The organism is Altererythrobacter sp. Z27 (genome assembly GCF_052683155.1).
Genome location: NZ_JBQYMC010000001.1, coordinates 502,300 through 613,803 on the forward strand (window position 1 = coordinate 502,300; position 111,504 = coordinate 613,803).

The following is a 111,504-nucleotide window of genomic DNA, read 5'->3' on the forward strand; positions in this document are numbered from 1 at the left end:
GAAGGGCGACAGCCGGATCGCTGCGACATGGGTTGGCGAAGGCTCGACTGCAGAGGGTGACTTCCACTCGGCCTGCACTTTCGCCACGGTCTACAACGCGCCGGTGATCCTGAATGTGATCAACAACCAGTGGGCGATTTCGAGCTTCTCGGGCTTTGCCGGGGCAGAGCGCACCACCTTTGCCGCGCGTGCGCTGGGCTATGGCCTTGCCGGCCTGAGAGTCGACGGCAACGATGCACTGGCATGCTATGCGGCAGAACAATGGGCTGCCAACCGCGCGCGCGCCAATGCCGGCCCGACGCTGATCGAATACTTCACCTATCGCGCCGAGGGGCATTCCACCTCGGACGATCCGAGCGGGTATCGCAGCGCGCAGGAACGCGAGGAATGGCCTCTCGGCGATCCGATCATGCGCCTGAAGAACCACCTCATCGAACTGGGCGAATGGGATGAGAAGCGCCAGGCGGCGATGGACCTCGAATGCGCCGAGCGCGTCAAGGCAGCGACCAAGGAAGCCGAGAAAAACGGCATCCTCGGACATGGCATGCATCACCCGTTCCACACCATGTTCGAAGACGTCTACGAGGAACTGCCCTGGCACCTGGAAGAACAGGCCGCGCAAGCGATCCGCGAGCGCAAGATCAAGTGGCCGGGGAGCATTGAGGAATGAGCGATTTGACCACAGACGAAACGCTGGTCGTTGCCGAGCGCCGCCTCAACATGATCGAGGCCATCAACGATGCGCTCGACATCATGCTCACGCGCGACCCTGACGTCATCATCATGGGCGAAGACGTCGGCTATTTCGGCGGTGTATTCCGCTGCACGGCCGGCTTGCAGGAAAAACACGGCAAGACCCGGGTCTTCGATACGCCGATCAGCGAATGCGGCATTATCGGCGTGGCGGTCGGCATGGGCGCCTATGGCCTGCGCCCGGTGCCCGAGATCCAGTTCGCCGACTATATCTATCCCGGGCTGGACCAGCTGATCAGCGAAGCGGCCCGCCTGCGCTATCGTTCGGCCTGCGAGTATATCGCTCCCTTGACGGTCCGCTCGCCTTTCGGCGGCGGCATTTTCGGTGGCCAGACGCACAGCCAAAGCCCCGAAGCGCTGTTCACGCATGTGGCAGGCCTCAAGACCGTGATCCCTTCGACTCCGCACGATGCCAAGGGCCTGCTGATCGCAGCGATCGAAGACAATGACCCCGTGATCTTCTTTGAGCCGAAGCGCATCTATAACGGGCCGTTCTCGGGCTATTACGACAAGCCGGTCGAGCCCTGGAAGCGCCACCGCGACAGCGTGGTGCCCGAGGGTTACTACCGCATCCCGCTGGGCAAGGCGCGCAAGGTCACCGAAGGCGATGCGCTGACCATACTGGCCTATGGCACGATGGTTCACGTTGCCGAAGCGGTGTGCCGCGAAAAGGGCGTCGATGCCGAAATCCTCGATCTGCGCACGCTGGTTCCGCTCGATATCGAAGCGATCGAAGCTTCGGTAGAGAAGACCGGGCGCTGCCTGATCGTGCATGAGGCGACCCGGACTTCGGGCTTTGGCGCGGAGCTATCCGCGCTCGTCACCGAACGTTGTTTCTACCACCTCGAAGCTCCGGTCGAACGCGTTACCGGCTTCGACACGCCTTATCCGCATAGCCTCGAATGGGCCTATTTCCCCGGGCCTGTGCGCATTGGCGATGCGATCGACAAGATTCTGAAGGACTGATCCCGATGGCGAAATTCACCTTCAACATGCCCGACGTGGGCGAGGGCGTGGCCGAGGCCGAAATCGTCGGTTGGCACGTGAAGCCGGGCGACGCGATTTCCGAAGACCAGCACCTGGTCGATGTGATGACCGACAAGGCGACGATCGACATCGAAAGCCCGGTGTCGGGCAAGGTGCTCGAAGTGGCCGGCGCGGAAGGCGACACGATTTCGGTCGGCGCGATGCTGCTCGTGATCGAAGTCGAGGGCGAAGCGGACGAGGGCGCGCATGAGGAGGCCCCCGCGCCCAAGTCCGAGATCGTCGAAGAGCGGATCGAAGTCGAAACTTCCGATGCCTCGGATGCGGACGACGCGCTGGCAGCAGATCCCGATCCGGAGCCGCTGCCTGCCCCCACTCCTGCGCCCGAACCGCGGCATGAAGCGAAGGTGCTCGCCAGCCCCGCCGTGCGCCAGCGTGCACGCGAATTGGGGATCGACCTGGGCGAAGTGAAGCCCGCCGAAGATGGCCGCATCCGCCATGGCGATCTCGACGCATTCCTTGCTTACAATGCTGGCGGCGGTTTTGCCCCCGCAGGCCGCGCGCGCGCTGACGAGACGATCAAGGTGATTGGTCTCAGGAAGCGGATCGCGCAAAATATGGCAGCATCGAAACGCCACATTCCGCATTTCTCCTATGTCGAGGAATGCGACGTGACCGCCCTTGAGGCATTGCGCGCCGATCTCAATGCCCATCGCGGCAGCAAGCCCAAGCTGACCATGCTGCCGCTGCTGGTAAGCGCGATCTGCAAAACCATCCCGCAATTCCCGATGATCAACGCTCGCTACGATGACGAGGCGAATGTGGTCACTCGGCATGGCTCAGTGCACCTTGGCATGGCAACGCAGACCGACAACGGCCTGATGGTGCCGGTTATCCGCGACGCGCAGGCAAAGAACCTTTGGCAGATTGCGAATGAAATCCAGCGGCTGGCCAATGCCGCGCGCGACGGTTCGGCCATGTCGGACGAACTCTCGGGTTCGACGCTGACCATCACTTCGCTCGGGCCGCTGGGCGGGGTCGCCACCACTCCGGTGATCAACCGCCCCGAAGTGGCCATCATCGGCCCCAACCGCATCATCGAGCGCCCGATGTTCGTGCCCGACGGCATGGGCGGCGAGCGTATCGAGAAGCGCAAGCTGATGAACATTTCGATCAGCTGCGATCACCGCGTGGTCGATGGCTATGATGCGGCGAGCTTCGTGCAGGAGCTCAAGAAACTGCTCGAAACGCCGGTGCTTTTGCTGGCAGATTGATCGTAGTAGGGTGGCGGCACAGGGAGGTGCCGCCATGCCTGCCGATCCGCGAATTGACGCATATATTGCCAAGGCCGCGCCATTTGCGCGGCCTATCCTTTCGCATATCCGAACCCTGGTCCATCGCGCTTTGCCGGACGTTGAGGAAGGCATCAAATGGAGCATGCCGACCTATATGATCGGCGGAAAGAACCTGGTCAGTACGCCCGCATTCAAGGCGCATGCCGGGGTAGTGATTCATGGCGAGGGGCGCGCAGGCGGCGCCATGGGGTCACTCGGAAAGTTGGTGAGTCTCGACGATCTGCCAAGTAATGAGGATCTGATGGCTCGCTTCAAGGCAGGGCGCGATGCGCTCGGCAAGCCACGGCCGAAGCGTGCCCCCAAGCCCGAATTGGCGGTCCCGCCCGAGTTCGCAAAAATGCTCGCGTCATCGCCCAAGGCACAGGAAACATTCGCCAATTTCGGCCCGTCGCACAGGCGGGAGTATATCGAATGGGTATCCGGGGCAAAGCGTGAGGAAACCCGCGCCAAGCGCATGGAACAGGCATTGCAGTGGCTTGCTGAGGGCAAGAAGCGGAACTGGAAATACGAAAACTGCTGACGGTGGCGGGCTGGACAAAATCTGGCCGATTTGACCGTTGACAGCCCAAGCGACAGGCCTTAGTGGCGCGGCTCCCAAGCGGTGCAACGCTTCAAGCGGGTGTAGCTCAGTTGGTTAGAGTGCCGGCCTGTCACGCCGGAGGTCGCGGGTTCGAGCCCCGTCACTCGCGCCACTTGGGAGTTCTCAGAAAAGCTGGTCGAAATCGATCTCCTGGCTATTTGCCGGGAGGCTGACCAGCATTCCGTCTTCAGACAATTTCAGCGTGCCTTCGAACAGGCTTGGCGCATCGCCCAGGAATGCGCGCTCGACCAAGCGAGCGGGCGGGGCGGGGACCATGTGATAGAGCACCAGTGCTTTTGCCCCTGCGGCTTCTGCCACCCGAGCCGCGTCCTCGGGCGTGGTGTGATAGTCGGGAATGTCGGCCATGATCTTGGCCGCATCGGAATTGCCCCGAGCTGCCAAGGTGCTTCCCAACTTGCCGACCATTTGCGGGTTGAGCGCTTCGTGGAAGATCACGTCCGCCCCTTCCGAAAAGCGCGCGAACTGAAGGGAAAATTTGGTGTCACCGCTGATCACGAGTGAGCGGCCTTTGTATTCGACCCGGAACGCCAGCGCATGGTCGACGGGGGCATGGTCGACCGGCAATGCACGGATCATCACGCCGTCCTTCTGATAGACCACTCTCTCGTCGTCTGCGGTGTCTGTGAAGGAGATTATACGCGCTTCACCGCCGAAGCCTCCCGGCCGTGCCACTTCGGGGCCGTGATGCGCGATTCGATAACCGCGGTCGATGTCATAGGCCTGCACGAAGCCGGCGACGACAGTGTCGGTGCCCTGCGGGCCGTAGACGGGCAGAGGCGTGGCTCGTCCGCCCGCTATCCAGGCCTGCAGCATTAGTTCGCCGAGCCCGTCGAGATGGTCCGAGTGGAGATGGGTCAGGAAGCCCGCTTCCAGCCGGTCCATCGGAAAGCCCATCCGCCCCAGCTTGCGGATCGAGCCCGATCCGGCATCGAATACAAAGCCCTGCTTCCCCGCCAGCACGGCGATGCAAGGACCGGCCCGCTCCGCATCGGGCATGGGCGACCCGCTGCCGCAGACATAGGCGTGCAACCCGTCGGGCAATTCTGCCGAACGATCGATCCCGACCTGGCGTTCGACCGCGGAACTGAAGACGCGTTCCCCGATCCAGCGCTGGCCAATAAGGAATGCAATTCCGGCGATTGCAATGATGCCAAGCAATGCCGCAGGCAATTTGCGCTTCATCGGGGGCTCCTCCTCAAGCGGTTTCCACTTGTGCCAATCGCCTCAGATTCTCTTCGTGGTCCGCCTTGTCGATCTTGTAGCGCGAAACGCAGTAAAGCGCGCCCAGCCAAAGCACCAGCAGCGAGGGTGCATAGAGCGCGCCGAGCCACCATAGCGTGTCGGCAGAGACCGTTCCCGGCGGGGCCCCATCAGGGAAGGCGACAATTGACAGGATCACGCCTGCTGCCAACACGCCAAGGCCTTGTGTCGTCTTTCTGGTGAAGGTGGTCGCAGCATAGTAGACGCCCTCGCTACGGCGTCCGGTCCTGAGCTGGTTCGATTCGACAAGATCGGCGATCATCGAAAAGCTCACCGCCTGCATTGCGATGATCAGGGCGAGATCCATCACATTGATGGCCAGAACCAGCGGGAAAAGGAGGGGATCGCCGTTTTCGGGCATCATTCCGACCAGGCGCAACAGTACCGGCAGCGGCTGGATCGAGAAGGCGAGCAACCCCAGAATGATCGTCGCCCGCTTCTTGCCCATGCGGCGCGTGGCCCAGGGCGCTATCGCTGCGCCGAGCAGGGCCGAGAAGAACACTGTGCAGGTCCAGATGAAGATCTGGAATTCGCTGAACTCCCAGAAGTAGTTGAGCATAAGGAACGCAAGGGCCGCTGCCAGCCCTGTCGCGATGGCCGAAAGGATTGTGGCGAAAAACAGTGCGATGAAGCTCTTCTCGCTCAGCGTTTCGACCATTTCGCGGAAGATGCGGCGTACGCCGAAGCGTTCGGCAGTCACCTTCGGGCGATGAAGGTGCGGAATGCGGCTGTGCGTGCCCAGGGCCGAAACCATGATCGCCACGAACATCATGACCGAGCCGATGATGCCATAGGTCTTGAATGCTTCGGGGTCGCGCATCCCGAGCGGGCCGGTCAGCAGCACGCCGAACATCAGCACGCTCATCAGATTGCCGCCCGCCCAGCCGAAGAACAGGCGATAGGATTGCAGGCTCGTTCGCTCTTCGTAATTGCTGGTGAGCTCGGGGATCAGGGCGGAACTCGGGGTTTCGTAAAAGGTGATGAAGGTGCGGATCAGGATCGAGAGGCCGGTGAGGTAGAAGAACAGGCCTGCCTGCCCGAGCTCGGGGGGATTCCACACCAGGAAATAAGTGAGTGCGACGGGCAAGGCCGCGCCATACATCAATGGATGCCGCCGGCCCCAGCGCGACTTGAGATTGTCCGACCAATAGCCGACAAGCGGGTCGCTCAAGGCGTCGAAAACCAGCGCGATCATCAGCGCCAGCCCCACCAGCCCCGGTTCCAGCCCGATCACCGTGCCATAGAAAAGCAGCAGGAAGTAATCGAAGCCATTATTCTTGATGCCGAAGGCGGTGGCGCCGAATCCATGGGCAAGCTTGAGAGCCGTTCCCGGCTTGTCCGAAAGGTTGGCGGCTTGCGCCGTCTGGCTTGATGTCATTGATTTTCTCTCCCGAATCGAAGGCTAGGAGAGGAGGTGCCGCAGTGCAATCGCCTTATTGGGGAGGATTCCAGTTGCCGGTTTCCATCCAGCTGAGGAAGCGCCTGAGCGGCAGCAGCCAGATCACGCCCAGCACGATATAGACCAGCGTCTGGGCCAATGTCGGCCACTCGCCGATCAGGCCGGGCGCATAACTCGCGACCGCGACGCCGTAGAACGTCAGCGCTGCCAGCAGGCCAAGGATGCCTGCGGGGATCCGCCAAGTCGGTTGTTCGCGCATCAAAAGGGTCCGTAAAGCCGTGTTGGAGTGACGATGGCATGGAGATGCCGGTCGTGGTGTTCGATCGGTAGTGTCTCGCACAATTGCACGTCCCATGCGAGGCCAACCGTCTGCGCTGCAGGATGTTCCGCCAGCCAGCGGTCGTAATGCCCGCCACCTTGCCCCAGTCGCTCACCGCGTGCGGTAAAGCCTAGCAGCGGCATGAACAGGACGTCGGGAACAAGCGTGTCCGCATCAGCCTCAGGCTGGAGCGCGCCGAAAGGGCCGGGCTCCAGATCGCACGCACCATAGGGATCGCTGTGGCGCGCGAATTCCATCGGCGCATCGCGCGATGCGAAGCGAGGCAGCGCGATGGTATGGCCGCGATCGAAGAAGAATCCGGCGTAATGCGCGGTCGGCGCTTCGTCGGCGGTGGCATGATAAAGGCCGATCACCGCATCCGGCGCGATCAAATCAAGCAGCGGAGCAGGCGGGTGGCGGAACACCAGCCCGCGCATCGTTTCGGGCAATTGCTCGACACATTCGCGGCGCTTTTTGCGCAGTAGCTTTCGTTGTGAGGCCTTGTCTTCCACCGTTCGCCCTGAGCTTGTCGAAGGGCCGTTCTTCCTTCGAGAGATTCGGTAGACAAGAAGTGCAGGGCTTCGACAGGCTCAGCCCGAACGGGTTTGTTGGGTTGCACTTCAGCAAGAAAAGTAGCGGAACCACCATGGGTCGGTTGCCCGAGAAATCCTCTGACGCCTCAACGTCAGGTGGGCGCCGTTTACCCCAACCCCCGGGACGAACCCGTGAATCAGGGCAGGGACAGCTCCCAAGGATTGCTTATAGCCTCAGGGATATTCAAATGGCTCGTGCCGGGCAGTCCCGCCGCCGCCTATCTAGGATGCCGCGAGCTTGCCCTCAAGCGCATCCGCGCATTTTTCAATGAGTCCGGCCAATTGTTCGAGCTGCGGTGCGACATCGGCTCCGGCGAACAAGGGTTCCTGCCCGCCTGCCGCCGATTTTATGTTGGCCAAATCGTTCGCCAGCGCGTCTCGCTCGGCGCGGACCGCATCGAGTTCGAGCGAGATTTCATGTTTCGCTCCCCTTGCGGCGGCGGCTTCGCTTTCCAGCTCCGCCAGCCGGTCGCCCAGCTGCCCGGGGTCGTCACCCACAGCTGCGCGCGTATCATGGAGTTCGTCCGCGAGCAGGATCGCCGCGAACAGCAGGTTCTGGGCGTCCTGCGGGGCGAGATTGCCTTCCATCTGGCGGAATTTTTCCTCCACCATCGCGCCCAATCGGGCGAGGTGCGCTTCCTGCCCATCGGAGCACGCAACGGCATAGCTCCTTCCACCGATGCGCAATGTGACCTGGCTCATTGTTCGAGCCCTTCGATCAACCTGTCGAGATCGCGCAGGGTTGCGGCAACCTCACCGCGCAACGCCTCATGGCGCGCCGCAAGTTCGCTATCGATGCCTGAAGCGGGGGCGAGCTTGTCACTCGCCGCCTCTATGCGGTTGAGAGCGGCCTCGATCCTGCGGATGGCCTGCTCTGTCCGGCTCCCCTCCATGGCGCGCAATTTACCGAATTTGCGCTGTCAGGGCAAAGCCTTGGCCGGGGCTGTTGATAACTCGTCTTGCATGGCCCCGGGCCAAGTATTTTCAGGTGAGCCGGTGAAAGCCCTGAATGCGCGGGTTGACCTCTCTTGAGCCCTCCGCAAAGGGTCCGTCAACGCGCCGAATCGGCGCACCGGGCCGCGCATTTCTGCGGGGCGCGCAGCCAGACCAGGAGCCAGAGCGCATGAGCCTCGATCCCGCCCGCCTGCAAGCCATGGCCAATGCCATTCGCGCGCTATCGATGGACGCTGTGCAGGCGGCGAATTCCGGACACCCGGGCATGCCGATGGGCATGGCGGATGTTGCCACCGTATTGTGGTCGCAATTCCTCAAATTCGACCCGTCGGCACCCGACTGGGCCGATCGCGACCGTTTCGTGCTTTCCGCCGGCCATGGCTCGATGCTGATCTACAGCCTGCTCTACCTTTCGGGATATGAGCAGCCGACCATCGGCGACATCCGCAGTTTCCGCCAGCTTGGCAGCCCCTGTGCCGGCCACCCCGAGAACTTCCTGCTGCCGGGAGTCGAGTGCACGACCGGCCCGCTGGGCCAGGGGCTGGCGATGGGCGTCGGCATGGCGATGGCAGAGCGCCACCTCAATGCAGTGTTCGGAGACGATCTGGTCGATCATCGCACCTGGGTGATCGCGGGTGACGGCTGCTTGATGGAAGGCATCAACCACGAAGCGATCGGTATCGCGGGCCACCTCAAGCTTGGTCGCATGATTGTGCTGTGGGATGACAACAACATCACCATCGACGGCAGCACCGACCTTTCGACCAGCGAAGACATCAAGGCGCGCTATGAAGCGACCGGCTGGCACGTAACCAGCTGCGACGGGCACGATTTCGCCGACATCGCCCGCGCGCTGGGTGAAGCGGTGGCAGACGAGCGCCCCTCGCTGATCGCTTGCAAGACCATTATCGGCAAGGGCGCGCCGCACAAGCAGGGCACATCGGCCACACATGGTTCGCCGTTGGGCGCCGACGAAGTCGCAGCGGCCCGCGCTGAGCTGGGCTGGGACTATCCGCCGTTCGAAGTGCCCGCAGACATTCTCGGCGATTGGCACTCGACCGGGCAGCACGGCAAGGAAGCGCACGGCGCGTGGGCGGGGCGGTTCGAAGCCTCAACCCACAAGGCCGAATTTGCGCGGCGCATGGCGGGCGAACTGCCTGCGGGCGACATCATGGGCGAGTATGTCGCCAAGCTGATTGCCGAGCCGCAGAAGGTCGCGACCCGCAAGGCCTCGGAAATGGCGCTGGCGCATATCAATCCGCAGCTGCCCGACACGATCGGCGGATCGGCCGATCTCACCGGCTCGAACAATACCAAGGCGGGAGGCATCGGCCCGTTCACCGCGGACGATTACAGCGGACGTTACGTATATTGGGGCATCCGCGAATTCGGCATGGCGGCGGCCATGAACGGAATGGCGCTCCATGGCGGGGTGATCCCATATGGCGGGACCTTCCTGGTCTTCACCGATTACGCGCGCGGCGCGATCCGCCTCTCGGCCTTGCAGCGCGTGCGCGCGATCTATGTGATGACGCATGATTCGATCGGCCTCGGCGAAGATGGGCCGACCCACCAGCCGATCGAGCATCTCGCTTCGCTGCGCGCGATGCCGAACTTGCTGGTGATGCGTCCGGCCGATGTGATCGAGACTGCCGAATGCTGGGATATTGCCCTCAGGCAGGCGAACCGTCCGACCGTGCTGGCGCTGAGCCGCCAGAACCTGCCGCAAGTACGGCTGGAAGCGGCCGGAGAAAACCTCTCGGCGCGCGGGGCCTATCGCCTCAAATCGGCCAATGCCGCTCGCAAGGTGGTGCTGGTCGCGACCGGCTCGGAAGTCGAGGTCGCTCTGGCATGCGCGGCGCAGCTTGAGGGGCAGGGCGTCGGCGCCGATGTGGTGTCGATGGTCAGCACCGAACTGTTCGACGAGCAGGGGACGGCTTACCGCAGCGATATCCTTCCGTCCGATTGCCTCAAGGTTTCGATCGAAGCGGGCACCACGTTCGGCTGGGAACGCTATACCGGCACCGACGGGCTCAATATCGGGATCGATCGTTTCGGGGCATCCGCACCGGCGGAGGCGTTGTTCGAGAAATTCGGCATCACCGCGGACGCCATTGTCCCGCGAATCTTCAGTAAATTGAACGGCTAAGCAGGAGTTTTTGTCATGGCGACCAAGGTTGCAATCAACGGTTTCGGGCGCATCGGGCGCAATGTGGCGCGCGCGATCCTGGAGCGCACCGATCACGATCTCGAGCTGGTTTCGATCAACGACCTCGCATCGGCGCAGGCCAATGCCATGCTGTTCCAGCGCGACAGCGTTCACGGCGCATTTTCGGGCACGGTTGAAGTCGACGGCAATGATTTGATCATCAACAGCAAGCGCATCCATGTGACCGCCGAGCGTGACCCGGCGAACCTGCCGCATGCCGCAAACGGCGTCGACATCGCGCTCGAATGCACCGGCTTCTTCACCGACCGCGCCTCGTGCGAAAAGCACCTGGCGGCCGGCGCCAAGAAGGTGCTGATCTCGGCACCGGGCAAGAATGTCGACCTCACGGTGGTATATGGCGTCAATCATGACAAGCTGACTGCCGAACACACCGTGGTTTCTAACGCATCGTGCACGACCAATTGCCTCGCGCCGTTCGCGAAGGTGCTGAACGACGCGATCGGGATTGAGCGCGGCCTGATGACCACGGTCCACGCCTATACCAACGACCAGAAGATCCTCGACCAGATCCACGAAGATCCGCGCCGCGCCCGCGCTGCGGCCATGTCGATGATCCCGACCACCACCGGCGCTGCCCGCGCGGTGGGTGAAGTTCTGCCCGAACTCAAGGGCAAGCTCGACGGTTCCGCGATCCGCGTACCAACCCCGAACGTCTCGGTGGTCGACCTGACCTTCCAGCCCAAGCGCGAAACGACCAAGGAGGAGGTCAATGCGCTGCTGAAGGCTGCTGCCGAAGGCCCGATGAATGGCGTGCTCGGCTATTCTGACGAACCGCTCGTGTCGATCGACTATAACCACTGCCCCAACAGCTCGACCATCGACAGCCTCGAAACCGGCGTGATCGACGGCAAGCTGGTGCGCGTGCTCAGCTGGTATGACAATGAATGGGGCTTCTCCAACCGCATGGTCGATACCGCAGGCGTGATGGGCGGCCTGCTCTAAGGGAGGCGAATGATGGCGGGCTTCAAGACCCTCGACGATCTGCCAGATGACCTGACCGGCAAGGTCGCGCTGGTGCGCGTCGACCTGAATTTGCCGATGAAGGACGGATCGGCGACCGACGTCACGCGCGTCGAGGCTTCGAAGCCCACTATCCTCGAGCTGACGGGCAAGGGCGCCAAGGTGTTGCTGCTCGCGCATTTCGGCCGCCCCAAGGGCCAGCGCAGCTCGGTGCTGTCCACCAGCATGGTGCAGGGCGATGTCGAGCGCGTGCTGGGCAAGGAAATCATGTTCATTCCCGAGGTCGCGGGGCCGGTGGCGCAGCAGGCGATCGGCATCCTTCGCCCGGGCGACATCGGGCTGATGGACAATGTCCGCTTCTGGCCCGGCGAGGAAGCCAATGATCCCGAGTTCGCCAAGGCGATCGCGGCCAATGGCGATTTCTACGTCAATGACGCCTTTTCCGCGGCGCATCGCGCCCATGCGACGACCGAAGGGCTGGCGCATCTGCTGCCATCCTATGCCGGACGCGCGATGGAAAGGGAGCTGAATGCGCTCGAGGCTGCGCTTGGTTCGCCGCAAACGCCCGTCGCAGCGGTCGTCGGCGGGGCCAAGGTTTCGACCAAGCTTGCGGTGCTCGAAAACCTCGTCGGCAAGGTCCAGCACCTGATCATTGGCGGCGGCATGGCCAACACCTTCCTCGCCGCGCGCGGTGTGGATGTCGGCAAGTCGCTTTGCGAGCATGACCTGACCGCCACCGCCAACAAGATCATGGACGAAGCGGATCATGCCGGATGCACGGTCCATCTTCCCTATGACGTCGTGGTGGCGAAGGAATTCGCGCCCAATCCTCCTTCGCTGCGGGTCTGCAATGTCCACGAAGTGGCACCGGACGAGATGATCCTCGATATCGGGCCGCAAGCGGTCGAGGCGCTGGGCGATGTGCTCAAGACCTGCCGAACGCTGGTATGGAACGGGCCGCTGGGCGCTTTTGAAACGCCTCCCTTCGACGAGGCGACTGTCGCGCTTGCGCGCATGGCCGCCGCGCTGACACAGGAAGGATCGCTCGTTTCGGTCGCTGGCGGCGGTGACACCGTCGCGGCGCTCGCCCATGCAGGCGTGACCGATGATGTGACTTACATTTCGACTGCGGGCGGCGCCTTCCTTGAATGGATGGAAGGCAAAGTGCTGCCCGGGGTTGCGGCGCTCAGCCAATGAGCGAAAACGAAGCCGTAGGGTCCAGTGGCGGGCTCAAGCCGATCACCGAAGGCGAATGGGTTGGCTGGTCGACCTGGCAAAGCGATGCGTTCGAGCAGCGTGCTGGCCCGTTTTACGAGCGCGTTGATGATAATGGCGAAATGGTCAGCGCGTTTCGCGCCGAGCCGCGCCACATGAACGGTGCCGGTTTCATGCACGGCGGCTGCCTGATGACCTTCGCCGATTCGGCGCTGTTCACCATCGCCAGCAGGGAATTGGGCGACGACCGCGGCGTCACGCTCAGCCTCACGGGCGACTTCCTCGATCCTGCGCGGGTCGGCCAGCTGGTCGAGGGGCGTGGCCGTGTGGTGAGGGCCGGTGGCAAGACGATTTTCGTCGAGGGTCTCGTCACCGCTGACGGCCAGCCGGTGCTGCGTTTCAACGGCATCATTCGCAAGGTGGGCAAGAAATCCTGATACCGGTTCCCGCCCCGTTGCTCCGGAGGTGAGTCGACGCTAAGTGCGCGCCGAACGCATACGTATGCACGATCAATCCCAGACCAGATCTCAAGACAGGACGCTGCCATGAACTTCGATGAAATGACCGCCAGGATTGCCAATGATGACGGGTTCATTGCTGCACTCGACCAGTCGGGCGGATCGACCCCGAAGGCGCTGCGCGGCTATGGCGTGAGCGACGACGAATGGTCGGGCGATGACGAAATGTTCGCGGCGATCCATGCGATGCGCAGCCGCGTGATCACCGCCCCCAGTTTCTCCAGCGGCAAGGTGATCGGCGCGATCCTGTTCGAAAAGACCATGGACGGCATGGTTGATGGCAAGCCCACTGCCGATGCGCTGAAGGCGCGCGGCGTCGTGCCCTTCATTAAGGTCGATGAAGGTTTGCAGGACGAAGCCGATGGCGTCCAGCTGATGAAGACCATGACCAAGCTCGACGCGCTGCTCGACAAGTCGGTCGCGGCTGGCATGTTCGGCACCAAGATGCGCTCGGTGATCAAGTCGGCGAACCCCAAGGGTATCGCGGCGATCGTTGCGCAACAGTTCGAATACGGCAACCGCATCGCGGACAAGGGCCTCGTCCCGATCCTTGAGCCGGAATATGACATCACCGCCGCCGATCGCGCGGAAGGCGAGAAGATCCTGCTGGCCGAACTGGCAAAGGGGCTCGATGCCTTGCCTGAAGGCCGCAAGGTGATGCTCAAGCTGTCGATCCCGGTCGAAGCCAATCTCTATGCGCCGCTGATCGCGCATCCCGCTGTGCTGCGCGTGGTCGCGCTTTCGGGTGGCTATTCGACCGAGGAAGCCTGCGAGCACCTCGCCAAGAACAAGGGAATGATCGCCAGCTTCAGCCGCGGCCTGCTGCAGGATCTGCGCAAGGACCAGACCGACGCAGAATTCGATGCGGCGCTGGGCAAGGCGATTGACGCAATCTACGCTGCATCTGTGGCCGGCTGATCCAACGGGCGGCGCAATCGCCGCCTAAATGTCGCGCTCGTAAATATAGGTCAGCCCGTATTCCGACAGCGGGATTGCGCCGTATTCGCGCGGCTTGGCCGTGGTCGAGAGCAGCGTAAGCCAGCCGCCTGGGACGCGCTGCGGGACGCCAAGCTCAAAATTGTACCCCTTGCGGCGGCTTCCGTCGACAATCACCGCTGCCACGACCAGGTGCTCGTCACGGAAGCACAGCTCGCGGTCAGGGCAGCGGGAGTCCTCGAAAACGCCTACAGTATAGAACGATAGCCCGCCTTCGAGCGCGACGCGTTCGAACATCGCGACCTCGCTGGTGATGGGGGCCGCACTGGCGGCGGCAAGCAGCGTGAGCGACGACCCAATGGCGAATAGCGGCATGGCGGCTTCTCCTTTGCCGGGCGATCATAGCGCAATTCCAGCCGCGCATGAGCACGATACTGGCACTGTCTCGCAAGCGGACAGATTCGATCGTGTTGGCGGGCGGCGATGTCGCGGCTATGGCACGCCGCATGAGTGACCAGACGCTTTCGACTCAGTTGTACCTGATTTCGCCGCTCGACGTTTCGGGCGATTTTCCGCAGCGGCTCGAGCGCGCGCTCGACGCGGGGCCGGGGCTGATCACCGCGTTCCAGTTTCGCATGAAGGATATCGACCAGCACGAGGCCGCGCGCCTGGCGGAGCCGCTGCAGGCGATCTGCGCCGCGCGCGATGTGGCCTTCATCGTCAATGACAGCATCGCGCTTGCCAAGCGGCTCAAGGCCGACGGAGTCCACCTTGGCCAGAAAGATGGCAGCCCGAAAGAGGCGCGGCAGGAACTGGGGCAGCACGCGCAGATCGGCGTGACCTGTCATGACAGTCGCCACTTGGCGATGGAGGCGGGCGAGGCTGGCGCGGACTATGTCGCTTTCGGGGCATTCTATCCGTCGACCACCAAGGAAACCGAGCACCGGCCCGAGCCCGAATTGCTCAGCTGGTGGACGCATTTGTTCGAGATTCCTTCTGTCGCTATCGGCGGCATCACGCCGCAGAATTGCGCTCCGCTGGTCGAAGCGGGGGCCGATTTCCTTGCGGTGTCAGGCGCCATCTGGAACGGCAACGAAGCGCAAGCGGTGAAGGATTTCGCGAAAGCGATCGCGAAGGCTTCCGCCGATCAGTAATTGCTGCCGACACGCACGCAGATCATTCGCCCGGTCGAGCCGTCCTCATTGATTGAGCGCAATTCATTGGTTCCGGTGCGGCGCAGCTGCTGGCCGTTCTTGGGGCCGCCGGTGAAGGTGAGCAAATCACCCCTGAGCAAATAGGTTCCGCGCCCTGCCTCGGTGCGGTAGCGCGAGGCACGGGTGATCGTGAAGCTTTCTTCCTCCACCGGGATCAGCGCGGGGCCCGCCGCATCGCCGGGCAGCGAGCACTGGTAGGGGCCATGCGGCATGGTCTTGAGGATTTCGCCCTGCGCGGGCGCTGCCAGCGCGAGTGCGGGCAGGAAGGTGAGCGGGATGAGCCGTTTCATGGCCGCCAGCGCTATCACGTTCACGCGCGGCTCGCCAGCCGCCTTGCCCCGCGTTCGCACCTCGGCTAAGGGCGCGCGCTACAGCAGCAGGCCCGCAGCCTGCAGGTTCCTTGAAAAGGTAAGTTCCCATGAAGATCAGCGGCGTCGATATTCGCCCCGGCAACATCCTGGAATATGAAGGCGGCATCTGGAAGGTCGCCAAGATACAGCACACCCAGCCCGGCAAGGGCGGCGCCTATATGCAGGTCGAGATGAAGAACCTGCAGGATGGCCGCAAGACCAACGTTCGCTTCCGCAGCGCCGACACGATCGAGCGAGTGCGCCTCGACACGAAGGAATTCCAGTTCCTTTATGAAGACGGCGAAATGCTGGTTTTCATGGACAATGACACTTACGAGCAGATCAACCTGCCGAGCGACCTCTTGGGCGATGCGCGCCCCTTCCTGCAGGACGGGATGCAGGTGACGCTCGAACTGTGGGAAGAAAAGCCGATCAGCGTCGAGCTTCCCGCGCAGATCGAGGCCACCATCGTTCAGGCCGATGCCGTGGTGAAGGGGCAGACCGCCTCTTCCAGCTACAAGCCCGCGATCCTAGATAATGGCGTGCGCATCATGGTGCCGCCGCACATCGAAAGCGGCACGCGCATCGTGGTCGACGTCTACGAACAGTCCTACGTCGGCAAGGCGAGCTAATCACGTGGCAGCGATCTCCGGCCTCATCCGCGTAATGGAAAAGGCTGCCCGCAAGGCGGGTGGCCGGTTGCGGCGCGACTTCGGCGAAGTCGAACACTTGCAAGTCAGCCGCAAGGGGCCGGCGGATTTCGTCTCCAAGGCCGATATGCGCGCCGAGCGCACGATCTATGACGAATTGCTGCAGGCGCGGCCGGATTGGGGCTTCAAGCTTGAGGAAGCCGGGGAGATCGAAGGCGATCCCAGTAAGCCGCGCTGGGTCATCGACCCGCTCGACGGCACGAGCAACTTCCTGCACGGCATCCCGCATTTCGCGATTTCGATTGCGGTGCAGGAGCCCAAGCTCGATGGATCGGGCTGGGGCGAAGTGACCGCCGGGGTGATCTACCAGCCGATTACCGACGAAACTTTCTGGGCGGAAAAAACGCGCGGTGCATGGCTGCAGGACGCTCGCCTAAGGGTTTCGGCGCGCTCGCAGATGCACGAAGCGCTCATCGCCACTGGCATTCCGTTCCAGGGTGCGGGCGATGCGGGAGAATGGATGAAGATCTACGGCGCAATCGGGCCCAATGTGGCGGGCATCCGCCGCTTTGGCGCAGCGTCGCTCGACCTTGCATGGGTCGCAGCTGGCCGGTTCGACGGCTTCTGGGAAACCGGCCTGAGCGATTGGGACACGGCGGCGGGCTGCCTCTTGGTGCGCGAAGCGGGCGGTTTCGTGAGCGATTTCCGCGGGCGTTCGGAACCGATCGCTGCGCGCCAGGTGCTTGCGGCCAACGACGCATTGCACTCCAAGCTGCACAAATTGCTGGCCAACGCCCTCAAGTAGCGAAGCGGTAGGGCGCAAACTTTCCGCGCACAAATAGCAGTGGTGCCCCTGGCCCGACTCGAACGGGCACTCCGTAAGGAACTCGATTTTGAGTCGAGCGCGTCTACCAATTCCACCACAGGGGCACTGCGTGCGGGAGCGCGGCTGTTAGCGGCGCTCGCGCGCCGCATCAAGTCACATCTATGCGGATCTTGATCACACCGTCTTCGCGACTGTCGAAAAGCGAATAGGCTTCCGCGCCTTCGCTCAACGTGAAGTGATAGCTGAACAGCCCTGACGCCTTGAGGCGGCCTTCCTGCACCAGCGGCACGAGGTGCGGCCACATGTTGGTCACGTCGCAGATTCCGCCGCGTACGGTAACATGCTTGAACATGATCAGTGGCAGCGGAAGCGTGTCTTCAGGTTCGGGTATTCCGATAAACGACACATTCCCGCGTGGGGCGACCAGCGGCAGTGCGCTGGCGATGGCGCCGCTTGCTCCGGATGCTTCGAACACGGACTGTGCGCCCCGGCCGCCGGTCAATTCCCGCACTTGCTCCACAAGTTTCGGCCCGGGCGCCAGAGCGGTGGCACCAAGTTTTTCTGCCATGGCGCGGCGCGAGGCGACCGGATCGATCGCAAAGACCTGCGACGCACCGAGGAGGTAGGCAAGCTCGACCCCGATCAGCCCGATCGGTCCCAGTCCGATCACCGCCACTGATCCGCCCGGCTTGGGCTCGGCCCGGGTCAGGCCGAAATAGGCGGTGGCCATGGCATCGGTCAGCAGCATGGCATGCTCGTCCGAAAGCCCTTCGCGGCTGTAGAGCGTGGCGTCGGCATTGGGTACGCAGACGAATTCGGCCTGGCCGCCTTCAAGTGTTGGGCCGATGCCGAAAGCGGTCGCATGTCGGCAGGCGCCAGCATTGCCCGTACGGCAGGCAGGGCATCTGCCGCAGCCGGTGCCGCCCGCCGCTAGCACTTTCTGCCCGACGCTGAAGCCGTGCACTTCCGGGCCCGTTTCGACCACTTCGCCGATGAATTCATGCCCGCAGCAGAATTTGGGAGCCTCGGCGGCATAGTCGGTCGAGCCGATATGCGCGCCGTGATACATGTGGAGGTCGCTGCCGCAGATCGAACAGCTTTCGACCTTCAATATGGCGCTGTTGGGGCTGCGCAATTCGGGGTCGACATAGCTGTCATAGCGGATGTCCCGCGGCCCGTTGAATACCAGTGCCTTCATCTCTTGTTCCTCTCATGCGGCAATCCCGCAAAGAGACCATTGCCGCTCGTGCCAGGCGCCGCAACCAGCGCTTTTGGGAAAAAGCCTTGTCTTTTCACCCAGCCTTTGGGATTCATGCGGTTAGCGATGCTGGCCTTACCTTCCTTCCATGCCATGGCAGCGATGGCGGTGACGCTGGCCATGTTCGTTGCCTTCGCGCGCGGGCGTATGCCGATCGAGATCATTTCGCTGCTTACGATCGCCGTGATCGCAGTGGGGCTCTATTTCTTCCCGCTTGAGGGCGCCAAGCCGACCGACGGGCTCGCGCTAGCCTTCTCAGGCTTCGGCCATTACGCACTGATCACGATCTGCGCGCTAATGATCATGGGTCGCGGCCTGGTCGTGACTGGGGCGCTCGAACCGGCGGCGCGCTTGCTGGAACGGGTTTTCAAAATCAACTTGCAGCTTGGGCTTCTAGTATCGTTGCTGCTGGCCTTGTTCTTGTCGATGGGCGTCAACGACACGCCCGTGCTGGTGCTGCTGATGCCGATTTTCGTCGCGCTTGCAGCGCGCGGGGCGATGCCTGCATCGAAAACGCTGATCCCGCTCAACGCCGCCGTTTTGATCGGGGGCATGGCGACAACGATCGGCACATCCACCAATATCCTTGTGGTCTCGATCGCTGTCGATTTGGGAATGCCGCAGATGAGCGTGTTCCACTACACGCCGATCGTGCTGATGGCGGCCCTGGTTGCTTTGCCTTATCTGTGGCTGGTGATGCCGCGGCTGCTCGGTGACAACAGCGTCGAGAGCAAGGCTGTCCAGCGGCGCTTCCATACCCGCCTCAGGATCGCGCCCGACAGTTCGCTGGCGGGTGTGGAGCTTTCCTCGATCCTGCCGCGCCTGCCGGGGGACATTCGCTTTCACGACCAGCCTAGCGGGCCGCTGCAGCCGCAACAGCGCCTCCACATCTCGGGCACGCACGAGGCGCTCGAGGATGCGATGCGCGTGCTCAAGGGGCATCTGGCGCCAAGCTGGGTGGTCGACCGCATCCGGCGCGAATCCTCGGCCAAGGGGCAGGACATCACCGTCGTCGAAATGACGGTGACGGCGGATTCGCGGCTGATCAGCCGGACGCTGCCGACCTCCGGCATTGCGGATCTCTATGGTGTTGCCGTTCTCGGCATCCACCGGCCCGAGCGGCTGATGGGCGAACGCGACCAGTACAGCCAGGGTGGCGACCTGCGGATTGCGGAAGGTGACGTGCTGCTTGTGATGGGGCTGCCCGGGAGCCTGCAGGATTTTGCCGACGCGGACAGCCTCTTGATGCTTGAGGGCGCACGCGAACTGCCCCGCAAGTCGAAGGCACTGCTCGCTGCGGCGATCATGGTCTTCTCGGTCTTTACCGCTTCGATCGGCATCTTCCCGATCGCGGTTTCGGCGCTCGCAGGCGCAATCCTGATGTTCGTGACCGGCTGCGTGAAGTTCGACCGGGTAGGGCGCGCCCTTTCGGCGAGAGTGATCGTGCTCGTTGCCGCGAGCATTGCGATCGGCCGCATCGTCCTCGAAAGCGGGGCCGCAGCATGGCTTGGCGAGGCATTGGCGATGGGGCTGCAGCACTTGCCACCCGCTGCAGTGTTGGCGGCAATCATGTTGTTCGTGACGCTGCTGACCAACTTCGCTTCGAACGCAACTGCGGCCACTGTCGGGACGCCGATTGCTTTCAAGATCGCGACCCAGCTGGGCCTGCCGGCAGAGCCCCTGATCCTGGCTGTGCTGTTTGGCTGTAATCTCTGCTACGCAACGCCAGTTGCCTACCAGACCAACATGCTGATCATGTCAGAAGGCAGCTACCAGTTCAAAGACTACATCCGCACCGGCGTGCCGCTGGTGTTCCTGATGGTAACCGTGCTTTCGGTGCTGTTGGTCACGACTTACGGGATGTAGTTCGGCCTCAGTCTGCGAAGCATGCGAGTGCCGCAGTATTGTCTTCCCCCGCTGTCGTAACGCAGGTCTTTATTTCGAGCAGTCTGGCCTGAGCTTCGATCTGTGCCTTTTGGGATTCGGCCAATCCTTTTTGCTGGTCGGAAAGATTTACCCTCAGCTGGAATATCTCGGCCGGGACTGAAACGATGGATTTGGCGATCCGAACGGGAAGTCTGACGACTTCAAGCACCTCGCTAGGACGGTTGGCAGTCCACGAAGTGATCATGCCATTCTCGAACAGGACATCGTTGGTCGTCTTGACGAATGCGGATGAGCGCATGGGAATGTGGGAGATCGGACCGGCCTGTGGCAGCATCACCAATGCGGCATCGATCGGATCGGAGTCCGATGACGACGCGCTGCATGCCACGCCCGAACGGCACTGGCGCAAGGTGATCGTCACCGGCAGAGCTGAGCGATAGAATAGGGCTCCTTGCTGACCCGCCTGAGAAAGGTCCGACGAATCAACTTGGGCTGCGCTACTGCCCGCAACTTCGACGCGGAAGGGATATTTGGACCGGGCGAGTTCAAGATTGAGCCAAGCAAGGCTTTCGCCTTTGCCGGGATCAAAACGCAAGCTGAACTTTGTCGGCCTCTGGCAATCTTCGGCTACTTCTTCCTCGGTTTGTCCGAAAGCTTCGATTCCGCCGGGTATTGCCGTCCCGAAACTTGCGATCGCAGAAGCGGCTTCGACGATGATGTCGCCAGTCCGGTCGGCTGCGACGACATTTGCTGAGGAAAGAAGACCATCCATGGTTATTACCAGCTTCGTTTCGTCGTCGCGAAATGGATTGTGGGCGGGATCGGCAATAAAAATCCAGTCTCTGTCGGGGCTCAATTCCATGAGCTCCAGCTTGGCTGAGTAGGAAAAGGCGCAACTGCCCTTCGGGGCAGTTCGAAGCGCGAGTAGGCTAGCTTCGAGGGAATCAACTTCTCCCGTGGCCTTAGCCTGGGCCTGCTTGGCGGCACCCAGGTCTGATGCAAGGACTGCAAGTCTTGCCGCGATTTCCCTCTTGGCCTGTTCATTGGCTTGCACGGCTGCATCGGCCAATCGCCGCGTCTCCAGTTTGACCTCGCCATCGATGCGTTTGACCTCGCCATTGGCCTTTTCCAGTTCGGCCTTTTTGGTCGCAAGCGCCTTGGTGAGTTCAGCTTCGTTCAAGAGCTTTCGCTCAGCGCTCAATTTGGCTTCGCGTTTCGGCAGAAAATAGGTCAGGCCTGGCTCGACTGCGGATAGCTGTCTTTCAGATGTTTGCACGGTAGCGCAGCCACCGATCATGCCGACACAGACGATCATCGCAATTGCACGGCGCATGGTTCCCCCCTTTTGGCCAGATACGGCGAACATGGGCACGGCTGGCCCAGGCGCAACTTCAGTTTTTCTGTATGCAAGTGCGACGCAAGCCATTGACCAGCTTGGCGGCCGCCTGAAATGTGACGGCCGCCGGTGCGGGGGGTGCACCGACGGCCGTGTCTCCTCCCCAGGAGAATGGTATCGGGGCGAAGGGGGCGCCCCGAATTAGGTTACTCAGCCATAATTGCCGAGTCGGTGATGAAGCGCATTGATCTTGGCCAATTCGTCGCGGTCCTCTGTGGTCCGGGCGTAGCTTTCGAGCGCGCGGCGAAGCAGCTTGAAGTCGGCCGTAGAGAGCAGTGCCCTTGCACGCCCCGGTTCGCTCGGCTTGGTTTCGCTATCGGTCATAGTGGTTCTCCCTCGAAGTTGCGGGTTACGCAGCCTCGAACTGGTTCATCGTGTTGTCCTTGCCAGCTGCCTTCAGGGCCGCTTCGCCAGCGAAATATTCCTTGTGGTCGTCGCCGATGTCGCTGCCGGACATGTTCTGGTGCTTCACGCAGGCGATGCCCTGGCGGATTTCCTGCCGCTGGACGTTCTTGACGTAGCCAAGCATGCCCTGGTCACCGAAATATTCCTTGGCGAGATTGTCGGTGCTGAGCGCAGCCGTGTGATAGGTCGGCAAAGTGATGAGGTGGTGGAAGATGCCAGCCTGCGCCGCCGCGTCCTTCTGGAAGGTGCGGATGCGTTCATCGGCTTCGGCGGCGAGTTCGCTGCCGTCATAATCCGCGCTCATCAGCTTCGCCCGGTCATAGGCCGAAACGTCCTTGCCCGCTTCGCTCCATGCGTCGAACACCTGCTGGCGGAAGTTTAGCGTCCAGTTGAAGCTGGGCGAGTTGTTGTAGACCAGCTTGGCGTTGGGAATGACTTCGCGGATGCGGTTCACCATCCCGCCGATCTGGCCGATATGCGGCTTTTCGGTTTCGATCCACAGCAGATCCGCGCCGTTCTGGAGCGACGTGATGCAGTCGAGCACGCAGCGATCCTCGCCAGTGCCTGAACGGAACTGGTAGAGGTTGCTGGGCAGGCGCTTGGGGCGCAGCAGCTTGCCGTTGCGGGTGATCAGCACGTCGCCATTGCCGATCTGGTCTGCGTCGACCTCGTCGCAATCGAGGAAAGAGTTGTACTGGTCGCCCAGGTCGCCTGCTTCCTTCGAGAAAGCGATCTGCTTGGTCAGGCCAGCGCCGAGCGAGTCGGTGCGGGCAACGATGATCCCGTCGTCGACTCCGAGTTCGAGGAAGGCGTAGCGAACCGCGCGGATCTTCTGCAGGAAGTCCTCATGCGGAACGGTGACCTTGCCGTCCTGGTGGCCGCATTGCTTTTCGTCCGACACCTGGTTTTCGAGCTGGATGGCGCAAGCGCCGGCTTCGATCATCTTCTTGGCGAGCAAATAGGTCGCTTCGGCATTGCCGAAACCGGCGTCGATGTCTGCGATGATCGGAACGACATGCGTTTCGTAATTGTCGATCGCATGTTCGATGCGCTTGGCTTCAACTTCGTCGCCACGCTCGCGCGCCGCATCCAGATCGCGGAACATCATGCCCAGTTCGCGTGCGTCGGCCTGGCGCAGGAAAGTGTAGAGTTCCTCGATCAGAGCGGGAACCGAGGTCTTCTCATGCATCGACTGGTCGGGAAGCGGCCCGAATTCGCTACGGAGCGCGGCAATCATCCAGCCCGACAGGTAGAGGTAACGCTGCTTGGTGCTGCCGAAATGCTTCTTGATGCTGATCATCTTCTGCTGGGCGATGAAGCCGTGCCAGCAGCCCAGCGACTGGGTGTAATTGGCAGGATCGGCATCATAGGCCGCCATGTCAGCGCGCATGATCTTCGCGGTGTATTTGGCGATTTCAAGACCCGAGCGGAAGCGGTTCTGCAATTGCATGCGCGCGGCGCTCTCGGCATCGATCGCATTCCACGGCGAGCCATTCGTGGTGATGGTCTTGCGCAGATCGGCGATGGTGGCCTGATAAGTCATTTGCTGTCTCCTGGCGGGGCGGGGAGGTGCCCCTCACGAACAGGAATGACGCGCGAATCGGCTGGATGACAGGAAAAATTACAAAATATCTTGTCTCAATGAGCAGGTTTGGGCTTTTCAGCGTGTAAAAATGTAAATATATTTACACCATGTCCGAGAACCTTCTTCTTGCCGGCCCCGCGCTTCGTCGCTTGCGAAAGCGCGAAGGGCTAACCCAGGCGACAATGGCTGCCACGCTCGGCATAAGCCCGAGCTACCTCAATTTGATCGAACGAAACCAGCGCCCGCTTTCCGCGCGGGTGCTGATGCAGGTGATCGAACGGTTCGATTTCGATCCGCGTTCGCTGCGGGAAGATGAGGCGATTGGCGGGGTTGACGGAATGGCGCGGCGCCTTGCCGACGAACGCTTCGCCGATCTGGGTATCGACCGCGATGAAGTAAGCGAGTTGCTGGCAGTGGCTCCGCAGGCCGCTGCGGCCCTGGCGCGGCTCTACGACCGCAGCGGCCCGGAAGCGGGCGGGGTCAATGACTCGCTGGTCGCATCACGCCGGGAGATCGAGCGGTGGCGCAATCATTTCGCCGATCTCGACCATGCAGCCGAGCAACTTGCCGATGAGCTACGGCTTTCACATGGCGACCTTGGCGCCGCACTGACCGAGCGGCTGCGCGAACGGCACCAGCTGACTGTACGGATACTGCCGCTCGACGTTATGCCAGATGCCCTTCGCCGGCTCGACCTCCACGCGCGCCAGCTGCAGCTCTCCGAGATGCTCGACCGTTCATCGCGCAATTTCCAGATCGCGTCGCAGCTCGTCTCGCTCGAGCAACGCGAAGCGATTTCGAAGCTTGTGGCCGGTGCCCAGCTCGACGACAATGCCGCTCGCCAGCTGGTCGAACGGCACCTCACCGCATATTTCGCCGCTGCGCTGCTGATGCCATATGGCCGTTTCCTCCGCGCCTGCGAGCAGACGGGATATGATTTCACCATCCTGCAGCGCCGTTTTGGGGTCAGTTTCGAGCAATTGGCGCATAGGCTCACGACACTCCAGCGGGTGGGCCAGCGTGGACTTCCCTTCTTCATGGCGCGGCTCGACCGGGCAGGCCAGTTTTCGAAGCGTTTCTCCGGCGCGAGCGGTGCAACGCTCCTCGAAAGCGAGGCTACTTGCCCACTTTGGGTGGCGCACAAGGCCTTCGAGCGGCGCGGCGAATTCTGCGTGCAGCCCGTCATGGTCGAAGGCGCGGATTCGGGGCCGGCCCACTGGCTCACTATCGCGAGGACGGTCGAAGCCATTGGCGCCGGTGAAGAAGCGACGTTTGTTATCGTGTTGGGAGTTGAGGCCCGGTTTGGAGGGCAGCTGACGCTAGCCAAGGGCATATCGCTCGACCAAGCGGCCGCGCAGCCAATCGGGCTGGGTTGCGCGCGATGCTATCGCGAGGGGTGCCGCCAGCGTTCGCTCCCGCCCAGAGGTGCGCCGCTGCGGGTTGACCGCGTGGCGCGCGGCGTAACACCGTTCGAATTCAGTCCCCAGCGCTAGGAGCGATCTCGCGGAAAACCTCACCGAATTAACCTGGGATCAACCCCGTAAGTCCGCAGGAAAGCTGGCATTCCGAACCTAGTGTAAAGTTTACCGACATTTCACATCTCGGCCTTAGGCTCCGTCCTTCGAATGACGAGGCGCCGAGACGTGTTGATGCAGAGCCTGAACAATCGCGATAGGTTGCGCGTATTGCTGCGCGGGTTTTCGCGCGCCCGGCTCGAATCGGAGCACGGCTGATGCCGGCAGTCGAAACAGGGCTGCTGGCGACGGTGGGGTTGGCCAGCAATGTGCTGGGCGCAATCGCCTGCATCGCCGCGGCGCTGTGGATCCTGCGCAAGGGCGACCGTTCGCGGCTCGACCGGCATGCGGCCATCATTGCAGTGGCGCTCACCGGGCTGTGGTCTGGGCTGGCGGCAGCGCTGACGCCTGTTTCGTTGGCAGCCGAGCTGTCCGAAACCGCACGAAACCTCGCACTCATCTACCTGCTGTTCCGACTGTTCGCGAATGACGGGCGTGACGAAAGCCTGCGGCCGATCCGCCCGCTGGTGATAACGCTGTTCCTCGTCGAGCTTTCCCAACTTCCGCTGATGATCCTGTCGATGCGGCTGGCTGTCCCGGCCGAATTTGCAGTCGTGGCATTCCAGATTGCCGCCGTGCTTCATGTCCTTGTGACGATCGGCGCGCTGGTGTTGCTCCACAACCTGTACGCCGGGGCGGCGGCGGCTTCGCAGCGCTTGCTGCGATGGAGTGCGATCGCCCTGGCCGGGATCTGGCTTTACGACCTCAACCTGCATACTGTCGCCTATCTCAGCGGTGAATCGCCCGAGCTTCTTCTGGCGCTTCGCGGAACGTTCATGGGCTTGCTTGCGATCGCACTGGCCATTGGCAGCCATCCTGCCGGGGCCGGTTTGCGCTTCAGCCCGTCGCGCGCGGTTGCCTTTCGAAGCCTCTCGCTCCTGCTGATCGGCGGCTATTTGCTGGTGATGGTGGTGGTGACGCGGTCGCTCGCCTTGCTCGGCGGCGATCTCGGCCGGGTCACGCAAGTCGGCTTCCTTGTCATGGCTAGCGTCGCCGCGATCATCTGGCTGCCATCGGCGCGGGCACGTGGCTGGCTGCGTGTCATGCTCGCCAAACACCTGTTTCATCACCGCTATGATTACCGCGCCGAATGGCTCCGCTTCACCGAGACGATGGGCCGCGGCGGCGCATCTGGCGAAAGCCTGCACGAACGCGCGGTCAAGGCGATGGCAGACATCACGGACAGCCCTGCAGGCATCCTGCTTGCCCCCAACGAGGAAGCGGAACTTGAGCTGGTTGCACGGTGGCAGTGGCCTGACCTGGAAGTGCCGTCCCCTGCCGCGGGTTATCGCTTTGCCGATCTGCTTGAGCGAAGCGAGTTCGTGTTCGACATAGATGCGTTGCGCGCTCGCAGCGGCGCTGCATCGGAAGCTGACGACGTGCCGCAATGGTTGCGCGCCGCGCCAGCTGCCTGGGCGGTGGTGCCGCTGATCCATTTCGAACGGCTTGCGGGCGTCGTGGTGCTGGCGCGCCCGCCGCTCGCCCGCGCGCTCGACTGGGAAGACTTCGACCTGCTTCGCGCCGCCGGGAGGCAGCTGGCCAGCTATCTGGCAGAACAGGCAGGGCAGCAGGCGTTGATGGAAGCGGCACGGTTCGACGAGTTCAACCGGCGCATCGCTTTCGTGATGCATGACATCAAGAACCTCGCCAGCCAACTTACGCTGCTGGCCCGCAATGCCGAAAAGCATGCGGAGAACCCCGATTTCCGAGCCGACATGCTGATCACCCTGCGCAACAGCGCCGACAAGCTTCAGACGTTGTTGGCGCGCCTGGGGCGCTACGGCACCGGCAAGGTCGGCGGCGGTCGTGAAGTCAATCTGGGTGCGGTCGCCAAGCGGCTTGTGCAACGCTTTGGCACTATCCATCCGGTCAAGCTCACGCGCAATGAGCTGTGCGTGGTGCAAGGTGACGCCGAAGCGCTGGAGCAGGCGCTGCAGCACCTCGTACAGAATGCGATCGACGCAAGTTCCCCCAATGCCCCGGTCTATCTCGATATTTCGAGCGACGGGCTCAACGGCCGTATCGAAATCGTCGACAGCGGTTCGGGAATGACGCCCGAATTCGTTCGCAGCGGCCTGTTCAAGCCCTTCGTTTCGTCCAAGGACGGCGGTTTCGGTATCGGCGCCTTCGAGGCGCGCGAACTGGTGCGTGCGATGGGTGGGCGCCTGAACGTCGAAAGCCGCGAGGGGCTCGGCACAAGATTTATCGTGAGCCTGCCGCTGGCAGCGGCGGCGGACCTGCTGGGTCAGGACAGTCAATTCAAGAGTGAGGTGGCGTGATGGCCGACAGGAAACCCGCATTGCTGGTCGTGGAAGATGACGAGGGACTGCAGGCGCAGCTCAAGTGGGCCTATGACGATTTCGAAGTCATCCAGGCGACGGATCGCGAAAGTGCAATAGCCGCGCTGCGCCAGGTCGAACCTGCGGTGGTGACGCTCGATCTCGGACTTCCGCCCGATCCGGACGGCACTAGCGAAGGCTTCGCAGTGCTCGACGCAATCATGGAGCTGAAGCCCGACACCAAGGTGATAGTCGCATCGGGCCATGGCGCGCGCGAAAGCGCGCTCAATGCGATCGAACGCGGCGCTTATGATTTCTACCAGAAGCCGGTCGATATCGAGGCGCTGGGCCTGATCGTGCGCCGCGCTTTCAACCTGCAACAGATCGAGCAGGAGAATCGCAGGCTGAAGGATCGTTCGGGCGATGACAATCGCGTGCTGGGCGGGTTGATCACTGCGGCACCGGAAATGGTCAAGGTGGCGCGGACGATTGAGCGTGTCGCGAAGACCAATGTTTCGGTGATGCTGCTTGGCGCCAGCGGCACCGGCAAGGAACTGCTGGCCAAAGGGCTGCATGAAGCGAGCGACCGCGCGCGCGGCCCTTTCATCGCGATCAATTGCGCGGCGATCCCGGAAAACCTGCTCGAAAGCGAGCTCTTCGGCCACGAGAAGGGCGCCTTCACAGGTGCGGTCAAGACCACCGAAGGCAAGATCGAGAATGCTGCGGGCGGCACGCTGTTCCTCGACGAAGTGGGTGACATCCCGCTGTCGCTACAGGTCAAGCTGCTGCGCTTCCTGCAGGAACGCACCATCGAACGGCTCGGCGGTCGCAAGGTGATCGAGGTGGACACCCGCATCGTATGCGCCACGCACCAGGATCTCGAAGCCATGTGCGCACAGGGCACTTTCCGTGAGGACCTGTTCTATCGCCTGGCTGAAATCGTGGTGAAAGTCCCGACGCTTGCCGAAAGGCATGGCGATGCGACGCTGCTGGCCAAGGCCTTCCTCAAGCGCTTCGCCAATGAGATGAACCCGCAGGTCACCGGTTTCGCGCCCGACGCTCTGGCCGCAATCGACGAGTGGCATTGGCCGGGCAATGTGCGCGAGCTCGAAAACCGCGTGAAGCGTGCCGTGATCATGGCCGATGGCAAACTGGTCGGCGCGGGCGATCTCGACCTGCAGGAAAGCGGGGAGGATCGCGACGATGTGCTCAATCTCAAGAGTGCGCGCGAGGATGCCGACCGGCGTGTGATCCGTCACGCGCTGGCGCGCAGCGAAGGCAATATCTCGAGCACCGCCAAAATGCTGGGGATCAGCCGCCCGACGCTTTACGACCTGCTCAAGCAATACGGGCTGCAGGCCTGACGGGGGAAGGCGAAACCGTCTCCACTCGACAAGCCCGCACCATGCGGGCAGTTGTCCGGGATGCGTTGGCGCCTCTCGCTTTTTGCTGATCCGATGATCGCCATCCTGCTGGTGGCGACCTTGCTGGCGCTCGCGCTGCCGGCCGAAGGTGAGTTGCGCGAAACAGCCCGGCTGGTCTCGAGCATCGGCATCTTCCTGCTTTTCCTCGTCAACGGGATGCGTGTCCCTCGCGGCGAGATAGCCCTGGGGCTGCGGAACTGGCGCTATTTCGGCCCGCTGATGCTGTGGGTGTTCGGCGTGATGGCACTGGGCGGGATGGGCTTCGCGGCACTGGCGGCGCCGCTCCTGCCGCCGCTGGTGGCGCTGGGCTTCCTGTTTCTCGGCACTCTGCCATCGACCATCCAGTCGGCGACTTCCTACACAACACTGGCGGGAGGCAATATCGCGCTTGCCGTGGTGGGTGCGGCGCTGATCAACATTGCCGGTGTGTTCGTCACTGCGCCGCTGTTCGCGCTTATGGCCGGCAGCGCGACAGTGGATGTGGGCTATGAAGCGATCATCCGGATCGGGATGATCCTCGTCCTGCCATTCATGATTGGCCAGGCGCTGCAGGATTGGACCGGAGAATGGGTGCGCGAACGCAAGGCGCGGATAGTGTGGCTCGACCGGACCGTAATCGGGATCGCGGTCTATGTCGCGATGTCTGGTGCAGTGGAGCAGGGCTTGCTCCATATGTTCGGCGGGGCAATCTGGGCATGGCTGCTCGCGCTTACAGTCGCGTTCCTGCTGCTCGCGCATCTGGCGGCATGGTGGGCCGGAGGACTGCTCGGATTTCCTCGCGCCAACCGAAAAGCCTTCATGTACGCCGGTGCGCAGAAAAGCGTGGCCATCGGGGCGCCGCTTGCTGCGATCCTCTTCAAGCCCGAGGTCGCCGGCTTCGTGATCGCGCCGCTATTGCTCTATCACCTGCTGCAGCTGTTGATGGCGGCCCCGCTGGCTAGCCGTCTTGCGCGGCATTAAGGTCGATCATCTCGCTACCTTCGCGGCGGTTATGCCGCACCGACCACCAGAACGACAGGCCGATCAGAGTCGCCCCGATCAGGCCGGTGATCGTCTCTGGAATGTGGAACTTGGCCGATAGCAGCATGATCGCGCCAAGCACGATGATCGCCCAGAATGCGCCGTGTTCGAGATAGCGGTACTGCGCCAGCGTGCCGGTCTGCACCAAATGGATTGTGATCGAACGCACGAAGATCGCGCCCACAGACAAGCCCAGCGCAATGATGATCATGTTGTTCGAGAGTGCGAAGGCGCCGATCACGCCGTCGAAGCTGAAGCTTGCGTCGAGCACTTCGAGGTAGAGGAACCCGCCAAGGCCTGACTTCACGATAACCCCGGCGGCACGCTTTTTCGCCTCGTGCTGCTCCAGCAGGGCAGCGATGGCGTTCACACCGATATAGGTCAGCAGTCCCAGGATACCCGCCGTCAGGAAGGTATTCGCATCTTCAGGGTCGAGCATGGTCGACACGCCATAGATCAACGCCAGTACGAGGCCGATTTCGACAGCTGGAACGGTCGAGAAGCGATTGATATTGCGCTCCAGCACCGCGATCCAGTGAATCTCTTTGTCTTCCTCGAAGAAGAAGGCGAGCCCTACCATCGCAAGGAACGCGCCACCGAACCCGGCAATCCCGATATGCGCTGCGGATACGATCCGTTGGTATTCCTCGGGATTGTTGAGCGACAGGTTGATCGCATCGATCGGTCCGAGCTTTGCTGCAATGGCAACGATGGCGATCGGAAACACGATACGCATGCCGAACACTGCAATAAGGATACCCCAGGTGAGGAAGCGGCGCTGCCACACCGGGTCCATGTTCCGCAGAACCGTGGCATTGACCACCGCATTGTCGAAGCTGAGCGAGACCTCGAGGATCGACAGGACGAAAACGATCCAAAGGATGCCCAGCGTGGCAGTGATGTTCTCAGTGCTGGCCCAGCCGTACCACACCGCAAGTGCAAGGCAGACGGAGGAGAAGGCTAAAGAGAAGCCGTAGTATCGGATCAATGTTTGCATGGTCGCGTCAGGCCTTGGGCTGGTAGGTCTGGTCTTCGGTCGGGAAACTGCGATTGCGCACTTCCTCCGCATATTGCGCGACCGTCTTCTCGATGATGCCGGCAATGTCCTCGTAGCGTTTTACGAAGCGCGGCACGCGGTCGAACATGCCCAGCATGTCTTCGGTTACCAGCACTTGCCCGTCGCACTGGGCCGATGCTCCAATACCGATGGTGGGGCAGGAAACTGCCTTGGTGGCCTCGATCGCAATTGGTTCAACCACCCCTTCGATCACGATCGCAAAGGCACCAGCCTCGTTGAGCGCCTTGGCGTCATTGACGATCTTTTCTGCTTCCGCATCGCTGCGTCCGCGCGCGCCATATCCGCCCAGAACATTGACCGCCTGCGGGGTCAGCCCGACATGGCCCATCACCGGGATGCCGCGCTGGTTCAGGAACGCGACCGTTTCTGCCATTGCCGCGCCGCCTTCCAGCTTCACTGCCGCCGCGCCGCTCGCCTTGAGCAGGTAGGCCGCGCTTTCGAAAGCCTTTTCCTTCGACGCTTCGTAGGAGCCAAAGGGCATGTCGACCACCACCACCGAGTGATAGGAGCCCCGAACGACTGCCGCCGCGTGATTTGCCATCATCTCGAGCGTGACGGGCACGGTTGAATCGAGCCCGTAGATTACTTGCCCGAGCGAGTCCCCCACCAGCAGGATATCGCAATGCGTATCGAGTAACTGCGCCTGGCGCGCGGTGTAAGCGGTGAGCATCACGATGGGCTGCTCGATCACGCCACCCTTCTTACGCTGCCTGATTGCGGGAACGGTTAGCCGCCGCATTGGTTGCGGTGTGGGGTGGGAACGGCTGGTTGCCGTGTCGAGCTGGAAAGTCGTGGACATGGCGCGCTTTTAGCCCAGCCGGGGATTTGCGCAAATGCCCGCTCGACTGGACTGGCAAATCGGGGCAGTAACCGCCCTCCGCAGGTCGCCCACGGCAATGATATAAGGGAATACAGATGGTTGCAGTACCCGATAAAGATTCCGGAACCACCGCAACGAAGCGAGAAGGCTGGTCATCGCGGACCGCCTTTGCTTTGGCTGCGATCGGGGCCGCGGTCGGGCTGGGCAATCTCTGGCGCTTTCCGGCGGAAGCGGGCGAGAATGGCGGCGGCGCTTTCGTGCTCTTTTATATCCTCTGTGTGCTGCTGATCGGCTTGCCCGTGTTGCTGTCTGAAACTCTGATCGGGCGGCATGGCCAAGCCTCTGCGCCTGAGAGCGTGCGCCGCGTGGCAATCGAGAGCGGTGCATCGAAGCATTGGGACATCTTCGCCTCGATCGGCGTGTTCGCTGCGTTCCTGATCCTGAGTTTCTACTGCGTGGTCGGCGGCTGGGTGCTCTATTACATTGGCGTTTTCATCAACGACCTGTTCCATACCGGCGTTGTGGGCGGTGCGTTCCAGGGTCGTCCGGCCGAGGACATCGAAAGCCTATTGCCCGGCCTGTTCGGTGACGGCCAGTTGATGGTCGGGCTCCAACTGCTGTTCCTATGCATCACTGCGTATTTCGTGGCGCGCGGCGTATCGAAGGGTATCGAATGGGTGGCGACCTGGATGATGCCCGCATTCTTCGTCCTGCTCATCCTGATTACCGTCTATGGTTTCGCGACCGGCGCTGCGAGCGAGACCATCGCCTATCTCTTCACCTTCGATTTTTCGAAGCTGACCCCGCAAGTGATGCTTGCAGCTGTCGGACAGGCGTTCTTTTCGCTGTCGCTGGGCGTCGCGGGGATGATCACTTACGGCGCCTACGCCGGGCGCGACGTCAATCTGGGCAAGACGACGGGTATCATCGCGAGCGCCGATACCGCCGTCGCGCTGATTGCCGGGCTGTGCATCTTCCCGATCGTGTTTGCCGCCGGCCTTTCCGTCTCTGCAGGGCCTGGCCTGATGTTCCAGTCCTTGCCGGTGGCTTTCCAGAACATGCCGGTCGGATCGCTAGTGGGTGTCGCTTTCTTTGTGATGGTTGCCTTCGCGGCGCTGACGAGTTCAGTGTCGCTGCTTGAGGTTCCGACGTCATGGATGATGGAACGGTTCAGCATTTCGCGCGTCGCAAGCGTCCTGATCGTCGGGACAGGGGCAGCGGTGCTGGGGGCGTTGGCGGCACTGTCCTTCAACGACATGGCCGATTTCCGTCCGCTTGCGCTCATTCCGCTGTTCGCCGAGGCAAATTTCTTCGACGCGCTCGATGGTGTGACGTCAAAGCTGTTCATGCCGATCGGTGCACTGCTTACCTGCATCTTCGTGGGCTGGGTGGCCGATCCGGAGTTGATCGACAAGGAAAACGGTCTTGAAGGCTCGCTACACAAGCTCTGGCGCTTCCTTGTGCGCTATCTCTGCCCGGCGGCGCTGATCGGGATCATGGTGAGCGGCCTTTCGGCCTAGGAATTCGTTTTCCTTGCCGGAGAATGAAGGGTAACTGTGTACCCATCGGGGAGGGTAGGGATCTCCTCCCGTGATTGGGGAGTACTCTATGCTATTGGACCGGGTTAAGCCGCTCGACGCAATTCTTGCGACGGCGAAGAAGAAGTCGTTGCACCGTACGCTGGGCTGGTTGCAGCTCACCTTGCTGGGGATCGGTTGCGTTATCGGCACGGGGATTTTCGTGCTGACCGCCGTCGGCGCGCAAAAGGCCGGGCCGGGACTGATGGTCGCTTTTGCCATTGCCGGCCTTGTCTGCATCGTCGCCGCGCTCTGCTATGCTGAGATCGCAGCGATGATCCCGGTGGCCGGTAGCGCCTACACTTACAGCTACGCGACCATTGGCGAATTCTTCGCCTGGACCGTCGGTTGGGCGCTGATCATGGAATATGCGATTGCCGCCAGCGCCGTTTCGGTCGGCTGGTCCGGCTATTTTACCGGTACGATCCTCAACGAGTTCCTGGGCATACATTTGCCGACCTGGCTCAGCGCCGGTCCGTTGGCACTGGGCGGAGCGGAAGGCGGGCTGATCAACCTGCCTGCTCTGATGATCGCACTGCTCGTCACCGGTCTGCTGGTGATCGGCACCAGCGAAAGCGCCAAGGTCAATGCCATCCTCGTGGCGATCAAGGTGACTGCGCTGACGGCCTTCATCGCGCTCACGCTCAGCAGCACCGAATTCAGCGCGGAGAAGTTCAATCCCTTCCTGCCGGCAGGCCTTTTCGGCGGTTGGGGCACGGGCGTCGGCGCGGTCGGCGCAGCTGCGACCATGTTCTTCGCCTATGTCGGGTTCGACGCGGTTTCGACCGCGGCAGAAGAAACCAAGGACCCGCAGCGCAACGTACCAATCGGTCTGGTCGGTTCGCTGCTGTTCTGCACCGTGTTCTATATCCTCGTGGCTGCTGGTGCCATTGGCACGCTAGGCGGACAGCCGATCATGGATGCCGCCGGATTCCCGCTGGAGGCTGGATCGGCAGAACTGGCGCGGCAATGCGCCATGCCCGAACACGCCGAGGCGCTGGTCTGCTCGAATGAGGCGCTGGCGCATGTGCTGCGCGCGATCGGTTTCTCCGGCATCGGCAACATGCTGGGCATCGCGGCTTTCCTTGCACTGCCTTCGGTCATTCTCGTGCTGATCTTCGGCCAGACGCGCATCTTCTTCGTGATGAGCCGTGACGGGCTGCTGCCCGAGAAGCTGAGCACCGTGCATCCCAGATTCAAAACCCCGCATGTCGTGACGATCATGACCGGCCTCGCAGTGGCGGTTGCCGCAGCCTTTTTCCCGGTCGGCCAGCTGGCAGACATTTCCAATGCCGGTACGCTCTACGCCTTCCTGATGGTGGCGGTGGCCGTGATGGTGTTGCGGGTGAAGGACCCGACACGCCAGCGGCATTTCAAGGTGCCGGCAATCTGGCTGGTTGCGCCGCTCACGATCATCGGCTGCGTCCTGCTGTTCTTCAACCTTCCAAGCGCTGCGATGTTGTTCCTCCCGGCGTGGGGTGCGCTCGGACTGCTGGTCTATTTCTTCTATTCCCGCAGCCGCAGCCACCTTGGGCGCGGGATCGTCGAAGTGGTCGATGACGTGGCGGGTGAGGAACTGATGGTTCCGATCCACCCGCCGCATGAGTGATCTGCGTCTGGGATGATTTGCGAAGGGGTCGCCTGCGGGCGGCCCCTTTTCTTTTGTGCGCGATTGCGAATCGGGACTGGATGGAACATAATAAGAACAAATGAGTCGTTCCTATATGTTCCATCCTGCCGTCCATTCCCCGAAAACGCCGCCGCTCGCTGTCACTGGCGAGGGTGCCGCTGCGCTGCTGCGTACCCGCCTGCCGCACTGGCGGCCGGGCTTGGCCGCGCCCGCGCACAGCGAGGTTTTTGCAAGCGGCGATCAAGCGAGCGGGGCGGGGCTGGCGCTCGCTCTGGCGCGCGATGCGCTGAAAGCGGCCGGGCGATCCGGCCCGGCGCAAGAGGACCGGCGCCAGCTGCTGTGGGTGCAGGATCGTGCAGCGGTGAGATTGACCGGGCGCCCTTATCGCCATGGCCTGCCGCCAGAATTGCGCCACCGGTTGATCCACGTCGAAGCCCGGACTCCGGAGGACGCGTTGTTCGCATTGGAAGAGGGGCTGCGCTGCCGCGACCTGGCGTTCGTGCTGGGTGAAATCGCTGGCAATCCGCGCGCGCTGGATTTCACCGCTTCGCGCCGGCTCAGCCTCGCAGCGGAGAAGCATGGTGTGCCGTTGTGGCTGGTGCGGCTAGAAGCGCAGCCCGAGCTTTCCTCTGCCCGGATGCGCTGGAAAGTGGCGGCTGCACCTTCGGCTCCTACACGCTGGAACACGACTGCGCCGGGCCACCCTGCCTGGCATGCTGAACTGTTCCGCGCACGGTCGTATCCACCCGGGGAATGGAGCTTGAGCGATGACGGCAACAGCCTCGCCGCCGCTCGACCGCACAGCAGCCCTGAAAGGGCCGCCGCGCCGGATCATGTCGATCTGGTTCGCGCAGTTTGCGGTCGATCGCTGGCGGCTCTCTAACGGCTTCAGGCGCGGTGAAGGCGCGGATGCCGCGCCGACTGTGCTGATTGCCGAAACGGCGCATGGCCCGCGCATCGCCGCAGCCAATGACGCAGGGCGAGCTGCCGGCGCGCGGGCGGGCATGATGCTGGCCGATGCACGTACCCTGTGCCCCGCGATCACTGTCGCGCCATCGGATCCGGCAGGCGACCTCGCCTTGCTGGAGAAGCTGGCGCTGTGGGCGCAACGCTGGGGTCCATGGAGCGCGCTCGACCCTCCCGACGGGCTGGTCGTCGATGTCACGGCTGTGGCGCATTTGTTCGGGGGTGAGCGGCGCCTGATCGCCGATGCACGCGCTGCAATTGCCGCACGCGACCTCAGTGCCCGCCTGGCGATCGCGCCCACTGCCGGTGCGGCCTGGGCGCTCGCGCATTACGGGCCGGATGGCGCGATCCTGGGCCCGGGCAACGATGCCGCGATGCGCCTTGCCGAATTGCCAGTGGCGGCGTTGCGGCTCGATCCCGATGTACTCACCGTGCTACGCAGGCTGGGGCTCAAGCGGCTTGGCGAACTTGGCGGAGTGGGGCGGGACGCGCTGCAGCGCCGCTTCCGCAACCGCAAGTCACCCTCGGCCAATCCGCTGGTGCGGATGGACCAGCTGCTTGGCCGCGTGCCCGAACCGCTGCTGCCGGTGGTGCCGCAGGACATTCCGCTGGTCGAGCGGCGCCTGCTCGAACCGATCCGCCACCGCGAGCTGCTGGACCAGGTGCTGCGCGACCTTGCCGCCGATATGGCGCGCGAGCTTGAAGGGCGGGGCGAGGGCGCGCGGCGGCTCGAGCTGGGGCTGTGGCGGGTCGATGGCGAAGTCATAACCCGTGCGCTTGAGCTTTCCGCATCCACTCGCGATCCAGCGCACATCTGCCGCCTGTTCGGCGCCAAGCTCGATGGTGTGGATGCCGGTTTCGGGATCGAACTGCTGCGCTTGCGGGCCAGCTGGGCCGAGCCGCTTGCACTCGGCCAGCGCGATATCGAAAGTGCGGCGGAATCGCATGGCACATCGCTCAATGCCTGTATCGACCGGCTTACCGTCCGCCTTGGGCCGCAGGCGGTGCGCCGTCCTGTCCCGCATGCCAGCCACTTGCCTGAGCGGGCGCAACGCTGGCAGCCCCCGTTGGAGCCCGAACCTGCGAGCCAGGGCGAGCTGGCGTTTCACCAGCGCCCGCTCAAGCTGCTCGATCGGCCCGAGGCGATCGCGGTGCTCTATGCCACGCCCGATGGCTATCCGCGTTCGTTTCGCTGGCGCGGCGCGGTGCGCGAAGTGGTGAAGGTGGAAGGGCCCGAGCGGATCGCGCCCGAATGGTGGCGCGAACGCTCCAGCGCGCGGCTGCGCGATTACTATCGTATCGAGGACGAGAAGGGGCGGCGATACTGGATCTATCGCCACGGCCTGGCTGGTGACGGGCGCGGCGATTTGCCGCTCTGGTATCTGCACGGGCTTTACGGTTAACGCTCAAGTTACGATAAAATAACGGAAATTGGTGATAGACATTTCTTTACGGTTTTTCGGCATATAGAACCGATGGAAGAAACTGGTTCGACACGCTCTTCAGATCGCAAGCGGCTCGACCTGCTGGTGCAGGGCCGGATGCGTTCGCGCACGCTCTACGTCGAAGTGATCGACGTGTCTGAGGGCGGCTGCAAGATCAAGGGGCGCCATGGCTTCGCCGAAGAAGGCGAGAAGGTCAGCCTGCGGATCGACGGCGTTCGTACGCCGCTGGGCAAGATCGTGTGGGTCGATGGCGAGTGTGCGGGGATCGCCTTCGAGGGCAAGATGCACCCGGCGATCGTCGATCATCTCTATCACGAGCGGCTCAAGCGCAAGCCGGCATCGGGCAAGAGCAAGGCAGCCTGATCCTTCACTGTGGTGCTTCAACCGGGCATGTTCCGGTTGAAAGTCTATATAAGAACATATAGTGAACAATACTCGGCTGAATTCAGCCGCTGACCTTGTGAACCATGCCCAATGCACCGCTGACACCTGCCAAACGCCGGATTGAGCTCGACCCCGATGCGGTCGAGCCGCCACCGCGTGCCTGCTTTGTCGAGTTGGGGCTGGTGAGCTGTTTCAGCTTCCTGCGCGGGGCATCCGATGCGGTCGACCTGGTGAGCAGGGCTCGCGCGCTCGGCTACGATGCGATCGGGATTGCCGATGCCAATTCGATGGCTGGCGTGGTGCGCATCCATACCGAAGCGAAGGCGCTCAAGCTGCGGCCGGTGATCGGCACTAGGATCGAGACGATCGAAGGGCTCATCTTCCTTGCCTATCCCGTCGATCGTGCGGCCTATGGGCGGCTATGCCGGCTGATCAGCGCCGGGCGAATGGCGACGATCGACGGCGAATGGCAGGAGAAGGGCGCTTGCGACATCTCGCTACCGATGCTCGCTGAACATGCAGAGGGCGTGCAACTGGTCCTGTTGCCGCCCGATGATTTGCAGGAGCGTTTCACCATTCCCGCCTGGGCCGGCAATGTCGTGATGCTTGACGGTCGTGAGCTGTCGGAAACGGTCTCTGGCAGCTTTGCCGAATTGCTTCCGCACCTGACGGCGGGTTTGCCGACATTGCGCTTCCTTGCGGCCAGCTATCTCTATCGCGGGGATGATGTGGCGCGGATCACCCGGCTCGACGCCTTGGCGCGGGTCAATGGCCTTTGCCTGCTGGCAACCAATGACGTGCATTATCATGCGCCCGAACGCCGCCCGTTGCAGGATGTGATGACCGCGATCAGGCACAAGACCACGGTCGCCAGAGCCGGGCACCTGCTCGCCGCCAATGCCGAGCGGCATCTGAAGTCGCCGGAAGAAATGCAACGCCTGTTCGCGCGCTGGCCGCATGCGATTGCGGCCGCGCGCGAAGTGGCCGATGCCTGCCAGTTCAGCCTCGACGAACTGCGTTACGAATATCCCGAGGAAATCCATCCCGATGGGATGACGCCGCAGCAATATCTCGAAGCCGAGACATGGAAGGGTGCAGACCGGCGCTATCCGGAAGGCGTGCCTGACAGCGTGCGCGGCACGCTGAAGCGCGAACTGGCGCTGATCGGCAAGCTCGATCTCGCGCGCTATTTCCTCACCATCAAGGATATCGTCGATTACGCGCGTGGGGTCGATCCGCCGATCCTGTGCCAGGGGCGCGGTTCGGCCGCCAATTCGGCAGTGTGCTATTGCCTCGAGATCACCAGCGTCGACCCGGCACGGCACCAGCTGCTGTTCGATCGCTTCATCTCCGAGGAACGCAAGGAGCCGCCCGATATCGATGTCGATTTCGAGCATGAGCGGCGCGAGGAGGTGATCCAGTACATCTATCGCAAATATGGCCGCCATCGTGCGGGCCTCACCGCCACGGTGATCCATTACCGCCCGCGCATGGCGATCCGCGAAGTGGGCAAGGCGATGGGGCTCAGCGAAGACGTCACCAGTGCGCTCGCACGCACCGTATGGGGCAGTTATGGGCGCGAGATTGGCGAGAAGCACGTTGCCGAAACGGGCATGGACATCACCGACCCGCACCTGAGGCGCGTGATCAGATTGGCCGAACAGATGATCGGCATGCCGCGTCATTTGAGCCAGCATGTCGGCGGCTTCATCCTCACCGAGAGCGCGCTCACCGAAACGGTGCCGATCGGCAATGGCGCCATGCCCGATCGCAGCTTCATCGAATGGGACAAGGATGACATCGAAGCGCTCGGCATCCTCAAGGTCGATGTGCTGGCGCTGGGCATGCTCACCTGCATCAAGAAATGCTTCGACCTGCTGGATGCGCATCATGGCCGCGCACTGACGCTGGCAAGCGTGCCGCGAGAGGATCCGGAGACCTACACCATGCTGCGCCGGGGGGATTCGCTCGGCGTGTTCCAGGTCGAGAGCCGGGCGCAGATGAACATGCTGCCACGCTTGCGCCCGCGCGAGTTCTACGATCTCGTCATCCAGGTGGCGATCGTGCGGCCCGGCCCGATCCAGGGCGACATGGTGCATCCCTATCTCAAGCGGAGGCGGGGGGCGGAGCCGGTGCAAATCCCCGCGCCTGCACCCGAATATGGCCCGCCTGACGAGCTTTCCAGCATCCTCGCGCGCACGCTGGGCGTGCCGATCTTCCAGGAGCAGGCGATGAAGATCGCGCTCGACGCGGCCAAGTTCTCTTCTGCCGAGGCCAACCGGCTGAGGAAAGCGATGGCGACCTTCCGCAGCCGCGGCATGGTGCACGAACTGGAAGACATGATGGTGGGGCGCATGGTCGCGCGCGGATACGATCCCGATTTCGCGGTGCGCTGCTTCAACCAGATCAAGGGTTTCGGCGAATACGGCTTTCCTGAAAGCCATGCGGCAAGCTTCGCGCACCTCGTTTATGTTTCTAGCTGGCTCAAATGCCATTTCCCGGCGGCCTTCGCCTGCGCGCTGCTCAATTCGCAGCCGATGGGGTTTTACGCTCCGGCGCAGATCGTGCGCGATGCGCGCGAGCATGGGGTCGAGATACTGCCGGCGGATGTGAACCATTCCATGTGGGACAATACGCTGGAGGAAGTCGGCGCGGCGGGCGAGGCGCGGGAAGGGCGGTTCGACCGGCACATTGCCATGCGGCTCGGCCTGCGCCAGGTAGATGGCCTGCCCGAACATGTTGCGGCGCGGATCGAGGCGGCGCGCGCGGAAGCTGGCGCGTTCGGCGACGTGACCGAGCTGCGCGAGCGGGCAGGGCTCTCGCCCGCGCATATCGAACGGCTTGCCAGCGCGGATTGCTTCGCGTCGCTGGGGCTGTCGCGGCGGCAGGCGCTGTGGGATGCGCGCAGCCTGATCGCTGCGCCCGACCTGCCGTTGTTCCGGGCTGCCGCCGAGCGCGACGAAGGCGCGGAGCATGCGCGAACGCTGCTGCCGCCGATGCCGCTTAGCGAGGAAGTGGTGAATGACTACCAGACGACGCGGTTGAGCCTGAAGGCGCATCCGATGGCTTTCCTGCGGGCTTCGCTGGCCGAGCGCGGCTTTGTGCGTGCCTGCGACCTGAGGGAACGCAATTTTCGCAGCATGGTGCAGGTCGCCGGGCTGGTGCTGATCCGCCAGCGGCCCGGCAGCGCCAAGGGCGTGTGCTTCATCACGCTGGAAGATGAGACCGGGGTGACGAACCTCGTGATCTGGCCTGACCTGATGGAGAAACAGCGTCGCGTGATCATGGGCGCGCGGCTGATGGAGGTGCGCGGCCGGGTCGAATATGACGACGAGGTCATCCATGTGATCGCACAGCACCTGACCGATGCGACTGATGCGCTTTACGGCCTGGCGGATGATCTACTCACTTCGCCGGTTGCGCGTGCCGACCATGTCAGCAGCCCGCTGACGGGACGCAATCCGCCAGTCATCCGTCCCCGGGATTTGCATTGCGAGCGAGCGCCGCCCAACCGCGGGCACCCGCGCAATTTGCGCATCCTCCCCAAATCGCGCGATTTTCACTGACTGGAAAAGTTAGACCGCTTCGAGCGCGTATCCGGCCGAGCGGACGGTGCGGATCGGATCCTTCGCGCCGCCAAGCTCGATCGCCTTGCGCAGGCGCCGGATATGCACGTCGACCGTGCGTAGTTCGATATCGCTGCTGGTGCCCCACACGCCATCGAGCAACTGCCCGCGGCTGAACACGCGACCGGGGCTTTCCATGAAGAATTTGAGCAGCCGGTATTCGGTCGGGCCAAGCTTCAAATCCTTGCCGCGGCGCTGCACCTTGTGCGCTACCGGGTCGAGCTTGAGATCGCCCACAGATACCGTTTCGCCGGCCAGGGCAGGGCGGATGCGCCGCATTACGGCAGCGACGCGGGCGAGCAATTCGCGCGGGCTAAACGGCTTGGTCAGGTAGTCGTCGGCGCCGGTTTCGAGCCCGCGAACCCGGTCATCCTCGGCTTCGCGAGCGGTGAGCATGATGATCGGGACATGCGCTGTCTGCTTGTCGCGGCGCAAACGGCGACAGACTTCGATCCCGCTGGTGCCTTCGATCATCCAATCGAGGATGATCAGGTCCGGTGTGTCCTCGGCGGCGAGGATTAAAGCCTCATCGCCATCGGGAGTGCAGCGAACCGCATAACCTTCGTTGCGGAAACGGTATTCGAGCAGTTCGGACAGGGCCGGATCATCTTCGACCAAGAGCAGTTTTGCGGCAGACATGCGGCGCTTCACTCCTTAGATGCGCTTTCCGGCTCCTGCCCTTATGTCACTTTCAAGACAGAATGATGTCAGTCGTCATGATCGGGCGGATAAGTCCCGGTTGCGGCAAAATGCACCATCTCGGCCACATTTGTCGCATGGTCGCCGATGCGCTCGATATTGCGCGCGACGAAAAGAAGCTGTGCGGCGCTCGAAATAGTGGCAGGGTTTTCGACCATGTAGCTGACAAGGTTACGGAAAATGCTGTCGTAAAAAGCGTCAACCTTGGCGTCCGCGGCGATCACTTCGCGCGCCAGTTCAGGGTCGCGCGCGGCATAGGCGGTAAGCACGTCATGCACCATCTCGCCAGCCAGTTCGCCCATAGCGGGGAGCAAGGTCAGCGGTTCGAACCGCTTGCGATCCTGGATTTCACCCACACGGCGGGCAATGTTCTTCGAATAGTCGCCAATGCGTTCAACCACGCCGGCGATCTTCAGCGCCGCGATCACTTCGCGCAAGTCGTCCGCCATGGGAGCGCGCAAGGCGATTACGCGCACGGCGAGCTTGTCTACTTCCATTTCGAGCGCGTCGATCTTTTTGTCGCGCGCCACGATCTGGTCGGCCAGCACTTCGTCGCCGCGAACTAGCGCATCGAGCGCCTCGTTGATCGAAACCTCGGCCAGGCCGCCCATCTCGGCGATCAAGCCGCGCAGGCGGGTGATGTCCTCGTCGAATGCCTTGACTGTATGCTCGGCCATTACCCGTACCGTCCTGTGATGTAGTCCTTGGTCCGTTCTTCGATCGGATTGGTGAAGATGTCGGAAGTGTGGCCGTATTCAACCATCTTGCCAAGGTGGAAGAACGCAGTGCGCTGCGAGACGCGCGCGGCCTGTTGCATTGAGTGGGTGACGATCACGATGGCATAGCGATCGGTCAATTCGGCGATCAGTTCCTCGATCTTTGCGGTAGCGATCGGGTCCAGCGCCGAGCAGGGCTCGTCCATCAGGATCACTTCGGGATCGACCGCGATTGCGCGCGCGATGCAAAGGCGCTGCTGCTGGCCGCCCGAAAGCGCGGTGCCTGAATCGCTCAACCGGTCCTTCACTTCGTCCCAAAGGCCGGCGCGGGTCAGCGAACGCTGGACCACTTCGTCGAGCTCTTCCTTGGTCTCCGCCAGGCCATGGATGCGCGGGCCGTAGGCGATGTTCTCATAGATCGTCTTCGGGAAGGGGTTGGGCTTCTGGAACACCATGCCCACCCGCGCACGCAGCTGCACAACGTCCATTCCAGAGCGGTAGATATCCTCGCCATCGAGCTCGATCGTGCCTTCCACGCGCGCGGAAGGAATCGTGTCGTTCATCCGGTTGAGAGCACGCAGGAAAGTCGACTTGCCGCAGCCCGACGGGCCGATGAAGGCCGTGACATAGCTCGCGGGAATGTCGATCGAGACATTGTCGATCGCTTGCTTGTCGCCATAGTAGACCGAAACGTCCACTGCGCGCATCTTGGGGTCGACGACCTCCAGATTGGGATGGATTACAGTCACCACTTTTTCTCGAATTTGTTGCGGAGGTAGATTGCGAGGCCGTTCATCACCAAGAGGAACAGTAACAGGATAATGATCGCAGCGCTGGTGCGCTCGACGAAGCCGCGGTCGATCTCGTCGGACCACAGGAAGATCTGCACCGGCAGCACCGTTGCAGGCGAAGTGAAGCCGTCAGGCGGGGTCGCCACAAATGCGCGCATGCCGATCATCAGCAGTGGTGCGGTTTCACCCAATGCGCGGGCCATGCCGATGATGGTCCCGGTCAGGATACCCGGCAGCGCGAGTGGCAAGACGTGGTGGAACACCACCTGCACTGGCGAAGCGCCGATCGCCAGCGCGCCGTCGCGGATCGAAGGCGGTACGGCCTTGATTGCGTTGCGGCCGGAAATCACGATCACGGGCATCGTCATCAGCGCCAGCGTCATGCCGCCGATTAGAGGCGCCGAGCGGAAATTGGGGAATATCCAGAGGAACACCGCAAGGCCCAGCAGGCCGAAGATGATCGATGGCACTGCCGCCAGATTGTTGATCGAAACCTCGATCACGTCGGTCCAGCGGTTCTTGGGAGCGTATTCTTCTAGGTAGAGCGCGGCCAACACGCCAATCGGGAAGGCGAGCAACAAGGTCACGATCATGGTCAGGATCGAGCCCTTGAGCGCTCCCCAGATACCCACCTTCTGAGGGCTTGTGGCGTCGGCGCGTGAAAGGAAACCGGGGTCGAAATTGTTAGACAGCTTGCCTTCCGCCTCAAGCCGCTCCGCCAGCGCCCGGTCTTCAGGTGTGCCTTCGCCTTTGAGCGCAGCGGCAAGGTTGTCCGTTGCCGGAAGGCTGAACTGATGCGAGCCTTGCAGCAGTGAGGGGTCCTTGATCACTGCGGCTGCCACATCGCGCCATGCCTCGGTGCTCATCCCTGCAGCTGCCTCGCTGCCAAGCGATTGCTCCGCGTAGAACGCAACGACATCGGGCAGGCCCTGGATCTGCAGCGTCTGGAGGGCCCCAGGTCCGCTCAGGCTGTTGGCGTCGCCGGAAATCCCTGAGGCAGGAAAGTCGATGGCAACGTCAAGCTCGGCGCGCTGGAAGCCTGCGACGCCATTGAAAGTCATATTGCCCAGCAGGAAGATCAGCACAGCGACCGAAACGAGCACCGCGCTGAGCCCAGCCAGCTTGAACCGGCGTTCGGCAGCATAGCGCTTGGCGAGGCGCTTGCGAAACGCCTCGGTCCGCGTCGGCGCGATATGCGTGGATGTCACAGCGTCACTCATATGCTTCGCGGAACCGCTTGACGACGCGCAGGGCAACGAAATTGAGCCCCAGCGTCACGATGAACAGGACCAGGCCGAGTGCGAAGGCGCTGAGCGTGGCGGGATGGTCGAAGCTGCCTTCGCCCGTGAGCATGGCAACGATCTGGAAGGTGACAGTCGTCATTGCCTCAAGCGGGTTGGCAGTAAGATTGGCTGCGGCGCCTGCTGCCATGACGACGATCATCGTTTCGCCGATGGCGCGGCTGATCGCCAGCATCACGCCGCCGACGATTCCTGGCAGAGCGGCGGGCACCAGCACGCGGCGGATAGTTTCCGACGTGGTTGCGCCAAGTGCCAGGCTGCCATCGCGCATTGCGCTGGGCACGGCGGCGATTGAATCGTCTGCCATGGAGGACACGAACGGGATGATCATCACACCCATCACGACACCGGCGGCAAGGGCGCTTTCGCTCGACGCATTGGCGATGCCCATGGCCACAGCCGCATCGCGGATTGCCGGTGCAACCGTGAGCGCGGCGAAATAACCGTAAACTACGGTCGGAACGCCGGCGAGGATCTCCAGCGCGGGCTTGAGCCATGCGCGCAGGCGCGGGTTGGCATATTGCGTGAGGTAGATCGCGCTCATCAGCCCCAGCGGGATGGCCACGATCATGGCGATGATCGCACCGATGTAGATCGTGCCCCAGAACAGCGGAATCGCGCCGTATCGGCTCGGGTCCGGATTGTCGGGGTTGCTCATCGGGTCCGGGCCCCAATGCGTCCCGAACAGGAAATCAATCGGCGAGACCATTCCGAAGAAGCGGATCGTCTCGAACACGAGGCTGACGAAAATGCCGAAAGTCGTGAGGATCGCGACCAGCGAAGCCAGCAGCAGGATAGCCATGACGGCGCGTTCAACGCGCGTGCGGGCCGCAAAGTCCGGCTTGACCTTGAGGAAGGCGAAAATGCCGGTGAGCAGGGCAATCGCCGCAGCGATAGCTATGCCGATCAGGCGGAACCGCTGGATCGCATCGGCAAAGGGAGCGACCAGCGCTTCCGAATCCGGATTGAACACCGCTCCGCCACTGGCGGCGACCGAACGTGCCTCAGCCAGGATCGAATCGCGTTCGAAACCGAATTGCGGCAGGTTTTGAGCAGCAGGCGAGGCCAGCACGGCGTTCGTCACCAGTTGCGGCTCGATCATCGCCCACAGGACGGTAAAGGCCAGCAGGGGCACCACTACCCACAGCGCCACATACCATGCGTGATAATTGGGGCGTGCGGCAAGTCGGCGCGGCTCACCGTCTTTCTGGAAGCTCCACGCTTTCGCGCGCGCGGCGAGCCAGGCCGCAAGGCCAAGCCCGAGGGCGATCAAGAGCAAGGTAATCGAAGTCATCGGATTACTGTTAAAACCTGCACTTCTGTCCGGCGCTGGCAGCCAATGGGTTGGCTAGGCGGCGTGTGTTTCAAACTGGCGTAAGACCCGGACTGTCCTCGATCGGGCGTGGATTCGCACATGGCTCACGGCCCCAATGTTAAAGAAATGTGACAGTTTCATTACATTCCGTCCGGCTCATTCGTAGCGGCCGGAATCCGCACCACCACCGAAGTTCCTTTGCCCAGTTCGCTCTGGATGTCGAGACGCCCGCGGTGACGTTCAACAATGTGCTTTACGATCGCAAGGCCAAGGCCGGTTCCGCCCGAGGCGCGGCTACGACCCGGATCGGTGCGATAGAACCGACGGGTAAGGTGAGGCAGGTGATCGGCGGCGATGCCTTCGCCCTGATCGGACACTGTCAGGCGGGCCTGGCCGTCCTTTGCTTCTGCAAGTTCGACGGTGACCGACGATCCGGCCTCGCCATACTTGAGCGCATTGTCGACAAGGTTTCGCACCAATTGTTCGATTTGCTGCGTATCACCCTGAATTTGCATGGGTTGCTTGATCTCGAATTGTAGTCGTGCGGCGCGCTCATGCCCGGCAGCGTCGCGCGCGGCGCGTTCGACCACTGGCGCGAGATCGATCACTTCGGTCGGCTGGTCGTGCTTTTCGGCCTCAACGCGCGAGAGCGACATCAGGTCGCTCACCAGCGATTGCAGCCGGTGCGCTTCGCGCAGGATCGTATCGAGAAATTTCTGCGTAGTCGGCGCATCGAGGTCGCCATCGCGCAACGTCTCTACATAGCCGATGATCGAGGCTAGCGGAGTGCGCAGTTCGTGGCTCGCATTGGCGACGAAATCGGTATGCGCCCGGCTGATGTCGGCCTCGGCGGTTAGGTTGATCAGCTCGATCACCGACAGCTCGCCATCCACCTTCTGGCGGTTGATCCGCCAGATATCGCGCCGACGCACCAGCCCGCGGACGATGGCAGCGCCATTGCCTTTCTTTCCCAGCAATTTGATCGCTTCGGGCTGGCGGAAGGCCATGCGCGCATCCTGGCCGATCACGTGCTTGCCCAGAACCTTTTGTGCTGCCCGGTTGGCGATTGCGATCCGTCCGCGGTCAAGCACAAGCAGGGGAGTTGCCGAATGCTCGATCAGTTCGCCCATGTTCTCGCGCGAGATGATACCCGTCTTCGCGGGAGCGCTGGTCTGGGGCGGTTTGCTGCTGACGAGGTAGAGCGATCCTATCCAGATCACCAGCATGCCAAGGGCTATAAAGGCGTCGAAACCCAGCAAAACCAGCGCAAGCCCGGTGGCGAGCGCGATCAGGATTCCCGCAATCGGATGCTGCTGGCGATCGTCCATGGCGGGCGGGGCATACCAGAACCTCGCGGCAAGGAAAGCGCCAACAGGTCGCTGTCCCCCGCGAGGGGAAATTATGACAACAATGTGAAGGAGGTGGTGACCCCTACGGGAATCGAACCCGTGTTTCAGCCGTGAAAGGGCCGCGTCCTGACCGCTAGACGAAGGGGCCACGCTCGTTGCGAGAGCGCGCCAATAGGGGCGCGGGTGATTCCGGTCAACCCCAGTTTTTCGTCAATCCGCGAAGGCCGCGTCTTCCAGGTGAAGCTCCGCCTGAGGGCGTGCACCCCAATCGTCGATCTTGACCCGGCCTGCGAGGTGGAAACGCCTGCCCTGCGCGCGATGCAGGATCGTTTGCGCCATTTCGGTCTCGGCCGCGCGGAAGGCGATTGCCTTGAGCGAGCGCCCATCGTCTCCTGCGGCGATCACTCGCAAATGGTCTTGCCCGACGATATCGGCCTTCACGATTCGTACCGGCCCAACGGCCACTCGCGGGCCGGGCCAGCCGACTCCGAACGGCCCGGCCCGGTCGAGCGTTTCGACCAGGTCCGGAGTCAGGCCACCGGGCGCCACCGCAAGATCGAGCTGGATCGCCTGGCTTTCCAGCGCCCTGCCGACATCGCGTGCGAGCCGATTGTCGAGGAACTCGCCGAGCGGATCGATCTGGCTGCGCTCCACCGTGAGCCCCGCGGCCATGGCGTGGCCTCCGCCGGCGAGGAGCAGGCCCGATTCGCGTGCAGCGATGATCGCGGCCCCAAGATCCACGCCGGAAATCGAGCGACCCGAGCCCTTGCCGGTGCCACTGTCTTCATCGAGAGCGATGACAATGCTTGGCTTGCCGGTCTTTTCCTTGATCCGGCCGGCCACGATCCCGATCACGCCGGGGTGCCATCCTGCGCCTGAAAGCACGACGACCGATCGGTTGTGCTGCGAGGCCATTTGCGCCTCGGCGGCCTGCTGAACTTCGGCCTCGATCGCGCGGCGCTCCTCGTTCAATTGCGATAGCTGCTCGGCGATCTCGCGCGCTTCATCGGGATCGGAAGTGGTCAGCAGCCGCACGCCAAGCGTCGATTCGCCCACGCGCCCGCCTGCATTGATGCGCGGGCCCAATGCAAAGCCAAGATCGCTGCACTGCGGGGCGCGCTTCAGCCTGCTGGCATCGATCAAGGCGGCCATGCCGATGCGCTCGCGCCGCGACATGACCTTGAGCCCTTGTGCCACGAAAGCACGATTGAGGCCGTGAAGCGCCGCGACATCGGCGACCGTGCCGAGCGCGACAAGGTCGAGCAGCGCCATGAGATTGGGCTCTTGCCGATCCTCGAAGAATCCGCGCTCACGCAGCGTTCTCACCAATGCGATGGCGAGCAGGAAGGCCACTCCCACTGCGGCCAGATGGCCATGAGCGGCGGCGAGGTCGGATTCGTCCAGTCGGTTCGGGTTCACCAGGGCTGCCGCCAGCGGCAATTCCGGCGAGCATTTGTGGTGATCGACCACGATCACATCGACACCTGCGTCATGCGCTTGTTTGAGCGCCTCATGCGCCATCGCGCCGCAATCGACCGTGACAATCAGGCTCGAACCCGCTTCTGCCAGCCTGAGCAGCGCCTCACCGCTGGGGCCATATCCTTCGAGCAAGCGGTCGGGGATGTAATAGTTCGCATCGGCCCCCAGCTCTCGCAGCAAGTTGACGAAAAGGGCCGCGCTGGTTGCGCCATCGACGTCGTAGTCGCCATAGATCGTGATCGCCTCGCCGCTCAGCACTGCTTGGGCTATCCGCTCTGCGGCGGATTCCATGTCGCGGAACTCGCTCGGGTCGGGCAGGAATTCGCGCAAGGTGGGCGCCAGATTACGCGCGAGGTCTTCGCGTGTGACGCCGCGGGTCAGCAACAGTTGCGTGAGGATATCGTCTTCCAGGCCCGCCACGCCCGGTTCGATCTCCATATTGCCTCCGCGCCAATGCCAAGCACGACCGGACAGGGACGACGCGACGCCAAGCACATGGGAAATCGATCGGGAAGCCATAGCCAATACCTACCCGATCGGCGCGAGCGCGAGAAGGCTGCAAGATTGACTTTCGACATCTTGGCCAGTCTGGTGCGGCAGATGGCAGAGGGAAGACTCCTGATCGCATGGCATAGCCGCACCGGCGCGAGCGAGGCGCTTGCAGAGGCGGCAGCTCAAGGGGCGGGCGATGCAGCGCGCCTGATGCGAGCCGACGAAGTGCAGCCGGAGGATATCATTGGCGCACGAGCATACCTCTTCTTATGCCCTGAAAACCTCGCATCGATTAGCGGATCGATGAAGGAAATGTTCGATCGCTGCTACTATCCGGTTCTCGGCCGGATCGAAGGACGAGCTTACGCCACGATCATTGCCGCAGGGTCCGACGGGGAAGGCGCGCAACGCCAGATCGACCGGATTGCCACTGGCTGGCGATTGCGGCGCGTGGCCGATCCGATCATCGTCAACCTCCATGCGCAAACGCCGGAAGAAATCATGGCGCCAAAGCACATCGAAAGCGCTCAGCTAGCTTTGGCGAGCGAGCTTGGTGCCGCTCTGGCGCAAGGTATCGAGCTCGGAATTTATTGAAGTTTCAAAGTCAAATGCCTCCAATCTGGAGCAAACAAGACTCGACGCCGCCTGAAAATAGAGTCACTATCCAATTTAGGCATGCAGGCAGGAGCGGGCGGCTGGTCGTAAGTATGACGGATGGCCGGGACAACCATGCACGGCATGTCGTGCGAGGGGTATTCTTACTCTTTTCGCGCAATGAGCGCCCCGATCGAGCCGCAATACGCGATTTCGTCAAAGCGCATCCGGCAATTTCGCTCACGCACGATCCGTCATCGCAAGCGCAACTGCACCTTGTCGGTGAAGCGGAGGTGACTCACGCCACTCCATCGAACGACGATAGGGGAGGCCATGGTGAACTCGTCTGGCTGGAACTGCTGCGCGAAGGGCTTACATTCGACATCGCAGGCCTTTTGCCGGGGACAGGCTTCGAAATCCCCCCGTGTGACCATCAATTCGACTACCGCGAGGAAATCTGTCGAAGCCGCCTCGAAGCGGTTCGGCTCACGCCCGGTTCACACCTCGCCGGGGGCGAGGCCAGCCTGCCTGTATTGCGAAGCATGTTTTCGCTCACGCGCGAGCTGGTGCGGCATTTCGAGGCGATTGAAGCAATCGCCTGGCCTCCATCGTCGAGCCTGATCGGCAGACGCTTCTTCGAATCCACAATTGCTGCCTGGCTTGAAGGTGGAGCCTTTCCCGCGCTTGGCCTGACTGCGTTCCGCGAAACGCTCGATGGCGGGCTGGTGAGTGTCGGGCTCGAATTCCTGATTGGCCAGGAACTGCGCATCGAACCCTCTCTTGCGGGAGACAAGGTTGCGGCCACCCGCCTGGGCGTGCGGCTGGTGAACCAGTTGGTGCTGTCTGGCGCGGTTGAACGAATGGAACAAATTATCGGTCCCGATGGCCAAAGGCTGCAACTTGAACCCTCAAGCAATGGCAGGTTTGTCCGCGTCTGGACTGGCTGAACCGGATGGGGGATTTCTCAGGGACTGCCCGCGCCAATCGTCCCTTCATCCCCTTTCGAGCGGTAAATCGCAAGCAATGCCCCGATTACGACCCTGCACTCCAGCGGCACCATCTCTTGCCGCGTCAATTGCTGTCACAGCGATGCTTTGGCGCGATGTTCGAGAGCATCGGCACACGGCGGGTTGGCTTCGATGATTTCCGCGCGAACGGCTTGCTGTTACCAGCGACCGAGAAACGCGCCGCCAGCATTGGCATGCCCCTGCATCGTGGCCCTCACCGCGAGTACAATGCCATCGTGATCGAGCGGGTAGGGTGCATCGAGCATCGCTGGTCCTACTCAAGGGCGCGCGCGCCGGAGGAGGTGCTTGAGGAAGCGATCTTTCGCTTGGCACTGCTGCAAAGCGCGCTTCGCACCCGCTTGCTGTCTGAGCGCCGCAAGATGGTGCTCAATCGGAAAGACCCGCTGGGAACAGGTTTCGACTTCAGCGAGCTCGACGCAATGGCCGAGACCCTATGGCAGGCGACCTAACAGGCCCAGGGCTTGTAGGCTGACTTTGCCGCGAGCTCGGCCTTGCCCGCATGGTATTCCCGTTCAAGCCGGGCCACGAGGTCTTCGACCGAACCGACATGTTTGATCGCGCCAACGCCCTGGCCAGAGCCCCAGATATCCTTCCACGCCTTGGCCTTGGTGTTGCCGCCGCTGCCGAAGTTCATTTTTGAAGGGTCGCTTACCGGCAGGTCGTCCGGATCGAGCCCGGCAGAGACGATCGAACTGCGCAAATAGTTGCCGTGAACGCCAGTGAAGAGATTGGTGTAGACAATCCCTTCGGCGCTGCCTTCGACGATTGCGTCCTTGTACCGCTGGTCGGCATTGGCTTCCTTCGTGGCGATGAAGGCGCTGCCCATATAGCCGAAGTCGGCGCGCATCGCCTGCGCGGCCAGGATCGAATAGCCATTGGCGATCGAGCCGGACAGCGCGACCAGCCCGTCGAACCATTCTCGAATTTCCTGCATCAGCGCAAAGGGCGACAGTGACCCGGCGTGCCCGCCAGCGCCGGCGGCTACCGGGATCAGGCCGTCGGCTCCCTTTTCGATCGCCTTTTGCGCGAAGCGGTTGTTGATCACGTCATGCATGGTGATGCCGCCCCAATTGCGCACCGCCTGGAAAACTTCTTCGCGCGCGCCAAGTGAAGTGATCACCATCGGCACCTGCCACTTCTCGCAAGTGGCCATATCGGCGTCGACGCGGTCGTTTGACTTATGGATGATCTGGTTGACGGCGAAGGGAGCCGCAGGGCGGTCGGGGTTCTCGCGATTGTGCTTGGCCAGTTCCTCTGTGATCTGATGCAGCCATTCGTCGAGCAGCGATTGCGGGCGAGCATTCAGCGCCGGGAAACTGCCGATAATCCCTGCCTTGCATTGCGCGATCACCAGTTCGGGGCCTGAAACGATGAACAGCGGTGAGCCGATCAGCGGAAGTCGCAGGCGGTCGAAGGGTGCAGGAAGGGCCATCGGGTACTCCGTTCAAAACACTGTTTGACGGATCGATTAGGCAGCGCCGCTGCCGCTGTCGAGGCCCTGATTTTGCTAGGCCCCCGAGCGTTCCGATGCCGTAGCGTCAGGCTGCTGGCAGGATATGTTCGATGCCGTAGAAGCGTGCCGCATTGCCCGCGTAAAGCGCGCGCTTCTCATCGGCGCTCGCGCCCAGGGTGATACGCTTGAAGGCATTCCACAACACGGGATAATCCGCGCCCCAGTAATCGACGGGATAGTTGCTTTCGAACATCGCCCGGGAAGGACCGAAAGCTTCGATGCAGGTTTCGATATAGGGGCGCCACATCGCGCCAAGATCTTCGGAGCTGAAGCCTGCCGCCGGGCCCTTCTCGGGTAGCCCGCAGAATGCCATCGCGAGCCCGCCGAGCTTGACGACCACATTCTCGCATTTCGCAAGCTCGTGGATGTTGTGCCGCCAGGTGTCGAAGCGCTCGTGCAGCTTGCCGTGATAGCTCGCGATATTGAGCGGTGTCCCGCAATGGTCGAGGCAAATGGGCTGGTCGGGGAATGCGCGGGCAAGGTCGAGAATGTCGGGCAATTGCGGTTCGAGCAGCCAGGCATCGAAGGTCAGGCCCATGCGCCCAAGATGGGTGAAGCCTTCCCGGAAAGTCGCATCTCGATAGAGGCCTTCCGGGGCGTGGAACGGGGCACCGAGCACTTCGGGGTCGGCGTCCCACGCGGCCTGATGGCGGATGCCGCGGAAGCGGTCGGGCGCGGCGGCCTGCAGCCTTTCGAGCACGGGTGCTGCCTTGTCTCCCAATTGGAGATTGGCGTGTCCGATGATCGCTGCACAGGCACGCAGCGGGCCGTAAAGCCCGCAGGCTGATTGTGCGGCGACGCCGTTCACGAACTCGACTTCGCCGACGACCTTCATATCATCGCTCGCATCGGCCCGGTAGAATGCGCCGCACTCCATGAAGACGGTGCCAATTACATTGTGGCCGCTGGTCAGGTGGGCGTGAAGCTCGTCGAACGTGTAATAGGCGTTGTCGCCCAGTGCCTCGATGAAGGGATGCTGAGGTTCGGGAAAGGCTCCCATCAGCGGTCGCAAGTCCCACAAATGGTGATGCGGGTCGATGATCGGCAGGTCGGGTTCGAGAATTTCTTCGGTCATATCAGGCACCTCTCCACTCCACCCATCTCACCCGCAAAGCTGCACAGATCAAACTGTCTAAAGAGACGAAACGGTTCTATTCCGGTTCGTACTGTGGCCAGTTCGGCTCGGCCCAGCTGTTCAGTTCCACTTCCACACCTTGGTCGATCCGTCCTGCGACTATGCGCGTTGCCTCCAGCAAGCCATCGCGGCTCGTGATAAGGCAATCGCTTCCGTCCAGCTCGATACCTTCGATTGCACCAAGCTCCTCATCGCATGGCGGGTCGTAAAAATCGACGCGGCGCTCACTGACATGCGCGACTGCAAAGAGCAGGAATGACCCTTCACCCGCGAATTGCACCGCATACCATTCGTTCATCGCTTCATGGACGAACAGCGACATCACTTCATCGTCGCTGTGGTAGACGTAGCCGCCGCCCGGGATCATCTGGAGTTCGACATCGACCGGGTCCTCTCCTTGCGGATGAAACCGATAGGGCCCTGCCTCGATCGGCTGCACAGAACCGGCTTGGAATATTACAGGCCCCTTGGAATACCAGCAGGCACTTAGAGTTGGCGCGAGCGCCACGATCATCAGCGCGCCGAGAAAACGTGGTGCCATGATCCCCTCCGCTTCGTCCAGCCGACCCTCGTTTATCGCATATCGCGTTTGGGAAGGAAAATCATCAAGGCCTTTGATTTGGCGACTTGCGCCAGAACTTCGGCATTGCCTCCGTCGCGCGAATCCTTATCCCTTGGCGGTTCTGTATTCGGGAGATTTTCATGCGTTACGCAGCACTCGCTCTGGCACTTCTGGTAACAACTGCACCTACACTTGCCGAGGCGCGCAAGGCCGAAGTGGCGGATCTCTTGAAGGTCGCGCGGGTCGGCAATCCCGACATCGCGCCTGACGGGAGCGCGGTCGTCTACACTGTGGCCACGGCCGATATCGAGAAGGACGCAAATGTCAGCCATATCTGGCTCGCGGCGTGGGATGGGTCTGGCAAGCGCCAATTGACCAACCGCCCCGGCGAGAGTGAGAGCGCGCCGCGCTTCAGCCCTGACGGATCGGTGATCGCCTTCATCTCCTCGCGTGCGGCAAAGGACGACGAAGATAGCGATGCGCGGCTTTGGTTCCTGCCGCGCGCAGGTGGCGAAGCCTATCCCTTGCCCGGAATCAACGGTTCCGTTTCGGATTATGCTTTCTCACCTGACGGTAAGAAGCTGGTGCTGGTGGTGGAAGATCCCAAGCCGAAGAAGGAAGGCAAGGACAAGGATCGCCCTGAGCCGATCGTGATCGATCGTTACCGATTCAAGCGCGACGGAACCGGCTATCTCGACAATCGGCGCGAGCGGCTATGGCTGTATGATATCGCCAGCGGCAAGGCAGAGCGGCTGACCGATGGCGACTATGACGAGGCGCTGCCCTCCTTCTCTCCCGATGGGACGCGCATCGCCTTCGTTTCGCGCCGCTTCCCCGATGCTGAGCGTTCGCCCGACTTCAACCTGTTCATTGCTGATGCGGCGAATGTCGGTGCCACTCCGCGCCAGCTGACAAGCTATCCGGGCGCAGATAATGATCCATCTACCGGATCCTATCCTGCATGGAGCCCCGATGGTTCGCAGATAGCCTATATTCGCACGGGTGATCCCAAGCTGATCTGGTATGCTGTGAATGCACTGGCTCTCGTGCCCTCGGCCGGCGGAGAGGAGCGGATTGTCACTGCTTCGCTCGATCGCAATGTCACCGAGCCGTTCTGGTCCGCTGACGGTCGCACGATCAATTTCATCGTCGAGGATGACGGGGTGCAGCGGCTCGACAGTGTCTCCGCAAAGGGCGGTGCGATCACGCAGGTTGCAAGCGGCGAGCGTGTGATCACCTCGCCAACGGTTTCAGCCAATGGGCGGCTGGCATTTCTCTCTTCCGACCCGGCGAGCCCCACGGAGGTTTTCGCCTTCGACAAGGGCAAGATGCGCGCGCTTACCGATCACAACTCTGCGCTGGCGGCTGAACTCGATCTTGGAAAGGTCGTGAGGACCAGCTTCAAGAGCAAGGACGGAACCGAAGTGCGCGGGTTCCTGATGACACCGCCTGACTACAAGGAGGGTACAAAGGTTCCGACCATCCTGCACATCCATGGCGGGCCGACCGCTCAGTTCGAAGCCGATTTCGACATGATGCGGCAAGTGATGGCGGCGCGCGGATATGCGGTGATCTTCGTGAACCCGCGCGGCAGCACCGGGCGTGGCGAAGCATTTGCTGCTGCGATCAACGCGGCCTGGGGTTCGGTCGATGTCGAAGACGTGCTGGCGGCCGTGGACGACGCCGTGGCGCGCGGCGTGGCCGATCCGGACAGGCTCGGCATTGGCGGCTGGTCCTATGGCGGCATGCTGACCAATTACACTATCGCCAGCGACAAGCGCTTTAAGGGCGCGGTGAGCGGCGCGTCGATCAGCAATGTGCTTTCCGGCTATGGCACCGACCACTACGTCTATGAGTACGACGTCGAACTCGGTTATCCTTGGGAGAACCGCGAGGCCTGGGATCGGATCAGCTATCCCTTCTTCCACAACGACCGGATCGTCACGCCAACCTTGTTCATGGTGGGTGGCTCAGACGTAAACGTGCCTACTCTTGCCAGCGAACAGATGTACCAGGCGCTGCGCTCGCGCGGAATCGAAACGAAACTGGTGATCTATCCGGGCGAGTCGCACGGAATCCGGCGCCCGAGTTTCGTAACGGACCGGATGGAACGCTGGCTCGGCTGGTTCGACGCCAAGGTCAAATAGCTAGGCGGCGGTTTCCCGAACGGCGCTGTTGGCAGCGCTGAGCACGGCACGAACGCTGGCCGTGGCTATGTCCTGGTCGATCCCGCAGCCCCAAATGGTGCGTCCATCGGGCATACGACATTCGAGATAGGCGGCTGCGCGCGCATCGGTGCCGGTGCCAAGCGCATGCTCGGTGTAGTCGGTCACTTCCAGCTCGACGCAGAAGGTCTCCCGGATCGTGCTCATTACGGAAGAAATCAGCCCGTTGCCGCGCCCGCTGACGCTCTGCTCCTGCCCGTCGACAGCAATCTTGCCGGAGAAGATGCGTGTTCCGTCAGCCGCGCGGCTTTCCTCATAGTCGACAAGGCGGAAGTGCCGCGGCTCGATCTTGACGTAATAGGCCTTGCGGAAGGCGTTCCAGATATCGGCGGCGTTGAGTTCGCGGCCCAGTTCGTCCGCAAGGTGCTGGACGTGCTTGGAAAAGTCAGCCTGCATCTTCTTGGGCAGCTTGAGGCCCTGGTCCTGTTCCAGCACCCAGGCAAATCCGCCCTTGCCGGATTGCGAATTAACGCGGATCACCGCCTCGTAATTGCGGCCGAGGTCCGCCGGGTCGATCGGCAAATAGGGCACGCGCCACAGCTCGTCATTCTGCTTGGCGTGGGCTTCGAAGCCCTTTTTGATTGCATCCTGGTGCGAACCCGAAAAAGCGGTGAAGACCAGTTCGCCGCCATAGGGATGGCGCTGGTGTACCGGCAGCTCGTTGCAATATTCGACCGTCTCGATGATCCGGTCGATGTCGGAGAAATCGAGGCCGGGGTCGACACCCTGCGTGTACATGTTGAGCGCAACGGTCACGAGGCAGCAGTTGCCGGTGCGTTCGCCATTGCCGAACAGGCAGCCTTCGACGCGGTCGGCGCCCGCCATCAGCCCGAGTTCCGCCGCCGCGACGCCAGTGCCGCGATCGTTATGGGTGTGCAGGCTGATCACCGCGCTGTCGCGATTGGGCAAATTGCGGCAGAAATATTCGATCTGGTCGGCGTAGATATTGGGAGTTGTCGCTTCGACCGTGGCCGGCAGGTTCAGGATGATGGGATGCTCCGGCGTTGGCTGGAGAACTTCCATCACGGCCTCGCACACGGCGATGCTGAAATCGAGCTCGGCAGTTGAGAAGGTTTCGGGCGAATATTGGAAATGCCAGTCGGTTTCAGGCCGCTTGGCAGCTTCGTCACGCATCACTTTGGCGCCCGCGATTGCGATCTCGCGCACTTCGTCCTTCGACATCCGGAACACGATATCGCGCCATGCGGGGCTGACGGCATTGTAGAGGTGGACGATGGCGGATCGGGCGCCTTCGAGGCTTTCGAAGCTGGTGCGGATCAGGTCTTCACGGCTTTGCGTCAGCACCTGAACGGTTACATCTTCAGGTATGCGGCCAGACTTCACCAGGCCGGAAATGAAGTCGAACTCTGTGGCGCCAGCGCTCGGGAACCCGACTTCGATCTCCTTGATGCCGATGCGCACGAGTTCGTCGAAGAAGCGGTTCTTCTTCACCGCGTCCATCGGGTCGATGATCGACTGGTTGCCGTCGCGCAGATCGGTGGAAAGCCAGCGCGGCGGCGAAGTGACGGTGCGGCTTGGCCACTGCCGATCGGGCAGGTTGACCTGAGGGAAGGGCCGGTACTTGCGGCTTGGGTCGGACAGCATGGTCATTGGTATCGAACTCGTAACGAAATTGGATTGAGGCGGTGCGGCGATGCTCCCTTGGGCGCCCCGCGCGCCATCAAGGCACGCGACTGGTCACGCCCAAGGGCGTGTAAGTCGTAGCAGCGGCAGCGATCCGTTACGTGTCATGCGGGCTCAATTGCCGAAAATTGCGCGGAGCGCAAGGCGCTTGGAAAGAAAAAGCGAGCCGACTATCACCGATGCATGACAGACACTCACACAGCAGAGCCTTCGCTGTACCAGATCATGGGGCTGGTACGTATCGTCAACCTCGACCCTGAAGGGCGCGCAACGCTCGAATACGAGGCGAGGCCCGAGATGTGCCATTCGGGCGGCGTGGTGCAAGGCGGCTTCGTGACAGGGTGGATCGATGCGGCAATGGCGCATGCGGTAATCGCTCGCCACGGCAAGGGCTTCGTGCCGATGTCGCTCGAGCTCAAGGTCAGTTTCTTCGCCCCGGCACGGCCTGGGCTGGTCATTGCCGAAGGCTGGGTCGAACGTGCTGGCAAGCGCACCAATTTCTATGAGGGCCACCTCAAGGCCCCGGACGGGACTGTATTGGCCAAGGCGACCAGTACGATCCTGCTGGTTGACACGGAACGGGTGGTCGCAGCATCGAAGGCAGCTACGCAATGACTGAAATTCGTCCATTCCGCCTGCACATCGAGGATGTAGCCCTCGCTGACCTGCACCTCAGGCTCGATATTGCCCGTTGGCCTGAGAAGGAAGCGGTGGGCGACTGGGCGCAGGGAGCTCCATTGGCAGAACTGCAGGAATTGTGTCGATATTGGCGGAACGGATACGACTGGCGCGCGTGTGAGGCGCGGCTCAATGCAATGGGCCAGTTCGTGACCGAGATCGACGGGTTGGACATCCATTTCCTGCATGTCCGCTCACCGCATGAAGACGCATTGCCGTTGATCCTGACGCATGGATGGCCGGGATCGGTGATCGAATTCCTCGATGTGATTCCGCGTTTGACCCGGCCCGAGGAATTTGGCGGGAGCGCCAGCCAGGCATTCCATGTGGTCGCGCCGTCGCTGCCCGGCTTCGGTTTCTCGGGCAAGCCGAATGCCACAGGCTGGGGTGTCGAGAAGATTGCGACTGCCTGGGCAGAGCTGATGCGGCGACTCGGCTATTCTCGCTGGGTGGCGCAGGGCGGCGACTGGGGAAGTGCTGTGACGACCGCGATCGGGGCGCAGGCGCCGGAAGGCTGCGCGGGAATTCACATCAACATGCCGCTCGGGCAACCGACGCCCGAAGACCTTGCGAGCCCTACGCCAGCAGAGCTGAAGGCGCTGGCCGCGCTTCAGCATTACCAGGATTGGGACTCGGGCTATTCCAAGCAGCAGAGCACGAGGCCCCAGACCGTGGGCTATGGTCTTGTCGATTCGCCGGTTGGGCTAGCCGGGTGGATCTTCGAGAAGATGTGGGCATGGACCGACAATGATGGTTCGCCGTTCGACGCGCTGTCGCGCGACAGGATCCTCGACAACATCATGCTCTACTGGCTTCCGGCCACTGGAGCGTCCTCGGCTCGGCTCTATTGGGAGAGCTTCGCCAAGTTCGGGCAGGGGGAGGTGAAGCTTCCGACCGGAGCCAGTGCGTTCCCGAAGGAAATCATCCCGGCGCCGCGGAAGTGGGCCGAAAGGCGCTACACCAATCTCGTCTATTGGAACGATTTGCCCAAGGGAGGGCATTTCGCGGCATGGGAACAGCCCGAGCTGTTTGTCGATGAATTGCGGGCCTGCTTCGCGCTTATGCGCTAGGGCCGTTCAGTCAACGCCAGCGCAGCCTTTCGGGGGTCAGCTGATCGATGCTGGTCACGCCCATCAGCCGCATGCCCCGTTCGATTTCATCCTTGAGGATGCCGACAGCGCGTTCGACACCGGGTTGGCCAGCGGCGGCAAGCGCATAGAGGTAAAGCCTGCCGCCCGATGCGGCGGTTGCACCCGCGCACAGGCTCTTGAGCGCATGCGTTCCGCGTCGAACGCCGCCGTCAACGATGATTTCGATCTCGCCGCCGACGGTATCGACGATCTCGCGCAGCTGGTCGAATGGTGCACGGCTGCCATCAAGCTGGCGCCCGCCATGGTTGGAGATCATGATTGCGTCCGCCCCGATCTGCACTGCTCGCTGCGCGTCGTTCGCGCTCATAACGCCCTTCAGGCAGAACTTTCCGCCCCAACCCTCGCGGATGCGGGCCGCCGTGTCCCAATCCATCGAAGTGTCGAGCATGGTGTTGAAATAGTCGGCGATGCTCACCGCCTTGCCGCTGCCTTCGCTCACATGGGTGTCGAGATTGGGCAGGCGGAATTTCTCGCGGAAAAGGTAATCGAGCGTCCAGCGCGGGCGCGTGGCATAGCTCCACACCGCGCTGGGCGAAAAGCGGGGCGGGGTGGTGAATCCGCTGCGCAGGCATCGCTCGCGCTTGCCAGAGACGATAGTGTCGACTGTGAGGGCAAGCGCATCGAACTTCGCGGCCTGGCAGCGTTCGATCATCGAACTGTTCAGGCCCTTGTCCTTGTGCACATAGAGCTGGAACAGCTTGGGCGCGCTAGTGAGCGCGGCGATTTGCTCGATACTGCGTGTGGCCAGGCTTGAAATGCCGAACCACAGGCCAAATTTTTCCGCTGCCTTGGCTACGGCCGTCTCACCCTGCCAGTGGAAAGCGCGCTGTACCGCAGTGGGGCTGAGCATCAGGGGAAGGGCGCTCTTGCGGCCCATGATCGTGCAGCTGGTGTCGATTTCTGCGACCCCCGCCAGCACGTCAGGCACCAGATCGCACGTTTCGAAGGCGGCGGTGTTGCGCGCTTTGGTCAGCTCGTCATCCGCTGCCCCGTCGATATAGTCGAAAACCGGCCAGGGCAGTCGGGCCCTGGCCAGCTTCCGGAAATCGTCGATATTGTGGCAGTCGGAAAGGCGCATGAGGCACCTTTTCGGCTTAGTTCTTCGCCTTGTCGACCAGCTTGTTTGCGCTGATCCACGGCATCATGGCACGCAGGCGAGCGCCGGTCTGTTCGATCGGGTGTGCTTCGGCACGCTTGCGGGCAGCCTTCAGTTCGGGCTGGCCTGCGCGGTTGTCGAGCACGAAGTTCTTCACGAAGCGGCCAGACTGGATGTCATCGAGAACGCGCTTCATCTCGGCCTTGGTTTCAGCAGTTATGATGCGCGGGCCGGTGGTGATGTCGCCATATTCCGCGGTGTTGCTGATCGAATAGCGCATGTTGGCGATGCCGCCTTCATAGAGCAGGTCGACGATCAGCTTGGTTTCGTGGAGGCATTCGAAATATGCCATTTCGGGCGCGTAGCCCGCTTCGACCAGTGTTTCGAAGCCAGCCTGGATCAGGTGAGTGATGCCGCCGCACAGCACGGCCTGCTCGCCGAACAAATCGGTTTCGCACTCTTCCTTGAAGTTGGTTTCGATGATGCCGCTGCGTCCGCCGCCGACGCCGCTGGCATAGGCCAGCGCAATGTCATGCGCCTTGCCGCTGGCATCCTGGTGGATGGCGATGAGGCAGGGCACGCCGCCGCCCTTCTGGTATTCGCTGCGCACGGTGTGGCCGGGGCCTTTGGGCGCGATCATGATCACATCGATATCCGACGGAGCTTCGATCAGGCCGAAATGGATGTTGAGGCCGTGCGCGAAGGCGAGCGCCGATCCGGGCTTCATATTGCCCTTGAGATCGTTCTCCCAGATCGCCGCCTGGTGCTCGTCCGGAGCAAGGACCATCAGGATGTCGGCCCATTTGGCGGCATCCTTGTTGCTCAAAACCTTGAAGCCGGCGGCTTCAGCCTTCTTCGCGGTTGCCGAACCTTCGCGCAGGGCGATGGCGACATCCTTCACACCGCTGTCGCGCAGGTTTTGCGCGTGGGCATGGCCTTGCGAACCGTAGCCGAGCACAGCGATCTTCTTGTCCTTGATGAGGCCCAGATCCGCATCGGCGTCGTAATAAACTTTCATTGTCTTCCCTCTTCTAGGCGCCTTGCGCGCCGCGCATCATGCCAACCACGCCGCTGCGACCAACCTCGACGAGGCCAAGGCCGCGCATCAGCGCGATGAAACTGTCGATCTTGTCCGGTGCGCCGGTTATCTCGAACACGAAACTTTCGGTGGTGGTGTCGACCACGCTGGCGCGGAACACATCGGCGATCCGCAGCGCCTCCACACGCTTCTCGCCGGTTCCGGCAACCTTTACCAGCGCAAGCTCGCGTTCGACATGCGGGCCGGCCTCGGTCAGGTCGGTGACCTTGTGTACCGGTACCAGGCGCTCGAGCTGCGCTTCGATCTGGTCGATTACCTGCGGCGGACCGTTGGTGACGATGGTGATCCGGCTCACCGCGTGGTTCTCGGTGATGTCGGCCACGGTCAGGCTGTCAATGTTGTAGCCGCGCGCGGTGAATAGCCCCGCAATCTTGGCGAGAATGCCCGATTCATTGTCGACCGTGATGTTGAGCACGTGCCGTTCGCTGGCAGCGGTTGCGATTTTCATGTCGTCAATTCCTCAGACCAAAGCCTTGGCTTCGTCATCCATAGTGCCTTCGACCTGGTCGCCGTACAGCATCATGTCGGTGTGCGCCGCGCCACTGGGGATCATCGGGAAGCAATTGGCTTCCTTGGCGACAAGGCAGTCGACCATTACCGGGCCATCATAGGCAAGCATGGCTTCGATCCCGGCGTCGAGCCCGGCTTCGTCTTCGATCCGGATACCCTTCCAGCCATAGGCTTCGGCCAGCTTCACGAAATCGGGCAGGCTGTCCGAATAGGAGTTCGAATAGCGGCTCTCATAGGTCAGCTGCTGCCATTGGCGCACCATGCCCATGAACTCGTTGTTGAGGATGAAGACCTTCACCGGCAGGCGATATTGGCTGGCCGTGCCGAGTTCCTGGATGTTCATCTGGATCGATGCTTCGCCCGCGATGTCGATCACGAGGTTGTCCGGATTGCCGAGTTGCGCGCCGATTGCCGCAGGCAGCCCATAACCCATCGTGCCCAGACCGCCCGAGGTGAGCCATTTGTTCGGATCGTTGAAGCCGAAATACTGCGCCGCCCACATTTGGTGCTGGCCGACTTCGGTCGAGATGATGGGATTGCGGTGCCTGGTGAGCGCGAACAGCCGCTCGATCGCCTTTTGTGGCATGATGAGGTCGGATTTCTCAGGATAGGCAAGGCATTCGCGTGCGCGCCAACCGGCGATCCGCGCCTTCCATTCGCCGAGGTCTCTCGGCTTGCGATCGCCCCAGGCAGAAATCAGCTGCGACAGGACATGGGCACAATCGCCAACGATCGGCAAGTCGACATGGACTGTCTTGTTGATCGAGCTGCGGTCGATATCGATGTGGATCTTGGTGGAATCCGGGCTGAATGCGTCGAGCCTGCCGGTCACGCGATCATCGAAGCGAGCGCCAATGCAGACCATCACGTCACACTTGTTCATCGCCATATTGGCTTCGAACGTACCGTGCATGCCCAGCATTCCCAGCCAGTCCGGATGATCCGCCGGAAATGCGCCGAGGCCCATGAGCGTTGAGGTGGTGGGCGCGCCGGTGAGATCCTGCAGCTTGCGCAGCAGGCGGCTTGCCTCCGGGCCGGAGTTTATGACGCCGCCACCAGTGTAGAAAACCGGCCGTTCAGCCTTCGCGAGCAATTCGACGGCTTTGGCGATCTCGTCCGCGCTGCCGACCATGCGGGGCTGGTAGCGGTGCGCGGCCGAGCCGTTGCTGGCGTTGCTGGCCGATGGCACTGCGACCTGCACGTCCTTGGGAATATCGACGACGACCGGGCCGGGGCGGCCAGTTGTGGCGATCCGGAATGCCTCTTCAAGCGTTGCCTTGAGGTCTGCCGGTTCCTTCACGAGGTAATTGTGCTTGGTGCAGTGGCGCGTGATGCCAACGGTGTCGGCTTCCTGGAACGCGTCGGTGCCGATCAGCCCGGTCGCGACCTGGCCGGTAATTACCACCATCGGGATCGAGTCGAGAAACGCGTCGGCAATTCCGGTAACGGCATTGGTCGCGCCGGGGCCGGAAGTGACGAGGACAACGCCGGGCTTGCCGGTCGAGCGGGCATAGCCTTCCGCCGCATGTGCCGCGCCTGCCTCGTGCCGGACGAGAATATGGCGGATGCGTTCATCGCCGAATAGCTCGTCATAGATGGGGAGTACCGCACCGCCGGGATAGCCGAATACGAATTCGACACCCTGTTCGATCAGGCATTCGACCAGGATTGCTGCGCCGCTGCGCTCCTGTGACACGTTGGTTTCCTTCCGACTGTGCGGTTCGCGCCCGCATCTATGCGCATTTCGCGCGCTTCACAATAAAACGCGGCCCGGTGCAGGGTCACGCACCGAGCCAGCGACTGACCCGCTATGCGTTCAAATCTAACGTGTCAACCGTTAATCACGTAATAAAGATGCAAAATAATCTCCAATATCGATATTTTGAGACTCACATCTTGGCCAATCTTTCGGTGGCTGGCGTCGGAACCATGTATACTGCCGCTTGGCATAGTTGCGCGTTGCCTGCTGCCCGCTGGCTATCATTTCATCGCGAGAGACCTCGCCGCGCAGGTAGGCCGAAATCTCTGGTACGCCGATCGCGCGCATCACAGGCAGTTCCGCGGAGAGCTTGCGCGCGACCAGGGCTTCGACTTCCGCGATCGCGCCAAGCTCTAGCATGCGTGTGAAGCGCAGGTCGCAGCGGGCGTAAAGCCAATCCCGATCGGGCAGCAGGACCAGCGGATGAAGCGAGATCTGGTCGTCGATGCCGCCCGTCTTCTCGGCCTGCCAATGCTCCAGCGTCTTGCCGGTCGAGCGGACCACCTCCAGCGCTCGTGCAATCCGTTGGCTGTCGGCCGGATTGAGCAAGGCTGCGCGCTCGGGATCCTCGGCCTGTAAAGCGGCATATGCCTCACCAATCGGGAGCGCCCGTACGCTGTCCCGCACTGCCGGGTCTATCGGCGGAATCGGGGCGATCCCTTCCAATAGCGTCCGCACATACAGCCCGGTCCCGCCGACCAGGATGGGCAGGACATCTTTGGCATGCAGCGCGGCAATCTCGTGCTTGGCCGCATCAGCCCAATTCGCCGCCGAGCAGGCCTGTGCTCCGTCCCACGCTCCGAACAGGCGATGCTCGATCCCACGCATCTCCTCATCAGCCGGCCGTGCGCTGAGCACCCGCAAGTCGGCATAGACCTGCGCGCTGTCCGCATTGATCACGACCGCCCGTTTCCCGCGCTCTTGCATCGCCAATGCCAGTTGAACCGCGAGATCGCTCTTGCCGCTGGCGGTTGGCCCTGCGATGAGCGCGACCGGTAGATGTCGAGGAGAATCCGAAGTGCCCATCGCCCGGCTGATAGCAGACCCGGCCAGCTTGGAAACGCGCCTCGACGCTGCGACGCGCGCAATCGAGGCTGATGGCTACGAGCTGGCATCGGCGATGATGCTGGAATCGAACGAGGATGTGCTTGAGCTGCTTATCCCCGAAGGGGAGGCGGAGGCGCTGCAGAAGCTGCTCTCGAAACATTTCGACCCGGCTGACGTGCTGGTGTCGCAAGCGCCGATTGTAACACCGGCCCTGTTCGTGTCGGACATGGATTCGACCATGATCGAGCAGGAATGCATCGATGAACTGGCCGACTTCGCCGGGATCAAGCACCATATTGCCGCGATAACCGAACGCGCCATGCAGGGGGAACTCGATTTCGAAAGTGCGCTGCGCGAACGAGTGATGCTGCTGCGCGATTTGTCGGAAGAGGCAATTTTCGAATGCCTTTCGACGCGCATCGTGCCGATGCCGGGTGCACGCGTGCTGGTCGAAACGCTCAAGTCCAGGGGATGCCGCACCGTCTTGGTCACTGGCGGTTTTCACCAATTCGCCGATCCGATAGCCGAACAGCTCGGCTTCGAGCGGGTGGTCGGCAACAGGCTGGCCATCGACGGCGGCAAGCTCACAGGGCAGTTGGCGGGTTCGGTAACTGACAGCTCGGTCAAGCGCGCCACATTGGAAGGCGAACTGGCGGAATTGGGCGAGGGCGCAGTATCGCTTGCCACAGGTGACGGGGCAAATGACGTTCCGATGCTGCTCGCGGCCGATTATGGCGTGGCCTATCGCGCCAAGCCTGCCGCGAAACTTGCCGCCAATGGCTGGATCGATCGCGGCGACCTGACTTCAGTGCTCAAACTGCTCGGCATACCCCAAAGCGAATGGGTGGCGGGCTAGTCACAGCCAGGTGGCGATCTGGCCAAGCGGCTTTTTCTTCAATGCATGCGCCGGAACGGTCGCCCCTTCTGCGGGATGGCCAACCACCACGATCATCAGCGGCTTCTCGTGTTCGGGCCGCCCGCAAATTTTGCGCAGGAAGCCCATGGGCGAAGGAGTGTGCGTTAGCGTTGCGCACCCGGCTTCATGGAGCGTCGCGATCAACATGCCGCAGGCGATGCCGACGCTTTCATTGACGTAATAGTTCTGCGTCGCCCCATCCTCGTCGATCCCGCCCTTGCGCTGGGCGAAAACCACGATCAGCCAGGGTGCGATCTCAAGGAATGGTTTGTCTTCATCAGTGCCGATCGGGCTCAACGCCTCAAGCCATTCCGCGCTGGCCTTTGGGCTGTCGCCGTCCGCACCGTAGAATCGACGCTCCTCTTCCTCAGCGGCTTCGCGGATAGCGCGCTTCCTGTCGGCAGAGGAAACCACTGCGAAGTGCCAGGGCTGGTGGTTTGCGCCGTTGGGCGCGCTGCCGGCAGCTTCAATCGCGGCCTCGATCACTTCGTGCGGCACCGGCTCTGCGGAAAAATAACGGCAGCTGCGCCGCTGCTTCAGCCGGTCGCGCATTGCCCGCGCACGGGCTATGCTTTCTTCATCTGGCAGGCTGGGCAGCGAATAGGGGACTTGTTCGTGTGATTGCATGTTTGCAATACTCGCGCATTCCCCAGGAAAGGCAAAGCGGTGACCATGGCGCAGCCGTGGACAGGCAATTTACAATCGTGTAAATAGTGCGGCAATAATGAGGATGCCATGACCAGCGTAACTGACCGTCCACTCGTCGCGCCCGGGCGCAAGACTTCCGGTTTCCGCCCGTTCAAGGTGCTGAAGCATTTCCGAAAGCTCATTGCCGACAAGGAAGACACCGAACAGGTGTTTCACATCATCGAGGCGCTCAAGGGGCGGAAGGGGCATCGCCAGGCATGGGACTTCATCCAGTCGGATGAGGGCCAACGCATGATGCGCGAAGAGGTCAACATCCCGACGATGCTCGACGATCATGCACGCTGGGCCGATTGCGGGCCGAACAGCGTGGCGCAGCACTATATCCGTTTCATGAAGCGTGAAGGGTTAAGTGCCGCCGGGCTTGTGGCAGAAAGCCACAAGTGGTCGCCGCCCGAAAAGCGGCATCAGGACCAGACGGAATGGTATTTCGAGCGCCTGCGCGACACGCATGATTTGTTCCATGTGCTGACCAGCTATGGCCGTGACGGCTTGGGAGAGGCCTGCCTGCTGGGCTTCAGCTATGAGCAGAACCACAATCTCGGCATTCTCTTCATCGCCTATGCAGGCACGCGCCAGCGGTTGAAGGAAAGCAAGACGAACGCGCCGCTTTTCGATGCCATCCGTGAGGGTAGGGCGCTTGGCCGTGCGGCAGCAAAGATCGCGCATGAGGATGTAGAGGCGCTGATGCGCGAGGATATCGATGCGGCCCGCAAGCGGCTGAACATCGGCGAGCCTGTGATCTATCGCCGCTGCATCGCGCAATTGATGGAGGAAGGGCTGGCGGACAGCGACATGCGCTTGCCCGAACAACTCGCTGCCTGAGGTTTCTTAGCGGAGTTCCTTGCGGATCATCAGCTTGAGGCCGGACCAGATCTGGTCAACTGCGCAGACTTTCACATCGACGAAGCCGAGCGGCAGGGCGATCTCGCGGATCGTGTCTTCCGTGATGTCGGTCGCGACCTTCGAGGCTTTCTTCGGCCAGCTCACCCAAACAAAGCCATCGGGTGCAATTGTGTGACGGAGCTCCGTGAGCAAGTGTTCGAGTTCGGTGCGCCTGGACACGAAGACATGCGCAATGTCGAGGTCTTTGATGGGGCCGGGCTGTTCTTGAACACCCGCTTCGGCGAGCTCGACATGGACGGGCTCCGGCATCTCGTGGAACCAGGCCGTCAGCCCCGGCTTCAAGGAGAGTTTCTTGGCCAGTGGCGTGTCGGAATAACCCGCCATGATGATCAGCCTCCGATCGCTTGCCCCAGACCCTGCATTCCGCAGTCGCTCCAGTCTACAGCAAGGTGCCACAATGCGCCTAATCCAAGTGCGCGGACCCACCATTTGGGCACGCCGAGCATGAGGACATAGGCGATCGCGGCCTCCCAGCCGTGCAGCAGGTGGAAGCCGATGCTGCAACGATTGGGGTCAAAGATCGGATCGGCCAGCAAATGATCGAGGTCGATCAGGTTCGCTGCAAGAATGACGAGACCTGCCTGTTTCCAGCGCTCGCGCCACAATAGCCAGGCGATCAGGAAGGGCGCGGCAAGATGCCCGCCGTAGTGGATCAGGGGCTGGAGCAGTTGCACCTGCTCTTGGCCTCAGCCCTCCATCCAGTCGCGGAAGAAGCTCTGGTGCGCGTTGCGCAGGTCTGCCAGCGAAATGCCGAGCAGGCTGTCACCGCCCACGGTCCCGATCCGGCGGAATCCGATCTGCCCGGTTTCGGCATTCTCGGTTCCCTTGGCGAGGGCGGCGTTCAGCGCTTCCGTGTCTGGGACGCTGATCACATAGCGGCCCTGGTCCTCGCCAAACCACCATTGCGCAGGGGTGTAGTCCGCATTGCCCTCGACATCCGCGCCAAGTCCGCTTGCCAGCGCCATCTCGGCGAGAGCGACGGCAAGGCCGCCGTCGGACAGGTCATGCACCGCATTGACCAGCCCTTCGTCGATCAATTGATGGATGATCTTGCCCGCGTTTCGCTCGATCACAAGATCGGTGGGAGGGGTGCGTCCTTCGTCGCGGCCATGGATCACGCGCAGCCATAGCGACTTGCCGAGGTGCGAACGCGTCGGGTCCGGCTTTGCCCAGAATTCGGGGCCGACGAGGTAGAGCGTGTCGCCTGCCTGTTTGAAACCCATCGTCATCATATTGGCATAGTCTTCGATGATGCCGACGCCGCCGATCGCGGGGGTAGGAAGGATGGCCGATCCGCCGCCGGTCGCCTTGCTTTCGTTGTAGAGGCTGACGTTGCCGCTCACGATGGGGAAATCGAGCGCGCGGCAAGCATCGCCCATGCCCTCGAGCGCATGGACCAGCTGCGCCATGATTTCGGGGCGCTGCGGATTTGCGAAGTTCAGGCAATTGGTCACCGCCAGCGGCTTCGCGCCAACGGCACAAAGGTTGCGATAGGCCTCGGCAATCGCCTGCTTCCCGCCTTCATAGGGGTCGGCAAAGACATATCGCGGGGTGCAATCGGTCGAGATCGCGATCGCTTTCTTCGTGCCGTGAACGCGCACCACGCCTGCGTCGCCGCCGGTCTGGAGCGTGTCGCCCATCACCTGGCTGTCATACTGTTCGTAGATCCAGCGCTTGGAGGCGAGATTGGGGCTGGCCATCAGCTTGAGCAGGTCGGCGCCCACGTCGGCGCTGGCAGGAACGTCAGCCAGCGGCTTCACTTGTGCCCAGGCCTTGTATTCCTCTTTCGAGAGATAGGGCCTGTCATATTCAGGGGCGTCGGCGGCGAGCGGCCCAAGCGGGATGTCGCAAACTACCTCGCCGTTCCATTCGAGCACCATGTGCTGCGTATCGGTCACTTCGCCAATCACTGCGAAGTCGAGCTCCCACTTGCGGAAGATTGCTTCAGCCATGGCTTCCTTGCCCGGCTTGAGCACCATCAGCATGCGCTCCTGGCTCTCGCTCAGCATCATTTCGTAGGGCGTCATGCCCTCTTCGCGGCACGGCACCTTGTTCATGTCGAGCCGGATACCGGCCTTGCCATTGGTGGCCATTTCGACGCTCGAGGAAGTCAGGCCTGCGGCGCCCATGTCCTGGATGGCGACGATGGCGTCAGTCGCCATCAGTTCGAGGCAGGCTTCGATAAGCAGCTTCTCGGTGAAGGGGTCGCCCACCTGCACGGTCGGGCGCTTTGCCTCCGCATCTTCGCCGAAATCGGCGCTGGCCATGGTCGCGCCGTGGATGCCGTCGCGCCCGGTCTTGGAGCCGACATAGACGATCGGGTTGCCGAGGCCTGTTGCGGCCGAATAGAAGATCTTGTCCGCATCGGCGAGGCCGACCGTCATCGCGTTGACGAGGATATTGCCGTCATAGGCGGGATCGAAATTGGTTTCGCCGCAGACTGTCGGCACGCCCACGCAATTGCCGTAGCCACCGATGCCGGCGACCACGCCTTTGACCAGATGCTGCATCTTGGGGTGCTCGGGCCGCCCGAAGCGCAGGGCATTGGCATTGGCGATCGGGCGCGCGCCCATGGTGAAAACGTCGCGCAGGATGCCGCCCACACCGGTCGCTGCACCCTGGTAAGGCTCGATGTAGCTCGGGTGGTTGTGGCTCTCCATCTTGAAGATCGCAGCCTGTCCGTCACCGATATCGATCACACCTGCATTTTCGCCCGGGCCCTGGATTACCCACGGTGCCTTGGTCGGCAGCTTCTTGAGGTGCAGGCGCGAGCTCTTGTAGGAACAATGCTCGCTCCACATCACGGAGAAGATGCCAAGCTCGACCAGATTGGGTTCACGACCGAGCGCATGCAGCACGCGGTCATATTCCTCCGGCGAGAGGCCGTGCGATTCGACGATTTCGGGCGTGATCTGGGACATGGTCAGCGCCCTTAGCGCCCGTGTGCCGCTATCGCCAGTCCCGTGCGCGTTTGTGCCGCCGATTGTCCCCCACCCACCGCGCGAAAAAAGTGACGACGGCAAAGGCGGCCAGCGCTTGGAGATAAAGGCCGAGCCCGGCCTCTGTGGGATGCGGGCCGAACCAGTTGATCGCCTGGAACACCAACAGCAACGCCATCAGCACGAGCGGTTGGCCGATCGGCCCGCGCGTACTCCTGACATACCAATAGAATGCCGCCAGCGTGATGCCGATTTCCAGCGGCATTTCGATGGCGGGATAGTTCCACAGGCCAAGGCCGTAAGTTGTGTGACCGCCCGCCAGGGTCAGGTCGGGCCGGTGTACCAGCCAGTCGAGCGCCCAGTGCGACATCACGACCATGCCGGCCAGTACGCCTGCGATTTTTTCGCGTGAGATCGCGAAAACCAGCAAGCCGAAAATCACCGCCCACACGCTCGTACCCAACAGGCTGTGAGTGTAAGGCATGTCATAGAGGTCGAACGGCACCATCACCGTTGCATGCGGATCGATCCGCATATGCTCGATCCCGACTGCTGCGAATGCGAAGAACGCCCAGTCCACCAACTGCGCAGCCACGAAGAGCGTACCAAGGCCAGGTGCGCGGCGGCTTACGGCGGCGGCGGCAAAGGCGGGGGCGAAGTGTCCTATGAACATGCCGGTCTCAGCGCGCGAGTTTCAACGTGGCCCAGGTCGCGATCGCACTGGCGGTGGCAGTCGCGAAAGTGCCCCAGAGGATGTCGGCCACGCTCACATGCGTCGCCCAGACCTTGAAGACAGCCTGGCTGGTGAGGTCGAAAGTGGCATAGCAAAGCGCGCCGAGCAGCGCTCCGTTGAGGATCGCGGTGCCAACCCGTCCACTCGCGAGTGCCGGACGAATGGCGAACCACACCATGCCGCCAAGGTAAGCGATGTAGAACACCGCAGCGGGCGCGACGCGGAAGTCGTCGGCCATGATTTCACCGATTACGGGGCGATAGAGGTTGGGGCCTGCCCACCCGAGCCAGACCGCGTCGAGCGTCCCGAAGGCGACCGCAGCCACGACATAGGCGATTATCCACTTCATCGGCGTCTCCCGTTGACGACTGACAACTTGACCGCCCGCGTCGTGGCGGTCAATGCTCGCCGTGAAAGAGAAAAGGGGCCATGGCCATTTCCGACACGACCGAGATATCGCAGCTGACCTTCGAGCAGGCGCTGGGCGCGCTGGAAGAAATCGTGCAGCAGTTGGAGAGCGGGAATGTTCCGCTCGATCAATCGATTGCGCTCTATGAACGCGGAGAGGCGCTGCGCAAGCATTGCCAGAAACGGCTCGACGATGCGCAGGCCCGGATCGAGCGTATCGTCACCGATGGCGCAGGCGCGGCTGCGGGCACAGCGCCATTCGATTCAGACGGGTAAACCAGTGAGCGGGGGTATCGGACAAAGCCTCCTGAAGGACGGGCTCGCACGCGTACAGCGTGAGGTCGACAGCGTGTTCGATGCCATGCTGCAGGTGCCGCAGGACAGCCGGGCGAGGCTGGTCGAAGCGATGCGATATGCCGCGATCGGTGGTGGCAAACGTGTGCGCCCCCTGCTGCTGGTGAGCACGGCTGAGCTGTTCGGCGTCGATCGCGGCCGGGCACTGCGCGCGGCCTGCGCGGTTGAGGCGATTCATGTCTATTCGCTGATCCATGATGACCTGCCGTGCATGGACGATGACGACCTGCGCCACGGCAAGCCCACGCTGCACAAGGCGTTCGACGATGCGACAGCGGTGCTGGCGGGGGATTCGCTGCATGCGCTCGCCTTCGAGATACTTGCAGACCCGGAAACCAGCGCAGACCCTTTCATCCGGGTTGAGCTCATTTCCACCCTGGGCCGCGCGAGCGGGAAGGATGGCATGGCCGGCGGGCAGATGATGGACATGATGGCGGAGAAGGAAGACTATGACCTTCATACCATCACCCGGTTGCAGCAGTTAAAGACCGGGGCTTTGCTGGCGGCCTCGGTCGAGATGGGCGCGATCATGGGCCATGTCCCGCCTGAAGGCCGCGCGCATTTGCGCGCCTATGCGCGCGACATCGGGCTTGCCTTCCAGATCGCTGACGACTTGCTCGACCACGAAGGTGATGAGGCAAAGGCAGGCAAGGCACTGCGAAAGGACGATGGGCAGGGCAAGCAGACCTTCGTCACGCTGATGGGGGCTGAAAAGGCGCGCGAACAGGCCAAGGCTCTGGTAGAGCAGGCCATTGGGCATCTTGCAGCCCATGGCGAGGATGCGAGAATGCTCGCGGCCGTGGCGCGCTATATCGTGGAGAGGGACAAGTGACACGACGCATCGGTATCTATCCGGGAACCTTCGACCCGATCACGCTGGGGCACATGGACATCATCGAACGCGGTGCGAAGCTGGTCGACGAGCTGATTATCGGCGTCACTACAAATGCCGCGAAATCGCCGATGTTCTCGGATGATGAACGCCTGGCCATGGTCGAGCGCGAAGTAGCGACCATTGCCGACGGCAAGATCCGGGTTGTCGGTTTCAATTCGCTCCTGATGGATTTTGCCGACCGGATGGGTGCGCTGGTGGTCATCCGCGGCATCCGAGGCGTGACCGACTTCGAATATGAATACCAGCTCACGGGCATGAACCGGCAACTCAACCACGAGATCGAAACCGTGTTCCTCATGGCCGATGTGGCTTTGCAGCCGATCGCCAGCCGGTTGGTCAAGGAAATCGCGCTTTATGGCGGAGATATCTCCAAGTTCGTGACGCCAAGTGTGCGCGACGACGTCATGGCAAGGGTCGAGCGCAACGGGCGGCTTGGCAGCTAGCGACTGCAGTTACTAAGCTGTGCAGCCACGGGCGATCATTCATTGCGGCGACAGAGATGTGCGGCTAGACCGCCCGCCAACTCATCGGGAATTCAAACCTTCGTGACGTCAAACATGCTCAAGAACGTTTTCGCAATCGCCGCTACGCTCGGCCTGCTCTCCGCCCCGCTTCCGGCCATTGCACAGGAAGAGGCGCCTGCCGGCCCACGAATTTATGAGTCGGTCAATTACGACATGACCGTAGATCCGGAGAATATCTGGCTGCTCGACCTTTCTAATGGCGAGCGTGTGGCGATCCGCCTGATGCCCAATTGGGCGCCCAATCATGTCGAGCGTATCAAGACGCTTACGCGGCAGGGATTCTACGACGGTGTGATCTTCCATCGCGTGATCGAAGGCTTCATGGCGCAGGGCGGTGACCCTACCGGCACGGGGCAGGGCGGTTCGGAACTGCCCGACCTCAAGGCTGAATTTACCCCGATCCCGCATATCCGCGGCACCGTCTCGATGGCCCGCGCGAACGATGAAGACAGCGCCAACAGCCAGTTCTTTATCGTGTTCTATCCGCGTTTCAGCCTCGACAAGCGCTATACGAACCTTGGGCGCGTGATCAGCAACATGGCCGGTGTCGATGCGATCAATCGTGGCGAGCCCCCCGCCAATCCCACGCGCATCGTGCAGGCTTCGATCGCCGCGGACAACAAGCCGCGCCCGGCGATGCCCGAAGCTGAAGCGCCGCAGGACATCACTGCCGACATGCTGAGCGCGCCGATCGGCAATTAGCCTTCCCATCGCCGCATACCGCCTCTAGGGGCGCAGGCCATGCGTGTAGACCTGTTCGACTTCGAGCTTCCGCCAGAACGGATAGCGCTGCGCCCGGTGCGTCCGCGCGATTCCGCGCGCATGCTGGTGGTGCACGGTGAAGGCGAGTTCATTGACCGCCATGTGCGCGACTTGCCCGATTTGCTTGAGCCGGGCGATGTGCTGGTGTTCAACGATACCCGCGTGATCCCCGCCCAGCTCAAAGGCCGCAAGGCGGGCGGCGAAGCGAAGATCGGTGCAACGCTGCACAAGCGGGAAGACCTGCGCCGATGGATCGCCTTTATCCGCAATGCCAAGCGCGTGAAGGAAGGCGACCAGCTGGTTTTCGGGGGCGGGGTCACAGCGATAGCGGAAGCGCGGCACGCCGATGGCAGTTTCACGCTTTTCTTCGAAGGCGACGAGCCGGTCGAGGTGTTGCTCGACCGCGCGGGAACCATGCCTTTGCCTCCCTATATCGCTGGCAAGCGCGCAACAGACGAGCGCGACCGTGAGGACTACCAGACGATGTTCGCAGCGAAGGACGGTGCGGTTGCCGCACCGACAGCCGCGCTCCATTTCACCGATCGGCTGATGCGGGACCTTGCCGACCACGGCATCCTCAGTGAAACGCTCACCCTGCATGTCGGCGCGGGCACTTTCCTGCCGGTGAAGGCCGAGGATACCGAAGACCATCAGATGCATGCCGAATGGGGCCGGATCGAACCCGAGACGGCTGCGCGACTGAACGCGGCACGCGCGGCGGGCGGCCGGATCATCGCGGTCGGTACCACTTCGCTGCGCTTGCTCGAAAGCGCCGCGCGCGATGACGGCACGATTGCACCGTTCGAAGGCGACACGGCAATTTTCATCACGCCCGGCTATCGCTTCAAGGCTGTCGAGGGGTTGATGACCAATTTCCACCTGCCCAAATCGACGCTGATGATGCTGGTCAGCGCATTGATGGGAAGGGAGCGCATGATGGCGGCATATGCCCATGCAATCGAGGCGGAATATCGCTTCTATTCCTATGGTGACTCCTCATTGCTCTTGCCCTAATCAGTTGCAATGAGCGAACCTATTCTTGAGTTGCGCGGCCTGTCCAAGATTTATCCCGGTGGCCTGAAAGCACTCGATCACGTTGATCTCCAGATCCGCAAAGGCGAAATTTTCGCGCTGCTTGGCCCCAATGGCGCAGGCAAGACCACGCTGATCGGCGCGGTTTGCGGGCTGGTGCGGCCGACCAGCGGCACGATCCATGCCTTCGGGCAGGACATGGCTTCGCATTGGCGCGATGCGCGTCGCCGGATCGGCCTGGTCCCGCAGGAACTCAGCACCGACATGTTCGAGCCGGTGATCCGCGCGGTGAGCTATTCGCGGGGGCTATTCGGCCTTGCGCCGGACAAGGGGCGGATCGAGGAAATCCTGCGCTCGCTCAGCCTGTGGGAGAAGCGCAACGACCGCATCATGACGCTGTCGGGCGGGATGAAGCGCCGCGTGCTTATCGCCAAGGCGCTGGCGCACGAGCCTGACCTGCTGTTCCTCGACGAACCCACTGCCGGGGTCGATGTCGAGCTGCGCAAGGGAATGTGGGCGATCATCGACCAGATGCGCGGGCGCGGCGTCACCGTCATCCTCACCACGCATTACATTGAAGAGGCCGAGGAAATGGCCGACCGGGTGGGAATCATCAACAAGGGGCGGCTCATCACTGTCGACGACAAATCGGCGATGATGGCCAAGCTCGGCCGGACCGAAGCGCATATCGCTTTGGCTGCGCCGATGAGCGAGATACCGGCGGCCATCGCCAGCTTCCCGGTCGAACTGGAGAATGGCGGCACTTCGCTGCGCTATCGCGGGGGTGACGGTACGGGCAAGGGCAAGGCGGAAGTCGCCGAGCTGACCAAGGCGCTGACTCGCGCCGGGATCGACTATACCGGGATCGACACGCGCGAAAGCAGCCTCGAGGAGATCTTCGTCTCGCTCCTCGATCATGAGGAGGCCGCGGCATGATTGCGTGGCGTTCCACCTGGTCGATCTACAAGCGCGAGCTGGTCCGTTTCCTGCGCACCGCCTTCCAGTCGGTGCTGGCGCCTGTGCTCACGACTTCGCTCTATTTCATCGTGTTCGGCGCGGCGATCGGCGGGCGCATGCCCGACCTTGGCGGCGTGGGCTATGGCGCTTTCATCATTCCCGGCCTGCTGATGCTCACCTTGCTGGGTGAGACGACCAGCAATTCCAGCTTCGGCATCTACATGCCGCGCTTCACGGGTACGATTTACGAACTGCTCAGCGCACCGGTGGGCGTGGCGGAAACGCTGATCGGTTTCGTCGGGGCCGCCGCCACCAAGAGCCTGATCCTTGCCGCGATCATCCTCGTCACCGCGCGGCTGTTCGTCGACTATTCGATCGCGCATCCCCTGCTGGCGGTGGTCTATATCATGCTGGTGGCTGCGGCCTTCAGCCTGTTCGGCTTCATACTGGGCATTTGGGCGGACAATTTCGAGAAGCTGGGCATCATCCCGATGCTGTTCCTTACGCCGCTGACCTTCCTTGGCGGCACATTCTACTCGATCGACATGCTGCCCGAGCCGTGGGACAAGATCGCGCTGTTCAACCCGATCGTCTATCTCGTCAGCGGGCTGCGCTGGACCTTCTATGGCAGTGCCGATGTCAATTTCGGGCTTTCGCTTGGCATCACGCTCGGATTCCTTGCGGTATGCGTGGCAATCATCGCTTACATCTTCAAGACGGGCTGGCGCCTGAGAGCGTGAACGGCTAGGCGCGCGGGCGCTATGGCAGACCGCTTTTCCTTCTCGATACACGCCACAGACGGCAAAGCCCGCACCGGCACGATCCGCATGCTGCGCGGAGAAATCCGCACGCCCGCCTTCATGCCCGTCGGCACCGCCGCCACGGTCAAGGCGATGAAGCCCGAAAGCGTGCGCGCAACCGGCGCAGACATCATTCTCGGCAACACCTATCATTTGATGCTCCGCCCGGGGGCGGAGCGGGTCGCCCGTTTGGGCGGGCTGCACCAGTTCATGAACTGGCCGCGCCCAATCCTGACGGATAGCGGCGGCTACCAGGTGATGAGCCTTTCGGAGCTGCGCAAGCTGACCGAGGAGGGAGTCGAATTCCGCAGCCACCTCGACGGATCGAAGCACATGCTCACGCCCGAACGCTCGATGGAAATCCAGCGCCTGCTCGGCAGCGATATCGTGATGGCGTTCGACGAGTGCCCGCGTGCGGACCAGCCGCGCGATGTGATTGCCCGTTCGATGGAGATGTCGATGCGCTGGGCAAAGCGCAGCCGTGACGGTTTTGACAGCGGCGGCGAACATGCGGGGCGAGCGGCGCTGTTCGGCATCCAGCAGGGCGCTCTCGACGAGGATCTTCGCAAGGTCAGTGCCGAGAAGCTGATCGAGATCGGTTTCGATGGCTATGCCGTGGGCGGGCTGGCGGTGGGCGAGGGGCAGGAGGCGATGTTCGCCACGCTTGATTTCGCGCCCGGCCAATTGCCGCAGGACAAGCCGCGCTATCTGATGGGCGTGGGCAAGCCCGACGATCTCGTGGGGGCGGTCGAGCGCGGGATCGACATGTTCGATTGCGTGCTGCCGACACGCTCGGGCCGCAACGGGCAGGCCTTCACCTGGAACGGACCGCTCAATTTGCGCAATGCGCGCCATGCCGAGGATAGCGCGCCGCTCGATGACAGGTGCACATGCGCCACCTGCGGCAGCTATTCGCGCGCCTATCTCCATCATTTGCACAAGTCGGGCGAGATATTGGGCGCCATGCTGGTGACCGAGCACAATCTCAGCTTCTACCAGCAGCTAATGGCGGCCATGCGCGATGCGATCGGGGAAGGGCGCTTCGGGGAATTCGCGAGCACTTTCCGGCGGGATTACCTTGCTGCGTCAAGCTAGCGGAGAATCCCGGCTAGCAATTCAGGACTCGTCATTCCCGCGCACGGCTTTTCTCACCGATGCGACACATGCGACACTGTCTAAGAAGAAAACTCCCGGCTCGTCATTGCGGGCGTAGCTGAGCAATCCATGCAAACGCGAGCCTAGGTGGATTGCCACGTCGGCTGCGCCTCCTCGCAATGGCAATACGAGGGATGGAGCGTTGGGATGATACAACGATGGCAAAGAGCGGAGCGCGCTTGTGCCAGAACATAGCCATGTAGGAAAATCGGAATGGCGGCATTCAGCAGAGAAATCGTCATTCCCGCGAACGCGGGAATCCACGAACGATAAGCGACGGTAGGCCTATGGATTCCCGCGTTCAGCCTCCGGCTGTGCTTCGCAACCGCGGGAATGACGATGGGAGCGGTTGCTCACAGATGTCCACTTACCACCCATAATCGGACGTAGCCCCAAACAACCGATGCCAAACAAAAAGGGCGGCCCTTTCGGACCGCCCTTTTGCGTGACGATATTGTCAGAACTTAGCGCGAGTAGAACTCGACGACCAGGTTCGGTTCCATGGTGACCGGGTAGGGCACTTCGTCGAGCTTCGGCACGCGGGCGAAGGTCACCTTCGCATTGCCGTCAGCCGACACGTAGTCCGGAATGTCGCGCTCGGGCAGGCCCTGCGCTTCGATCACCAGCGCCATTTCCTGCGCCTTCTTGCCCAGGGTGATCACGTCGCCAACGATGACGCGACGGCTGGCGATGTTGCACTTCACGCCGTTCACATAGACGTGGCCGTGGCTCACGATCTGGCGAGCCGCGAAAATGGTCGGTGCGAACTTGGCGCGATAGACAACCATGTCGAGGCGCTGTTCGAGCAGGCCGATCAGGTTCTGGCCGGTGTCGCCCTTCATGCGCGCCGCTTCCTGGTAGGTGCGCTTGAACTGCTTTTCGGTCACGTCGCCGTAATAGCCCTTGAGCTTCTGCTTCGCGCGCAGCTGCAGGCCGAAGTCGCTCATCTTGCCCTTGCGGCGCTGGCCGTGCTGGCCCGGGCCGTAGGAACGCTTGTTGACCGGTGAATTCGGACGACCCCAGATGTTTTCGCCCATCCGGCGGTCGAGTTTGTACTTGGCGCTCTTGCGCTTCGACATAAGTCGTATCCTTCAATTTGCTGGATCACCCCAATGGTGACCGTTCAACCCGGCATCGCACCGCCGGACCTGTTGTCCGACGCGGCCACCGCTTCACCGGGATACGGGGCCAATTCGCGAAGGCGCGCGCATAGCAGGATTGTGTGGTGCGTCAAGCATTCACGCCCCTCTCGACAAACGCCCGGCAAGCCGCCACAGGGCGCGGCATGACCAAGACCATGACTTTGCCCGAGGATTGCGCCACCATGCTGGATGTTCGCGCGGGCGTAGACGCCACTGACCGCAAGCTGATGGAGCTGCTTGATCGCCGCTTCGGCTATATGCGCGCCGCTGCGCGGATCAAGCAGGACCGGGACAGCGTGCGCGACGAAGCTCGCAAGGCGGCAGTTATCGCCAATGCCCGCGCGGATGCGGAGGCGCGAGGCCTTCCGGCGGGAAGGCTCGCTGAGATATGGAACCTGCTGGTCGAAACCTCGATCGCTTACGAATTCGAGGAATGGGACCGGCTACGCAACCGGGCGTAGCCGATTCCTTGACCTAGACCGGCTTGATGCCGGCGCTCAGGATGCGAAGCGGTCGCTATCCCGCGCCTCACGCGCGCTTTGCTCCCATTCGGCTTTCGTCTTGCAAATCTTCTTGCCTCCAAGCCGCGAGCCGGTTCGGCCCTCGTCGCGCTTGCAGATCTTCTTTTCTTCTTTCGCTTCGGGGGGCACTGCCTGTTCGGTGGATTCGGTCTGGGGCGTGCCCGCAGCATGGGCGGGAAGGGTCAGCGCGAGCGCTACCGGGTAGAGGGCGAAAAGAATGGGGGATTTCATGGAAATGGACTCCGGAATGCAGAATGCACCGCGCACACTGGCCCGATAGAGCGAAGCGGACGAAAAGTCCTACTCAAAAATATTCTAGTGCACCTGCAGATGGTTCTGGTGGAATGAAGGCGTTTGCACGCCAGTAGGTCCGACCCCGCTCAGCCCTTGCGCGGTGGGCGTTCGAGCGACGAGAGGACGCCGCGCAGCGTGCGGATCTCGAGATGGTTCCAGCCCGGCTTGGTGAGGACGCCACGCAAAGTCTTGCGCGTCGCTTCAACCCGCGCTTCGGGGAAGAAATAGCCCTTGGGCTCAAGCATGCTCTCGAGATGCGCGATCAGGCCTTCCAGTTCCTCCTGCGGTGCAGGGGGCAACAGGTCTTCCTGTGTCGGTTGGACGACAGGCGCCTGTTTCGACCACTCATAAGCGCATAGGATCACTGCCTGCGCGAGGTTGAGCGAGCCGAATTCGGGGTTGATCGGAACGGTCAGGATCGTGCGGGCGAGCGCGACGTCCTCGGTTTCGAGGCCCGAGCGCTCGGGCCCGAACAGGATCGCGCTCTTGCCCACCGCCGCATGGATTTCGCGCCCGGCTTCGTCCGGCCCGACCACGGGCTTGGTCACGCCGCGCTTGCGGACCGTGGTGGCATAGACATGCGCACAGTCCGCCACAGCCTCTGCTACCGTGTCGAAAACCCGAGCCTGTTCCAGCACGATATCCGCACCAGCCGCTGCAGGCCCTGCCGAGGGGTTGGGCCAGCCATCGCGCGGAGCGACCAGCCGCATTTCGGTGAGCCCGAAATTGAGCATCGCGCGCGCCGCCTTGCCGATGTTTTCGCCCAGTTGCGGCCGCACCAGCACGATCGCCGGTTGTTCAGCTTGCCCCATCTTGCGCCGCTTCCTGCACGGTGCTGGCGAACTCTTCGAAGTCCTTCGCTTCGCTGAAATCGCGATAGACCGAAGCGAAGCGGATATAGGCCACGCTGTCGATCTGGCGCAGGCCGTTCATCACCATTTCGCCGATGCGCGATGAGGGGACTTCGGCATCGCCTGCGGTTTCGACCTGGCGCTGGATGCCGGAGACGAGCTGGTCGATCCGTTCCTGGTCGACGCCGCGCTTGCGGCAGGCGAGCGAAACCGACTGCTCGAGCTTGCCACGGTCGAATGCCTCGCGGCGGTCCCCGCTTTTGACGACGGAGACCTCGCGCAATTGCACGCGTTCGAATGTGGTGAAGCGGGCGCCGCAGCTAGAGCATTGGCGCCTTCTCCGTATCGAGGTGTTGTCCTCGGTCGGGCGGCTGTCCTTTACCTGGCTGTCGTCATGGGCGCAAAAAGGGCAGCGCATTCAGTCTCTTACTTCTTCAACCTGCTATAGAGTGCGATGCCGGCGCCAGCTGCAAGGCCAAGCGGCCAGCTGATCACGGGCAGGATCGCACCCGCCACTGCGCCGATCGCGGCCCCGGTCAACACCGGCTTGGTCGAGGGGTGTTTGACCCCCTGCTTGGCCATGCCGACGATTTCTTCCTTGGTGTCCTGGACCCAATCGCGGCCTTCGGGTGCATTATCGCTCATGGTTTATCTCCCGGGATAGACAGGAAAGGCCTCGCACAGTTCGGCCACCCGGCCGCGCACGCTTTCCTCTACCTGAGCATCGCCTTCCGGGCCGTTCTTGGCAAGCCCGTCGACGACTTCGGCGATCAGCTTGCCGACCTTGCGGAATTCGGCAGGGCCGAAGCCGCGCGTCGTTCCCGCCGGAGTTCCGAGGCGGATACCGCTCGTGACGAAGGGGCTGCGCGTGTCATAGGGGATGCCGTTCTTGTTGCAGGTGAGCCAGGCCCGGTCGAGGCCCTTTTCGGCATCCTTGCCGGTCACATCCTTCGCAGTGAGATCGACCAGCATCGAGTGATTGTCGGTTCCGCCCGATACGATGCGCAGGCCGTTTTCCTCAAGGCTGGCGGCGAGCGCGCGCGCATTCTCGACCACGGCGTGGGCATAGGCCTTGAACTCGGGGCGCAACGCCTCGAGGAATGCGACCGCCTTGGCCGCCACGACATGCATCAGCGGTCCGCCCTGCAGGCCGGGGAACACCGCCATGTTGAGCAGCTTGGTCAGCGCCTCGTCATTCCACAGGATCACGCCCGAACGCGGGCCGCGCAAGCTCTTGTGCGTGGTGGTGGTGACGACATGGGCATGCGGGAAGGGCGAGGGGTGCGCACCGCCCGCGACCAGCCCGGAGATGTGGCTCATATCGACCATCAGATAGGCGCCGACTTCGTCCGCTACCTTGCGGAAGCCTTCCCAGTCCCACACTCGCGAATAGGCGGTGCCGCCGGCGATGATGAGCTTGGGCTTGTGCTCCTTCGCGATCGCCATGACATCGTCCATGTCGATCCGCTCGTCATCCTTGCGCACGCCATAGGCGACAGGATTGAACCACTTGCCGCTCATGTTGACCGGCGAGCCATGGGTCAGGTGTCCGCCCGAATTGAGGTCGAGCCCCATGAAGGTGTCGCCGGGATTGAGCAGCGCCAGGAACACGGCCTGGTTCATCTGCGAGCCGCTGTTGGGTTGCACATTGGCGAATTCGCAGCCGAACAGCTGCTTCGCGCGTTCGATCGCAAGCGTTTCGACCACGTCGGCATAGTCGCATCCGCCGTAATAGCGCTTGCCCGGATAGCCCTCGGCATATTTGTTGGTGAAGACGCTGCCGGTCGCTTCGAGCACCGCAGTGGAGGCGATGTTCTCGCTCGCGATCAGCTCGATCTTGTTCTGCTGGCGCTTGAGCTCGTTCGCGATTGCCGCGGCCACTTCCGGGTCCGCCTGGGCAAGCGTGTCATGCCAGAAGTGGTGCATGATATCGGTATTGGCTGAAGGCGCTGTGTTCATTGGAGAGGCTCTATCGTGTCGGTGTCGGAGGGCGGGTTCGAAAGCTTGTCGACGCGGCGCTGGTGTCGGCCACCGGCGAACTCGGTCTCAAGGAATGTCTCTACACAGGCCTTGGCCATTTCAATGCCGACCAGCCGCGCGCCGAGCGCGATGCAATTGGCATTGTTGTGTTCGCGTGCGAGCGCAGCGGAAAGAGGCTCTGAAACCAGCGCGCAGCGGACATGCGGGTGGCGGTTGACGCTGATCGAAATGCCGATGCCCGATCCGCACAGCGCGATGCCGCGCTCAGCAGTGCCATCGGCGACGACCGCTGCCAGCTTGTAGCCATAGTCGGGATAATCGACGCTTTCGGTCGAGTAGGGCCCGAGGTCGGCGACCTCATGGCCGAGTTCCATCAGCCATTCGGCAAGCTCGGATTTGAGGTCGAGGGCGGCATGGTCAGAGGCGATGGCGATACGCATGCGCGCGACATAGGGGAGGGGAGCGATTCGCGCGACCCCTGCGAAGCGGTTTTTCCCTGCCTCGGAGACGTGCCTCAGCGCGGTGGCGTAGGTGGGGCGGGAGGTGCCGGCGGGGGATAATCTGCGGTGACAGGTAATGCGGCTTGGCCACGCTCCTGCTCCGGGCGGGCAGCCCGGTATTGCCTGATCCGCCGGTCCCATTCGATCATGATCGGATCGAATTCGGTCTGGAGCGAGGCGAGGAAGCGCTGGTTTGCAGCGGCGACTGCCGGATCCTCCAGCATCTTCATGCTGGCGCCAAGGTAATGCTTGCCCGCCGGTGTTTCGGCAAACTTGCGGATCTGCTTGAGTTCGTTGGCGGAAAATTCGCGGACATAAGCCTGCGCCATAGCATGCGCCATGTCATCACCGAAGCCATCGATCATCGGTGACAATTGTTCCGGAAGATAGGCCATGAAGTCGTCGAACAGTCGCGACATGCCAGGGTCATTGGTGTCGAACAGACCCGCTTGCATCATTTGAGAGCCGATCACCTTCATTACTCGCTGCAGGTTGGCGGTCCGCTCCGATGCTGGAACCACAGCCTGAACGATCGCCCGTGAGTCTTCTAGCTCGGCGAGGTTTGCCTCGCTGGCCTGCGCCTGTGTCGAGAATGGTGAAAGGACTAGAGCAGTGGCCAGCGCCAATGCACGGACATTCATGAGCATGTTCTGATCCCGGCAAACTTGGAAGAAAATTGTTTCGCCTCTTCGCTACCGGGATGGGTACCCTTTGGGCCAGTTAGGCAAGGCACTAGTGCAACGCGCGTCGGCCAGCACGCTACTTCAGTTGGCGCGCAGCCCATTTCCACAGCGCTGCGGCTTCGCCCGCCGCCTTGCCTTCAGCGTCGATCTCAGCGGCTACTTCGCCTTTGGCGGATGATCGGTGGAAATCCGCGCGCTCACCGAAATGTATGGGGCAAGTCTTTAGGCCATGGGCCTTGGCAACTTCGGTTGCTTCGGCAATTTGGCGCGTCGCACCGGATGGCACGGCATTGAATACGACGAAGGCGGGCTTGCCTGCAAATTCGACCATCTCGGCAACAGCTTCGAGTGCGTGCAGGTCGAACGCGCGCGGGCGCGAGGGGATCAGCACCAGATCGGCTGCCTTTATCGCTTCGCGCATGGCCGCTTCTGCATGGGGCGGGGTGTCGATTACGACAATTTTGATTTCGTCCTGTTGGTGCGCCCGTTCTATCGTCTTGGCTAGCCGGGCTGGTGGACTGGTTACCACAAGCGGGAAATAGTCGCCGCGCCAATCGCTCCACGCCGCAGCGGTTGCTTGTGGATCGGTGTCGATCACACAAGCAGGCTTCTTGGCCAGTGTGGCGCTTGCCGCGAGGTGCAAGGCGAGAGTGGTCTTGCCAGACCCGCCCTTTTGACTGACGATCGCTATGGTAGGCATGGGCCAAACCTCAAATTGCTGCACTGCACAATGGTACGGCAATTTGAGGCAAATGGCGAGCGGGAGCTTCCCTGGAAGAGTGGAAAATTCGCTCTACTGGTCGAGGAACGAACGCATCTTGCGGCTGCGGCTCGGGTGCTTGAGCTTGCGCAGCGCCTTGGCTTCGATCTGGCGGATACGTTCGCGCGTAACCGAGAACTGCTGGCCCACTTCCTCAAGCGTGTGATCGGTGTTCATGCCGATGCCGAAGCGCATGCGCAGCACGCGCTCCTCACGCGGCGTGAGCGAAGCGAGCACGCGAGTGACGGTTTCCTTGAGGTTCGCCTGGATCGCGGCATCGACCGGGATCACGGCGTTCTTGTCCTCGATGAAATCGCCCAGGTGCGAATCTTCCTCGTCGCCGATCGGCGTTTCGAGGCTGATCGGTTCCTTGGCGATCTTCATCACCTTGCGCACCTTTTCGAGCGGCATCGAAAGGCGCTGCGCCATTTCCTCAGGGGTCGGCTCGCGGCCTTCCTCGTGCAGGAACTGACGTGACGTGCGCACCAGCTTGTTGATCGTTTCGATCATATGCACCGGGATACGGATGGTGCGGGCCTGGTCGGCGATCGAGCGGGTGATCGCCTGCCTGATCCACCATGTGGCATAGGTGCTGAACTTGTAGCCGCGGCGGTATTCGAACTTGTCGACCGCCTTCATCAGGCCGATGTTACCTTCCTGGATCAGGTCGAGGAACTGCAGCCCGCGGTTGGTGTATTTCTTGGCGATGGAAATCACGAGGCGCAGGTTCGCTTCGACCATTTCCTTCTTGGCGATGCGCGCTTCGCGCTCGCCCTTCTGCACCATGTTGACGATGCGGCGCAGCTCGGGGAGCGACATGCCGGTCTGGCTGGCGATGTCGGCGATTTCCGCACGGATGCGTTCGATCGCATCGGCTTCCTTCTCGGCGAAGGCGGCCCACTTCTTGTCCTTCTTCGCGTTTTCGTTGAGCCAGGTCTCGTCCAGCTCATTGCCGACATAGGCATTGAGGAAGTCGATCCGCTTCACCTTGTGCCGTTCGGCAAGGCGCAGCATCTGGCCGCCAAGCGCGGTCAGCCGGCGGTTGAAGGCATAGAGATTGTCGACCAGGAACTCGATCTTGGTCGCATGGAACTGCACGCTTTCGACTTCGGCGGTGAGGTCTTCGCGCAGCTTCTCGTACTTGTTTTCCTTGGCCTTCGGGAATTCCTGCCCGGCGGCGAGCGTTTCAACCCGCTCGGCCTGCAGCTTCTCGAAGGTCTTGAACAGCGACGTGATGCGGGCGAAGCGTTCCAGCGCGTCGGGCTTCAGCGCAGCTTCCATCTGCGCCAGCGACATGGTGTTGTCGTCTTCGTCCTCTTCCTCGCGGCGGCGCGAAGAACCTTCCTCGCCGTCCTCGTCCTCGTCGCTTGTTTCTTCCTCTTCCTCGACCTCGTCGTCGTCGCGGATCGTGGGGCCGGCGGTCTCTTCCGAGATTTCGCCGTCGTCATCGTCGTCCTCGTCGGCCTCCATCTTGTCGGCCGGCGGTTCCTTCGAGAGCATGGCGTCGAGATCGAGGATCTCGCGCAGCTGCATCTCTTCATTGTTGAGCGCTTCGGACCACTGGATGATGGCGTGGAAGGTGATCGGGCTTTCGCACAGGCCCATGATCATCATGTCGCGCCCGGCTTCGATCCGCTTGGCGATGGCGATTTCGCCTTCGCGGCTGAGCAGTTCGACCGCGCCCATTTCGCGCAGGTACATGCGCACCGGGTCATCGGTGCGGTCGCCGGTCGCGGTCTTCTTGGCGGCGGCGCTGCCGGTCTTGCGGACGTCTTTCTTGGCGTCCTCGTCCTCATCGTCGTCGCTATCGTCGCTTTCGACTTCATCGACCTCGGATTCGCCGTCCGAATCCCCTTCGGCCTCGGCATCCTCGTCGCTCTCGACGATCTGCACGCCCATTTCGCTCAGCGCGGTCTGGATGTCCTCGATCTGGTCGGGGCTCATCTCGCCCGACGGCAGCGCCTCGTTCAGCTCGTCATAGGTGACGTAGCCGCGCTTGCGGGCCTTGCTGATGAGCTTCTTGACCGATGCTTCGTTGAGGTCGATCAGCGGAGCATCATCGTCTTTGGTGCTTGCCCCGGCTTTAGTCTTTGACGCCATAGGTCCGTGTCAGTCCGTTTCCAAATCGGAGACCGGCTCTTCTGCCGGCTCGCGAGAAATTTCCGTTTCAGCCGCGATTGCGGCCTTCTTTCGCCCAAAGTGCTTCAGGCGTTCGTTTAATGTGGCGAGCCGTTCGCGCAACCTTGTCTGTTCGGCGAAGGCACCTTCCGGATCCTCCGCGAACCGACCCATCGCCGCTTCAAGCGCAGCAAGAAGGGCCGGCCTTTCGACCAGCAGCGTAACGGCTTCAGCCAGTTCCTCGCGCGCATCTACCGGGTTGGTGCCTTCTCTCAGGAAGGCATATCGAGTCTGATCCGGTGGGGCGGGAAGGCCTCGCTCGCCTGATATGGCCATGTCGGCGCGCGAATCAAGCGTTTCCGACAGCTCGAGCAAGGTTTCGACAGTCTCGGCCATTTTCGGGTCGAGCCGGGCCAGTCGGCCGAGCGCTTCAGTGTGGCGAGCGATCTCTGCCGGGAAGCGCAACAGGCCATGCACCACTGCCCGGGCGAAGTCGTCACGCGCGCCGCCGCTGGAGGCACGCTTGAGCCGGGTCGCTGAATCGGGCGAAAGCGGCTGCGGGGCAGGGCGGCCGAAGGACGAAGGCTTCCATTCGCGCGGTGCGCGCTGGGGGAAGGCGAAGGCAGAGAAGCGATCGAGCAGTTCGCGGCGATAGAGCGCACGGATGTCGGGATGCTGGATCGCGTCGGCATGCGCCAGCAGACGCGCCTTGAGGCCTGCCTTGTCTTCGGGCGTGCGAAGCTCCTGCGCGTCGCGCTCGAAAGTCCACAATGCGTCGAGCAAGCTCGCCGGCTCGGCCAGCAGCTTCTCCATCGCCGCCTTGCCGCGCTGCTTGATTAAGTCATCGGGGTCGAGCCCTGCGGGAAGGCGCACGATGCCCAGGCTCTTGCCCGGCTGCAGCATCGGCAGTGCCCGGCCGATCGCGCGCATCGCCGCACGCTGGCCCGCCGCGTCACCGTCGAAGCACAGCACCGGCACGTCCACCATGCGCCACAGCATGGTCAGCTGAGTTTCGGTCAGCGCAGTGCCGAGCGGGGCAACGGCATCGGCAATGCCCGCATTCGCCAGCGCGATCACGTCCATATAGCCTTCGACCACCACCATGCGCCCGCTCTGGCGCGAGGCGGGGCCGGCACGGTGGAGGTTGTAGAGCGTGCGCCCCTTGTCGAACAAAGGCGTGTCGGGCGAATTGAGATATTTCGCCGCGCCTTCCTTCGCCTGCAGGATACGGCCGCCGAATGCGATCACGCGGCCGCGCGCATCCTGGATCGGCAGCATCAGCCGGTCGCGGAAGCGGTCATAGGGCGGCTTGTCATCGACCGAGATCAGCAGCCCGGCCTCGACCAGCATGGGTTCTTCGAATTGCGAGAGCGCGGATTTGATCGCCACCTTGCTGTCGGGCGCATAGCCGAAGCCGAATTCGCGCATCACCGCGCCGGAGAAGCCTCGCGACTTGAGGTAGTCGCGCGCCGCCGCTCCATCCGGCCCCTTGAGGTTGTCGACGAACCACGCCTGCGCCGCCTCGGTCACATCGACCAGGCCCGCGCGCTTTTCCGCCTGCTTCGCCGCAACAGGATCGGGGCGGGGCACTTCCATGCCTGCCTGCTGCGCCAGCTCCTTCACTGCATCCATGAACTGCAGCCCGCGCTGGTCGGTCATCCAGCGGATCACGTCGCCATGCGCACCGCAGCCAAAACAGTGATAGAAGCCCTTCTCGTCATTGACGGTGAAGCTGGGCGACTTCTCGTTATGGAACGGGCAGCATGCTTTCCATTCGCGCCCCGCGCGCTGCAGCTTGGTCGTGCGCATGATGACGCTCGAAAGCGTCACCCGTGCACGCAATTCGTCTAGCCACTGCGGGGAAAGAGCCATCTAACGACTTTGCCTGTCTCCACCGTTCGTGTCGAGCGAAGTCCTGAGTGGGTTGGTGACAGGATTGTGGACACAACTCCGTTCATGCTGAGCTTGTCGAAGCATCGTCCTTCTTCCTTAAAGAAATACAGCCCTTCGACAGGCTCAGGGCGAACGGAAGTTAGGAAAGCGCCGCTTTCACCAGCCCGCTTGCCTTGCTCATGTCGAGCTGTGCACCATGGCGTGCCTTGAGCTCGGCCATCACGCGGCCCATGTCCTTGATCGAGCTTGCGCCAAGCTCTGCCTTGATCGCTTCGATCGCGGCGGAAGTTTCGGCTTCGCCCAGCATGGCGGGCAGGAATTCCTCGATCACCGCCAGCTCGGCGCGCTCCTGCGCGGCCAGTTCCTCGCGACCGCCCTGGACATAGAGGTCGATCGATTCGCGGCGCTGCTTGGCCATCTTCTGCAGCACTTCCACCACCAGATCGTCATCGGCGATCTCCTTGCTGGAGGTGCGCATTTCGATGTCGCGGTCCTTGATCTTCGCCCCGATCAGGCGGAGCGCGGCGGTGCGGTCCTTCTCGCCTGCCTTCATGGCGGCGATGGTTGCGGCTTTGATGTCGTCGCGGAGCATGGAATCGGTCCCTTTTGTCTGGTCTTGGGCGGGCAGATAGTGATTGTGCCCCGAATAGTCGATATTTCTCCCCCATGCGGTTGACGCGCCCGCGGCTGGCGTCTAGCGGCTGGGACTTAGCGACATCGCCGGAAAACCCCTGACTCGGAGAGCCCAAAAATGGCTTCTGCTGCCTCTCGTCCTGCGCAACCTAAGGGTGCGACGGGAGTCCTTATTTTGGCCGATGGCACGGTGATCTGGGGCATGGGCTTCGGCGCGACCGGTTCCGCCGTGGGCGAAGTGTGCTTCAACACGGCGATGACCGGATACCAGGAAGTGATGACCGACCCGAGCTATGCCGGGCAAATCGTCACCTTCACATTCCCGCATATCGGCAATGTCGGCGCCAACCCCGAGGATATCGAATCGCGGGTCGAAGGCGCGGTCGGCTGCGTCGTGCGCGAGGAGGTGACCCCCGCAAGCAATTTCCGCAGCCTGCAGCCCTTCACCGAATGGATGGAAGCCAACGGAAAGATCGGCCTTTCAGGCGTCGATACGCGCGCGCTCACCCGGCGGATCCGCATGGCGGGCGCGCCGAATGCGGTGATCGCTCATGAGCCGAGCGGCAAGTTCGACATTCCCGCGCTGCTCAAGCGGGCGCAGGACTGGCCCGGCCTCGAAGGGATGGACTTGGCGCAGATCGTCACGCGCCACGGGCAGGAAGAATGGCACGGCAGCTATTGGCGGCTTGGCCATGGCTATGAGGCCTCCGATGTTCCAGAAGCCGTTCATGCTGAGCTTGTCGAAGTAGGAACGGCTTCAGAACCCGACCCTTCGACAGGCTCAGGGCGAACGGGTTCTGTCAAGCCTCACGTAGTCGCGATCGACTATGGCGCGAAGGACAACATCTTCCGCAATCTCGTCCGCGCCGGGGCGAAGGTCACAGTGGTTCCGGCCAAGACCTCGCTCGATGAAATCCTCGCGCTCAAGCCCGATGGCGTGTTCCTTTCCAACGGGCCGGGCGATCCGGCGGCAACCGGCGAATATGCCGTACCCGTGATCAAGGGGCTGCTCGATCGCGACATTCCGCTGTTCGGCATCTGCCTCGGCCACCAGATGCTGGCGCTGGCGGCGGGCGCCAAGACAGTGAAGATGCACCAGGGCCACCGCGGCGCGAACCATCCGGTCCAGCGGGTGGGTGAGGGGTGGGGCGACACCTCGGGGCTGGTCGAGATCACCAGCATGAACCACGGCTTTGCGGTCGATGTCGACACGCTGCCGCCCAATGTCGAGCAGACCCATGTGAGCCTGTTCGACGGATCGAACTGCGGCATCAGCATCAAGGGCAAGCAAGCCTTTGGCGTGCAATACCACCCAGAGGCATCACCCGGCCCGCAGGACAGTTTCTACCTCTTTGAAAAGTTTGTTGGGATGCTGGGGTGAGGTATTCTGAGTTCAGAGACCAAATGCTCAGAGCACTCTACAAGGATGGAGACATTCCTGAAGGTGAAATGCTCAAGTTTGAGGCGCTTGCCAAACATTATGAGCTGGAATTTCGCCCGGGTTGGCTCTTTGAATTACAAAAAGAACTGCGCGAAGAAGGTCTCCTAAAGGGACCTGCGAACGGTAGGAACGATGCGCAAGCCATCGGTCGATTGACCGGTCCAGGGATGAGAGAGGCTGAAAGGCTGATTGACGCTTTGGAGAGTCGGGGAACAGTACTAATCGATCAATATGGACCGGCTGACGCAGCGATTTCTAATGATGCAGGACAGGAACAGAGTTCCCTCTCCGAAATGGTTTCGGAAATCGATGCCCATGAGGGTGCGCATCTTTCTATCGACAGTACGACGTGGACTGGGAAGCGGTTGGTACTCGCTGATGCTGCGGTTCTGTCGACGGTCAGGCTTCAGGCAGATCAGCTTAGGGAGCGAATCTATTCCACTCGGTTTGAAAGCAATGTCGACAGTCAGGATTTGAAGTCGCTTGCTGATGCATTGGTCGCCGTTTGTGCGATGGCCGAACCAGAACTCGGGATTATCGAGCGGATATTGGCACACCCAAAGTTCGCATACACAGCCACACTTGCCGCAGCGGTTGCCACCATACGAGGCGCACTAGGAATCTAAATGCCCAAACGCACTGACATCTCCTCGATCCTCGTAATCGGCGCCGGCCCGATCATCATCGGCCAGGCCTGCGAGTTCGACTATTCCGGTACGCAAGCGATCAAGGCGCTCAAGGAAGAGGGCTATCGCGTGGTGCTGGTCAATTCGAACCCGGCCACGATCATGACCGATCCCGAGTTCGCCGACGCGACCTATATCGAGCCGATCACGCCCGAGATCGTCGAGAAGATCATCGCCAAGGAGCGCCCCGATGCGCTGCTGCCCACGATGGGCGGGCAGACCGCGCTCAATTGCGCGCTGGCGCTCTACAACAACGGCACGCTCGACAAATATGGCGTGACCATGATCGGCGCCAATGCCGATGCGATCGACAAGGCGGAAAACCGCCAGCGTTTCCGCGCGGCGATGGACAAGATTGGCCTCGAAAGCGCGCGCAGCGGCGTGGCGCACACCGTGGACGAGGCCTTTGCCGTGCTCGAACACACCGGCCTGCCTTCGATTATCCGCCCCAGCTTCACGCTGGGCGGGACCGGCGGCGGCATCGCCTATAACAAGGCCGAGTTCGAACGGATCGTGCGCGAAGGGCTCGATGCGTCGCCCACCACCGAAGTGCTGATCGAGGAATCGCTGCTCGGCTGGAAAGAATATGAGATGGAGGTCGTGCGCGACCGCCATGACAATTGCATCATCATCTGCAGCATCGAGAATGTCGATCCGATGGGCGTGCACACGGGTGACTCGATCACTGTCGCCCCCGCGCTGACGCTGACCGACAAGGAATACCAGATCATGCGCACCGCCTCGATCGAGGTGCTGCGCGAGATCGGCGTCGAAACCGGCGGCTCGAACGTGCAGTTCGCGGTGAATCCGGCCGACGGGCGCCTGATCGTGATCGAGATGAACCCGCGCGTCTCGCGCAGTTCTGCGCTGGCATCGAAGGCGACCGGCTTCCCGATCGCGCGCGTCGCCGCCAAGCTGGCGGTGGGTTACACGCTTGACGAGATCACCAACGAAATCACCGGCGCGACGCCTGCCAGCTTCGAGCCGACCATCGACTATGTCGTGACCAAGATCCCGCGCTTCGCTTTCGAGAAGTTCAAGGGCGCGAAGATCGAACTCGCCACTGCGATGAAATCGGTCGGCGAAGTCATGGCGATCGGCCGCAACTTCCAGGAAAGCGTGCAGAAGGCCCTGCGTGGGCTCGAAACCGGGCTCGACGGTTTCAATCGCGTGCCTTCGCTTGAGGGCGTCTCGCGCGAAGTGATCACCGCCGCGCTGTCAAAGCGCACGCCCGACCGGCTGCTCTATGTCGGGCAGGCGTTCCGTGCGGGAATGAGCGTGGAGGAAATCCACGCGGTCACTTCCTACGATCCGTGGTTCCTGCGCCAGATCGAGGAAATCATTGCCGCCGAAAAGCGGATCGGCGTCGAAGGCCTGCCGCGCGATGCGGCGGGGCTGCGCAAGCTCAAGGCGATGGGCTTTTCGGACAAGCGGCTCGCCACGCTGGCGGTACGTTCGGTCGGCGTTGCGGGCGGGCTGGGCGAAACCCAGGCCAAGCGTTCGGGCCTGCTGCACGATGCCTTGCAGGCGATGGCCGGTGCCACCAGCGAAGACGAGGTGCGCAAGCTGCGCAACAAGCTGGGCGTGCATCCGGTGTTCAAGCGGATCGACAGCTGCGCTGCCGAATTCGAAGCGATCACGCCATACATGTATTCGACCTATGAAGCCCCGAGCTTCGGCGAGCCCGAATGCGAGGCGGACCCTTCGGATCGCAAGAAGATCGTGATCCTCGGCGGCGGTCCCAACCGCATCGGGCAGGGGATCGAGTTCGACTATTGCTGCGTCCACGCCTGTTTCGCGCTTGCGGAAGCCGGGTTCGAGACGATCATGGTCAATTGCAACCCGGAAACCGTCTCGACCGATTACGACACATCGGACCGGCTTTATTTCGAGCCACTGACCGCTGAAGACGTTCTCGAAATCCTGCGGGTCGAGCAGTCCAACGGCAAGCTGGTCGGCGTGATCGTGCAGTTCGGCGGACAGACCCCGCTCAAGCTGGCGCAAGCGCTGGAGGATGCGGGCATCCCGATCCTGGGCACTTCGCCCGATGCGATCGACCTTGCGGAAGACCGCGAGCGTTTCGCCAAGCTGGTCCACAAGCTGAAGCTCAAGCAGCCCGACAACGGGATTGCCTACAGCCGCGACGAGGCGGCGGCGGTCGCTTCGCGCATCGGTTATCCGGTGTTGCTGCGCCCCAGCTACGTGCTGGGCGGGCGGGCGATGGAAATCGTCGATTCCGAAGCGCAGCTCGATGATTACATCAAGACTGCCGTGAACGTGTCGGGCGACAGCCCTGTGCTGGTCGACCAATATTTGCGCGACGCGATCGAATGCGACGTCGATGCACTGTGCGATGGCAAGGAAGTGCGCATCGCGGGCGTGATGCAGCACATCGAGGAGGCCGGCGTGCATTCGGGCGACAGCGCCTGCACCCTGCCGCCCTATTCGCTACCCGCCTCGATCGTCGAGGAAATGGAAAGGCAGGCCGAGGCATTGGCGCATGCGCTCAAGGTCGTCGGCCTGATGAACGTCCAGTTTGCGGTGAAGGATGGCGAGGTTTACCTGATCGAGGTCAACCCGCGCGCCAGCCGCACCGTGCCTTTCGTCGCCAAGGCGATTGGCCAGCCGGTCGCCAAGATCGCGGCACGCGTGATGGCGGGCGAAAAGCTGGCCGATTTCGAGCCGTTCAAGCGCGACCTGCCCTATATGGCGGTGAAGGAAGCGGTGTTCCCGTTCTCGCGTTTCCCCGGCAGCGACCCGGCGCTGAGCCCGGAAATGAAGTCGACCGGCGAAGTGATGGGAATCGACCGCAGCTTCGAAGCTGCTTTCCTCAAGTCGCAGCTTGCGGCGGGCATGGTGCTGCCGACCTCCGGCACATTGTTCGTGTCAGTGAAGGATACTGACAAGTCCTATATCGTCCCGGCGGTAAAGGCGCTGATTGAGCAGGGCTTCGATGTGATCGCCACGGGCGGCACGCAGAGCTACCTAGAGGAGCAAGGCCTCCCGGTAGAGCGTGTGAACAAGGTGGCCGAAGGGCAGCCGCATATTGTCGACCGGATCATCGATGGCGACGTGGCGCTGATCTTCAACACGACCGAAGGTTGGCAGAGCCTGCTCGACTCCAAATCGATCCGCGCTTCGGCGCTGGAAGCCAAGGTGCCGTACTATACGACAGCGGCTTCTTCGATAGCTGCAGCGAACGCAATTCGTGCAGTAAATGCAAGCCAGCTTGAAGTCCGCTCGTTGCAAGACTATTATAGCTGACGATAGTTTGATCTCCCCCACATTTCGAGCTCGCCAGGTCGCCTTGGAAAATGCGGCCAGCTTCGAAATGACCCTGTTTTAGGGGAGGGAGCGGAAGGAAAGACTGGAATGGCTACGATGGAAAAGGTTCCGATGCTGGCAGAGGGCTATGAGCGGCTGACCGCCGATCTCAAAGTCCTGCGTGCGGAACGCCCCAAGATCGTCGATGCGATCGAGGAAGCGCGGGCGCATGGCGACCTGTCGGAAAATGCCGAATACCACGCCGCCAAGGAACGTCAGGGCCAGGTCGAAGCGCAGATCGCCGAGCTGGAAGACAAGGTCAGCCGCGCGCAGATCATCGATCCGGCTACGCTGTCGGGCGACAAGATCATCTTCGGCGCGACCGTGACTCTGCTGGACGAGGCCGACAAGCCGGTGCGCTACCAGATCGTCGGCCAGACCGAAGCGGACGCCAACAAGGGCCGCATCTCGTATAACTCGCCGATCGCCCGCGCGCTCATCGGCAAGCAGGTGGGTGACGAGGTCGAAGTTACCGTGCCTTCTGGCGACCGTTTCTACCTCGTCGAGAAGATCGAGTTCATCTGACGCACCGCGCTCGAAAGCCGGGGCTTATGCTTCCGGCTCGAGCAGGCGGTGGAGATGCACCACCACATATTTCATTTCGGCATCGTCGACCGTGCGCTGGGCGTTCGAGCGCCAAGCGTCGACCGCGTCGTCATAATTGCTGAACACGCCAACGACGTGGATGCTTTCCGGATCCTGGAATTCCAGGCTGCGGGGGTCTTTTACGCGGCCACCCATGACGAGGTGCAGCCGCTGCTTGGTTTCATGTTCAGCCATGATGGCTCTGTCTCCTTGGGGAATGGCGCGCGCCATAGACGAGCCAGCGCGTGTGGCAAGGCCTGCGCTCCGCAAATCGCTTCAGGAGATCAGTTGCCCTGGGTGCCGGTCTCGTCGGACAGGTGGGGCAGGTCGCCCTCTTCCTGTTCTTCCTTCGCGCGCTGAACCGCCTTGTCATACATGGTCAGGGCAAAGGCGATCGCCGCATCTGTGGCGATCCTCCCTAGAAGGCTAGTGGCGGTCGAAGCGGCACGGCCGCCGCGCGAAAGCCTGCCTAGTGCGAGGCCCAGCGCCGCCGCACCCCCAAGCACGATCAGCGGATTGCGCTTGGCGTAATCGACCAGCGTGCCGGCGGCATCGCGCGCCTGATCGGCGACCTGGTGCCCTGCCAAACGCTCCTGCGCGTTTTGGATGCGCGTGCGCAGCGCGCTGCGCTTGTCTTCGGTGGTGGTCATGTCAGCCTCCATCCGCCTCAACATCGTCTGTTTCCAATTCCGCCTCATTTTCCTCGGAAGAGCGGAACAGTGCTAGCAGCGGTTCGCGGGCAAACCAGAGCGCGGTTGCACCGGCGACTGCTGCGGCAACCCCGGCGACGATCCCGCCCTTGCCGCGCAAGGCGTCGCTTGCCCGATCAGCGGCGTCGAGCGTTTCGTCTCCGACATCATCGGCCAATTGCTCGCCGATGCGCTGGCCCGACAAACCGTTGCGGACGCGGTCGAACTGGGCAGTGATGATTGAGCGCGCCGTGTTGCGGAGCGCCCTGTCTTCAAGCAGCTGGCGGCGCAGGTCGGTCATTCTCCGCCCTCGGGATTGTCATTGCCGAATGCGTCGCCGATTTCCTGCGTCGAATTGCGCATCCGCATCAGCATCAGGAAAGCTCCGAACAGCAGCGCCCCGACCACAATCGCGGTTGCGCCCAGGGCAGACACCAGCGGTGTAAGCGCAATCACGAGGCCGACCACCAACGCGATCAGCGCCAAATGGATGAAGGCAAGCGCGAACAGGCCCGAAACAACCGCGGACTTGCTGCGATTGGCGGCAAAGGCGAGGCGGGTTTTCTGGAATGCGATCTCGGCTTCGACGAAGTTGCGCCCGTCCTGAACGAGGGCGGCGACATCGTCGACGAGCGAGCCGTCGGGCTGCGCTTCGCCTGCCTCGTCACCGCGCAGCGCAGCGTCGAGTTCGTCGTCCACATCGACCGGACGCGGATCCGCACGATCCTCGTCACGCATTTCCAGCCCCCCTGCCTGTCGCTTCAGCCGCGGCCGCCGCGGAACAATCGCGCGACCAGGAAGCCCAGGATCGCCGCGATGCCGAGTGCGGTGCCCGGGCTCTTGCGCACCATTTCGCGCGCATCTTCGCCCAGTTCCTCGACGCTCTTCGAATCGAGCTTGGCCGAAGCTTCCTGCAGGCTGCGCGATGCCTTGCGGGCATAGTCGCCATATTGCTCGCCGACCTTCTCGTCGATCTGCGGTGCGGTATCCGCTACGATCTTGCCGAGCGAGGCGAGCGCATCGCTGGCGCGTGTCTTGCCTTCAACGGCCAGTTCGCCTGCACGGGCCTTGGCTTCATTGCCATAGGTCCTGGCTTCGGCGACGAGATCGGTGCCCTTTTCGCGGGCCTGATCGCGATAGGCGCCTGCGCGAACGCCGGCTTCCGCCTTCAGCGCAGCAGCACCAGCGCGCGCTTCTTCAAGCGCGGCGTTGAAGCGCGACTTGGCTTCAGCGGTGTTGTCTGCGGGCACCGCAGCCTTGGCGGCTTTCTTTGCAGGTGCCTTCTTGGTGGTCGTCTTGCGGGTCTTTGTGCTTGTGCCCTCTGCCATGGGTCCGTCCTTTGCCTTCCAATGTCTTCACTTCCGGCGCGAATACGATTGCCGGAACGGTTTATATCGCAACGCCGCTTGCACCGCGATGTTCCGGCGCATAGAGCGCTGCCACACCCCGATATGGTGGTGTCTTAGCCAATTACAACAGTGCGAGCCAGGAGCCTGCCAATGACCGCGATTATCGACCTGCACGGCCGCGAAGTGCTTGATAGCCGAGGGAACCCGACTGTGGAAGTCGATGTGCTGCTGGAGGACGGAAGTTTCGGACGAGCTGCGGTTCCGTCAGGCGCTTCGACCGGCGCGCACGAAGCGGTCGAGCTGCGCGATGGCGACATGGCGCGCTACAAGGGCAAGGGCGTACTCAAGGCGGTCGACGCGGTGAATACCGAGATTGCCGACGCCATCCTGGGGCTCGACGCCGAAGACCAGCGCGACATCGACCTGACGATGATCGAGCTCGACGGCACGCCCAACAAGGCGCGGCTTGGCGCGAATGCGATTCTCGGCACCAGCCTGGCGGTGGCGAAGGCTGCGGCCAATGCGCGCGGCCTGCCGCTATATTCCTACCTCGGAGGCGTTGCGGCGCATGTCCTGCCGACGCCGATGATGAACATCATCAATGGCGGCGAACATGCCGATAACCCGATCGACATCCAGGAATTCATGATCATGCCGGTGGGCGCCGAAACGCTGGCCGATGCAGTGCGCTGGGGTTCGGAAATCTTCCATACGCTGAAGAAGGGCCTTGCCGACAAGGGGCTGTCCACTTCCGTGGGCGACGAAGGCGGCTTCGCGCCCAACCTCGCCAGCACGCGCGCCGCGCTCGATTTCATCATGGCCTCGATCGAGCAAGCGGGCTTCAAGCCGGGTTCGGAGGTGGCGCTGGCGCTCGATTGCGCGGCGACGGAATTCTACGCCGACGGCCGCTATGACATGGCGGGCGAGGGCACTTCGCTATCGAGCGAGGAAATGGCTGACTATCTCGCGGCGCTGTGCCGCGATTATCCGATCCGCTCGATCGAAGACGGCATGAGCGAGGACGACCTCGAAGGCTGGAAGATCCTGACCGACAAGATCGGTGGCACGATCCAGCTGGTGGGCGACGATTTGTTCGTGACCAATCCGGAACGTCTCGCCATGGGTATCGGCAAGGGGCTGGCGAATTCGCTGCTGGTGAAGGTCAACCAGATCGGTTCGCTCACCGAAACGCTGGCGGCGGTCGAAATGGCGCACCGTGCAGGCTACACCTCGGTGATGAGCCACCGCTCGGGCGAAACCGAGGATTCGACCATCGCCGACCTGGCCGTCGCGACCAATTGCGGGCAGATCAAGACCGGCTCGCTGGCGCGCTCGGATCGTCTTGCAAAGTACAACCAGCTGATCCGCATCGAAGAAGAGCTGGGCGCAAGCGCGGTTTACGCGGGCGCAGCCTGCTTCGGTCGACTCGCCTGAGGCACCCCGTCGCAGCGAGTTGCGACGGGACGCAAACTGACGGGATCAGCCAGACGAGGCGGTAAGCCGCGCGATCTGATCCTCGCTCAGTTCCAGCTGCGTGAATTCGAGCAGTTCGCGCAGCTGTTCCACCGTGCGGGCGCTGGCGATGGGGGCAGGGATGCCGGGCTGGCGCACCAGCCATGCAAGCGCGATGGCGGACAGGCTGGCGCCGGTCTCGGCGGCGACCTCGTCCATCACTGCCAGGACCTGCGGGCCATTGCCCCCGGACAGTTCCTTTGCGCGGCCGCCGCGCATCGATTTCGCGAAATCCTCCTCGGTCCGGTACTTGCCGGTGAGGTAGCCCGAGGCGAGGCCGAAGAAGGGCAGCATTGCGATCCCGCGTTCGGTGCACAGCTTCTGCAGGTCGGGGCCATAGGCTTTTCGCGCCACGAGGTTGTATTCGTTCTGCAGCGCGGTGAAGGGTTCCGCGCCGGTCGCGCTGGCGTGGTCGAGCGCAGCGCCAAGCCGCGCTGCATCGAAGTTCGAAGCTCCGAGCGCCTTCACCTTGCCGCTGCGCACTGCGCCGTCGAATGCCTCGACGATCGCACCGATTTCCAGATCGGGATAATCCTTGTGCGCGTAATAGAGATCGATGGTGTCGCTCTGAAGTCGTTCCAGCGAAGCGTTGAGCGATTGCAGGACGCGCGCCGGTTCATAGAGCTCCGCGCCGCCCAGCATGCCGGTCTTGGTATGGATCCGCATATCGGCGCGCACACCCCGGCTCGTAAGCCATTCGCCCAGCACCGTCTCCGACTCGCCGCCCTTGTGGCCCGGGATCCAGGCCGAATAGACGTCGGCAGTATCGATCATTCGCCCGCCGGCTTCGTAGAAGGCATCGAGCACGGCAAAGGCCTCGTCGCCCTTGCTGGTCCAGCCGAACACATTCCCGCCGAGGACCAGCGGGATGCCCGCGATGAAATCGTGCCCACTCATGCGAACTTCTCCTGCATCGCCAGCAGTGCCATCGCAGCCTCTGCTGCACCGGCGCCCTTGTTGGCCTGCTTGGGGTCGGCGCGATAGATCGCCTGTGCTTCGTTCTCAGTCGTGAGGATACCGTTGCCGATGGCAATTCCGTCCATCGTCAGCGCCATGATCCCGCGCGCGCTTTCGCCAGCGACGATCTCGAAGTGGTAGGTCTCGCCGCGGATCACCACGCCGATCGCCACAAAGCCATCGTAACGGTCGCTTTCCGCCGCCATGGCGATGGTGCCGGGCACTTCCAGCGCACCGGGCACAGTGACGACCTCGACCTCGTGCCCCTCGGCTTCAAGCGCGGCTCTGGCGCCCGCAATCAGCATATCGTTGAGGTGGTCATAGAAACGGGCCTCGACAATCAGGAAACGGGCCATTAGGTCACTCCGGGATCGGCATGTGGCCGACGATGTTGAGGCCGTAGCCTTCGATCGCGACGACATTGGGTTGCGAATTGCTGAGCAGGATCATGTCGTGGATCCTGAGGTCAGCCAGGATCTGCGAGCCGATCCCGACATTGCGGATTTCGTCTTCCTCGCTGTAGCTGCCCGTTGCCGGACGGTCGCGCAGGATCACGATCACGCCGGAACCGTGCTCGCCCACGGCATACATCGAGCGCTGGAGCGTGCGCTTGCGCGGGCCGGGCTGGCCCAGCAGGTCGTCGAGTACCGAAATCGGGTGGACGCGGGTGAGAGTGGGTTCGCCCGGGACGACATGGCCCTTCTGCAGCACCAGCGCTTCGCTGCCGTCGACCTTGTTGCGATAGGTCAGCAGGCGCCACTGCCCGCCATAATCGGATTCGAAGCTGCGCTCGCCAACGCGCTCGACCAGATGGTCGTTGCGGCGGCGGTATTCGATCAGGTCACGAATGGTGCCGATCTTGAGGTCGTGCTTGCGGGCAAAGCCGATCAGGTCGTCGAGCCGTGCCATCGTGCCGTCTTCGTTCATGATCTCGCAGATCACGCCCGAGGGATTGAGACCGGCTAGGCGGCTGATGTCGACCGCGGCTTCGGTGTGGCCCGCACGGACCAGTACGCCGCCGTCGCGCGCGGTTAGGGGAAATACATGGCCCGGAGTTACGATATCCTCGGGCCCCTTCGACGCGTCGATTGCTACCGAAATGGTGCGCGCACGGTCTGCCGCCGAAATGCCGGTGGTCACGCCTTCCTTCGCCTCGATCGAGATCGTGAAGGCGGTCTGCATGCTTTCCTTGTTGTTGCGGCTCATTGGCTCGAGGCTGAGCTGTTCGACCCGCTTGCGGTCGAGCGCCAGGCAGATCAGGCCGCGCCCGTGCGTCGCCATGAAGTTGATCGCATTGGGGGTCGCCATCTGCGCGGGGATAATCAAATCGCCTTCGTTCTCGCGATCCTCGTCATCCACCAGGATGTACATCCGCCCGTTGCGGGCCTCGTCGATGATCTCCTCGATGCTGACGAGCGCGGGGCGGTCCCCGCTATTCGAGAGGAAGCTCTCCAGCTTCGTCAGGGTTTCAGCGGTGGGGTTCCAGCTATCATCCGTGCAGTCGCGCAAGGTGTTGGCGTGGAGGCCCGAGGCGCGGGCGAGGCCTGCTCGCGTCATTTCGCCGGAAGTGACGAGATCGCGAACGCGTGTGATGGTCGATGTGCTCATACAGCACCTGATATCACATCGAAATGTGACCGCAAGCTGCCAAATGTGATGATCGGATGTGTTGACGCGGCAATTCACGCCCGGTGAGGGCTATGGATCTGGCAAACATGGAGAAAGGAGTGTGATGGTGGACGCACTAGGGCTCGAACCTAGGACCCGCTGATTAAGAGTCAGCTGCTCTACCAACTGAGCTATGCGTCCACTCCGATCATCACAGCGGGGCGTCGAAACAGCCCCCACCCGAATCGGGAGAGGCGCTCATATAGCGCGCGTCGCAACAAAGGGAAGGGGTTGCGGCAGGGAAATCGTAATCAGCGCAATCCGCGGCGCGGAGTGATGCGATTCCAGCGGTTCACCATCATCAGCATGCCGATGCAGATCATGTTCGTCATCATCGAGGAACCGCCATGGCTCATGAAAGGCAGCGGGATGCCGACGACGGGGGCAAGGCCCATCACCATCATCAGATTGATCGACATGTAGAAGAAGATCGTGGCGGTCATGCCGCCTGCCAGCAGGCGTGCGAAGCGGTCCTGCGATTTGAGCGCCACCGACCATCCCCAGCCAAGGATCAGGGCGAAGACGATCAGGACGAAGAAGCCGCCCAGCAGGCCCCATTCCTCAGCCATGGTGGCGAAGACGAAGTCCGTGTGCGGTTCGGGCAGATATTGCAGATGGCTCTGCGATCCTTCGTTGAAGCCCTTGCCAGTGATGCCGCCCGAACCGATCGCGATCTTCGATTGCGTGATGTGATAGCCCGAACCGAGCGGGTCGCTTTCCGGGTCCAGGAAAGTCGTGACGCGGCGCTGCTGATATTCCTGCAGCCCGAAGAAGAAAGCGATCGGAGCCGCGACCGCAGCAAGCGCTCCACCGATCATGAACCAGCGCATCGGCAGGCCCGCAAGCAGCATCACCACGGCTCCGCCGAAACCGATCGCCAAAGCCGTTCCCAAATCGGGTTGCATCAGCACTAGGGCCATCGGCAGGCCGAGAAATCCGGCGGGAATCACCAGCGCGCGCCACGTCCCGACCATCCCGGCCGGAAGGGTTGCAAAGAACCGCGCTAGCACCAGCACCACCATCGGCTTCATCAGTTCGGATGGCTGCAATTGCATGAAGCCGAGATTGAGCCAGCGCTGGCTGCCCCCACCGACGAAGCCGATCGCTTCGACCGCCATCAACAGCAGCAAGACCACCGCATATCCGGGATAGACCAGCAACTTCACCAGCTCGTTGGGCAAGACAGTGATGACCGATGCCATCAAAAGGAAGATGCCGAAGCGGAGCAAATGCGATGAGGCAAAGGGGCTGAATGAACCTCCGGCAGCCGAAAAGAGCACTGCCGCCCCGAACCCGACCAGCAGGAACAGCGGGATCAGCATCTGCCAGGGCTGGCGCGCGATCGGATCGGGAATGAGCGACCTCATTCCGCGACCACCTGTTGTTCGACCGGTGCGGGCGCATCGACCGTCGCGGCCGGTTCCGGTGTGCGGGGCGGAGCAGACGGATTCGCTTCCGGCCGCGGCGTCACGGCTTCTTCCGCGATTTCCTCGGGCTGTGCGGCTGCGGCGCGTGCCTCAGCCTCGACCTGGTCGAAAATTTCCTCGTCGCGGCGTGGCGGCGGGCTCACCGCTTCGCCGCGCGCCTGCGCATAGGCCGCATATTTGGCGGAAAGTCGCTGCTGCGCATTCCCGCCCCACTGTTTCTCCAGCGCGTGCAACGCGTCCATTCCCTTTCGCGGGTCGAACAGGAAGGTCATCACGTCGCGCGCGATCGGATAGGCCGCGCCAGAGCCGCCGCCATGTTCGATCACCACCGCACCGGCGTAGCGCGGCTTGTCGAACGGCGCGAAGAAGATGAACAACCCGTGGTCGCGGTATTTCCACGGGCCGCTCTTGCCGTCGGACTTGCTGAGCGAGACGACCTGCGCCGTGCCGGTCTTTCCGGCGAGAAGCACATCGGGAATGGGCAAACGGGCCCGCCCTGCGGTTCCCGGCCCGTTGACCACGTCGCTCATTGCCTGCCGCACATAAGTGACCTGGTCGGACGGGAAATCGATTTCGCCGAAGCCACTTGGCGGCGTATCGAGCGTGAGGCGCGGCATCACATGGCGGCCGGTGGCGAGGCGCGAAGCCATCACCGCAAGCTGCAATGGGCTGGAGAGCATGTAGCCCTGGCCGATGGTGGCGTTTACGGTGTCGAACGGTTGCCACTCGCGCCCGAATTTGCGCTGCTTCCACTCGGGATCGGGCACTGTGCCATAGAACTGGCTGGTGACGGGGAGCGGAAATTCCTCGCCCATGCCGCATCGCCGCGCCATCATGGCGATCGGGTCCATCCCCACGCGCTGCGCCATGGCATAGAAATAGACGTCGCAGCTCTGGTAGATGCCCTTGGCCATGTCGACCTGGCCATGCCCGCGCCGGTTCCAGCAGCCGAACACGCGATTGCCGACCCGCAGGCCGCCGCCGCAGAAAACGGTCTCGTGAGGATCGATGCCTGCGCCCATCAGCGCCATCGACACCATCGGCTTGACGGTGGAGCCGGGCGGATAAAGGCCCTTCAACACCTTGTTGCGCAGCGGCACCCGCTCATCGTCGCGCAGCATGCCATATTCGATGCTGCCGATCCCGTCGGAGAAGCTGTTGGGATCGAAGCTGGGCATGGAGGCCATGCACAGCAGGTCGCCGGTGCGGCAATCCATCACCACGACCGATCCGGATTCGAGGCCGATGCGGCGCGCGGCATAATCCTGCAGCGGGCCGTCGATGGTGAGGCGCACCGGATTGCCTTGAACGTCCTCGCGCGTCTCGAGGTCGCGCACGATCCTTCCGGAAGCGGTCACTTCGACCCGCCGCGCGCCCGGGACTCCGCGCAGCGTCTGCTCGAACTGCTTTTCCATCCCGTCCTTGCCGATCTTGTAGCCGGGCGTAATCAGCAGCGGGTTGCGGTCCTTCTCATATTCTTCGGCCGATGCGGGGCCGACATATCCGATCAAGTGGCCCACGGACGGCCCGGTGGGGTAGAAGCGCGAGAAGCCGCGCTGCGGTACCACTCCGGGAAGGTCGGGCAGGCGCACGCTGATCGCTGCGAACTGGTCGTAATCGAGCCCGCTGGCGACTTCGACGGGCTGGAAGCCGCGTGATCCCTCGATCTTCGCTTTGATGTCGGCGACACGGTCAGGTTCGAGCGACAGCAATGATCCGAGCTGGTCGATCGTCCTGTCCGCATTGTGCAAGCGCTCCGGGATCACGTCGACGCGGAAGTCGGCACGGTTCGAAGCGAGCGGGGCGCCATTGCGGTCGAGGATCCAGCCGCGGCGGGGCGGGATGAGCGTCAGATTGACCCGGTTGCTTTCCGCCTCGGTGCGGTATTTCTCGTTCTCGGCGATCGCGAGGTACGACATGCGCGCCGCGAGCAGCACACCGATGCCGCCCATCATCGTTCCGACCACGAAGCTGCGCCGGTCGAAGGCGTTCTGGAGTCCGGTCGCGGTCACCGGTGGGCGCGAACCGAACTTCTCCATCAGCGAACCTTCCGGATGCGCTGGAGCCGCAATCGGTCGAAGGTTGCGACAAGGCCCGAAATCACCGGGAAAACAAGTATCGATGCGAGCAATTGGGGCATGATCGCAATCGCCAGTGTGGGATTGATCTTTGCGCCGGAGAATGCCGCAGCGACGATCACGTAAGTCCCGCAAGCAAGCGCGGCCGCGAGCCAATCCTGCAGGAAGCCGCGCCAGGGAACACGCGTTTCAAACCATTCGATCGCCAGCATGGCCAGCGACCATAGCAGTATCGCGCTGCCGAAAGGTTGCCCGCTGAACAAATCGTCGATGGCGCCGAGCGGTAATCCGACCCAGCTCGGAAGCAGTCCGGGGCGCATCAACCGCCAGCCGACCAGCATCATGAAGCCAAGCGGCGGCACGATCGGCATGGTGCTGGTGACGAGCAGCAGCGGCAGCATCGATCCCAGAACGATCGTGGCATAGGGAACCGAATTGGCGAGCAAGGGCGAAGGCTCGCGGTTGATCCGCTTGCCATAGGGATTGGGTCTCGACCTGGGCTTGAGCCCGCCTTCGATCACTCGCTCTCCTCCGCGTCGCTCAGGACCTCATCCGGGGACTGGCGCGCCGCCGCCACCGTGTCAGGCTGCCAGATTGGCTCGACCCGCACAAAATCGGTGCCGGCAGGGTCGGCGATCATTCGCGCCAGCCCGCCATCGGGGCGGATTTCGGTAAGCACCGCCACGGCGACCCCCGGTCGGTAATAGCCGCCTGCGCCGCTGGTGACGAACACGTCTCCCGGTTCGAGTGGATTGATGCCCAGATTGACCAGCCGGATGCGCAGCAGGCCATTGCCGCGCCCTTCGGCGAAAGCGACCAGATCGTCGCTTGCGCGCCGCACCGGTAAGACGCTTTCGCTGTCGGTCAGGAGCAAGACGCGCGAAGTGCTGCTGCCCGTCTCGAGCACACGGCCCACCACGCCGCGCGCAGAGCGCACCGGCATACCCACTTGAACACCATCGGCCCGGCCTGCGCCGATATAGGCAAAGCGCCGCGCACTGGCGGCGGTTGAGCCGGTGATATGGGTGATCGCGACAGGCTCCTCGTCCTGTTCGGTCAGCCCGATCAGAGCCTTGAGCCGCTCATTCTCCTGCAAGGTGGCATCGGCTTCGGCGAGGCGGATGCGGGCCAGTTCAAGCTCTTTGCGAAGGCCGGCATTCTGGCTGCCCGCGCGGAAATAGCCTGCAATAGCGTCGAAAAAGCCGCCCGAACCTTCGCGAGCAACTGCCACGGCCCGTCCCGCGGGTTCAGCAGCATCGCTCGCGGCTCCGCGCATCCCGCCCATTGCGGCGGGTTGCCACAGCGAGATGCCCAGCAGCACCGCGCCAATCAGCGCGCCGATCGCCGCAACCAGGTAGCTGGTGAAAAGCGAGTATTGCGCTCTGCGCGAATGGCCCGAGCGCCGGGATGAAGTTGGCGCCATGGCGAACCGCTTACCCTTATTCTTGCATCAGGACGCCGCGATAGATCGGGTCTTCCATTGCCCGACCGGTGCCGATGGCCACGCAGGACAGCGGATCCTCCGCGATGCTGACCGGCAGGCCGGTTTCCTCGCGCAGGTGTTCGTCGAGCCGCTTGATCAGCGCGCCGCCGCCGGTGAGCACAATGCCCTGGTCGACAATGTCGGCTGCGAGTTCGGGCGCGGTGTTTTCCAGCGCGATACGCACGCCTTCCACGATGGCGCCGATCGGTTCGGACAGAGCCTCGGCGATATGCGCCTGGTTGATTGTGATTTCCTTGGGAACGCCGTTCACCAAATCGCGGCCCTTGATGGCAAAGGTTTCGCCGATCCCGTCTTCAGGCATCACGGCGATGCCGTAATCCTTCTTGATCCGCTCTGCCGTGGCATCACCGATCAGCAAGTTGTGGTGGCGGCGGACGTAGGAAATGATCGCTTCGTCCATCTTGTCGCCGCCGGTGCGGACCGAAGTGGTGTAGGCGAGGCCGCGCAGCGAGAGCACCGCGACTTCAGTGGTGCCACCGCCGATGTCGACCACCATGCTGCCGACCGGTTCGGTAACCGGCATGTCGGCGCCGATCGCCGCAGCCATCGGCTCGAGGATCAAATAGACTTCCGAAGCGCCCGCATTCGATGCCGCGTCGCGGATCGCGCGCTTTTCCACCGAGGTCGCGCCCGAGGGAACGCAGATCACGATTTCGGGATAGCGGAACAGGCTGCGCTTGCCATGCACCTTGCGGATGAAGTGCTTGATCATCTCTTCGGCGATCTGGATGTCCGCGATCACGCCATCGCGCAGCGGGCGGATCGCCTGGATCGTATCCGGCGTCTTGCCCATCATCATCTTGGCGTCGTCACCAACCGCCTTGACCCGCTTGTCGCCATTGATCGTTTCGATCGCGACGACCGAGGGCTCATTGAGGATGATGCCCTGATCCTGGACGTAGACGAGCGTGTTGGCCGTCCCCAGGTCGATGGCCATGTTGTGCGAACCGAATTTCAAGAGATTGGAAAAGAAGCTCATTCTGCCAAGTCGTTCCATGGATGCGATCGCGGCGGTGGGCGAGCCAGCGCAACCATTGCGATCCGCAATTGACGGGATATGCACCGTCTAGTCGATACGTCGGCAAAAGGCCAAAATAATTGTTCAAAGGGGGGCGATTTTCCACGACCGGCCTCGAATTTCTGCCGCCCTGCCGCTAGCCTCCCGATCATGCCCCAAATTCGCCGCCTTCCAGAGAGCCTGATCAACCGGATTGCTGCCGGTGAAGTGGTCGAACGGCCGGCTGCGGCGCTCAAGGAACTGGTCGAAAACGCGATCGACGCGGGTGCGAGTCGCATCGCGGTGAAGCTTGTCGAAGGCGGCCTGGGCAAGCTCGAAGTGATCGACGACGGCTGCGGCATGTCGGCGGAAGAAATGGCGCTGGCGCTTGAGCGCCACGCGACCTCCAAACTGCCCGACGACGCGATCGAGCAGGTCAGCACTTTGGGCTTTCGCGGCGAGGCGCTTCCGTCGATTGCCAGCGTGGCGCAGCTCACGATCGAAAGCCGCGTGCGCGGGGCCGAGGATGGCTGGCGCCGCGTGGTCGACCATGGCCAGCTGATCGAGGAAGGGCCTGCCGCCTTGCCGCCGGGCACAAGGGTGAAGGTCGAGAAGCTGTTCGCCAAGGTGCCCGCGCGCCGCAAGTTCCTGCGCAGCGAGCGCAGCGAATACGCAGCCTGCCTCGATGTTGTGCGGCGGCTCGCGATGGCGCGACCAGACGTGGCAATCTCGCTCGAACATGGCGAGCGGCGGATATTCGGCCTGCAGGCGGATGAGCCGCTGGCAGACCGGGTGGCGGGGATCGTCGCGCGCGAGCTCAAGGACAACAGCGTCGCCATTGCCGCCGAGCGCGAAGGGCCGGGCGGGACGATGCGCCTGTCGGGAATTGCGGGCCTGCCGACCTACAATCGGGGTGTCGCCGATCACCAGTATCTCTTCGTCAACGGGCGCCCGGTGAAGGACCGGCTGCTGGTGGGCGCGGTGCGCGGGGCCTATGCCGATATGCTCGCGCGCGATCGCCATGCCGTGCTCGCGCTGTTCCTCGACCTGCCACCCGAGGATGTCGACGTGAACGTCCATCCGGCCAAGACCGAGGTCCGCTTTCGCGATGCGGCGGGGGTACGCGGTTTTATCGTTTCGGGGTTGAGGCAGGCGCTTGACACTGGCGACCGGCGCAGCGCGCAGGGGCCGGATCGCGGCGCAATGGAACGGTGGCAGCAGGAACCGGTGCAAGACCCTTCACCTGCACTCGCCACCATCTTTTCACGCGATTGGTCAGCTCAAAAACCCCGCGTGAGCGAAGCCGGGCAGGCGTGGCGCGCCTATGAGGGCGAAGTCATGGCGCGCGACGATTTTGCGCCGCAGGGCCGTGCTATCGAGGTCGAGGAAGCGGATGCTGAGCAGGAATTCCCGCTCGGCATAGCGCGCGGGCAGGTCGCCAATACCTATATCGTCGCCGAAGCGGCGGACGGGTTGGTTCTGGTTGATCAGCACGCCGCGCATGAGCGGCTCGTGCTCGAGCGGTTGCGCGCTGCCGGGGCAGGGGACGCGGTCGCGCGTTCGCAGGCGCTGCTGGTGCCCGACGTGGTCGAATTGGACGAGGTCGATTGCGACCGGCTCGAGGAAGCCGCCGAGGGCTTCGCGCAATTCGGGCTGGCGATCGAGCGCTTCGGCACCGGCGCCATGCTGGTGCGCGCGCTGCCCGCCGCGCTGGCAAAGGCCGATTCGCATGCGCTGCTTACCGACCTTGCTGATGATATCGCCAAGCACGGCCAAGCCTTGCTCCTCGAGGAAAAGCTCGAACATGTGCTGGCGACTATGGCTTGCCACGGATCGGTGCGGGCAGGGCGGGTGCTGCGCGTCGAAGAGATGAACGCGCTGCTGCGCGAAATGGAGCGCACCCCGCGCTCAGGCCAGTGCAATCACGGCCGCCCGACCTGGGTCAAGCTGAGCATGGAAGACGTCGAGAAGCTGTTCGGGCGGCATTGAAGCCGACCTGGCGCTACATGATGTAGTGATCGCCGGCGGCCCGAACGGTGATCTCTCCGATCGAAACGCCCCATGGCTGGTCGATCGCGTGCATCATCGCATCGGCAATATATTCAGGTGCAAGGACGAGGTAGTCGATGCCTTCCGGATCAAGACCGCTGTTGGGTAATCTGCCTTCGGCCATCCCGCCCAGCAAGTCATAGAATTCCTGGGCGTTTTGGCCGACGATGCCAATTGCGCCCATGGGGCTGATGACCCCAGCGCCAAGACCGGTTCCGGGCACTCCCGTAGGTTTGACGATGGTGACTTTGATCTTGCCGCGGCAATCCTGCCGGAAACTGTCGGAGAAATAGTTCACCGCAGCCTTGGTCGCGCCATAGACTGCCGAGCCGACCACGGGGTGGTTGCCATAGATCGAAGACACATTGATCACGTGCCCGCGCCCCTGCTTCATCATCGGGTCATAGGCGGCGACACAGCCGTTCATCACACCTTTGAAGTTGATGTCGATGCATCGGTTCCATGCCTCAAGCGCCTGCGAATGATCCTCCATCATTGCAAGCGGCATGGTGCCCGCGTTGTTGACCATGACATCCACGCAGCCGAACGCGTCCACAGCGTCTTCAACCAGGGCGCGGACCTGTTCGTATTGCGTCACGTCGACCGTGCTGGCGCGTGCCTCTCCACCGGCATCGCGCACCATTTTCGCGGTTTCCTCGGCGGTTTCAGGATTGATGTCGGCGCAGGTTATTTTTGCGCCACGGGCTGCAGCCTTGAGCGAAAGCAGGCGACCAAAGCCGCCGCCAGCGCCGGTGATCACTATCGATTTTCCAGCAACATAATCGGCCACTTTGCATCCTCCCGCTGAGTATCAGATCGTCAATCCTCGATCGGGGCATCCGGATCGCGCACTGCGATCAGCCCGTTCGACGTCATTTCCATCACGACGTCGCCGTTCTGGTTGAACACGCGCGCGCGGCTTTTGAAGATCCCCATTTCGCGGCGTGACTTGCTGCGCCGCTTTTCGATCACTTCGCTTTCAACGCGCAAAGTGTCGCCTGGATAGACCGGCTTCTTCCATTGGAGATTGTCGACGCCGGGCGAGCCGAGCCCCGCCTGCTTCACCGACTTCATGTTCTCGACCATCATCGCCATGGTCATCGCGCAAGTGTGCCAGCCGCTG

Annotated in this window: 110 protein-coding genes and 4 tRNA genes (2 of these 114 cut by a window edge); 47 read left to right on the forward strand and 67 right to left on the reverse strand. The window is 62.4% G+C overall.

Annotated elements, in window-relative coordinates; genetic code table 11:
• The 5 genes from ACUJ47_RS02520 to ACUJ47_RS02540 all read left to right on the forward strand — a co-directional run.
• Window positions 1–670: the 3' portion of a 3-methyl-2-oxobutanoate dehydrogenase (2-methylpropanoyl-transferring) subunit alpha gene (locus tag ACUJ47_RS02520; RefSeq protein WP_445536890.1), read on the forward strand. 632 nt of this gene lie to the left of the window's left edge; only the last 670 of its 1,302 coding nucleotides appear in the window; the start codon falls outside the window, past its left edge; its stop codon occupies window positions 668–670.
• Window positions 667–1,719, forward strand: a complete 1,053-nt coding sequence (locus tag ACUJ47_RS02525) for an alpha-ketoacid dehydrogenase subunit beta (protein ID WP_445536891.1) — start codon at window positions 667–669, stop codon at window positions 1,717–1,719. The genes ACUJ47_RS02520 and ACUJ47_RS02525 overlap by 4 nt, the downstream gene beginning before the upstream one ends.
• 5 nt (window positions 1,720–1,724) lie before the next feature.
• Entirely contained in the window at window positions 1,725–3,011 is a 1,287-nt protein-coding gene (locus ACUJ47_RS02530) for a dihydrolipoamide acetyltransferase family protein (protein ID WP_445536892.1), read from the forward strand.
• Window positions 3,012–3,045: 34 nt separating this feature from the next.
• Entirely contained in the window at window positions 3,046–3,612 is a 567-nt protein-coding gene (locus tag ACUJ47_RS02535) for a YdeI/OmpD-associated family protein (RefSeq protein WP_445536893.1), read from the forward strand.
• A 95-nt stretch (window positions 3,613–3,707) separates the two neighbouring features.
• Window positions 3,708–3,784, forward strand: a tRNA-Asp gene (locus ACUJ47_RS02540).
• Window positions 3,785–3,795: 11 nt separating this feature from the next.
• Here the strand turns inward: ACUJ47_RS02540 and ACUJ47_RS02545 are convergent.
• The 6 genes from ACUJ47_RS02545 to ACUJ47_RS02570 all read right to left on the reverse strand — a co-directional run bounded on the left by ACUJ47_RS02545 (window position 3,796) and on the right by ACUJ47_RS02570 (window position 8,157).
• Window positions 3,796–4,875 carry an MBL fold metallo-hydrolase gene (locus tag ACUJ47_RS02545; protein WP_445536894.1) on the reverse strand — a complete coding sequence of 360 codons (1,080 nt, stop codon included), beginning with the start codon at window positions 4,873–4,875 and terminating at the stop codon, window positions 3,796–3,798.
• Window positions 4,876–4,888: 13 nt separating this feature from the next.
• Window positions 4,889–6,331, reverse strand: a complete 1,443-nt coding sequence (locus tag ACUJ47_RS02550; RefSeq protein WP_445536895.1) for an MFS transporter — start codon at window positions 6,329–6,331, stop codon at window positions 4,889–4,891.
• 55 nt (window positions 6,332–6,386) lie between these two features.
• Window positions 6,387–6,611 carry a DUF2842 domain-containing protein gene (locus ACUJ47_RS02555; RefSeq protein ID WP_445536896.1) on the reverse strand — a complete coding sequence of 75 codons (225 nt, stop codon included), beginning with the start codon at window positions 6,609–6,611 and terminating at the stop codon, window positions 6,387–6,389.
• Window positions 6,611–7,183: a 5-formyltetrahydrofolate cyclo-ligase gene (locus ACUJ47_RS02560; protein ID WP_445536897.1), complete on the reverse strand. Its 573-nt coding sequence runs from the start codon at window positions 7,181–7,183 to the stop codon at window positions 6,611–6,613. Before ACUJ47_RS02560 ends, ACUJ47_RS02555 begins: the two co-directional genes overlap by 1 nt.
• Window positions 7,184–7,486: 303 nt before the next feature.
• A complete protein-coding gene (locus ACUJ47_RS02565; protein WP_445536898.1) occupies window positions 7,487–7,966 on the reverse strand; it encodes a cell division protein ZapA in 480 nt (159 codons plus the stop codon).
• A complete protein-coding gene (locus tag ACUJ47_RS02570; RefSeq protein ID WP_445536899.1) occupies window positions 7,963–8,157 on the reverse strand; it encodes a hypothetical protein in 195 nt (64 codons plus the stop codon). The genes ACUJ47_RS02565 and ACUJ47_RS02570 overlap by 4 nt, the downstream gene beginning before the upstream one ends.
• Before the next feature lie 230 nt (window positions 8,158–8,387).
• Between ACUJ47_RS02570 and tkt the strand changes: the two genes are divergently transcribed.
• The 5 genes from tkt (at window position 8,388) to ACUJ47_RS02595 (ending at window position 14,059) form a co-directional block, all read left to right on the forward strand.
• Window positions 8,388–10,367, forward strand: coding sequence for a transketolase (tkt, locus tag ACUJ47_RS02575; protein ID WP_445536900.1), 1,980 nt, complete (start codon window positions 8,388–8,390; stop codon window positions 10,365–10,367).
• A 15-nt stretch (window positions 10,368–10,382) separates the two neighbouring features.
• Window positions 10,383–11,390, forward strand: a complete 1,008-nt coding sequence (gene gap, locus ACUJ47_RS02580; protein ID WP_445536901.1) for a type I glyceraldehyde-3-phosphate dehydrogenase — start codon at window positions 10,383–10,385, stop codon at window positions 11,388–11,390.
• 12 nt (window positions 11,391–11,402) lie between these two features.
• Window positions 11,403–12,605, forward strand: coding sequence for a phosphoglycerate kinase (locus tag ACUJ47_RS02585; RefSeq protein ID WP_445538839.1), 1,203 nt, complete (start codon window positions 11,403–11,405; stop codon window positions 12,603–12,605).
• Entirely contained in the window at window positions 12,602–13,060 is a 459-nt protein-coding gene (locus tag ACUJ47_RS02590) for a PaaI family thioesterase (protein WP_445536902.1), read from the forward strand. The genes ACUJ47_RS02585 and ACUJ47_RS02590 overlap by 4 nt, the downstream gene beginning before the upstream one ends.
• A gap of 108 nt (window positions 13,061–13,168) precedes the next feature.
• Window positions 13,169–14,059: a fructose bisphosphate aldolase gene (locus tag ACUJ47_RS02595; RefSeq protein WP_445536903.1), complete on the forward strand. Its 891-nt coding sequence runs from the start codon at window positions 13,169–13,171 to the stop codon at window positions 14,057–14,059.
• Between the two features lie 24 nt (window positions 14,060–14,083).
• On the opposite strand, the gene ACUJ47_RS02600 is transcribed toward ACUJ47_RS02595, so the two are convergent.
• Window positions 14,084–14,452, reverse strand: coding sequence for a hypothetical protein (locus ACUJ47_RS02600; RefSeq protein WP_445536904.1), 369 nt, complete (start codon window positions 14,450–14,452; stop codon window positions 14,084–14,086).
• A gap of 131 nt (window positions 14,453–14,583) precedes the next feature.
• Between ACUJ47_RS02600 and thiE the strand changes: the two genes are divergently transcribed.
• Window positions 14,584–15,231, forward strand: a complete 648-nt coding sequence (gene thiE / locus ACUJ47_RS02605) for a thiamine phosphate synthase (RefSeq protein WP_445538840.1) — start codon at window positions 14,584–14,586, stop codon at window positions 15,229–15,231.
• On the opposite strand, the gene ACUJ47_RS02610 is transcribed toward thiE, so the two are convergent.
• Window positions 15,225–15,581, reverse strand: a complete 357-nt coding sequence (locus ACUJ47_RS02610) for an elongation factor P (protein WP_445536905.1) — start codon at window positions 15,579–15,581, stop codon at window positions 15,225–15,227. The two genes, thiE and ACUJ47_RS02610, sit on opposite strands and share 7 nt — an antisense overlap.
• Before the next feature lie 128 nt (window positions 15,582–15,709).
• Between ACUJ47_RS02610 and efp the strand changes: the two genes are divergently transcribed.
• Together efp and ACUJ47_RS02620 are read left to right on the forward strand one after the other, a co-directional pair.
• The gene (efp, locus tag ACUJ47_RS02615; RefSeq protein WP_445536906.1) at window positions 15,710–16,273 is read left to right on the forward strand and encodes an elongation factor P; all 564 of its coding nucleotides are present in this window, start codon (window positions 15,710–15,712) and stop codon (window positions 16,271–16,273) included.
• 4 nt (window positions 16,274–16,277) lie between these two features.
• The gene (locus tag ACUJ47_RS02620; RefSeq protein ID WP_445536907.1) at window positions 16,278–17,096 is read left to right on the forward strand and encodes an inositol monophosphatase family protein; all 819 of its coding nucleotides are present in this window, start codon (window positions 16,278–16,280) and stop codon (window positions 17,094–17,096) included.
• 40 nt (window positions 17,097–17,136) lie between these two features.
• On the opposite strand, the gene ACUJ47_RS02625 is transcribed toward ACUJ47_RS02620, so the two are convergent.
• The 3 genes from ACUJ47_RS02625 to ACUJ47_RS02635 all read right to left on the reverse strand — a co-directional run bounded on the left by ACUJ47_RS02625 (window position 17,137) and on the right by ACUJ47_RS02635 (window position 18,497).
• Window positions 17,137–17,221 (reverse strand) — tRNA-Leu (locus ACUJ47_RS02625).
• Window positions 17,222–17,265: 44 nt separating this feature from the next.
• Window positions 17,266–18,315 carry a zinc-binding dehydrogenase gene (locus ACUJ47_RS02630; RefSeq protein WP_445536908.1) on the reverse strand — a complete coding sequence of 350 codons (1,050 nt, stop codon included), beginning with the start codon at window positions 18,313–18,315 and terminating at the stop codon, window positions 17,266–17,268.
• Window positions 18,312–18,497: a hypothetical protein gene (locus tag ACUJ47_RS02635; RefSeq protein ID WP_445536909.1), complete on the reverse strand. Its 186-nt coding sequence runs from the start codon at window positions 18,495–18,497 to the stop codon at window positions 18,312–18,314. The genes ACUJ47_RS02630 and ACUJ47_RS02635 overlap by 4 nt, the downstream gene beginning before the upstream one ends.
• Here ACUJ47_RS02635 and ACUJ47_RS02640 point away from each other — a divergent pair.
• Window positions 18,478–20,241: an SLC13 family permease gene (locus ACUJ47_RS02640; RefSeq protein WP_445536910.1), complete on the forward strand. Its 1,764-nt coding sequence runs from the start codon at window positions 18,478–18,480 to the stop codon at window positions 20,239–20,241. The genes ACUJ47_RS02635 and ACUJ47_RS02640 overlap by 20 nt on opposite strands.
• A 7-nt stretch (window positions 20,242–20,248) precedes the next feature.
• On the opposite strand, the gene ACUJ47_RS02645 is transcribed toward ACUJ47_RS02640, so the two are convergent.
• From ACUJ47_RS02645 to ACUJ47_RS02655, 3 genes are all read right to left on the reverse strand, one after another.
• A complete protein-coding gene (locus tag ACUJ47_RS02645; protein ID WP_445536911.1) occupies window positions 20,249–21,595 on the reverse strand; it encodes a hypothetical protein in 1,347 nt (448 codons plus the stop codon).
• A 213-nt stretch (window positions 21,596–21,808) separates the two neighbouring features.
• Entirely contained in the window at window positions 21,809–21,982 is a 174-nt protein-coding gene (locus tag ACUJ47_RS02650; RefSeq protein WP_354144965.1) for a hypothetical protein, read from the reverse strand.
• Between the two features lie 25 nt (window positions 21,983–22,007).
• Window positions 22,008–23,606 (reverse strand): isocitrate lyase, encoded by a 1,599-nt coding sequence (locus tag ACUJ47_RS02655; RefSeq protein ID WP_445536912.1) that lies wholly within the window; start codon window positions 23,604–23,606, stop codon window positions 22,008–22,010.
• A 149-nt stretch (window positions 23,607–23,755) separates the two neighbouring features.
• Between ACUJ47_RS02655 and ACUJ47_RS02660 the strand changes: the two genes are divergently transcribed.
• The 4 genes from ACUJ47_RS02660 (at window position 23,756) to ACUJ47_RS02675 (ending at window position 29,885) form a co-directional block, all read left to right on the forward strand.
• The gene (locus tag ACUJ47_RS02660) at window positions 23,756–25,141 is read left to right on the forward strand and encodes a helix-turn-helix domain-containing protein (protein WP_445536913.1); all 1,386 of its coding nucleotides are present in this window, start codon (window positions 23,756–23,758) and stop codon (window positions 25,139–25,141) included.
• Window positions 25,142–25,380: 239 nt separating this feature from the next.
• Window positions 25,381–27,501, forward strand: coding sequence for an XrtA/PEP-CTERM system histidine kinase PrsK (prsK, locus tag ACUJ47_RS02665; protein ID WP_445536914.1), 2,121 nt, complete (start codon window positions 25,381–25,383; stop codon window positions 27,499–27,501).
• Window positions 27,501–28,865, forward strand: coding sequence for a PEP-CTERM-box response regulator transcription factor (gene prsR / locus ACUJ47_RS02670; protein WP_445536915.1), 1,365 nt, complete (start codon window positions 27,501–27,503; stop codon window positions 28,863–28,865). Before prsK ends, prsR begins: the two co-directional genes overlap by 1 nt.
• Window positions 28,866–28,925: 60 nt before the next feature.
• Window positions 28,926–29,885 (forward strand): bile acid:sodium symporter, encoded by a 960-nt coding sequence (locus ACUJ47_RS02675; protein ID WP_445536916.1) that lies wholly within the window; start codon window positions 28,926–28,928, stop codon window positions 29,883–29,885.
• Here the strand turns inward: ACUJ47_RS02675 and ACUJ47_RS02680 are convergent.
• Both ACUJ47_RS02680 and panB read right to left on the reverse strand, forming a co-directional pair.
• Window positions 29,863–30,942, reverse strand: coding sequence for a DUF475 domain-containing protein (locus ACUJ47_RS02680; protein ID WP_445536917.1), 1,080 nt, complete (start codon window positions 30,940–30,942; stop codon window positions 29,863–29,865). The two genes, ACUJ47_RS02675 and ACUJ47_RS02680, sit on opposite strands and share 23 nt — an antisense overlap.
• A 7-nt stretch (window positions 30,943–30,949) precedes the next feature.
• The gene (gene panB, locus ACUJ47_RS02685) at window positions 30,950–31,822 is read right to left on the reverse strand and encodes a 3-methyl-2-oxobutanoate hydroxymethyltransferase (RefSeq protein WP_445536918.1); all 873 of its coding nucleotides are present in this window, start codon (window positions 31,820–31,822) and stop codon (window positions 30,950–30,952) included.
• A 116-nt stretch (window positions 31,823–31,938) separates the two neighbouring features.
• On the opposite strand from panB, the gene ACUJ47_RS02690 reads away from it, so the two are divergent.
• The 6 genes from ACUJ47_RS02690 to ACUJ47_RS02715 all read left to right on the forward strand — a co-directional run bounded on the left by ACUJ47_RS02690 (window position 31,939) and on the right by ACUJ47_RS02715 (window position 41,411).
• A complete protein-coding gene (locus ACUJ47_RS02690) occupies window positions 31,939–33,363 on the forward strand; it encodes a sodium-dependent transporter (RefSeq protein ID WP_445536919.1) in 1,425 nt (474 codons plus the stop codon).
• A gap of 88 nt (window positions 33,364–33,451) precedes the next feature.
• Window positions 33,452–35,029, forward strand: a complete 1,578-nt coding sequence (locus ACUJ47_RS02695; protein WP_445536920.1) for an amino acid permease — start codon at window positions 33,452–33,454, stop codon at window positions 35,027–35,029.
• Between the two features lie 100 nt (window positions 35,030–35,129).
• Window positions 35,130–35,933 (forward strand): ImuA family protein, encoded by an 804-nt coding sequence (locus ACUJ47_RS02700; protein ID WP_445536921.1) that lies wholly within the window; start codon window positions 35,130–35,132, stop codon window positions 35,931–35,933.
• Entirely contained in the window at window positions 35,818–37,419 is a 1,602-nt protein-coding gene (locus ACUJ47_RS02705) for a Y-family DNA polymerase (protein ID WP_445536922.1), read from the forward strand. The genes ACUJ47_RS02700 and ACUJ47_RS02705 overlap by 116 nt, the downstream gene beginning before the upstream one ends.
• Before the next feature lie 72 nt (window positions 37,420–37,491).
• Entirely contained in the window at window positions 37,492–37,824 is a 333-nt protein-coding gene (locus tag ACUJ47_RS02710; protein ID WP_445536923.1) for a PilZ domain-containing protein, read from the forward strand.
• A 104-nt stretch (window positions 37,825–37,928) separates the two neighbouring features.
• Window positions 37,929–41,411, forward strand: a complete 3,483-nt coding sequence (locus tag ACUJ47_RS02715; protein ID WP_445536924.1) for an error-prone DNA polymerase — start codon at window positions 37,929–37,931, stop codon at window positions 41,409–41,411.
• A gap of 9 nt (window positions 41,412–41,420) precedes the next feature.
• Here ACUJ47_RS02715 and phoB read toward each other — a convergent pair whose 3' ends face one another.
• From phoB to recJ, 8 genes are all read right to left on the reverse strand, one after another.
• Complete coding sequence (phoB, locus tag ACUJ47_RS02720) at window positions 41,421–42,110, reverse strand: phosphate regulon transcriptional regulator PhoB (protein ID WP_445536925.1); 690 nt, start codon at window positions 42,108–42,110, stop codon at window positions 41,421–41,423.
• A gap of 68 nt (window positions 42,111–42,178) precedes the next feature.
• Window positions 42,179–42,847 (reverse strand): phosphate signaling complex protein PhoU, encoded by a 669-nt coding sequence (gene phoU / locus ACUJ47_RS02725; RefSeq protein WP_354144981.1) that lies wholly within the window; start codon window positions 42,845–42,847, stop codon window positions 42,179–42,181.
• Window positions 42,847–43,593 carry a phosphate ABC transporter ATP-binding protein PstB gene (gene pstB / locus ACUJ47_RS02730; protein WP_445538841.1) on the reverse strand — a complete coding sequence of 249 codons (747 nt, stop codon included), beginning with the start codon at window positions 43,591–43,593 and terminating at the stop codon, window positions 42,847–42,849. Before pstB ends, phoU begins: the two co-directional genes overlap by 1 nt.
• A gap of 38 nt (window positions 43,594–43,631) precedes the next feature.
• Window positions 43,632–44,897: a phosphate ABC transporter permease PstA gene (gene pstA, locus ACUJ47_RS02735; RefSeq protein ID WP_445536926.1), complete on the reverse strand. Its 1,266-nt coding sequence runs from the start codon at window positions 44,895–44,897 to the stop codon at window positions 43,632–43,634.
• Window positions 44,890–46,272 (reverse strand): phosphate ABC transporter permease subunit PstC, encoded by a 1,383-nt coding sequence (pstC, locus tag ACUJ47_RS02740; RefSeq protein WP_445536927.1) that lies wholly within the window; start codon window positions 46,270–46,272, stop codon window positions 44,890–44,892. The genes pstA and pstC overlap by 8 nt, the downstream gene beginning before the upstream one ends.
• A gap of 161 nt (window positions 46,273–46,433) precedes the next feature.
• Window positions 46,434–47,621 carry a sensor histidine kinase gene (locus ACUJ47_RS02745; protein ID WP_445536928.1) on the reverse strand — a complete coding sequence of 396 codons (1,188 nt, stop codon included), beginning with the start codon at window positions 47,619–47,621 and terminating at the stop codon, window positions 46,434–46,436.
• A 94-nt stretch (window positions 47,622–47,715) separates the two neighbouring features.
• A tRNA-Glu gene (locus ACUJ47_RS02750) sits at window positions 47,716–47,790 on the reverse strand.
• 62 nt (window positions 47,791–47,852) lie between these two features.
• On the reverse strand, window positions 47,853–49,640 hold the full coding sequence (gene recJ, locus ACUJ47_RS02755; protein WP_445538842.1) for a single-stranded-DNA-specific exonuclease RecJ: 1,788 nt from the start codon (window positions 49,638–49,640) through the stop codon (window positions 47,853–47,855).
• 81 nt (window positions 49,641–49,721) lie between these two features.
• Here recJ and ACUJ47_RS02760 point away from each other — a divergent pair, with 81 nt between their 5' ends.
• The 3 genes from ACUJ47_RS02760 to ACUJ47_RS02770 all read left to right on the forward strand — a co-directional run bounded on the left by ACUJ47_RS02760 (window position 49,722) and on the right by ACUJ47_RS02770 (window position 51,684).
• Window positions 49,722–50,207: a flavodoxin family protein gene (locus tag ACUJ47_RS02760; protein ID WP_445536929.1), complete on the forward strand. Its 486-nt coding sequence runs from the start codon at window positions 49,722–49,724 to the stop codon at window positions 50,205–50,207.
• A gap of 113 nt (window positions 50,208–50,320) precedes the next feature.
• Window positions 50,321–51,154: a hypothetical protein gene (locus ACUJ47_RS02765; RefSeq protein WP_445536930.1), complete on the forward strand. Its 834-nt coding sequence runs from the start codon at window positions 50,321–50,323 to the stop codon at window positions 51,152–51,154.
• A gap of 5 nt (window positions 51,155–51,159) precedes the next feature.
• Entirely contained in the window at window positions 51,160–51,684 is a 525-nt protein-coding gene (locus ACUJ47_RS02770) for an AHH domain-containing protein (RefSeq protein ID WP_445536931.1), read from the forward strand.
• Here ACUJ47_RS02770 and ACUJ47_RS02775 read toward each other — a convergent pair.
• From ACUJ47_RS02775 to ACUJ47_RS02785, 3 genes are all read right to left on the reverse strand, one after another.
• Window positions 51,681–52,667 (reverse strand): NAD(P)H-dependent flavin oxidoreductase, encoded by a 987-nt coding sequence (locus tag ACUJ47_RS02775; RefSeq protein ID WP_445536932.1) that lies wholly within the window; start codon window positions 52,665–52,667, stop codon window positions 51,681–51,683. The two genes, ACUJ47_RS02770 and ACUJ47_RS02775, sit on opposite strands and share 4 nt — an antisense overlap.
• 106 nt (window positions 52,668–52,773) lie before the next feature.
• Window positions 52,774–53,823, reverse strand: a complete 1,050-nt coding sequence (locus ACUJ47_RS02780; protein WP_445536933.1) for an amidohydrolase family protein — start codon at window positions 53,821–53,823, stop codon at window positions 52,774–52,776.
• A gap of 76 nt (window positions 53,824–53,899) precedes the next feature.
• Window positions 53,900–54,424 (reverse strand): hypothetical protein, encoded by a 525-nt coding sequence (locus tag ACUJ47_RS02785; protein WP_445536934.1) that lies wholly within the window; start codon window positions 54,422–54,424, stop codon window positions 53,900–53,902.
• Between the two features lie 161 nt (window positions 54,425–54,585).
• Here ACUJ47_RS02785 and ACUJ47_RS02790 point away from each other — a divergent pair, with 161 nt between their 5' ends.
• On the forward strand, window positions 54,586–56,592 hold the full coding sequence (locus tag ACUJ47_RS02790) for a S9 family peptidase (protein ID WP_445536935.1): 2,007 nt from the start codon (window positions 54,586–54,588) through the stop codon (window positions 56,590–56,592).
• Here the strand turns inward: ACUJ47_RS02790 and leuA are convergent, their stop codons facing one another.
• Window positions 56,593–58,281: a 2-isopropylmalate synthase gene (gene leuA, locus ACUJ47_RS02795; protein WP_445536936.1), complete on the reverse strand. Its 1,689-nt coding sequence runs from the start codon at window positions 58,279–58,281 to the stop codon at window positions 56,593–56,595.
• Window positions 58,282–58,497: 216 nt separating this feature from the next.
• Between leuA and ACUJ47_RS02800 the strand changes: the two genes are divergently transcribed.
• Both ACUJ47_RS02800 and ACUJ47_RS02805 read left to right on the forward strand, forming a co-directional pair.
• Entirely contained in the window at window positions 58,498–58,929 is a 432-nt protein-coding gene (locus ACUJ47_RS02800; RefSeq protein ID WP_445536937.1) for a PaaI family thioesterase, read from the forward strand.
• Window positions 58,926–60,062 carry an epoxide hydrolase family protein gene (locus ACUJ47_RS02805; protein ID WP_445536938.1) on the forward strand — a complete coding sequence of 379 codons (1,137 nt, stop codon included), beginning with the start codon at window positions 58,926–58,928 and terminating at the stop codon, window positions 60,060–60,062. The genes ACUJ47_RS02800 and ACUJ47_RS02805 overlap by 4 nt, the downstream gene beginning before the upstream one ends.
• A 10-nt stretch (window positions 60,063–60,072) precedes the next feature.
• Here ACUJ47_RS02805 and ACUJ47_RS02810 read toward each other — a convergent pair whose 3' ends face one another.
• From ACUJ47_RS02810 to miaA, 5 genes are all read right to left on the reverse strand, one after another.
• Window positions 60,073–61,221: an alpha-hydroxy acid oxidase gene (locus tag ACUJ47_RS02810; protein ID WP_445536939.1), complete on the reverse strand. Its 1,149-nt coding sequence runs from the start codon at window positions 61,219–61,221 to the stop codon at window positions 60,073–60,075.
• Between the two features lie 16 nt (window positions 61,222–61,237).
• Window positions 61,238–62,257, reverse strand: coding sequence for a ketol-acid reductoisomerase (gene ilvC / locus ACUJ47_RS02815; RefSeq protein WP_445536940.1), 1,020 nt, complete (start codon window positions 62,255–62,257; stop codon window positions 61,238–61,240).
• Window positions 62,258–62,270: 13 nt separating this feature from the next.
• On the reverse strand, window positions 62,271–62,786 hold the full coding sequence (gene ilvN / locus ACUJ47_RS02820) for an acetolactate synthase small subunit (RefSeq protein ID WP_445536941.1): 516 nt from the start codon (window positions 62,784–62,786) through the stop codon (window positions 62,271–62,273).
• Window positions 62,787–62,798: 12 nt separating this feature from the next.
• Complete coding sequence (locus ACUJ47_RS02825; RefSeq protein ID WP_445536942.1) at window positions 62,799–64,544, reverse strand: acetolactate synthase 3 large subunit; 1,746 nt, start codon at window positions 64,542–64,544, stop codon at window positions 62,799–62,801.
• A 141-nt stretch (window positions 64,545–64,685) separates the two neighbouring features.
• Entirely contained in the window at window positions 64,686–65,633 is a 948-nt protein-coding gene (gene miaA, locus ACUJ47_RS02830) for a tRNA (adenosine(37)-N6)-dimethylallyltransferase MiaA (protein ID WP_445536943.1), read from the reverse strand.
• Here miaA and serB point away from each other — a divergent pair.
• Window positions 65,626–66,510, forward strand: a complete 885-nt coding sequence (gene serB, locus ACUJ47_RS02835) for a phosphoserine phosphatase SerB (protein WP_445536944.1) — start codon at window positions 65,626–65,628, stop codon at window positions 66,508–66,510. The two genes, miaA and serB, sit on opposite strands and share 8 nt — an antisense overlap.
• Here the strand turns inward: serB and ACUJ47_RS02840 are convergent, their stop codons facing one another.
• Window positions 66,511–67,197, reverse strand: a complete 687-nt coding sequence (locus ACUJ47_RS02840) for a nitroreductase family protein (protein WP_445536945.1) — start codon at window positions 67,195–67,197, stop codon at window positions 66,511–66,513.
• A gap of 108 nt (window positions 67,198–67,305) precedes the next feature.
• Between ACUJ47_RS02840 and ACUJ47_RS02845 the strand changes: the two genes are divergently transcribed.
• Window positions 67,306–68,100 carry a Coq4 family protein gene (locus tag ACUJ47_RS02845; protein ID WP_445536946.1) on the forward strand — a complete coding sequence of 265 codons (795 nt, stop codon included), beginning with the start codon at window positions 67,306–67,308 and terminating at the stop codon, window positions 68,098–68,100.
• Window positions 68,101–68,106: 6 nt separating this feature from the next.
• Here ACUJ47_RS02845 and ACUJ47_RS02850 read toward each other — a convergent pair whose 3' ends face one another.
• The 5 genes from ACUJ47_RS02850 to ACUJ47_RS02870 are packed head-to-tail and all read right to left on the reverse strand — an operon-like array spanning window position 68,107 to window position 72,202.
• The gene (locus tag ACUJ47_RS02850; RefSeq protein WP_445536947.1) at window positions 68,107–68,505 is read right to left on the reverse strand and encodes a hypothetical protein; all 399 of its coding nucleotides are present in this window, start codon (window positions 68,503–68,505) and stop codon (window positions 68,107–68,109) included.
• 5 nt (window positions 68,506–68,510) lie between these two features.
• Entirely contained in the window at window positions 68,511–68,855 is a 345-nt protein-coding gene (locus ACUJ47_RS02855) for a DUF6122 family protein (protein ID WP_445536948.1), read from the reverse strand.
• Between the two features lie 12 nt (window positions 68,856–68,867).
• Window positions 68,868–71,102: a phosphoribosylformylglycinamidine synthase subunit PurL gene (purL, locus tag ACUJ47_RS02860; protein ID WP_445536949.1), complete on the reverse strand. Its 2,235-nt coding sequence runs from the start codon at window positions 71,100–71,102 to the stop codon at window positions 68,868–68,870.
• Between the two features lie 28 nt (window positions 71,103–71,130).
• Entirely contained in the window at window positions 71,131–71,793 is a 663-nt protein-coding gene (locus tag ACUJ47_RS02865; protein WP_445536950.1) for a hypothetical protein, read from the reverse strand.
• Window positions 71,794–71,800: 7 nt separating this feature from the next.
• A complete protein-coding gene (locus ACUJ47_RS02870) occupies window positions 71,801–72,202 on the reverse strand; it encodes a DUF2177 family protein (protein ID WP_445536951.1) in 402 nt (133 codons plus the stop codon).
• Window positions 72,203–72,282: 80 nt separating this feature from the next.
• Between ACUJ47_RS02870 and ACUJ47_RS02875 the strand changes: the two genes are divergently transcribed.
• The 8 genes from ACUJ47_RS02875 to tgt all read left to right on the forward strand — a co-directional run bounded on the left by ACUJ47_RS02875 (window position 72,283) and on the right by tgt (window position 78,680).
• Window positions 72,283–72,537 carry an exodeoxyribonuclease VII small subunit gene (locus ACUJ47_RS02875; protein ID WP_445536952.1) on the forward strand — a complete coding sequence of 85 codons (255 nt, stop codon included), beginning with the start codon at window positions 72,283–72,285 and terminating at the stop codon, window positions 72,535–72,537.
• A 4-nt stretch (window positions 72,538–72,541) separates the two neighbouring features.
• Window positions 72,542–73,447, forward strand: coding sequence for a polyprenyl synthetase family protein (locus ACUJ47_RS02880; protein WP_445536953.1), 906 nt, complete (start codon window positions 72,542–72,544; stop codon window positions 73,445–73,447).
• On the forward strand, window positions 73,444–73,953 hold the full coding sequence (gene coaD, locus ACUJ47_RS02885) for a pantetheine-phosphate adenylyltransferase (protein ID WP_445536954.1): 510 nt from the start codon (window positions 73,444–73,446) through the stop codon (window positions 73,951–73,953). The genes ACUJ47_RS02880 and coaD overlap by 4 nt, the downstream gene beginning before the upstream one ends.
• Window positions 73,954–74,067: 114 nt before the next feature.
• Window positions 74,068–74,736 (forward strand): peptidylprolyl isomerase, encoded by a 669-nt coding sequence (locus tag ACUJ47_RS02890; RefSeq protein ID WP_445538843.1) that lies wholly within the window; start codon window positions 74,068–74,070, stop codon window positions 74,734–74,736.
• A gap of 39 nt (window positions 74,737–74,775) precedes the next feature.
• Window positions 74,776–75,810, forward strand: a complete 1,035-nt coding sequence (gene queA, locus ACUJ47_RS02895; protein ID WP_445536955.1) for a tRNA preQ1(34) S-adenosylmethionine ribosyltransferase-isomerase QueA — start codon at window positions 74,776–74,778, stop codon at window positions 75,808–75,810.
• Between the two features lie 9 nt (window positions 75,811–75,819).
• Window positions 75,820–76,764 carry an ABC transporter ATP-binding protein gene (locus ACUJ47_RS02900; RefSeq protein WP_445536956.1) on the forward strand — a complete coding sequence of 315 codons (945 nt, stop codon included), beginning with the start codon at window positions 75,820–75,822 and terminating at the stop codon, window positions 76,762–76,764.
• The gene (locus tag ACUJ47_RS02905) at window positions 76,761–77,525 is read left to right on the forward strand and encodes an ABC transporter permease (RefSeq protein ID WP_445536957.1); all 765 of its coding nucleotides are present in this window, start codon (window positions 76,761–76,763) and stop codon (window positions 77,523–77,525) included. The genes ACUJ47_RS02900 and ACUJ47_RS02905 overlap by 4 nt, the downstream gene beginning before the upstream one ends.
• Before the next feature lie 21 nt (window positions 77,526–77,546).
• Window positions 77,547–78,680, forward strand: coding sequence for a tRNA guanosine(34) transglycosylase Tgt (tgt, locus tag ACUJ47_RS02910; protein WP_445536958.1), 1,134 nt, complete (start codon window positions 77,547–77,549; stop codon window positions 78,678–78,680).
• 524 nt (window positions 78,681–79,204) lie between these two features.
• Here tgt and rpsD read toward each other — a convergent pair.
• Window positions 79,205–79,819 carry a 30S ribosomal protein S4 gene (rpsD, locus tag ACUJ47_RS02915; protein WP_445536959.1) on the reverse strand — a complete coding sequence of 205 codons (615 nt, stop codon included), beginning with the start codon at window positions 79,817–79,819 and terminating at the stop codon, window positions 79,205–79,207.
• Between the two features lie 206 nt (window positions 79,820–80,025).
• Between rpsD and ACUJ47_RS02920 the strand changes: the two genes are divergently transcribed.
• Window positions 80,026–80,343 carry a chorismate mutase gene (locus tag ACUJ47_RS02920; RefSeq protein ID WP_445536960.1) on the forward strand — a complete coding sequence of 106 codons (318 nt, stop codon included), beginning with the start codon at window positions 80,026–80,028 and terminating at the stop codon, window positions 80,341–80,343.
• Window positions 80,344–80,379: 36 nt separating this feature from the next.
• Here the strand turns inward: ACUJ47_RS02920 and ACUJ47_RS02925 are convergent, their stop codons facing one another.
• The 11 genes from ACUJ47_RS02925 to ACUJ47_RS02975 form a co-directional block, all read right to left on the reverse strand.
• Complete coding sequence (locus ACUJ47_RS02925; protein WP_445536961.1) at window positions 80,380–80,670, reverse strand: hypothetical protein; 291 nt, start codon at window positions 80,668–80,670, stop codon at window positions 80,380–80,382.
• 113 nt (window positions 80,671–80,783) lie between these two features.
• Complete coding sequence (locus ACUJ47_RS02930; protein WP_445536962.1) at window positions 80,784–81,509, reverse strand: RNA methyltransferase; 726 nt, start codon at window positions 81,507–81,509, stop codon at window positions 80,784–80,786.
• On the reverse strand, window positions 81,496–81,966 hold the full coding sequence (nrdR, locus tag ACUJ47_RS02935; RefSeq protein WP_445536963.1) for a transcriptional regulator NrdR: 471 nt from the start codon (window positions 81,964–81,966) through the stop codon (window positions 81,496–81,498). Before nrdR ends, ACUJ47_RS02930 begins: the two co-directional genes overlap by 14 nt.
• A gap of 8 nt (window positions 81,967–81,974) precedes the next feature.
• Window positions 81,975–82,193: a hypothetical protein gene (locus tag ACUJ47_RS02940; RefSeq protein WP_445536964.1), complete on the reverse strand. Its 219-nt coding sequence runs from the start codon at window positions 82,191–82,193 to the stop codon at window positions 81,975–81,977.
• Window positions 82,194–82,196: 3 nt separating this feature from the next.
• On the reverse strand, window positions 82,197–83,507 hold the full coding sequence (gene glyA, locus ACUJ47_RS02945) for a serine hydroxymethyltransferase (RefSeq protein ID WP_445536965.1): 1,311 nt from the start codon (window positions 83,505–83,507) through the stop codon (window positions 82,197–82,199).
• A complete protein-coding gene (gene rpiB / locus ACUJ47_RS02950; RefSeq protein WP_445536966.1) occupies window positions 83,504–83,968 on the reverse strand; it encodes a ribose 5-phosphate isomerase B in 465 nt (154 codons plus the stop codon). The genes glyA and rpiB overlap by 4 nt, the downstream gene beginning before the upstream one ends.
• A gap of 74 nt (window positions 83,969–84,042) precedes the next feature.
• The gene (locus tag ACUJ47_RS02955) at window positions 84,043–84,675 is read right to left on the reverse strand and encodes a DUF2059 domain-containing protein (RefSeq protein ID WP_445536967.1); all 633 of its coding nucleotides are present in this window, start codon (window positions 84,673–84,675) and stop codon (window positions 84,043–84,045) included.
• 112 nt (window positions 84,676–84,787) lie between these two features.
• Window positions 84,788–85,411: an AAA family ATPase gene (locus ACUJ47_RS02960; protein WP_445536968.1), complete on the reverse strand. Its 624-nt coding sequence runs from the start codon at window positions 85,409–85,411 to the stop codon at window positions 84,788–84,790.
• 93 nt (window positions 85,412–85,504) lie between these two features.
• Window positions 85,505–87,571, reverse strand: coding sequence for an RNA polymerase sigma factor RpoD (gene rpoD / locus ACUJ47_RS02965; protein WP_445536969.1), 2,067 nt, complete (start codon window positions 87,569–87,571; stop codon window positions 85,505–85,507).
• Window positions 87,572–87,580: 9 nt separating this feature from the next.
• Window positions 87,581–89,461, reverse strand: coding sequence for a DNA primase (gene dnaG, locus ACUJ47_RS02970; protein ID WP_445536970.1), 1,881 nt, complete (start codon window positions 89,459–89,461; stop codon window positions 87,581–87,583).
• Between the two features lie 160 nt (window positions 89,462–89,621).
• Window positions 89,622–90,074, reverse strand: coding sequence for a GatB/YqeY domain-containing protein (locus ACUJ47_RS02975; protein ID WP_445536971.1), 453 nt, complete (start codon window positions 90,072–90,074; stop codon window positions 89,622–89,624).
• A gap of 159 nt (window positions 90,075–90,233) precedes the next feature.
• Between ACUJ47_RS02975 and carA the strand changes: the two genes are divergently transcribed.
• From carA to greA, 4 genes are all read left to right on the forward strand, one after another.
• Window positions 90,234–91,496 carry a glutamine-hydrolyzing carbamoyl-phosphate synthase small subunit gene (gene carA / locus ACUJ47_RS02980; protein WP_445536972.1) on the forward strand — a complete coding sequence of 421 codons (1,263 nt, stop codon included), beginning with the start codon at window positions 90,234–90,236 and terminating at the stop codon, window positions 91,494–91,496.
• 23 nt (window positions 91,497–91,519) lie between these two features.
• Window positions 91,520–92,182 (forward strand): hypothetical protein, encoded by a 663-nt coding sequence (locus ACUJ47_RS02985; RefSeq protein ID WP_445536973.1) that lies wholly within the window; start codon window positions 91,520–91,522, stop codon window positions 92,180–92,182.
• Window positions 92,183–95,506, forward strand: a complete 3,324-nt coding sequence (gene carB, locus ACUJ47_RS02990; RefSeq protein WP_445536974.1) for a carbamoyl-phosphate synthase large subunit — start codon at window positions 92,183–92,185, stop codon at window positions 95,504–95,506. It begins immediately after the preceding gene.
• A gap of 108 nt (window positions 95,507–95,614) precedes the next feature.
• Window positions 95,615–96,091 (forward strand): transcription elongation factor GreA, encoded by a 477-nt coding sequence (gene greA / locus ACUJ47_RS02995; RefSeq protein WP_445536975.1) that lies wholly within the window; start codon window positions 95,615–95,617, stop codon window positions 96,089–96,091.
• Between the two features lie 24 nt (window positions 96,092–96,115).
• Here greA and ACUJ47_RS03000 read toward each other — a convergent pair whose 3' ends face one another.
• From ACUJ47_RS03000 to ACUJ47_RS03020, 5 genes are all read right to left on the reverse strand, one after another.
• Window positions 96,116–96,346: a DUF4170 domain-containing protein gene (locus ACUJ47_RS03000; protein ID WP_354145031.1), complete on the reverse strand. Its 231-nt coding sequence runs from the start codon at window positions 96,344–96,346 to the stop codon at window positions 96,116–96,118.
• Window positions 96,347–96,435: 89 nt separating this feature from the next.
• Complete coding sequence (locus tag ACUJ47_RS03005) at window positions 96,436–96,801, reverse strand: hypothetical protein (protein ID WP_445536976.1); 366 nt, start codon at window positions 96,799–96,801, stop codon at window positions 96,436–96,438.
• A 1-nt stretch (window position 96,802) separates the two neighbouring features.
• Window positions 96,803–97,141 (reverse strand): hypothetical protein, encoded by a 339-nt coding sequence (locus ACUJ47_RS03010; protein WP_445536977.1) that lies wholly within the window; start codon window positions 97,139–97,141, stop codon window positions 96,803–96,805.
• Window positions 97,138–97,578 carry a phage holin family protein gene (locus tag ACUJ47_RS03015; RefSeq protein WP_445536978.1) on the reverse strand — a complete coding sequence of 147 codons (441 nt, stop codon included), beginning with the start codon at window positions 97,576–97,578 and terminating at the stop codon, window positions 97,138–97,140. Before ACUJ47_RS03015 ends, ACUJ47_RS03010 begins: the two co-directional genes overlap by 4 nt.
• A 23-nt stretch (window positions 97,579–97,601) precedes the next feature.
• Complete coding sequence (locus ACUJ47_RS03020) at window positions 97,602–98,168, reverse strand: hypothetical protein (protein WP_445536979.1); 567 nt, start codon at window positions 98,166–98,168, stop codon at window positions 97,602–97,604.
• A 171-nt stretch (window positions 98,169–98,339) separates the two neighbouring features.
• Between ACUJ47_RS03020 and eno the strand changes: the two genes are divergently transcribed.
• Entirely contained in the window at window positions 98,340–99,623 is a 1,284-nt protein-coding gene (gene eno, locus ACUJ47_RS03025) for a phosphopyruvate hydratase (RefSeq protein ID WP_445536980.1), read from the forward strand.
• Window positions 99,624–99,668: 45 nt separating this feature from the next.
• Here eno and ACUJ47_RS03030 read toward each other — a convergent pair whose 3' ends face one another.
• The 9 genes from ACUJ47_RS03030 to ACUJ47_RS03070 form a co-directional block, all read right to left on the reverse strand.
• Window positions 99,669–100,598 carry an aldo/keto reductase gene (locus tag ACUJ47_RS03030; protein WP_445536981.1) on the reverse strand — a complete coding sequence of 310 codons (930 nt, stop codon included), beginning with the start codon at window positions 100,596–100,598 and terminating at the stop codon, window positions 99,669–99,671.
• A complete protein-coding gene (gene ribH / locus ACUJ47_RS03035) occupies window positions 100,595–101,014 on the reverse strand; it encodes a 6,7-dimethyl-8-ribityllumazine synthase (RefSeq protein WP_445536982.1) in 420 nt (139 codons plus the stop codon). The genes ACUJ47_RS03030 and ribH overlap by 4 nt, the downstream gene beginning before the upstream one ends.
• 4 nt (window positions 101,015–101,018) lie before the next feature.
• Complete coding sequence (gene ribB, locus ACUJ47_RS03040; RefSeq protein ID WP_445536983.1) at window positions 101,019–102,266, reverse strand: 3,4-dihydroxy-2-butanone-4-phosphate synthase; 1,248 nt, start codon at window positions 102,264–102,266, stop codon at window positions 101,019–101,021.
• 125 nt (window positions 102,267–102,391) lie between these two features.
• Window positions 102,392–102,467 (reverse strand) — tRNA-Lys (locus ACUJ47_RS03045).
• Between the two features lie 110 nt (window positions 102,468–102,577).
• The gene (gene rodA, locus ACUJ47_RS03050; protein WP_445536984.1) at window positions 102,578–103,693 is read right to left on the reverse strand and encodes a rod shape-determining protein RodA; all 1,116 of its coding nucleotides are present in this window, start codon (window positions 103,691–103,693) and stop codon (window positions 102,578–102,580) included.
• Window positions 103,690–105,792: a penicillin-binding protein 2 gene (gene mrdA / locus ACUJ47_RS03055; protein ID WP_445536985.1), complete on the reverse strand. Its 2,103-nt coding sequence runs from the start codon at window positions 105,790–105,792 to the stop codon at window positions 103,690–103,692. The genes rodA and mrdA overlap by 4 nt, the downstream gene beginning before the upstream one ends.
• Window positions 105,792–106,352 carry a rod shape-determining protein MreD gene (locus ACUJ47_RS03060; protein WP_445536986.1) on the reverse strand — a complete coding sequence of 187 codons (561 nt, stop codon included), beginning with the start codon at window positions 106,350–106,352 and terminating at the stop codon, window positions 105,792–105,794. Before ACUJ47_RS03060 ends, mrdA begins: the two co-directional genes overlap by 1 nt.
• The gene (gene mreC, locus ACUJ47_RS03065) at window positions 106,349–107,254 is read right to left on the reverse strand and encodes a rod shape-determining protein MreC (RefSeq protein WP_445536987.1); all 906 of its coding nucleotides are present in this window, start codon (window positions 107,252–107,254) and stop codon (window positions 106,349–106,351) included. Before mreC ends, ACUJ47_RS03060 begins: the two co-directional genes overlap by 4 nt.
• 16 nt (window positions 107,255–107,270) lie before the next feature.
• Window positions 107,271–108,314: a rod shape-determining protein gene (locus ACUJ47_RS03070; RefSeq protein ID WP_354145570.1), complete on the reverse strand. Its 1,044-nt coding sequence runs from the start codon at window positions 108,312–108,314 to the stop codon at window positions 107,271–107,273.
• A gap of 189 nt (window positions 108,315–108,503) precedes the next feature.
• On the opposite strand from ACUJ47_RS03070, the gene mutL reads away from it, so the two are divergent.
• On the forward strand, window positions 108,504–110,321 hold the full coding sequence (gene mutL, locus ACUJ47_RS03075) for a DNA mismatch repair endonuclease MutL (protein ID WP_445536988.1): 1,818 nt from the start codon (window positions 108,504–108,506) through the stop codon (window positions 110,319–110,321).
• Between the two features lie 13 nt (window positions 110,322–110,334).
• On the opposite strand, the gene ACUJ47_RS03080 is transcribed toward mutL, so the two are convergent.
• Window positions 110,335–111,171 (reverse strand): SDR family oxidoreductase, encoded by an 837-nt coding sequence (locus tag ACUJ47_RS03080; protein WP_445536989.1) that lies wholly within the window; start codon window positions 111,169–111,171, stop codon window positions 110,335–110,337.
• A gap of 29 nt (window positions 111,172–111,200) precedes the next feature.
• Window positions 111,201–111,504, reverse strand: partial view of a MaoC family dehydratase gene (locus tag ACUJ47_RS03085; RefSeq protein ID WP_445536990.1) — the 3' portion only. The gene runs 161 nt beyond the window's last position; only the last 304 of its 465 coding nucleotides appear in the window; the start codon falls outside the window, past its right edge — the gene reads right to left on this strand; its stop codon occupies window positions 111,201–111,203.

Bases quoted from the DNA above. Each gene is read 5' to 3' on its own strand.
- ACUJ47_RS02525 (WP_445536891.1), top strand. From the start codon at position 667: ATGAGCGATTTGACCACAGACGAAACGCTGGTCGTTGCCGAGCGCCGC.
- ACUJ47_RS02530 (WP_445536892.1), top strand. From the start codon at position 1,725: ATGGCGAAATTCACCTTCAACATGCCCGACGTGGGCGAGGGCGTGGCC.
- ACUJ47_RS02535 (WP_445536893.1), top strand. From the start codon at position 3,046: ATGCCTGCCGATCCGCGAATTGACGCATATATTGCCAAGGCCGCGCCA.
- ACUJ47_RS02545 (WP_445536894.1), bottom strand. From the start codon at position 4,875: ATGAAGCGCAAATTGCCTGCGGCATTGCTTGGCATCATTGCAATCGCC.
- ACUJ47_RS02550 (WP_445536895.1), bottom strand. From the start codon at position 6,331: ATGACATCAAGCCAGACGGCGCAAGCCGCCAACCTTTCGGACAAGCCG.
- ACUJ47_RS02555 (WP_445536896.1), bottom strand. From the start codon at position 6,611: ATGCGCGAACAACCGACTTGGCGGATCCCCGCAGGCATCCTTGGCCTG.
- ACUJ47_RS02565 (WP_445536898.1), bottom strand. From the start codon at position 7,966: ATGAGCCAGGTCACATTGCGCATCGGTGGAAGGAGCTATGCCGTTGCG.
- ACUJ47_RS02570 (WP_445536899.1), bottom strand. From the start codon at position 8,157: ATGGAGGGGAGCCGGACAGAGCAGGCCATCCGCAGGATCGAGGCCGCT.
- tkt (WP_445536900.1), top strand. From the start codon at position 8,388: ATGAGCCTCGATCCCGCCCGCCTGCAAGCCATGGCCAATGCCATTCGC.
- gap (WP_445536901.1), top strand. From the start codon at position 10,383: ATGGCGACCAAGGTTGCAATCAACGGTTTCGGGCGCATCGGGCGCAAT.
- ACUJ47_RS02585 (WP_445538839.1), top strand. From the start codon at position 11,403: ATGGCGGGCTTCAAGACCCTCGACGATCTGCCAGATGACCTGACCGGC.
- ACUJ47_RS02590 (WP_445536902.1), top strand. From the start codon at position 12,602: ATGAGCGAAAACGAAGCCGTAGGGTCCAGTGGCGGGCTCAAGCCGATC.
- ACUJ47_RS02595 (WP_445536903.1), top strand. From the start codon at position 13,169: ATGAACTTCGATGAAATGACCGCCAGGATTGCCAATGATGACGGGTTC.
- ACUJ47_RS02600 (WP_445536904.1), bottom strand. From the start codon at position 14,452: ATGCCGCTATTCGCCATTGGGTCGTCGCTCACGCTGCTTGCCGCCGCC.
- thiE (WP_445538840.1), top strand. From the start codon at position 14,584: ATGAGTGACCAGACGCTTTCGACTCAGTTGTACCTGATTTCGCCGCTC.
- ACUJ47_RS02610 (WP_445536905.1), bottom strand. From the start codon at position 15,581: ATGAAACGGCTCATCCCGCTCACCTTCCTGCCCGCACTCGCGCTGGCA.
- efp (WP_445536906.1), top strand. From the start codon at position 15,710: ATGAAGATCAGCGGCGTCGATATTCGCCCCGGCAACATCCTGGAATAT.
- ACUJ47_RS02630 (WP_445536908.1), bottom strand. From the start codon at position 18,315: ATGAAGGCACTGGTATTCAACGGGCCGCGGGACATCCGCTATGACAGC.
- ACUJ47_RS02640 (WP_445536910.1), top strand. From the start codon at position 18,478: ATGGCGGTGACGCTGGCCATGTTCGTTGCCTTCGCGCGCGGGCGTATG.
- ACUJ47_RS02635 (WP_445536909.1), bottom strand. From the start codon at position 18,497: ATGGCCAGCGTCACCGCCATCGCTGCCATGGCATGGAAGGAAGGTAAG.
- ACUJ47_RS02645 (WP_445536911.1), bottom strand. From the start codon at position 21,595: ATGCGCCGTGCAATTGCGATGATCGTCTGTGTCGGCATGATCGGTGGC.
- ACUJ47_RS02650 (WP_354144965.1), bottom strand. From the start codon at position 21,982: ATGACCGATAGCGAAACCAAGCCGAGCGAACCGGGGCGTGCAAGGGCA.
- ACUJ47_RS02655 (WP_445536912.1), bottom strand. From the start codon at position 23,606: ATGACTTATCAGGCCACCATCGCCGATCTGCGCAAGACCATCACCACG.
- ACUJ47_RS02660 (WP_445536913.1), top strand. From the start codon at position 23,756: ATGTCCGAGAACCTTCTTCTTGCCGGCCCCGCGCTTCGTCGCTTGCGA.
- prsK (WP_445536914.1), top strand. From the start codon at position 25,381: ATGCCGGCAGTCGAAACAGGGCTGCTGGCGACGGTGGGGTTGGCCAGC.
- prsR (WP_445536915.1), top strand. From the start codon at position 27,501: ATGGCCGACAGGAAACCCGCATTGCTGGTCGTGGAAGATGACGAGGGA.
- ACUJ47_RS02675 (WP_445536916.1), top strand. From the start codon at position 28,926: ATGCGTTGGCGCCTCTCGCTTTTTGCTGATCCGATGATCGCCATCCTG.
- ACUJ47_RS02680 (WP_445536917.1), bottom strand. From the start codon at position 30,942: ATGCAAACATTGATCCGATACTACGGCTTCTCTTTAGCCTTCTCCTCC.
- panB (WP_445536918.1), bottom strand. From the start codon at position 31,822: ATGTCCACGACTTTCCAGCTCGACACGGCAACCAGCCGTTCCCACCCC.
- ACUJ47_RS02690 (WP_445536919.1), top strand. From the start codon at position 31,939: ATGGTTGCAGTACCCGATAAAGATTCCGGAACCACCGCAACGAAGCGA.
- ACUJ47_RS02695 (WP_445536920.1), top strand. From the start codon at position 33,452: ATGCTATTGGACCGGGTTAAGCCGCTCGACGCAATTCTTGCGACGGCG.
- ACUJ47_RS02700 (WP_445536921.1), top strand. From the start codon at position 35,130: ATGAGTCGTTCCTATATGTTCCATCCTGCCGTCCATTCCCCGAAAACG.
- ACUJ47_RS02705 (WP_445536922.1), top strand. From the start codon at position 35,818: ATGACGGCAACAGCCTCGCCGCCGCTCGACCGCACAGCAGCCCTGAAA.
- ACUJ47_RS02710 (WP_445536923.1), top strand. From the start codon at position 37,492: ATGGAAGAAACTGGTTCGACACGCTCTTCAGATCGCAAGCGGCTCGAC.
- ACUJ47_RS02715 (WP_445536924.1), top strand. From the start codon at position 37,929: ATGCCCAATGCACCGCTGACACCTGCCAAACGCCGGATTGAGCTCGAC.
- phoB (WP_445536925.1), bottom strand. From the start codon at position 42,110: ATGTCTGCCGCAAAACTGCTCTTGGTCGAAGATGATCCGGCCCTGTCC.
- phoU (WP_354144981.1), bottom strand. From the start codon at position 42,847: ATGGCCGAGCATACAGTCAAGGCATTCGACGAGGACATCACCCGCCTG.
- pstB (WP_445538841.1), bottom strand. From the start codon at position 43,593: ATGCGCGCAGTGGACGTTTCGGTCTACTATGGCGACAAGCAAGCGATC.
- pstA (WP_445536926.1), bottom strand. From the start codon at position 44,897: ATGAGTGACGCTGTGACATCCACGCATATCGCGCCGACGCGGACCGAG.
- pstC (WP_445536927.1), bottom strand. From the start codon at position 46,272: ATGACTTCGATTACCTTGCTCTTGATCGCCCTCGGGCTTGGCCTTGCG.
- ACUJ47_RS02745 (WP_445536928.1), bottom strand. From the start codon at position 47,621: ATGGACGATCGCCAGCAGCATCCGATTGCGGGAATCCTGATCGCGCTC.
- recJ (WP_445538842.1), bottom strand. From the start codon at position 49,640: ATGGCTTCCCGATCGATTTCCCATGTGCTTGGCGTCGCGTCGTCCCTG.
- ACUJ47_RS02760 (WP_445536929.1), top strand. From the start codon at position 49,722: ATGGCAGAGGGAAGACTCCTGATCGCATGGCATAGCCGCACCGGCGCG.
- ACUJ47_RS02765 (WP_445536930.1), top strand. From the start codon at position 50,321: ATGACGGATGGCCGGGACAACCATGCACGGCATGTCGTGCGAGGGGTA.
- ACUJ47_RS02770 (WP_445536931.1), top strand. From the start codon at position 51,160: ATGGGGGATTTCTCAGGGACTGCCCGCGCCAATCGTCCCTTCATCCCC.
- ACUJ47_RS02775 (WP_445536932.1), bottom strand. From the start codon at position 52,667: ATGGCCCTTCCTGCACCCTTCGACCGCCTGCGACTTCCGCTGATCGGC.
- ACUJ47_RS02780 (WP_445536933.1), bottom strand. From the start codon at position 53,823: ATGACCGAAGAAATTCTCGAACCCGACCTGCCGATCATCGACCCGCAT.
- ACUJ47_RS02785 (WP_445536934.1), bottom strand. From the start codon at position 54,424: ATGGCACCACGTTTTCTCGGCGCGCTGATGATCGTGGCGCTCGCGCCA.
- ACUJ47_RS02790 (WP_445536935.1), top strand. From the start codon at position 54,586: ATGCGTTACGCAGCACTCGCTCTGGCACTTCTGGTAACAACTGCACCT.
- leuA (WP_445536936.1), bottom strand. From the start codon at position 58,281: ATGACCATGCTGTCCGACCCAAGCCGCAAGTACCGGCCCTTCCCTCAG.
- ACUJ47_RS02800 (WP_445536937.1), top strand. From the start codon at position 58,498: ATGACAGACACTCACACAGCAGAGCCTTCGCTGTACCAGATCATGGGG.
- ACUJ47_RS02805 (WP_445536938.1), top strand. From the start codon at position 58,926: ATGACTGAAATTCGTCCATTCCGCCTGCACATCGAGGATGTAGCCCTC.
- ACUJ47_RS02810 (WP_445536939.1), bottom strand. From the start codon at position 61,221: ATGCGCCTTTCCGACTGCCACAATATCGACGATTTCCGGAAGCTGGCC.
- ilvC (WP_445536940.1), bottom strand. From the start codon at position 62,257: ATGAAAGTTTATTACGACGCCGATGCGGATCTGGGCCTCATCAAGGAC.
- ilvN (WP_445536941.1), bottom strand. From the start codon at position 62,786: ATGAAAATCGCAACCGCTGCCAGCGAACGGCACGTGCTCAACATCACG.
- miaA (WP_445536943.1), bottom strand. From the start codon at position 65,633: ATGGGCACTTCGGATTCTCCTCGACATCTACCGGTCGCGCTCATCGCA.
- ACUJ47_RS02840 (WP_445536945.1), bottom strand. From the start codon at position 67,197: ATGCAATCACACGAACAAGTCCCCTATTCGCTGCCCAGCCTGCCAGAT.
- ACUJ47_RS02845 (WP_445536946.1), top strand. From the start codon at position 67,306: ATGACCAGCGTAACTGACCGTCCACTCGTCGCGCCCGGGCGCAAGACT.
- ACUJ47_RS02850 (WP_445536947.1), bottom strand. From the start codon at position 68,505: ATGGCGGGTTATTCCGACACGCCACTGGCCAAGAAACTCTCCTTGAAG.
- purL (WP_445536949.1), bottom strand. From the start codon at position 71,102: ATGTCCCAGATCACGCCCGAAATCGTCGAATCGCACGGCCTCTCGCCG.
- ACUJ47_RS02865 (WP_445536950.1), bottom strand. From the start codon at position 71,793: ATGTTCATAGGACACTTCGCCCCCGCCTTTGCCGCCGCCGCCGTAAGC.
- ACUJ47_RS02870 (WP_445536951.1), bottom strand. From the start codon at position 72,202: ATGAAGTGGATAATCGCCTATGTCGTGGCTGCGGTCGCCTTCGGGACG.
- ACUJ47_RS02875 (WP_445536952.1), top strand. From the start codon at position 72,283: ATGGCCATTTCCGACACGACCGAGATATCGCAGCTGACCTTCGAGCAG.
- ACUJ47_RS02890 (WP_445538843.1), top strand. From the start codon at position 74,068: ATGCTCAAGAACGTTTTCGCAATCGCCGCTACGCTCGGCCTGCTCTCC.
- queA (WP_445536955.1), top strand. From the start codon at position 74,776: ATGCGTGTAGACCTGTTCGACTTCGAGCTTCCGCCAGAACGGATAGCG.
- ACUJ47_RS02900 (WP_445536956.1), top strand. From the start codon at position 75,820: ATGAGCGAACCTATTCTTGAGTTGCGCGGCCTGTCCAAGATTTATCCC.
- ACUJ47_RS02905 (WP_445536957.1), top strand. From the start codon at position 76,761: ATGATTGCGTGGCGTTCCACCTGGTCGATCTACAAGCGCGAGCTGGTC.
- tgt (WP_445536958.1), top strand. From the start codon at position 77,547: ATGGCAGACCGCTTTTCCTTCTCGATACACGCCACAGACGGCAAAGCC.
- rpsD (WP_445536959.1), bottom strand. From the start codon at position 79,819: ATGTCGAAGCGCAAGAGCGCCAAGTACAAACTCGACCGCCGGATGGGC.
- ACUJ47_RS02920 (WP_445536960.1), top strand. From the start codon at position 80,026: ATGACCAAGACCATGACTTTGCCCGAGGATTGCGCCACCATGCTGGAT.
- ACUJ47_RS02930 (WP_445536962.1), bottom strand. From the start codon at position 81,509: ATGGGGCAAGCTGAACAACCGGCGATCGTGCTGGTGCGGCCGCAACTG.
- nrdR (WP_445536963.1), bottom strand. From the start codon at position 81,966: ATGCGCTGCCCTTTTTGCGCCCATGACGACAGCCAGGTAAAGGACAGC.
- ACUJ47_RS02940 (WP_445536964.1), bottom strand. From the start codon at position 82,193: ATGAGCGATAATGCACCCGAAGGCCGCGATTGGGTCCAGGACACCAAG.
- glyA (WP_445536965.1), bottom strand. From the start codon at position 83,507: ATGAACACAGCGCCTTCAGCCAATACCGATATCATGCACCACTTCTGG.
- rpiB (WP_445536966.1), bottom strand. From the start codon at position 83,968: ATGCGTATCGCCATCGCCTCTGACCATGCCGCCCTCGACCTCAAATCC.
- ACUJ47_RS02955 (WP_445536967.1), bottom strand. From the start codon at position 84,675: ATGCTCATGAATGTCCGTGCATTGGCGCTGGCCACTGCTCTAGTCCTT.
- ACUJ47_RS02960 (WP_445536968.1), bottom strand. From the start codon at position 85,411: ATGCCTACCATAGCGATCGTCAGTCAAAAGGGCGGGTCTGGCAAGACC.
- rpoD (WP_445536969.1), bottom strand. From the start codon at position 87,571: ATGGCGTCAAAGACTAAAGCCGGGGCAAGCACCAAAGACGATGATGCT.
- dnaG (WP_445536970.1), bottom strand. From the start codon at position 89,461: ATGGCTCTTTCCCCGCAGTGGCTAGACGAATTGCGTGCACGGGTGACG.
- ACUJ47_RS02975 (WP_445536971.1), bottom strand. From the start codon at position 90,074: ATGCTCCGCGACGACATCAAAGCCGCAACCATCGCCGCCATGAAGGCA.
- carA (WP_445536972.1), top strand. From the start codon at position 90,234: ATGGCTTCTGCTGCCTCTCGTCCTGCGCAACCTAAGGGTGCGACGGGA.
- ACUJ47_RS02985 (WP_445536973.1), top strand. From the start codon at position 91,520: ATGCTCAGAGCACTCTACAAGGATGGAGACATTCCTGAAGGTGAAATG.
- carB (WP_445536974.1), top strand. From the start codon at position 92,183: ATGCCCAAACGCACTGACATCTCCTCGATCCTCGTAATCGGCGCCGGC.
- greA (WP_445536975.1), top strand. From the start codon at position 95,615: ATGGCTACGATGGAAAAGGTTCCGATGCTGGCAGAGGGCTATGAGCGG.
- ACUJ47_RS03000 (WP_354145031.1), bottom strand. From the start codon at position 96,346: ATGGCTGAACATGAAACCAAGCAGCGGCTGCACCTCGTCATGGGTGGC.
- ACUJ47_RS03005 (WP_445536976.1), bottom strand. From the start codon at position 96,801: ATGACCACCACCGAAGACAAGCGCAGCGCGCTGCGCACGCGCATCCAA.
- ACUJ47_RS03010 (WP_445536977.1), bottom strand. From the start codon at position 97,141: ATGACCGACCTGCGCCGCCAGCTGCTTGAAGACAGGGCGCTCCGCAAC.
- ACUJ47_RS03015 (WP_445536978.1), bottom strand. From the start codon at position 97,578: ATGCGTGACGAGGATCGTGCGGATCCGCGTCCGGTCGATGTGGACGAC.
- ACUJ47_RS03020 (WP_445536979.1), bottom strand. From the start codon at position 98,168: ATGGCAGAGGGCACAAGCACAAAGACCCGCAAGACGACCACCAAGAAG.
- eno (WP_445536980.1), top strand. From the start codon at position 98,340: ATGACCGCGATTATCGACCTGCACGGCCGCGAAGTGCTTGATAGCCGA.
- ACUJ47_RS03030 (WP_445536981.1), bottom strand. From the start codon at position 100,598: ATGAGTGGGCACGATTTCATCGCGGGCATCCCGCTGGTCCTCGGCGGG.
- ribH (WP_445536982.1), bottom strand. From the start codon at position 101,014: ATGGCCCGTTTCCTGATTGTCGAGGCCCGTTTCTATGACCACCTCAAC.
- ribB (WP_445536983.1), bottom strand. From the start codon at position 102,266: ATGAGCACATCGACCATCACACGCGTTCGCGATCTCGTCACTTCCGGC.
- rodA (WP_445536984.1), bottom strand. From the start codon at position 103,693: ATGAGGTCGCTCATTCCCGATCCGATCGCGCGCCAGCCCTGGCAGATG.
- mrdA (WP_445536985.1), bottom strand. From the start codon at position 105,792: ATGGAGAAGTTCGGTTCGCGCCCACCGGTGACCGCGACCGGACTCCAG.
- mreC (WP_445536987.1), bottom strand. From the start codon at position 107,254: ATGGCGCCAACTTCATCCCGGCGCTCGGGCCATTCGCGCAGAGCGCAA.
- ACUJ47_RS03070 (WP_354145570.1), bottom strand. From the start codon at position 108,314: ATGAGCTTCTTTTCCAATCTCTTGAAATTCGGTTCGCACAACATGGCC.
- mutL (WP_445536988.1), top strand. From the start codon at position 108,504: ATGCCCCAAATTCGCCGCCTTCCAGAGAGCCTGATCAACCGGATTGCT.